We start from the raw sequence: 113,486 nt of genomic DNA on the forward strand, positions 1-113,486 counted from the left end.
AATGAAATTGGGCAGATGGATCACATAACTGCTATCCACGGTCTGGCGTTCGCGGATTTCGAGCTCGGCGCTTATTCGCCAGTGCCCGATCCCGAGTAAATCCGGGCCGTCATACATGCCGGCAAAGCGCGCCACATACGGCTTGAGGCCGACCGGCGTCTTGATCGTGACGTTGAACCACGCCGCGCCGTCGCTGATAGCGTAGCGAAACCAGCCCTCGAACAGCTGCGCTTCGACTTCGGATAGCACCCAGGAAACGCTGACCGTTGTCGGCACCGAGGTGAACCGTCGGCGCTGGCGGGCGCGACCGCTGGCCAGCTCGGTACGCAGCAGCGGTGATACGTGCTCCAGGCCATACCCCTCGCGCTGCGGCAAGGGTAGGTCAGCGGGGAAATCGATATCTGCCATTATTTGCCCTGTGTGCTAAGCCCGTATTTGCGCGACAGCGCGCCATGCACTCGGCCATCGCCGAAGATGTCGGCCACGACAACATCAACGATATGACGCCCGTCCTGGTCCTGCCGACGTTGGGTCTGTCCCGCTCGGGAGGAATCCTCGATGAGATTGATAATGGGCGCATCCGATCCCGAACCATGACCCTCTTGGCTGGCCAGGAAGCCATCGAGCTTATCGGACTGCGGTGAGCTCATGACGCGCTCACCCTTATCGAGCAACCAGGTGCCTTCGTTGGGCACATTGTCGATACCGTCGTGCGCCATGCCAGAAAGGCTACCGAACGATGCCATGCCCTGGCTGAGCGCCATGGTTGAAGCAATACCGGTGGCAGCAGGTGCCGCATTACCGCCTAGCGTAGCGAGCGAGGCGAGAGCCGCCGCCGGGGCGTAGGCAGCGGCAATGGATGACCCCGTTGTCGCGGCCTGGGTGACGGCCTGCGTCTGGCCTTGGCGACCTACCAGCATTTGCACAGCTTGATACGCCAGCCACTGCGCTGCCATCTCGCCCAACGCCCTGACCAGGGTCCGCGATACCCCGTCGAGCAGGCTGTACATCGCATCGCCGAAATTTTCGCTGTCGAAGATCATCGACTCGAAGGCTTCACCAAAGCCGCGTTGGAACGATTCCGCCGTATTCGCCGCCATGGCATCGAAATCGGTGAATGCCGTTTCCGCACTTTCCAGCCAACGATCCCAGCCCGACTGCTCTTCATCCATGCCGGACATGTCACGCTGGCCAATCTGCCCACCGAAGCCGCCTTCCAGACCACCCGGCACACCCATGCCTTGGCCATAGGCATCAGAGGGAGAACGGTCGCTAAGCACAGATTCACGCAACCGCTGCTGGGCTTCTGCAAGGTCATCCACGGCCCCTGCTGCATCGGCCTTGGCGAGAAGTTCCATGTCCTCGCGGAACTCTCGCTGCGCAGCGATAACGGGGTATAGCTCATCGATCAGCGATTCATAAGATTCTCGCTGCTTCTCAAGCTCCTCGCTCGTTTCACCGCCACCCAACGCCGTTCCACCAGGGTCGCTGAGCATCGAGCCATTGCGGTATTCGTCGGCGATCTGTTGGCGCTTGCGATCAACGTCATCCAGGTAGTCAAGCAATCCCTCGCTGGGAGGTGGCGCACCGTAGGCCTCAGCAAGATCCTGCCTAGCTTCTTCCGCAAGTTTAGCGATCTCATCACGCGCCGATCTGACATTCTGCGCGTAACCGGAATCCGAGAAACTGTCGATCAGGGGAATATCATCAATCCCCGGGATCCGGTTAAATCCGCTGATGACATCATTGATGCCGCCGGCAATGAAATCCAGCGCCCCGGTAGCCGCATTCGTGATCTCTGCAAACACGGCGGTATAGGCCTGGCCCATGGTATAGGCGAAGGTGCGCAACGCCTTGGCGGCTAACAGGAATTTGTCAAGGGCATCGAGAACGGGGGCAGTGCTTTCAACGACAGTGCGCAGAGATCGGCTGAACGCTTCACCGAAATCATCGGCACTGTCCACGCCCTCACTCAACTCGTCAGCGACCACGCTCAGATATGGTGCTAATTCAGCGGCCACCACATCGCTCATGTTGCTCATGATGCCGGTGATGCGATCAAACTGCCTGCCGAATTCCTCAAGTTGAGCGATATCCAGATCACTGAGCACCAATCCCAGTTGATCCGCCTCGTTGGCCATCTCCCGGAATCGTTCACCCCCATTGCGCAGTAGAGGAATCAATGCCGTGGTGTCGCTAGCAATAGCCTCCAAGTAGAAGGTCATGTCTTGCTGAGACAGATTGGCACGCTCCAGACTGTCGTAGTAGAGCTGTAGAGCCTGAGGGCCTGATAAGTCCCGGAATTGTTGAGCTGTTACTCCAATCTGGGGGGCGATATTCTCGAAGAAATCCGCCATTGGCCCGCCGCCAGTGGCGAGGAAATCACCGACGCGATCATTGACATCCTTGAGGATATCAGCAAGCTTGCCTTGCTCGACGCCGACGGTCTGCGCGGCATACGCGTTTCGCTGAAACTCCTGGGTACCTGCATTAGCAAGCTGTGCCTGGTTGCGCAGTTCGCGCGCATTACTGGCCGCATTTTGCGTGAATGCGACCAACGATCCACCGGCTGCCGTTGCCGCGGCTGCCGTTGCCGTAATGACAGAGGATGCCCTTCGCACGGACCTGGCAATTTCAGACATATCGCGCTTAGCAGCACGCTGGGCCTGATTCATCGGCCCAGTGAATCCCCCGATTTTAGCAACAAGATCGAGGGTGAGCTGCCCAAGTGAGCGAACGGCCATACCATCTCCTGGCAAAAGAAAAGCCGCCCGGCGGCGGCTTATTCGGTCTGTTCGGTAGGGCCGTCAGGCGGCCCTGTTTCCTGCGATTGATATCCCCATAACAGCAATATCGCTAGTACAGCGATCACCGCTATCCACACCCTGGCGCGCGACAAATGCGCTGACGATTCCTCGATACTACGCGGCTGACGTTCTTCACCACTTGGCGAACTGACCGATCCGGGTTGACGAGTCATCGCCCACACCAACGCGACAACCCAACCAATCAGCGTCCATCCCAGCAATAGATTCAGCACCGTTATGGCAAGCGTGTTGTGGTGCTGCCGCGCAGCTCCGACGATCGTTGGCAACATATAGCCACCGACCATGACAATAAGCAGAACCAGCGATTCCATGGCAATTCCTCCTGGTAGTCATGTCCATTACGCTAATTCATGGTTCCACCTATTTCCATAACTCCATAGCCTTTTCCAACGAGACCGGAGCCTCTTCCTGATGCGGCATAAAGTCGATCAGCTTGTAACCACCTTTCTTGCTGTTCACGTTCGCGAGTATCGAAGCGATAAGCGCCCCGGCGTGCTCGATTCGCATGCCGGTATGCAGGCTGCCACGCTTGTTGCGAAATGCCACCCAGCGAGTGAACTCATGATATGACATTCGTTCCTGGGCCTCGGCGACAGTGCAGCCGCCGATGCCATGCATCACGAGCTCGTGCCAGAATTCTTCTTCTTCGCCGAGCGGCTCTGACTCTTTCCCTGGCCGGACGCCCGACCGATCACCTCCAGCAACGCGATGGTCAGCGCGTGATTCAGCGGGCCGCGATCGGGATCGGATTCCCCCGTGATGTCCCCGGCAGCAAATACTGGCTCGCCTGCCTCGTTACAGATACTGGCAGCGATTCGAGCGGCGAGCGGGTCTGTATTCTCACGGCTGGCGACAACCTCAGAGACTGCTGTCTTGTACGACATCGGCCGAACATAAACGGTCGCGCTAAGCGTTTCGCCGTCTTGTTTCCATTCCACCGTCTCTTTAACTAGCCCAACGGGAGCGAACGCCCCCATCTTGCGCAGGCTATCGATATTCAAGTCCACAAGGTCTCTCCTTAGGTAGTTTCCTTCGGAATCCATTCCGAGCCACCGGAGCGCTGAATAGTCGCTTCAGTGCTCACCACGCTGTTGAGCTGGAAATCGAACGGGAAGTCTGAGATGTAACCATCAAAGGTGTACCAGGTACGATCGCCCGGCAAATCGAAATCGCCATTACTATCCACCGTTGGCTCACCCGTACCGTCGGACCAGCCAATCGCCCACTTGAGCGTGGGTGGCGGGTTCTCCTGCGAAAGTTCATGCATCGTGACATGGCTTGGATTGGCCGGATCAGCATTCACGCCAAGCGTTGCCTCGCCCGGCGTACGCAGCCCGGGTTTGTAGTTGCGCTCGAAATCCTCCAGACAGGTATCCTCGATCTGTTCAGCCGGGTTGCCGCCGGGATTGAAACTGGTGGCACACTCGACTTTCACCACTTCAGGCGTGGACTGCGTCGGGTCAATGAAAAAGACGTTGGTGCCTTGAGAGAGTACTGACATGGTATTACCCCCTGGATGGGACATGAAAAAGCCCGCACGTAGGCGGGCCAGGTTATTGGTTGGTTGTCAGCGTCAACGAGGAACGAACCAGTCCACGTCGAAACTTATGCGCCGGTGACCAGTATCATCATCCGTTTCCTGCGCTCCCCAACGCGTGATGTGAGCCTGCATTTCGATGGCATCGCGTAGCGCCTCGGCCACATCAGTGGCGCTGTTTCCTGTATCGGCATAGATATCCACCTGCAGGCTGAATGAATCCATGTCCGGGCGGGTGCCCAAATAGTTTTCCGGCCCCCCGCCTGGAATCATTTGCCACACCGCATAGGGCAGATCGACATCCTGCGGGGCCTCGCCCCAGGGGAATAACCGAGTGGGACTGCTGCCCAATAGATCAGTGACCGAGCTATCAGCAACGCAGACAGCAAAAATCGGTGGATACATTATCGTCCTCTGTTCGCCCGACGTATGGCACGGACCAACGCTTTTTCGAATTGGCTTATATACTCGCCGGTAGCCGGTTCGATACTCTCTTCCATCGCTGTTCGCATGAACGGATCAGCCGGCATCTTCTCGGTACCGAACTCCTTGAATCGCCAATAATAGGTATCGCCACCGGGATGCCTGGAATTCCTCGCCTTGGAGGTCGACCCCCCCAACACACCCACGGACATTTTCATGTCGCCGGTCTGGCGGAAATGCTTGCCGTCATAACGCACCACGATGTTGTCGGCGATGCGTTCAGGTGTGGCAGGGTCATCAATTCGTTCGGCTCCGGATCTGGCCTCACCACGCACAATGTTGGCGGCCTTCCTCAGTGCGAATCGGTTTGCCTTTTTGCGTGGCAGCTCTTCGACCTGCTTCATCCTGGCCAACGCAGGATCCAAGCCGCGTAGCTCAAAATTCGTCTGCATTACCATCGTTCAGATCCAGCGTGATGCCACCATTTCCGGCGGCCAAAAAAGTCACCACCACTTTGGTCACCTCGAATGGCTCCTGAATCAACTCAACATGAGCTTGGCTTTCCAGCATCTCACCGGTCTCTGCATCGTGCAGCGCAACTTGGCCGTCTTGGCTCCGACGCAATACAAGACGCCGGAACCGGGATAATTCACTGTCCATCATTCACGCCCTCTGAAACAGGCAAGGTGATGTAGTGCAGGCCACTCTTCGGGTCCGGCAATACACCATGGATGTCATAACGTTTGCCCCGGTAAATGAGGCGCATATTCGGCGCAATATCGGCGCGATGGCGCATCACGATGCGTGCCGTTACCTCGCTTTGTGTCGACTGTGCAGCGATGAACTCACGCGCGGAAAGCGGTTCAATGCTGGCCCACACCGTGTCCACCAGTGCCCAGCCGGGCTCCATCTCGCCGGTGTCCGGGTTCTGCACCTTGGCGGGCTTCTCCAGGCGCACCCGGTGGCGTAGCTTGCCGATCTGCATCTATACCCCCAGCCCCACGCGATAGAAGTGCAGCAAGTTCTGCAGAGTCTGATTTTCCTGGATGATCGAGCCGACGATGTGTTGCTCACGGTTCTCGAAATACTCGGCGACTAGGATCAAGAGCGCCTGCTCCACCGAAGCCGGAAAGATCGCCTCGGAGCTGCTGGTGTCTTCATCGTCCCAGGGAATCGGCCGCCCGAGGTACTGCGAGGCGTGGTCGACGGCCACGGCCAGCAGGCGCTCGAGCTCGGCGTCGAGTTCGGAATCCGGGTCCGGGTCCAATCTCAAGTGCGTCTTGAGGGTCTCGAGGGGGATCAGCATAGCGGCGGTATCCAGTTGTTTCGGGAGCTATCTCGGGCGGCCCAGGGACGTGGTTGCCCGTGAAAGCAGACGACGCGGGCACCGGCCGGGACGCCCTGCCGGCAGTGCGCCTTGTAGCTGACCACTTGGCCCGGGGCCACGTCCTGCCAGCGCTGCACGTCATCGCCCAGCACCCGGCCCAGGAAACCCTGGTCGCCGAGAGTGCCGCGGCCGCCCCGGCGGCGCATATGGCCGGCGGGATCGCGGCACCAGGCCTCCCAGACCCGCGCCTTGTCACGCTCGGCGATGTACATCAGCCCGCTGGCCGGGCGCTCCGGCCAGTAGAAATCCGAGAGCATCGTCGTCCTACCTCCGGCGGCATCGATCAATGGCTGCAGATCGCCGCGCACCACGGTGTCGAGATCCAGGTAGAGCAGGTCGCCCTCGAGGTCCGGCCGGAACAACTCCATCTTGGCCCACCAGCCGGGCCAGCCGTGGCGCAACGGGATATGCGGCACGCCCCGGACCTTCACGTCGCTCAGGCAATGCAGCTTGCTTTCCTTGCCGACCAACCACTGCAACAGGTCGACCCTGCCGGCCAGCCACTGCACGTGGGCCGGGGTGTACTCGCCGCCGCTGCGCAGCACGCAGATGCGCCTGACGTTTTGACTATCCATGGATCCGCTCCATCACCCGCGCATGAAAGGCGTGGTTGGCGGCCCGGCACTCCTCCAGGGTGGGGTAGTGCCAGCCGTAGAACTTGCGGCCGGTGGGCCTGACCTCGACGCAGCGGCCCAGCCAGCTGGCCCAGAGCATGCCGTGATAGCTGGAGGTCACCACCGTCTCGCCGCGGGCCAGGTGGCGGATGGCCGCCGCCAGGCTGGGCAGGTCATTGTTGACCGCCATCGGCGCGAGCTCGGCGTGGCCGTACTCCACCACCGCCTGAGTCGGCTCCGGCGGATTGTCGAACAGCGGCGACAGGCACGAGGGGTCGGGCACCCAGTGCACGCCCCGCGGCACCGGCCAGTCGCGGCTGCCGGCCAGCCGGAAGGCCGCATAGCTGGGGTGCACCGGCGAGCCGTGAGCCCAACGCTCGGTGGTACCGCCCGCCCACAGGATCGAACGACCAAGCGGAGCGATGCGGGCGGCCTGACGGGTCAGGCAGCCACCGCCGAAGATGTACCAATCGGCTGCCGGCAGCGGCTCTGTCATCGGGTGCCGCTGCCCCAATGGTAGGTAGTGCGCCGGAGCGCATACCTCGTCGCCGATGTTACCCAGCCCGCCGTAGTGAACGTTGACGATCCTCGGCAAGTTCGTCCTCCAGGCGGCCTCGGGGCCACATATCCAGCGCCGTGGCGCGGCTGCAGTTGATCACCTCGACGTCGTAAAGCCGGTCTCGCGCTTCTTCAAACTGCCCGTAGAACTTGGGTAGCGATACCGCGTTACCCAGGCCATTCCGGTGATTGCCATGCCAGTGGCGCTTGCCGTCCGGCGCGTACTGGCAGTCGTATCCGAGCAGAACGATGCGCGTGGCGCCACGATGGCGGGCCAACAGCATGGCACCCGCACCGGAATTACCTCCCTTAGGGGCGTTGGTGCGAGTGGCTCTCAACACATTCCCCGCCACCGTTACGCATTCACCGTCGAACTGAGGCTGCATTACCTGCCACCACTTGCGATCCATGGCGTAAAGCACATCTGCCCAAGGGCACAATTGATACGTATTGTTGACGACAATTACTTGCCGCTTCCGCCCTTCTGGGTCCCTCGTTTTCCGCCACGCTTTGACGCGCCGGCAGTCGTCTGCCGTGAGGCTCGGCCCTGAGGCGATGCAGACGAACGTTGCGCCGGGGCCTTGGCGGGGTCCGGCAGGATCCTCACCAGCCCGGCACGTGACAGATCCTTGGCGGTTTGGTCGGATGCGGACCACTGCGCGCCGCGCCGACGCGGCCCGTGGTGGTCGAAGCCAGTAAGCGCTTCAACAGTTGGCATAAAGGAGCCCTCATAAAGACGGGGCCCGACGTCAGCCGGGCCCCGCGGTTCACTTACCCAACGGATCAGGCACCGCTGGAGGAGATGGTCAGATCGCCTTTGACGAAGGCCTCGGGACGGTACGCGGTCAACGCCACGCGCTCTTCGCAGAGGATGGTGACCATGTTCTTGATGAAGTTGTCCCGGTCTTCGGTAGAGACGGTGACCGAGGCGTCTTCGCGGTCCCAGCCCTGGGCACCCATCTGGAAGGCGCCGGCCAGGAACTCGTCCTGATCCAGCGACTTGGTGGCCACCACCGGCAGGCCCCACAGGGTCGGCCCGTTGACGGCGTTGGGGTTGGCCCAGATGTAGCGGCCCTGGCTGTCCTTCTGCAGTTCGATGCTTGTCCAGTCGATCGGGTTGAGCACCAAGCCGTCGGCGGCGTACTCGGCCAGTTGCACTTGCAGCATGGCGATGCGCAGCCGGTCGATCTTGGTGTCGCTCTCGACGTCGACCCCTGGGTTGGCGTAGGTGGACGCCTGGGTGTAGAGGCCATTGATGTTGAGGTCCACGCCGCTACCCTTGAGCAGTTGGGTCTCTTCCTTAAGCTTGAGCCCGTAGCGCAGGCGGCCGTCGATGTAGCTCTGCAGCATGCCGGCGTCACTGAGCACCTGCCGAGAGGCATGGATCCAGTGAGCGATAGTCGCCACGTTGGCCGAGGTCAGCTCAAAGTTCAGGTCACTCTCCGGCTTACCACTGGAGGGGTTCTCCGAAACCACATCGGCGCTGTTGGTGAAACCGGTCTCGCGCACGTACTCGATGGAGTTCGACTGCACGCGGCCCCAGTTCAGCAGGTCGCGAATGAATAGGCGCTGTTGACCGGGAGCGATGATACCTGGCTGCCGTTCGGGGGCGGCGATCTCGCCACCGGCCTCGGTGGTGGTCAGGGCCTGCTGAACGCCCACGGTGAACGACCCCTTGCCCCCCTGGGCGAGCTGCGCCGCCCGATTGGCATACTCATCGGACTGAGCGACATGGGCACCCATGGTCAGAACCTGACCAGCCGTACCAGGAGCGTTGTTGGCCAGGGCTTGCTCGGCCGCTTCCAGGCGAGCATTCAGTTCGCCCTGGGTAGTCAGCAACTGATCGACGCGTTCCTTGGTCTCTTGGGATAGCTCGCGGCTTTGTTTGATGGCCTCCTGCGATTGCTCGGCGAACTGCTTGAGCTCATCGCCCACTTTCTTCAGGTCCGCCTGGACCTGTTTGTATTCCTGCTCGACGTTGACCGTCATGGGAGGTACTCCTTGAAGTTCAAGTTTTCAGTGATACGCAGCGCGGGTTCTGCGTCGATCTCGAGGTCGACAGCGTGATGCGTGTCGGTCGCGGCAGCGCTGGGCGTACCACCGCCGGCAGCGCTGGGCGTGCCGGACTTGAGTTCTTGCATCAGCTCGCGACGGCGGCTGCGCGGGATGCCGGCCTTGGCCATGGCCAGGTCGAGCTCCTTGGCAGCGGTGCGGTGGGCAGCCTGGGCACCTCCCTCTTCAACCTCGTCGGCATCCAGGAAGGTATCGGCCCAGCCGGCGTCCACAGCCTGTCTACCGCCGATCCAGGTCTCGGCGTCCAACTGGGCGACGATGGTGTCCTTGGCGATACCGGTGCGTGCCTGGTAGATATCGACGGACGCCGCGTCGAAAGGCTCGAGCCAGTCGGCGATCTCGCGCAATTCGAGCCGGTTGCCGATCACCAGCACCCAGGCGTTGTGCACCATCAGGAAGGCCGCGCGGCCGATGCGGATTTCATCACCTGCCATGGTGATCACTGAGGCAGCCGAGGCGGCAAGGCCCATCACATTCACGTTCACCTGGCCATCGTGCTCGCGGAGCAGGTTGTAGATCGCCAACCCTTCGAAGAAGTCGCCGCCCGGCGAGTTGATGTTCACGTTCACCGGGTTGCCTTTCCCGATGCTGCGCAGAGCGCCTGCAATGCGTCTGGCCGTGACCCCATCGCCAAACATGTCCTCGCCGATGGGGTCGTAGATGGTGATAGTGTTAGCGTCGTCATCCAGCGCGGAGCAGATGCCGGGGTTCCAGGCCTGTAGCGCCCGCGGTGAAAGATCGTGTTGGATGCCCGCGCGCGGACGTGCCGCCGGCGCAGCAGGCAGCGTCATGAGTGTCATAAGGTGGCTCCGTTCAGTCTTGGTCAGTATTGCTTTGCTGGCTCGGCTGACCCTGATTCAGCCAGGCAGCGAGGGCAGCACGGGCAGTGTCACCATCATTGGCCTGGCCAAGGCTATCCAGGGGGGCCATGGCGGTCTGCACGGTAAGCACGTCAGCGTTACCGCCGCGAGTGGGCAGGTTCTCAAGCTGGCGAACCTCATCGCGCGTCATGATGCCGTGGTCAACCATTACGCTGTAGAAACTGGCCCGGGCAGCGCTGTCGGCGCGCAGCAATCCCTCGATCGAGAATTCGGCGTAAAAACGTCGCTGATCCTGTGGCGACAACAGGTTCTTGTTGATCGCCTGCTCAATGCGTGTCAGCCAGGGGCGCAACGTAAATGTCAAAAAGCTGATCAGCTTTTGCTCGAGGCCGGTGCCCCAGTTCGAATCCTTGTTGCCATGACCGACCATCGAGGGGTCAACGCGGAACCAGCGGCACACCTCTTCAACCGAGAAAGAGCGCGATTCAAGCAGTTGGGCATCACTGGGTTTGATGCCGATATTCTTGGCATCCATGCCCCCTTCCAGGAGCGGGGACTCGCCGGCATGTAACGCACCACTTATGTCTTTCAGGTTTTCGCGAAATTCGTCTCGCTGTTCCTTCTTGAGCACCTTCTCCATCGTGAATGCGACGGTCGGCGCCAGGCCGCGTTCGAATGTCCCGTTTGCCGCATTAGCCGCTGCCAAGGCCGACCCGAATACACTGGCACCGTACTGGATCGTCGACAGCCCCCACTTGCCATCCAGCGAAAACCCGGGAATGTGAAATAGATCGCGTTCACGCACCGGCCGCTGAGTTCCATCATCTTCGGTGTAACGCAGTTGGATATCGCCATTGGCCAATTTCGTGCCACCTAACCGGCCGGGCGAAAGAAAGCGCAGCCCGACCAGGCGACCGTTGAACCACTGTTTCTCGCTGAACCCATTGCCACGCAGCAGGATTGCCGCGGTCTTCGCCTCCCAGAACGTCGCCGGTGTCGATTCGGCATTCGGGCTACGGTTAAGAATGCCATATAGCGGGTGGTTGACCGCTCGTTGTCGACCGTCCGGTGTCCGTTCATATAGATGCAACGGCAATGTCGCCACCGCTTCCGAGACCAGCCGGGTACAGGCCCATGCCGCTGACAGCGACATCACGGTATTTTCGTTGACCTTTTGACCAGCGGCGTTAGTGCTGGACGCCCACGCTTGCCAGAACTCATTACTGGTCAGCTCTAGGGGGACCCCTAGCCAGTTGAGAATCGCCGCCTTTACACGACCCGGCTTTTTCGTCTGAATACTCATGCGATGATCGGGGCCCTTAGGAAGTCGGTGATGTCGTCGAATTCAGCCGTTTCGCCGATCGTCAGCGAAGTGGCCATTAGCCCTGCCACGATGCCATCGACACGGCCGGTTGCCTTTTTCTTGTCTACCTTGCGGTTACCTGCCGGATCCTCGGAATAGATCGCATTGGCGGCACACCAGGTCATAACCGGGTGCCCCTGGTGACGCATCTCGGCGTTGATCAGTCGACGCTCGAACTCGTCTACCGCCGGACTCATATCCTTGAAGCCCTGGCCCACGGCGACCAGCGGCGGCAGGCTCAGGCCTTCGTCGTCGATCACCGAAGTCAGCTCTTCGATCCGCCAGCGGTCGTAGCCGATCGCCTGAAGGTCGTAGGTCTCGGCAACGTCGACCAGTTGATGCAACACGTAGCGTTTGTTGATCGCCTTGCCTGGTGTCGTGTCCAAATCACCGGCTTGATGCCAGGCCAGATAGGGCACACGGTCCTGGTCGCCCTTCCTGGCCAAGCCGTCTTCCGGCAACCAGAACCACGACACCATCCGCCACACCGGATCGTCTTCACTGGGTTCAAACAACAACACCAGGGCTGTCAGATCTTGTGTGCTCGAGAGATCCAGCCCCGCCCAACAGCGTCGGCCTTCCAGCAACTCGACGTCGAAATCATCGTCTTGTGTCGCCAGCCAGGCATCCCGGCTGATAGCTGGGTTGTCAGCCTGTACCCACTGGCAGAAGTTCAGCCGCCGTACTGTAGCTTCTTTCGATGGCATGCCTCGGGCCTGGGTGACCTGCTCGCGCAGGTACTTCATGCCCGGGATGCCGTAGGGCAGCGACGGGTTAGCCTTCGCCCAACATCTTTCGTCCTCGAACGGATCGTCGCCGTCGTCCAGCGCACAAACGTAGCCGAAGAACGAATCGTCCTCTAACGCGCCGCTGGCGATCTTCACGGCGTAGTCGTGGTAGTCCCAGCACACCGTCAATCGATCAGTGCCGGAGTTGGTGATCATGAAGATCAGCGCTTGTTGCCGGCCCTTGGTGCCAGCACGCATCATTTCCACGACCATCGGCGTCTTGTGCTCGTGGATCTCGTCGAGCAGCGCAATGTGCGGCCGCGGTCCTGACTGACCATCGTCGGCGCTCACCGTGCGGAAGAACGACCCAGTCTTATGAAAGGCCAGGTTGTATTCCTTGCCTGGTGATCCACTCTTGGGAATTGCCTGAGCCAGGATCGGCGACTGATCGACCATCGCCACCGCATCGCGAAACAGTACCTGGGCCTGGTCTTTCTTCGTCGCCGCGGCGTAGATCTCGGCGCGGCTCTCGCCATCAGCAGTCAAGCCGTAGAGTCCGACCCCGGCGGCGAGTGGCGACTTGCCGGATCCCTTGGCCGTCTCGATGTAGGCAACGCGGAAGCGACGGAAGCCATCCTTGCCCTTCCAGCCGAACAGACTGCCGACGATGAACGCCTGCCAGGGCAGCACCTCGAACGGCAGGCCTTCGTACTGGCCACCATTGAGTCGCAGGATGTCCTCGAAAAAACCGATGGCGTGATTGGCCGCCTCAAGGTCCCAGTGCAACCCGCGATCCGGACCGTGCTCTAGGTCGCGCAAGTGGCGTGCGCAAGCATCGCGGACCTGGTGACCGGCGATCAGCTCACCAGCCACCACCGCCCGGGCATAGGCTGTGACTCGGTCATCACAGGCCGTACTTTCGGGCGGTCTCCGCTTGCTCATTAGGGAACAGTTCTCCTTGTTGCACCGTGCCTGCGCCCAGGCTCGCGCGAGCGCTGGGATTCAGGCCGAAGCTGCTGCCAGCCTTACGCATCCGTTCTTCCGCGCGATTGGCCAGTTGCATCCAGGCCGACATCTGCTTGTAGCCGCTGGGTGTTGTCTCGACGAAGCCTGACTCTTCCATCGCGGCGATCTTCTCCCGGGCGACTTTCCAGTCAGACCAGGCTTGGCAATAGACGGCCAACTCGCCTCGATCCAGCTTGCTAATCAGGCCAAGCGTCTGCAGGTCTTTGGCTATCCGCTTCCACTCCGCCTTGGCATCCTTGGTGAGAAATGCCGGGCACGGTGGAATCTCTGCCTCAACCTGAGCCGCCCCGTCTTGATTACCGGTCAACTCATGCGTTGGCTTTTTGCTCGGGTTGCCGCGTATCACGTGGACGTTCGCCGGCAATGGCTTACGCCCGCTATTGCGGTTGCCTGCCATGGAACCTCCTACTAAATGTGCTATCCGATCAGCTGGTCACTGATACCAGATATTGTGAAAACTGCTATGTGAGGACTGGTGTAATGCCTCAGGATATCGAGGTACCCCCCTCCCATTTTTCCCGCTTAGATAAAGAAAGGTTCGGCGGCGGTCTTCGCGGGATGGCTCTGAGGTTTCGACCTACCCCCCGCCCTTCTTGGCCCAATGGTGATTCGGGTCCAGCGGCCAGCCGTCTTCGCCACAGCCGGGCAACTTGCCGGTACGTTCCTGCGATTGCTTGGCCGAGTCGTGGCACAGCTTGCAGAGCGACTGCAGGTTGTCCCTGTCGAAGAACAACTCTTCATCACCCTTGTGCGGCTTTATGTGGTCGGCAATGACCGCCGGGGTCACTTTGCCCAGTGCCTTGCAGTACCGGCACAACGGCTCATCCCTGAGTTGGGCAGTCCGCAGCCGGTGCCAGCGCCTGGTGTTATACAAATAGCGCCATGGACGCTCACTCATCATTAGCCCTTTGGCGTACCATCCAGGTAAATAGTAGCGACCTGCTCATCATCGACCTGCTCATCGCTCAGAGCTTCGATTAACATCCCCAGCAACTGGTTGGTCTTCTGCTGCTCTGCCAGCAGATCCTCGAGCAATAACTCGGCGCGCTCGCTCACGGGCAATTGCCCTCCATTTCTTGATCCTTTCACGCCGTTGGGCGCAACTATGACAAGGCATACGATCTCTGGGCTTCATACCCATATGAGTGATGGCTACTCTGGTGCCAATTGATCACCTGCTCTGATCACATCGACCGTCTTGCCTGTCGAATCCGACTCGACGAAGCATACGGGATAGCCATCATCCCGCTCGCTCGAGACGAACCGGCTCACGCCGCCCTCGTCGGTATAGCCGGGGAATGTCGTCACCTCAACAGCCCCGCCCGCAAAACGGCAGATGTTGTAGTGGTTACACTCCACCACGTCGCATTGCTCTTGCCCGCTATCGTAGATGCGGGTGAACTTGAGTCGTGCCATTTCTTCCTTCCTCTCTTGCTGTAAACCCTTGGCGATGGCTCGCCGTCTTCTAAAGCGTTAGTCAAACAATTTGCGCTTGATCCAGCGAAGCACTCGGGAAACCTGTGCCACGGCAGCGGCGAGCAACCAGAACACGCGTTTAGTCGGTATGGGCATCGTCGGCTCCTTGGCACAGCTCGTTGAGCATGGCGGCCTGTTCGTCAGAGTAGGCCCAGAGGCCGTTGATATATGCCTCGATCTTCCGGTAGTCCTCGTCGCCTACCTGATCCCAGAGATTGCCCTTGTCGATCTGGGGTAATGTCGGCACCGGCGGGGGTGAGCACTCGGGAGTGACCTCGATGTATTCGGTCGTGGTGCAGCCGCTAACGACGAAAATTGCCGCTAGGCTTTTTATCATCAGGGCGGTCGTCAGCCTCATGCTGCACCTCGTTCGATTCTTTGCGTGCCTGGGCGCGGGCCTTGTCGATCTCTCGCTCGGTCTCACGCACGGCTTGCTGTGACTTCGCCTTGGCCTTGGCCTCGCTGGCTTTCTCGCGGGCACGATCACGCTGGCCGCGCATGTAGAGTAGGGCGGCAGTCAGGATGCCGAATGCGGCAGCAATCCAACCCCAGAGCTTAACCATCATGGAGAGCGTCCTGTTTTATGACCCGCGCAATCGCCGCAGCGATGGCGACAGCGGATGACAGAGCCGCGAATAAACCGTCGGACACAACGCCTTCCCATAGAGGTAGCGATGCCTCGGCAGCAGCCAGGCCAGCGGAAAGAGCAGCGAGACGGATGCTCCACATTCTTGACGCTTTGCCGCTCTCAGGGATGAGCTTCATAATCACCTCTTTCGGATGCGGTCTTGTATTGCGGTGAGAGTTGCGTCTATGCTGCGCGGCCCTATCCAGCCGCAGGCAACGCCAACGGCCAGGGCTTCATACCCTTCGGCGTCTAGCCAGGAGGCGATACCCGTGGCGATCAGCCCCATGACAAAGATGCCGGGGATGTCGAGTAATAGGCGCGGGGAGAAAACTCGTCTGCGGCTGCCGTCGTTGACGTCAGCAGCGATCTTAGCGAACAGGCCCATGATTGCGGCCCCCATAATCGAGGCAAACAGCAGAGCGTCTTGCCACAGTCCAGAGTTTCTCCATGGCATCAGCGCCCCCGTTTATCCACTGCGTCGAACCAATCTGATGAGGTAAGGAACAGGTCTCGCTCGTCTTCGCGGCGTTTGACCAGGCCTGCCAACTCCTTGCCGCCTGCTTTCGTCCAGCGAAGCAGTTCGTCAGCGGCACCGTTGTAATCGTGATCGTTGAGCTTTTTCAGCAACGTCGAGTCTCGAAACGCGCCAATGCCGACATTGAACGCAAACGAGACCAGCGCATCGAACATGTTTTGCGTAATCGTGACGTTGACGGCATCGCGGACGGCATCCTCGAATGACTCAACATCGGATTGCAGTAACTCGAGCGCCTGGGCCTCGGTGATCTCCTGGCCCATCTCGGCGGTCTTGGTGTGACCGTACCCGATGGTCGGGATGCCAACGGCATCACGATAGGCCTCGAGGCGCAGCCCCTCGTGGGACTGAATCAGTTTCAATCCTGCCGAGGAAAGCTCCATGCAGCCTCCAGAAATAAGTTGCCCCGCCGAAGCGGGGCGCCGCCCACCACAGACGGGAGCAACAAGGCAGTCGATAGCTACCAAAAAGATAGCTACCAAAAAGAAAGCCCGGCGCGTGGCCGGGCAATGCAGGGACTGACAAAGGGTAACCGTGACTCTCGAAAACCAAACGCTTGGTTTATCGGCAGCTATCGCACGGTAGCTAAATCATGGCCCTCGATTCCGGTGGCATCAATAGGGTAGTAATGCCAACGCCTCAATGTGACTGCAATCGTAGGGCTATGCGCCAAAATCCATCAAACTTTTTGGCGATGCCTGCTTGCGCAGAGCGATCAACAGGTTCTCATGCAACCGCTGCAGGGCGTCATAGTATGTCTGCCTAGCCATACCCAGCCTGCGACATTTCTCGTCGCTATAGCCATGGCCGCGATAGTGCTCGTGGGCCATCGTCTGGTCACGGTAATTCAGGCTGCGCAGCGCACAATCGACGGCCCATGACATCTCATCCATCTCACCGAGATTCAGCGGGTCGCGGCTGCCTTTCGCGCCGGTAGATCGTGGCGGAATGCCGCCGAACTCAACGAGCTTGCCGATCGGTGAGCACTGCCGCATCCCCTTGCCTCGCAACTGATCTGCCCAGTGTATGAGCAGGTCGTCCATCTGTTTGATCATGTGGTGGCTCCTTCGCGTGGTGGGTCGGCATCGGGATATCGGCTAGTGGTTTGGTTTATCCTTTTCAACGTCCGCTTGGTTCTGAATTGCCATGGCTTTAACCATCTCTCCAAGAAGCTGGGGATTCTTCTCAAAGAACTCTGGTGTCAAATTGCGATCCAGTATCTCAATAGCCTCAATCAGGTAACCTTCAACAGCTTGCGCTGACTGGAGTTGAAGCGCGCTTAACCTCTGTCCGCTATCACCCATATTTTGCCTCCTTTGGCTTGAGCTTGATGTCTGTCACATGTGTCACATAATACTTTTGGATTATGTGACAGAAAAAATCCTTTAATATCAACTGTGTCACTAGTGTCACATATGTCACATATAAAATGGTGAATATATATGCGTGCGCGTGCGCGTGCGCTTATGTGTGCGCGAATCACTAGTGACACATGTGACACTAGTGACACGCCTGATTCGCAAAGGGTTTTTCGAAACCCATCATGTGACAGAACATGTGACACGCCCCGATCATGTGACACAGCATACTTAGGCCTCCGCCTCTGGATCGGCCCCAGGCCGCAGATAGGGGCGGATACGCTTCGTCGAACCCGAGACCCGTTGCTGCGGCTGCTTGAGCCACCCCAGGTGTCGCATAATGTCGCCCACACGCCGCTGCTCCTGCTTGCCCTGGCGGGAGACATCGAGACGTAGTGCGTACTCCATCAGCTCCCGGGTGGTCACCTTGTTGATGTAGGCCGAGCGCGCCTGGCCGTTGCGCCAGTCCGGGTAAGCATTTGCCGGTGCCTGGCCGTCCAGATAGTCGGTGATGCGCTCCTCCCAGGGATCCTCAAGATAGCGCTGGTCCTGCTCGATAGCTGCTTGATCGACCGGCACCTTCCACCACTCGAACCCACCCTGGTAGTGCTTTAGCGCCTCCGCCCAGAGCTGCAATCGCCATCGGTGCACATACCCCACATCAGCCTTGCGGCAAGCCACGGGTAAAAAGCGCCTGGCACCGGTCGAGTCGATCAGATACTCCGTTGCATTCGTCGTGCCGATGAAGATGCATTGACGAAGATGGCTGATCGCTCGCTGCGCGTAGGGTGGTCGGAACTTGTCATCGCGCCGGGTGATCGCCATCTTGACCATCGTGATGTTCGCCTTCGAGAACGACTGCAGCTCGCCGATCTCCACCGCCCACGCCCCCTGAATCGTCAGGAAGAAGTCCTTGTTGTCCGGTGCCTCCGATAGCTCCACGTACCAATGGGGTCCAAACAGCTCGCGCACGCACGTCGACTTGCCCAGCCCCTGCCCGCCCTCGAGAATGATCATTTCATCCACCTTGCATCCCGGCTGCTGGATGCGCGCAACGGCCGATACCAGCATCGAGATACCGAGGTGCTGAGTATAGTCGTTGTCATCGGCACCGAACACATCGGTCATGAACGTCGACAGTCGAGGCGTGCCATCCCAGGCCGGCAGGTTCTCGAGGAAATTCTGCACCGGGTGATAGTGGTTCTCGTCGGCAACCGTCATCGCCGCCTTGTCGGCCACGTTCACCTGCCCGATCGGCACACCCATCTTCTGCTGTAGCCACACCAGAGCATGTCCGGCATCGGCATCGCGCCACGTGCCCACCTCGCCGTGAGAGAACGGCGGAGCCCGCAGCTTGTCCACCTCCTGCGTGAAGTCATTGAAGGCCAGAAGCCCCTCCCAGTCCGGATGATGCTTGAACACCAGGTAAGCATTGGAAAGCTCGCCCTTGATCGTGCCTTTGTCGGTACGGCGCAGATGCTCGACCCATTCCCAATCGGTATCTGCAAGGTCTTCTACCCCATCCTTAGGCTTACGCCTGGTCGGCGAACTCCCGGTGCCTGCCGCAAGGCCAGCGTTGGGGTCTTCGCCCTCATGCTCCGCATCGTTCGCCGCTTCTACGACAGCCTGCAGTTGCTCGCGTACCGCATCCAGGCCACGCGCCTGGTGAAGATCGTTCCAGTCCATCAGGCCGCCTCCATGCTCGGAAAGGCGGCCACGCAACCCAGTTTTTCGGCCAGAGCTTGCGCCTTTGTGCGCCCGGGGTTGCCATTGGTCTCAGGATCATCATCGCCGCACAGAACTAGCTGGCTCTGCGGGAACATGCTGCGCATCAACGGCGCTACCCGAGCCATATTGCCAAGATCCAGCGCCACGGCTACCGGCCAGCCGGTCGCTTCATGCACGCTCGCCGCCGTCGCGTAGCCCTCTGCCACTGCCACAACCGGTGGCAGTGGCTCTCCTACCGTATCGATCAGATGGAAACAGCCCATCTTGCGGCCGAACTTCGGAAACAGCTTTGTACCCAGATGATTGATCGTCTGCAGCGAACACAACTTGCCGCCGGAGGCCCGCAACGGCACCACCACATCGCTGGGGCGAAGCTGAAAGAAATGCAAGTGATCAGGCCGGGGCTTGGGCAGATCGGCATAGAACCGACGCACCTCTTCCCCTGCCCACAAGTCCACCCGCTCGCGCTTGGAATCCACGTTGACCAGCACCGCACGCTTCGGGAACAGCACCCCATAGGCACCGACCCCCTTGCGCTCCAGGTACGGCGAAGGGCAAGGCAAGTCACTGGTGTCCTTCAAATGCTGCTCAAGCACCCTCTGGCAGGCCTCGGCCACTACCTCGCGCATGCGCTCCAGTTTGGCCTGGTCGGCCTCCACCGCTTCGGCAGCCTTCCGCCTGCGTTCCTCTGCCTCGGCCTTCAACCGGCGGCGATCCCCAGCGCTCATTTCCCGTCGCTCTCGCTGCCAGCCATGAGCAGTCGCCAGTTTATTAACGAAACCCAAGGGGACATGCCCAGGGCTCAGGCTTCGCCAGACGGTCTTGGCATCCGCCAGGTTGTACCTCTCGCCACCCTGGCTCCATTCGTCCCAGATCGGCCAGCCATCTTCGCCATATTCCGTCTTGATGGCATTGCCGATGTTGACCCAAGTATCGCGGTCATCAGCGGGAATGTACTGCAGGGCCAGGCGCAATTCATCGATCGTCAGCGGATCCCAGGTCATTGCTGGACCTCCCCGTATTCCGAGGCGGAGAGCTCCAGGGCCAGCACTGCCTCGAGCATGCGCCGGGCACGCTTGCGCAATTTGGCGCGCTCATGATCGTCAACGACGCCATCGGCCACGCTCTCGCTGACGCTCGTGATCATCTCACCGAGCCGCTTATGCAGCACCGACATCAGATCGAGCAGGTCGGTCACGTTATCGGCACGGCAGTCATCCGGAATCACCCAGATCGCCCCGCCGGCAATCTCGCCGAGGCTATCCATGATGCGCGGATCGCGGGTGACGGCCAATACCGACTCGATATCGTCGATGTTCGGGCGGTGGCTGTCATGGGTAGGGCTGAGCTTATGTTGTAGCGTGGTGGCATTCAGGCCATGCACCGCAGCCACTGCCTTCACGCCGCCAGGGTAGTCGCGTGCAGCGTGATACAGGGCCAGGTTCAGGGACAGAACCTCACGCTGAGCGCGTTCGAGCGAGGTGGGCCAGCGTTTCGACATACGGCATTACTCCCGTAATGTTGCCATGCAACCCACTTGCCGATGCGTTATGCTGGTCAGCGTGTTGCATGTGGTGCGCACACGCAGAGAGGCCTGTGGTGGGCTTTGTACTCTCTGCACTCGTCGGGTGATCCTATGGTGGGTAGAGCCCGACACCCGCAGGTCGTCTGAGTTATCTCAGGCGGCCTGCTTCTTTTCCGATGGTGGAAACACCTCATCAAGCGTACAAGGCACGCCTAATTCGTTAAGAGCTGATACGATTGCCCTGCTATCAGCTAACGATGGTTCTCTCCGTCCATGCTCGTAGTTGCTCAATCTGGCTTGGTGCCAATTCAGGCAGGCAGCTAGCTCTTTCTGCTTTATTTTGTGCTTGCGTCGAAGCTCGATAATCCGATTCATGCCCGTATCTCCAGAGGGTCATGTGCTCACTATAATAACGCTTCGTGATACATGCAAGACAAAACGTAGGCTTAATGGTTTTCAATACGTGATATTTTTCAGGGATGAAAACACTTGGTGAGCGCATTCGCGCTATTCGAATACGAAATAACATGACCCAAACACAGCTTGCTGAAGCCTGTGGATGGGATAGTGCTCAGGCCCGGATCGGGAATTATGAGAAAGGTCGTCGCGAACCAAGCCTTAATGATTTGAGATCTCTTGCCGCTGCGCTGAATACCACTATAGAAGAACTCTTGGCTGATGACCTTGGCTCATATAGCCAGGCTCGACTCCTGCAGGGCGATAATGAGTTTATTGTCATAAACCAGTATAGCGCCGCAGGGTCTGCAGGTAATGGTCACATGAATGACCATGTTGAGGTAAATGCCGGACTGGCCTTCAAGCTGGCATACTTGCGGAAGCGCGGCCTGTCGCCACATTGCCTGCATGTCATTTACGTCTATGAAAGCAGCATGGAAACCACCATTTCTGATGGCGATGTCGTGCTCATGGATGAAAGCCAGGCTGAACCGATGAATAACAAGATTTTCGTTATCCGCCAGGATGATGGCGAACTGCTAATCAAACGGTTCATCAAGTCGCTGACAGGGCGCTGGATCATAAGAAGCGACAATGAAGATAAGCGCCGATTCCCCGATTTCGAGCTGACCCAGGATGATATGGCCCAACTGACCATTCTCGGCCGAGTGGTATGGCGCGGAGGCGATCTGTAACGCTTCATTCGGGCTGAGCATAACGCTTCCAGGAAGACACTGTGTGCTTCTTTACCTAAAAACATTTCACTTTGTATTGACAGATTAACAACAATGCGCAATATTTCCCTTTACTCGCCCACCACGAGTAAGAGGAAAACTAATGCGCACCACGCAAACCACCACACCACGGGTGTACCTACACCCGGCAGCCGCAAACAACCCGGCCACGGTACAGCGCATCCAGCGCGATACTCGCAGCCTGGCCGTCTACTCCCGTGATGAGAAAGCGACCCGCCTCATCCCCACGCCGACAGGCAACGGGGGTGCAGCATGAGCAATATCACTAACTTTCCCGGCGGCACTCGCCAAGATCTCACCAGTGCCCACCGCGTGCTGATCATCCACATCCAGGATCTCGCCATGGATGTCAGCATCAGCACGGCATGCACTGTCGATGTCGATTATTCCGGACACATGCACACGCTATACGTCGCTGTTATACCCAGTTGCCACGGCTGGCAAGGCGATAAGAGCTTCCGCGAATCGTGGCGCCGTGAAGTCTGCCTGCCACCGAGCCAGCGCGCTGTGCCCAACTGCATCGAGCAGCTAACGGCTGTCGTCAATTACCTCGAGTCACTGTTGCCAACACGCGGGGGTGCCGCATGAACCCCACCCGCGCTGTTGCCGTATGGCTGGTCGAGCAGTTACCCGCCAGTGCACCTGATTCCGTTGTTGGTGTGACCGTGCTGCTCGGCATCTTCCTCGTCATGCTCGCCGCGCTCGGCGTGGCCGGGCTGGTCATGTGTATCGTCGAACGGAAGGGTAACTTATGAGCCGCTACACGCTACAACAGGCCGCCGTGCTGCTCGGTACCGGCCGCACCACGCTCTGCGCGGAGCTTCGCGAGCGCGGCATCTTCGATCGGCACAACATCCCCGCCCGGCATCACATCAGTGCAGGGCGTTTCCATGTCGATCTCAAGGCGTTCAATCACCCCGGCCTAGGCGAAGCCAAACCCTACGGTAAAACGCTAGTGACGGATAAAGGCTTGCTCTGGCTCGCCACCCAGCTGGGCCGAGAGATCGTTACGCACCGCGAGGCCGCGAACGATGCCTGATGCCGCGCAGCCAATGCCCCCGTGGGGCGATGACGTCGCCGAGCCGGATACCAGCACGGTCGCCCTGCTCTACCAACGATTCGGCGACGTGCTGGTCGATCTCGACAGCATTCGCCGGGCCTATTTCCGGAACCTCTCACCAGACAGGTTCCGGCGAGCGCTGCGCGAACAACGCATCCCGCTGCCTATCGTACGGCTAGACCGCAGTGCTAAGGCACAACCGTTCATCTCGATCTATCACATGGCCGCATTGATCGAAGCCAGGCAGATCGACTCGCTGGCCGATGCACCGCCTCACATCGCGGACCGTATGCGTCAGGCCACCCCGATAACCGCTTTCCCGCCGGCAGCCGCCGGGGAATAACCGGCCTACGGGCCACCACCACAGCAGAAAGGAGAGACGATCATGTCTGATCAAACGACCGCCACCGACGTCAATGCCCTGCTCGACGATCTCGATACCCGTGTATTCCGAGATGGGAGCACACACATGAACATCAACGACCTCAGCGCAGTCTCTCCCGGCGATACTCTGGATGGCGGTTTCTATGCCGGCCAGTTTCGCATCGGAAACGACCTCTACGCCCTGATCATATCCCCGAAGGACGAGGGCGAAATAGAGGAAGCCCAGTGGGGCCAGTTCGGTGAGATCCTGGAAGGCGCTGGAAGCTGTTGTCATGGGCACGCCAACACCGTGGCCATGGCCGAAGCCGGCAGCGACGCTGCCCGATGGATGCTGGCTCTAGAGATCAACGGTCATGCCGACTGGTATTTGCCCAGCCGTGACGAGCTTGAGCTTTGCTACCGAAACCTGAAGCCGTCTGCACATGAAAACTACTGCACCTTCCGAGACGGCGATAACCCTTCCAGCGTGCCTGTCGGCTATCCCTATGCCTCCGATTCTCCCGCTCAGGCCAAAGCGGAGGCGTTCCAGGAGGAGGGAACAGAAGCTTTCGCCACTCGGCTTTACTGGTCGAGCACGCAGTGCTCGTCCTACGACGCCTGGGGGCAGCACTTCAGTGATGGCAGCCAGCACTACTTCGACGAGCACTACGAGCTCCGGGCCCGCGCCGTCCGCAGAGTCAAACTCAGTCATTGATTCATTCGATTATTTTCGCCGGGCCCTGCCCGGCTTACCGGAGGTACTGACATGAATACTCGTGACACCATCACGCTCCAGGCCGGCGCGGCACGCATTGAGATGCCTACGGCAGACGCGGTCCAGCAGATCCTGGCCAACCTCTCTCACGGCCAACCGGAACCCCAAGACCGCCGCTCTTCTCCGCCCGAAATCGGTAAGAAGTGGCATGGTCAAGGCGGCATATATGCCGGACTGATGCGCAACCCTGATGGCCTCGACTACCACCTACTGGTAGCCGAGGACGGTCCAGGTGAGGCTGAAGACCTGGAATGGGGATCTCGCGGAGAGGACGAGCCGGAGGCGCGTGGTGAATGGGACGGCCAGGCGAACACCCTATCGCTTGCTCGATCCGAACACCCACACCCCGTTATCGACTGGGTCGCTAACCTCCATATCGCCGGCCGGATGGATTGGTACCTGCCCGCTCGCCGCGAGCTGGCCTTGTGCTATGCCAATGTCCCCGAACTGTTCTATCGGACGTGGTACTGGTCGAGCACGCAGTACTCGTCCAACGGCGCCTGGGGGCAGGGCTTCGATGGTGGCGGCCAGGGCGGCATCATCAAGTTCACCGAGCTCCGGGCCCGCGCCGTCCGCAGAGTCTTTGATCATTAAGTCATTCGATTATTGAGGGGCTTATGGCTCTCCACACCCAATTGCCCATCTACAAGCTGGCCTATGACCTGCTCAGCCTTGCCGCCGATGTCACGCGGAACATTCCGCGTGATCTCAAGGTCGGGCTTGGCGCGAAGGTTAGGGACGAGTGCATTGAGATCCTGGTGCTAATTGCCAGAGCCAATGCCGCCGAGAACAAGGCACCGCATATTTCAGAGATGCTTGAGCGCCTGCAGGTGGTGGAGTTCCTCCTTCGCCTGTTCAAGGACAAGCGCTTTATCAGCCTCAAGCAGTATGCGGCGGCTATCGAGCTCACGTCCTCGATCGGTAAGCAGGGCAACGGGTGGAAGAACGCTTCGCATCATCGCCCGCTGCATGCGCGTCACGGCGCTCATGCCTGAGCGATTTGTATCTGGTCGTGCCGCTGGCCAGTAAAGCCACCGCCAAGCGCACCAGGGATACCACCGGCCGAGCCGACAGGTCCCGCGCAGTTTCTCCACTGATCGGCAGGTCCTTCGGTGGAGCGATGTAGATAGCACGACACGGCGCAGTACTCGTCCAACAACGCCTGGGGGCAGAACTTCAATGATGGCAACCAGAACAACATCAACAAGAACAACGAGCTCCGGGCCCGCGCCGTCCGCAACTACAGGCGAAGCTCCTACGTTCGAGGCGCTGGTCCAGGCCTACTTCGACTGTCGGCGCACCAAGCGCAACACGGCCAGCGCCCTGGCATTCGAGGAGCGTCTCGAGCGTAACCTAGTTGATCTCTACGATGAACTGGTAACCGGTGAATATCGGCCAGGCCGCTCCGTCTGCTTTGTTGTCACGCGGCCCAAGCCTCGCGAGATATGGGCTGCCGAATTCCGGGACCGTATCGTCCATCACCTGCTGTACAACCACGTCGGCCCGCGCATTGAGCGCAAATTCATCGCCGATAGCTGCGCCTGCATCCCAGGACGCGGCACTCTCTACGCTGCCAAACGCCTCGAGGGCAAGATCCGTAGCGCAACCCAGAACTGGATGAAGCCTGGCCACTACCTGAAGTGCGACCTGGCCAACTTCTTTGTCTCGATCGACAAACGGGTGCTCCGCTGGCAGTTGGCCAACCTGATCACTGAGCCCTGGTGGTGGGATCTCACCGACCTGGTGTTGATGCACGATCCGCGATCCGACTACGAGGTACGAGGCCCTCGCCACCTCTTACGTCAAGTGCCAAGCCACAAACGCCTGACCAACCAGCCCAGCCATCTGGGACTACCGATCGGCAACTTGTCTTCACAGTTCTTCGCGAATATCTACCTCAATGACCTCGACCAGTTCGTGAAACACCGACTGCATGTCCGACATTACATTCGCTACGTCGATGATTTCGTGCTACTGCACCGCGATCCAGACACTCTGAACTGGTGGCATGACCGCATCGAGGCCTTCTTACCGCGGCTCGGTGCACAGTTGAACCCACGCAAGACCGTCATCCAACCCATTGCCAGGGGCGTCGACTTTGTCGGCCACGTGATTAAACCGTGGCGCCGAACCATCCGCCGGCGAACCATGCAGGACGCTATCAAGCGGGTGACTGCAGCACCGGAGGATGAGTTGCGCGACACCGCCAACAGCTACTTCGGCCTGCTCGGACAAGCCTCCCATAGCCATGCTGACCGAGCAAAGTTGGCTCGAGCGATCTTACGACGCGGCCGCTCCGTCAACGCCGACCTGAGCAAGACCTACAGAACTTCTGCCCGCCACAGCAACAAGGCATAACCACCACGCGAGGAGTACATCACATGCAACCACATTTGTTACTCAGCCACCCGCTGTTCGAGGAACGGCCCTTTCGTCAGGTTCTCGAGCCATTCGGGTTCGAAGTTATCGCCGATGCCATAGAGCCCCCAATCGACCCGGAAATTGATGACGACCAGGCTGTCGATGCCTACGCCGAGGACTCTCAAGCCTACATCGATTCGATCAACTTCCAGCACCCGGAGGGCTTCATCGAGATCGACCGTGGCGAAAATGAGGATGGTGACATCTACAGCGTAGCTGTCCGCGCCAAGACGACGTTCGCCGACACACTATTGCATGCCGACCCCGCCTTCGACCAAGGCCCCGAGCTCACCCAGGCGGCGTTCGACGTCATCAGCGAGCGCTGCCGCCAGGTCGATGATGAGGGTTGGTCGCGTGAACATGACGATACGCATGCCGATGGCGTGCTTTCGCTGGCAGCATCCGATTACTGCTTTACCGCTAGCCTGCAGACTCGCCACGGCCCCCACCCACACCTGGATAATCACGCCCCACTGACCTGGCCATGGGATGTCGAATGGTGGAAGCCCAGCCCCGAACCACGCCGCAACCTGGTCAAAGCTGCAGCGCTGATCCTCGCCGAGATTGAACGCATCGATCGTGCCGCTGAGCGGCAGGGAGGTGAGGAATGAACGAGCCATTTTCTCATATTGCCGCGGGTGCTCTTGTCGTCGCCAATCATTCTGGCGGCAAGGACAGTCAAGCACAGCTTATCAAGCTGATTGAGATCGTTCCTCGGGAACAGCTATTGGTAGTGCATGCCAGCCTCGGTGCCATGGAGTGGCCCGGCGCACTTGAGTTAGCTAAGGAGCAAGCCGAGAAAGCCGGCCTCTCCTTCATAGTGGCCGAGGCTAATAAAACCCTGCTGGAGATGGTCGAACGGCGCTTTTATAAACGTCCAGAGGTGCCTAGTTGGCCCAGTGCGAGCACCCGACAGTGCACCTCAGACCTCAAGCGAGGGCCGATACAGCGAGAGGTTCGTCGCTTCGCCAAGGATAATGGCTTCAAGACGATCATTAATTGTCTCGGCCTTCGAGCCGAAGAGTCACAAGGTCGAGCCAAGAAGCCGGCATTCAAAAAAATGCCCATTAGTAACTCTGTGCTCACCTGGTACGAGTGGTTGCCCGTGCACGAACTCACCACTGAAGAGGTGTTCGCCACGATCCGCGTGGCCGGACAGGAGCCGCACTACGCCTACGGTCTGGGCAATGACCGCCTGAGTTGCGTCTTCTGCATCATGGGTTGCAAAGGTGATCTTCAGAACGGCGCCCGCCATTTCCCAGAGTTGCTGGGTGAATACGACGCTATGGAAAAGCGCACAGGCTACACCATGCACATGAGTCGCATTCCTCTGGTTGAGATTGTCGAGGATGCTGCATGAAACGCCTACCTCCTAGCCTAGACTGGCGCACCCAGTTCGCCATGGACTACGCCGGTGAGATCAACGTCGATCTATTCGCCGGTGGTGGCGGTGCCTCCACCGGCCTCGAAATGGGCCTCAATCGCCCGGTACACGTGGCCATCAACCACGACGCCGACGCCATCAGCATGCACCAGGCCAACCATCCAGGTGCTGACCACTACCTGAGCGATGTCTACGACGTCGATCCCTTCGAGGCTGCCGCCGGGCGCCCGGTGGGCCATCTGCACGCCAGCCCGGACTGCACTCATCACAGCCAGGCACGTGGCGGCCAGCCTCGCCAGCGCGCCATCCGCTCGCTCAGCTGGGTAGTGCATAAGTGGGCGGGAACCGTCCGGCCGCGCGTCATCACCCTGGAGAACGTCGAACAGATCCTGCAGTGGTCACCGCTGATCGCCAAGCGCGACAAGTCAACCGGGCGAGTGGTGACCATGGACCAGGTAACGTGCCCGCGCACTGGCCGCAAGGTGAACCGCATGGCCGAGCCCGGCGAGCGGGTACCGCTCGAGAAACAGTTTCTGGTACCGGATCGTCGGCGACGTGGCCACAACTGGCGCCACTTCGTCGACGGCTTGCGCCGTCTGGGCTACCAGGTGCAGTGGCGCACCCTGCGCGCCTGCGACTACGGCGCGCCCACCACCCGCGAACGACTGTATCTCATCGCCCGCTGTGATGATCAGCCTATCGTCTGGCCTACGCCCACACATCACCGCAATCCCAAGCGTGGGCAGCAACGTTGGCGACCGGCTGCCGATTGCATCGACTGGTCGATCCCTTCCCGCTCGATCTTCGACCGGCCCCGGCCGCTGGCAGACAATACCCTCAAGCGCATCGCCAAGGGCATCCAGAAATTTGTGCTCGATAGCGGTGATCCTTTCATCGTGCCAATCGCCAACTACGGTGGTGGGAGCGAAGCCGTCCACCCGATTGACGAACCGCTGCGCACTGTCACCGCCTGGCCCAAAGGCGGGAGCTACGCCCTGGTCACCGCCTTCATGGCCCAGATGAACGGCGGCTTCTACGACGGTGCCGGGCGCGATGCCCGCGAACCACTCAGCACCATCACTGGTCGCGGTACCCAGCAGCAGCTGGTCACAGCAAACCTGGCGTCATCACTCACGTCCGATCAGGAAGCCGGCGCCCTGCGCGTCGCCGCTTTCCTGATGCGCTATCACAGTACCGGTGGCCAGTGGGCGGATCTTCGCGACCCGATGACAACTATCACCGCCAAGGACCGCCTGGCCCTGGTCACCGTGACGATCAAGGGCACGCCCTACGTGATCGTCGACATTGCCCTGCGCATGCTCAAGCCGCGTGAGCTCTACCGCGCCCAAGGCTTCCCGGACACCTACATCATCGACCGGGGCCACGATGGTCGCCGCTTCACCCTAACGGCCCAAACCAAGATGTGCGGCAACAGCGTCAGCCCGCTACCCATGGCCGCGATTGCCGCTGCCAACGACCACCAGGTCATCACCAACCAGCAAGTGGGAGGTGCCGCATGAAACTCATGCCTCACGAACGTGGCGAGCCGAGCCCGGAACCGAAACAGGAACCGCGGCAAGCCAAGTCAAAGCGTAAAGCGCCTCAGCCCGCACAAGAACGGGACCCCATCGAATCATTGATGATCTCGGATGACGCACGTCGCGCGCTGCGCTCACTGATCAATGCTGACACCCACGACGAGCGCGTCACGGTGCTACTTAACTACAGCACCAGGGCAGGTGCCGAGGCGATGCTTGACCTCGTGGCCACGTACGTCGCTGTCTCCAAACACTGGGCTGATAGGCGAGGTGCGGCATGAAAGAGCATGGCCGGATATTCACAGGCGACAATGTCCGAGCGATTCTTGATGGCCGAAAATCGCAGACCCGGCGCATCGTGACGCCACAAAACTCACTGATCGATGGGCATGGTGCTAGCGCTAAAGCCTGGCAAACCATGGGGCTCGACCTTGACTCAGCCTGGGTCGACAACGGGCCATCACCTGGCGGCTGGCCGGGACCATTCCTCAAAGTCCCAGCAGCCGATGGCACCGTTCACCGCCTCTATTCTCGTATCCAACCGGGTGACCGGATATGGGGGCGGGAGGCGTTTCGCAACCGCCGAGTGGATAGCCTACCAGGCGACGTGGATTACAGAGCAGATAATCCTGGCGTGGCTACCGTTCCTGGAAGCTACGGCCGTTCGTGGAAACCTTCAATACACATGCCCCGCTGGGCCAGCCGGATCACTCTGGAGGTCACCGACGTGCGCGTCGAGCGGTTGCAGGATATAAGCGATGCAGATGCCGCCGCAGAGGGCATAGGGTTTCACGGGTGTATGGGCATACCAGGTGATAAGTCATGGCTTCGCATGCACTTCCAGCAGCTATGGGAAGACATCAACGGCCCCGGCTCATGGGGCGCCAACCCGATCGTATGGGCGTACTCATTCCAACGTATCGATGACCAACAGGAGGCCACATGATGAGCAAAGCAACTTGCCTGTACTGCGGGTACCAGATCGATTACGGCGGCGACACTCCCAAGGGTGAAGCATATCAAGCGCTGCTCGATCACGACCGGCACTGCCCCGAGAACCCGATCGCTAAAAGAGTCGCTGAGCTTGAGGCGCATGTGGAGGTGTTACGCGACGCTCTGCGGAAAATTGATGTTGACTTGGAAGGCCGCAACTTCCTTGAAAGCAGCAGCCTTAGAGATACTGCACGTTCCGCATTAAAGACCGGGCCCAATACCATCTCCCTAGCCCACCGCGATGCGCGGATGAAGGCGGAGGAGTTGGAGGGGCTGATAACGGTTTGTAAGAAATGCCCTCCGGGTGGATTGGCTAGCGATATTTTGCGCGTCGCTGAGCAAATGTCGAGGGCTCAGCGCGAGTGCCTGCGTCGTCAAGCCGATGGAGGTGAGGTGTGAACATGGCTGGATACAACGCCTGGCGCGTGAGCTACCAGGACTCCGAACAGGCAGCGCAAGCGGCGTATGAGGCTGCCGATCAATACGCGGCACAATGCAAACGGCTACTGGATGAAGTAGCGCTACACAGGGCCGATCTCGAAGAGGCTGCAGGCGCACTGATGATGCCGCTCCCGGAGCCAGGCAGCGACATCGCCAGGCTGATGCGAGTCAACCGGATCCTGAAACGCGAAGTTGAAGCACTCACCAGCTACCAGCGGCAGGAATCCGAAGCCCTCCGCCGCTATGCCAATCAACTCAATCCTGATCATCCCTGGCGGGCAGACCTGCTGATCGAGGCCGACAGGCTCGATGGCATTAATGCCAAGGAGATGCCAGCCCATGAATAGCACCAATGTACTATCATGCGACGAACTCCGTGCCATTACCGGGTATCAGAGGGCAGCCGACATCGAGCGCTGTCTGGTGGAGCAGGGAGTCACTGTGTTTCGTGGCCGCCTGGGTCCCTGGACTACGATCGACCTGATCAATCAAGCCGGCGGCCTCAAACCTCATGCCCAGAACGATGACAGCTACGATGCCAGCATCCTATGACCCCACCAGCTAAGCGTGGCCGCCGGCGCGGCCACAACCCGAACATCCCTAAGCACATCGACCAGCCCAAACTGCCCGACGGCATCTACTACGATCACCGCGGGCGCGGGGCCTGGTACATCCTCTACCAGGACGGCGACCGCCGCCGGCGCAAGAACATCGCCACCGCCCGGGCCACGCTCGCCGAGCTACACCAGCTCGCTCAGGACCTCCACGCCAGCGACCGGCACAGCCTGCGCTGGCTCTCCGACCGCTTCCAGGAAAGCGACCAGTTCACGCGTCTCGCCGCCACGACCCAGAGAGGCTACCGTTATTCGCATAGTGTGCTCGAGCGCACCACGACTCGCGCCGGCAGCGCGGTGATTGACCTTAACCGCCACCGCATCTCGCCTGCCATCGTCCAGCGTCTCGTCGATCGAATCGCCAAGGAAGGCACGCCGGCCAAAGCCAACCATGTTGCCGCCTACCTGAGGCGTATCTACCGCTGGGGCATCAACCGTGGGCACTGCACAACCAACCCTGCCTGGACCATCGAAGCCGCCAAGGAGCGCGCCCGGCACCGTCTACCCGAGCGACACGTCCTCGCTCGCGTCACCCAGTTCTGCCAGCAGCGCAGCCAGGGCACGACCACCGCCAGCGGCGCCGTGGCGCCCTACCTCTGGACACTGATGGAAGTCGCCTACCTCTGCCGGCTGCGCGCCGTTGAGGTGCTGACCCTTACCGACGACCAAGCTACCGACGCCGGCATCCGCACCAACCGCCGCAAGGGCAGCCGCGACAACCTGGTGCGCTGGAACGATCGCCTACGCGCCGCCTGGCAGGCCGCCGTCGAGGTTCGCAACGCCCGCTGGAAGAAGAAGGGCCGCGCGGTTCCGCTCGACCCTGCCAAGCGACCGCTATTTGTTGGCACCGGCGGTGATGCTCTGACCCGTGACGGGCTCGACAGCGCCTGGTTTCGAATGATGACCGCGGCTGTGGATGCTGGCGTAATCCAGTCAGAAGAAAAGTTCGGGTTGCACGACCTCAAGCGCCGAGGCATCACCGATACCCAGGGAAACCGCCATGACAAGCAGGAAGCCAGCGGTCACCGCAGCGAGCGCATGCTCGATGTCTACGACCTCAGCTTGCCCGAAGTCGACCCATCTGGCCGCTAATTTCTGCGTACAAACGAACCGTAAGTTATTGATGTTTTGTGATGACAAACGGTTGCTCTACGTACAGAAAAATAAGATAAGATATTGTTTTTATAAGGGTTAGATACCTGATTGGCACGCAACCGCTCGAAGCGCGACTGCCAGGTATCCAGGGACTCGCTCATCGGTTGTTCGACTCGTTGAAGAGGTCAGGCAACCCCGCTGGTCGACATCGTGCCCTCGGGCACTTCCAGTCCCTTGAGTTCCCCCAGGGCCGTGATCTGGTCGTCGCGCATCACATCACCCAATCCGGCCATTACGGGCTGTGCGGTTTCCGCAAGCTGTACCTGGCTGGGACGCCCCTTGTCATCAAGTCGTTGAATCCAGGCCAGTTGTCCGGATGCGAAACGTCCCAGACTGCCGATAGGGGTCACGCCGAAGCGATGTATATAGCGCTTGATCCAGCGGGTATCGAATCGTTCGGGATGATGCAGCAGATGCCGGTAGATGTCACTAATGCCGAACGGACAGCGATCAGGGCGGGGGCGACCCATCGCATCGATGACATCGACCACCGCTGCCATACGGGCCAGATCGTCGAGGTCGCCCGCTGACCGGCCGTGCGGGTAACCGCTGCCATCCAGCCGCTCATTGATGGCACCGACCACAGCAGCGCTGACCTGGGCATCTAGCCAGCGACATATCGCCAGGTGCTCCTGCAACAAGGCCACATGGGACGTCATCTCATGGTATACCTCGTCACTCAAGGTGCTTGCCTCAGACAAGGACTGACGCACGTCTCCAGGCAGCAGCACCTTGCCGAAATCGTGCACCATGGCCGAGGCAACGATTGCCTTGCGTATGTTGCGGTCCATACCGGCGGCATGTGCCATATCTGCCAACCGAACGGCTACCGTCACACCATGCTGCACCAGCGTCGGCTCATCGATCTGGCATATGCACGCAAACAACAGGGCTTCGCGATCGCCCTCGAGCAGCGTCAGCACCTGATCGGCATGCTTCGATAACCCATGAGGATCGAGTTCTCTCCCCGATTGCAATTCCAGCAACTGACCACTCAGAAATCCCGAGATATGAGCCAGTCGACGAGCCATGGGTGTGGCATAGTGAGCCCCGTGGGGGCGTGATGCCAGCTCGCCACGCTCCACCGTGGCGAAGAGGGGCGATGGCGCCAGTGAACCGGGATCCTGGGCGGATCGCCGCGCGCTCTCTCGTTCGATCTCGCGAACATAGAACCAGAGACGTCGCTCCCGCTCGCTGTCGAGATGAACGAACTGGCAACCCACCCGCGCCATATGTGGCTGACGATCGGGCTGAACATGGCGAATATCCACCGGCAACGTCAATTGCTGGCCATTGGGAAATGCCAGCGTAAGGTCGGTACGTTCTCGGTCGGACGACAACGTCGCTGCCGAGGAAGCCGGCAGTGTGATCAAACAGCCGCCCAATGACAGATTACACAACGCCCCCTCATGCACCGTGCCTGCATTGTCGTGTGACGCCAGCGTCACGGCTACATCCATTCCCGTACGCAATTCCGCACGGAATACGGCACGGCGATGCACCACCTCGAGATAGTCGGGGTACGCACAATGACATTGCAGCCGCCCCGGAACATCGAGCCAGTGTAGAAACTGCAATGGCGGGGTACGAAGCATCGACCCCCTGGCCTGGCCCACCAGGCGGATCGAAAGGCCGGACTCCAGGTCGCCGGCGATCTCCGGCACTGCCGTGATGTCAAGGATCAGAGACTGGCCGGGGACCTGTTCCATCAACAAGGCAGGCAGCGGTTCACTGCCCGGCGCCTCGTAGATCAATGCCGCCCCGCCCGGCTCAGTGAGGGTCTCCAGCAACTTCTGACATTCGCCGAGGTGGTCGACCCGCCAGTGCGTTTCACTCGACTCCATGGGACTCCTTCAGAAACGTATCGACAATAGAGGGCAACGGTGTCCCATGCAGGTTATCGGCCATATCCTCGTCGACTTGAACGTCAGGCCGTGAATGAGCGTATCCGGTTTTCGGCATCAGCGGCTCATGGCGTGAGGTCATCATCACCATGGCCCAGCAGATATAGCAACGCATCCAACCCCAGCGTCGCGATCGAATAGCTTGCCTGTTCTCTGACCAGTGGCTTGGCATGAAATGCCACACCCATGCCGGAGGATGCCAGCATCTTGAGATCATTGGCGCCATCTCCGACCGCTACGACCTGATCCAGGGTCAACCCCTCTCGCTCAGCGATGGCGCACAACAGCTCGGCCTTGCGTTCGGCATCGACGATCGGCTCCTGTACACCGCCCGTGACTCGGCCATCGTCGATCACCAACTCATTGGCATGGATGTCGTCGAAACCGAGCCGTGACTGAAGATGACGAGCAAAGTACGTGAATCCCCCGGACACGATGGCCGTACGGTATCCCAGCCGCTTGAGATTGCGCATCAGGCGTTCTACACCCTCCATCAAGGGCAGGTTATCGGCAATATCGATCAATACCGACTCATCCAGGCCGCGCAGCGTCGCCATACGTGCGCGGAAACTCTGCTGAAAATCGAGTTCACCCTGCATGGCCCGCTCCGTGACGGCGGCGACCTGGTCGTATACACCATGGCAACGTGCCAGTTCATCGATGACCTCGGCCTTGATCAGAGTCGAATCCATATCGAAGCAAACCAGACGATAATCTCCTCGTCCCTGGGAGACATCGCGAACAGCGATATCCACGCCCCGCTCAGCGGCCAGCGTCAACGCCTCTCGACGCAGTACCTGGAGATCGCCCGGCTTGCCCTGGAGTTCATACTCCCGACAGATCCCCTTCGTCGGCAATGCTTCCTCGGCGGGCACGGGCGCTGACAGATATCGCTGTGCCTGTACCTGCAAGCCATGCCGCGCGATAAAGGCCTGCACATCATGCAGTACCGAGTCGGATAACTGCGGCGCCATGAGATTCAGGATCAAGCGCTGTTGCGTCACGTTACCCCCTCCAAGCTATCAACCTTCTGGAATCCTCGCGGCAGCTTGCTGCCACGACGACCACGTTCACCCGAGTAATAAGCGAGATCAGCGGGCTTGAGCGTCAGTTTGCGCTTCCCGGCATGCACCACGAGCGACGCCTCTTCGGACAACACGATCAGATCGCGCACGAACTCTTCACGGCGCGCGGCTCTCGTACCGGGGATATCGATCATCTTGTTCCCCTTGCCCTTGGCCATTTCCGGTAACGAATCCAGCGCAAACACCAGCAAACGCCCTTCGTTGGAGACGACGGCAACGCGATTCCCCTCATCGTCGGATATTGGCTGAGGTGGTAAGACATTACAGCCTTTCGGCACTGTCAGAGCCGCCTTCCCTGCCTTGTTCTTGCCGGTCAGCGATTCCAGCGTCGCGATGAATCCATATCCGCCATCCGAGGCCAGAAGGAAGCGAGACGCCGGTGGCGCCAGCATGAGCCCCATGAAGTGCGAACCGGTGGGCGCATTGACGCGCCCCGTCACTGGCTCGCCCTGACTCCGGGCGCTGGGAAGGTTATGCGCCGTGAGGGTGTAAGCGCGACCGTTGTCGTCGAGCAGTACGAGCGGCTGATTGGTCTTGCCCCGGGCCGCCAGATGGAAGCGGTCTCCAGCCTTGAACGACAATCCGGCCGGATCGATATCGTGGCCCTTGGCCGCCCGGATCCACCCTTTTTCAGAAAGCACCACGGTGATCGGGTCGGCGCCGATCAGCTCGACCTCGGAGAGCGCCCTGGCCTCGCCGCGCTCGACCAGCGGCGCTCGGCGGGCATCGCCGTACTCCTCTCCCGCAGCACGCAACTCCTCCTCGATCAGATCGGTCAGCGCCTCATCGTTGCCGAGCAGTTCCTTGAGCCGCTGGCGCTCCTCCTGGAGTTCGTCCTGCTCGCTGCGAAGCTTGAACTCCTCCAGCTTGGCCAGATGGCGCAAGCGCAATTCGAGAATCGCCTCGGCCTGCCGGTCACTGAGACCGAAGGTGTTCATCAATGCCGGTTTGGGCTCATCCTCTTCGCGAATGATCCGGATCACCTCGTCGATATTCAGATAAGCGATCAGCAACCCTTCAAGGATATGTAGGCGGTCTTCGACCTTGCCCAGACGGTATTCCAGACGACGCCGCACCGTCGCCCGACGAAAACGCAACCACTCACCCAGCATTTCCGTCAAAGGCATGACCCGGGGCCGGCCATCCAGGCCAATGACATTGAGGTTGACGCGAATGTTCTTCTCGAGATCCGTCGTTGCGAACAAGTGCGCCATCAGCGATTCCACATCGACACGATTGGAACGAGGCTCGATCACCAGGCGTGTCGGTGTTTCATGGGTCGATTCATCGCGCAGGTCCTCGACCATCGGCAGTTTCTTGGCCTGCATCTGCGCCGCAATCTGCTCGAGCACCCTCGCCCCGCTGACCTGATAGGGCAAGGCGGTAATCACGATCTTGCTATCTTCACGCTCATAATGAGCACGCACCTTGACCGACCCCCGGCCACTCTCATAGATCTTCCGCAATTCAGCCTGGGGCGTGATGATCTCAGCCTCGGAGGGAAAATCCGGTCCCGGCATGCACTGGGAAAGATCGGCGACGGACGCTTCCGGGTGACGCAGCAAATAGCAGGTGGCTTCGACGACCTCCTTGACATTATGCGGAGGAATGTCGGTCGCCATGCCCACCGCAATACCCGTTCCCCCATTGAGCAGTACATGAGGCAGTCGTGCCGGCAGCACGACCGGTTCGTTCATGGTGCCATCGAAATTGGGCGTCCAGTCGACGGTGCCCTGGCCGAGCTCGGAAAGCAGAACCTCCGAGAACTTCGACAGCCTTGCTTCCGTGTAACGCATGGCGGCAAACGACTTGGGATCATCCGGGCTTCCCCAATTGCCCTGGCCATCCACCAACGGGTAGCGATAGCTGAAAGGCTGCGCCATCAGTACCATGGCTTCGTAACAGGCACTGTCACCGTGCGGGTGAAACTTACCCAACACGTCACCGACGGTACGCGCCGACTTCTTGTACTTGGCATTGGCCGTCAGCGACAACTCACGCATGGCATAGACGATGCGTCGCTGCACAGGCTTCATGCCATCGCCGATATGCGGCAAGGCACGGTCGAGGATCACGTACATCGAGTAATCGAGGTACGCCTTTTCGGTGTACTCACGTAGCGACAGGCGTTCGACATCGCCCTCCGCCACCTGGATATCCATGGTCATATGGGGGTTAAACCTCTATATCGGCCAGGTTGCCGTAATCTTCCAGCCAGCCCTTACGATCCGCAGCGCGCTTTCTGGCCAGCAACATGTCCATCATTTCCAGTGTGCCGTCGTTCTCTTCGCGGGTTAGCTGGACCAGACGGCGTGTATCCGCCGCCATGGTGGTTTCACGAAGTTGCAGAGGACTCATTTCGCCCAGCCCCTTGAACCGCTGAACGTTCGGTGTTCCCCGTTTGCCCTCGAGCCGCTTGAGGATGGCCTCCTTCTCGCTCTCGTCCAGCGCATAGAAGACTTCCTTGCCAAGGTCGATGCGATACAGCGGTGGCATGGCGACGAAGACATGGCCTGCTTCAACCAGCACCGAGAAGTGGCGTACGAAAAGCGCGCACAATAACGTGGCAATGTGAAGGCCGTCGGAATCGGCATCGGCGAGAATGCAGATCTTGTGGTAGCGCAGCTTGGACAGATCGTCGCTGCCCGGGTCCATGCCGATCGCCACCGCGATATCGTGAACTTCCTGAGAGCTATAGATGTCGTGGTGGTCGACTTCCCAGGTATTGAGGATCTTGCCACGCAACGGCAGGATCGCCTGCGTTTCCCGGTCACGGGCCTGCTTGGCGCTACCACCGGCACTATCGCCTTCGACCAGGAACAGTTCACTCGCGGCCGGATCCTGCCCTGCACAGTCGGCCAATTTGCCCGGCAGTGCCGGTCCGGACGTGATCTTCTTGCGAGCTACCTTCTTCGCACTCTTCTGGCGTCGTTGAGCCGCATTGATCACCAGTTCCGCCAGTTGTTCCGCTTCGTCGACATGATGATTCAGCCACAGCGAAAACGCGTCCTTGACCACGCCGGACACGAATGCCGCGACCGTACGCGACGACAACCGCTCCTTGGTCTGGCCGGCGAACTGGGGATCAAGCAACTTCACCGACAGTACATATGCCACCCGTTCCCAAAGGTCGTCGGCGGTCAGTTTGACGCCCCGCGGCAGCAAGCCTCGGTAATCACAGAATTCTCGCAACGCATCGAGCAGCCCCGAACGCAGGCCATTCACATGCGTTCCCCCGAGCGGCGTGGGAATCAGGTTCACATAACTCTCGGTAAGCGGCTCCCCTCCTTCGGGTAACCACTGAATCGCCCAATCGACCCCCTGCTCATCATCGGCGAAGTGACCGATGAACGGTGTCGACGGCAACACCTCATAACCATCGGTCGCTTCCGACAGGTAATCACGCAACCCGTCTTCATACTGCCAGATACTCTTGTCCCCACCGGGCTCGACCAGGGTCACCTTGAGTCCCGGGCAGAGAACCGCCTTGGCTCTCAGCAGGTGCGTCAAGCGCGGCAACGAGAGTTTGGCGCTGTCGAAGTAGCTGGCATCCGGCCAGAAACGAACCAGCGTGCCGGTTGTTCGCTTGGAGCAACTTCCGATTACGCTCAGGTCAGCGACCTTCTCGCCGTGCTCGAACGCCATGGCATGGCGATTACCGTCACGACACACTTCGATTTCCAGACGGTTGGATAATGCATTGACCACCGAGACCCCGACCCCATGCAGCCCACCGGCAAAGCGATAACTGGACTGGGAAAACTTTCCGCCCGCATGCAGTTTGGTCATGATCAGCTCGATGCCGGTGACACCATGCTCCGGGTGGACATCAATCGGCATGCCGCGCCCATTATCGCTGACCTCGATACCTCCGTCGTCGAGCAATCGCACGATGATGTCATCGGCGTAACCCACCAGCGCCTCGTCGACGCTGTTATCGATGACTTCCTGTGCCAGATGATTGGGGCGGGAAGTGTCGGTATACATACCGGGGCGCTTGCGCACCGGTTCGAGTCCCGAGAGGACTTCGATGGAACTAGCACTATATTGCGTCATGCCTCATCCATACTGATGGCTATTGTTGGACGTCCGAGGACGCGAGAGACGACCCGTCGCACTCCAGACGATGCCCGCCATGAGCCAGCACCGCCGGCAGGTGGTCAGCCAGGTCACTGAAGCCGTGATCTCCCTGGGGCACGATCAGGGTACGACAGCCATGATAGGCGATGAACGCCTCACGACTATCGAGCGTGTCATCCGCGGTACCCAGCAGCAACAAATATCGCGACGGCGTGACATGCGTCGGTGTCAATGCGGCCAGAGCATCCCGGTGACCGCTATCGATCGTGAATGCCTCGCCAGTGTATTCATTGACGAAACGCTCTCCCAGCCATGCCTCGACGAGCCTCGCCGGACGCACCACGGGATTGATCAACACCGCCGGCAATGCGTGTCGTTCGGCAAGGCACGTTGCCAGAAAGCCCCCCATGGAACTTCCCACGACCAGCGGATCGGGACCCAGCATCGCCAGGTGTTGCTCGGCGATGGCCATGGCGTCTTCGGGTCGATGCGACAATTGCGGCGCCGCACAGGAAATCTCACCGGCCTCCAGATATCGACAGGCCGCCCGTATCAACCGCGCCTTGGGCGATTCTGCGCCACTGTTGAAGCCATGAAGATAGAGCACACCGCTCGCGGATGGCTGCCGTGATTCCCTGGCCGGACTCAGCATAACGCACACCCTGTATAAACAGCCAGCCCCATCACGTTTCCTTTTTTGGTTCATCGGCCGGCACCGATGATTCTGCAGCCCAAAGCGCCTGAATCAGCCCCCGACTGGAGTCATCCATGGACTCGACGCCTTGGCCGGAGACCAACACACGCTCGGTATCACCGGCGATCTGCTTGCCCAATTCCACCCCCCACTGATCGAATGGATTGATATCCCAGATCGTCGCCTGCACGAACACCTTGTGTTCATAAAGGGCAATAAGTGCGCCCAGCGTCTCGGGTGTCAACCGATCGAGCAAGACTGTCGTCGAGGGTTGATTGCCACGGTAACGCTTGTAGCTGGGCCGTTCGACCCGGTCATCGATCGCATCGTCGCCCAGCATCAGGACTCGTGACTGCGCAAAGCAGTTGGCGAGCGTCAACCGATGTTGGTCAATCAGGTGTTCGCGTGTCGCAGGATCGGTGACATCGTCATAGCGTTTCAGCGGTGCGATGAAGTCGCAGGCGACCGCCTGGGTTCCCTGGTGCAGAAGCTGGTAGAACGCATGCTGGGCATTGGGCCCGACCTGCCCCCACAATACCGGACAGGTCGAGTAGTTCACCACATCGCCGTCATGCGTGACCGACTTGCCGTTGGATTCCATCTCGAGCTGCTCGAGATAACTGGAGAAATAGGCCAGCCGCCCATCATAAGGAAGAATCGAGTGAGCCCGGATATCGAGGAAATTGACGTTCCAGATCCCTGCCAACGCCAGCAGCACTGGCAGGTTGTCAGCCAGCGGGGCTTCACGGAAGTGGCAATCCATGGCGTGCGCCCCCGCCAACAGCGAGCGGAAATTCGCCATGCCCGTAATCAAGGCAATGGGCAATCCTATCGCCCCCCACAATGAGTAGCGGCCACCGACCCACTCCCAGAATTCGAGTTGATTGGTCGGATCGATCCCCCACTCATTCATCTTGTCGGGGCTCGCCGATACACCGATGAAATGCTGGCGCATGATCAGATCACGCTTGACCCCATCGCCATTGCCGACCAGCCGCGAAAACAGCCAGTCACGCGCCGTGCGCGCATTGGTCAGGGTGTCGATCGTGGTGAACGACTTCGAGGAAAGGACGAAGAGCGTCGTCTCCGGCTGGAAGCGGGCGAGATAATCTGCCAACTGGGAGCCATCCATGGTCGAGGCGAAGTGAACACGAATTCGCTCCGCCTCGGGAGGACGATAGTCGGCCAATGCCTGTGTCACCATCAACGGCCCGAGGTCCGACCCCCCGACGCCCAGGTTGACCACATCCTGAATGGCATGACCGGTCGCCCCGCGCCACTGGCCGGCATGCAACTTATCGACCATCGCCTCCATCCTCGCCAGCGAGCGATGGACAGCAGGCACCACATCCTCACCCTCCACCAACAGCGACGCCTGTTCCGGCAAGCGCAAGGCGGTATGCAGCGCCGGTCGTCCTTCGCTGAGATTGACTCGCTCACCGTTCAGTAAGCGTCCGATGGCTCCCGGGACATCAGCGTCTCGCGCCAGATCAAGCAATAGCGACAGCGTTTCCGGTTGCCAGCGCTGTTTGGATAGGTCGAGCGTCAACCCTGCCGTGTGGCGACTGAAGTGAGCGAACCGATCGCCCGTATCGTCGAACAGGTCACGCAGATGCACCGAGCGCATCGATTCGGCATGCGACGCAAGCGCCTGCCAGGAGGAACGTCGGTCGGGACGGCCATCGCCACTCATAGACTCTCCTTGATGGGCCGGGCGCCTCTCCCGGCGATCCGTGCAGCACTTCGGTTCAACAGGTAAAATAACGGCATTTCATCTGCAAAGTGGTCGAGCATGACACCATGAGTGATGCATCTTACCGTGACGCGATCTTTTCGACACCCCTCGATCGAATGGCGCGTTTCTCTTTCGACGAACAGGTGGTGTCGTGCTTTCCTGACATGATCCGACGCTCTGTGCCCGGCTACGGACAGATTCTCGGCATGCTGGGGGAAATTGCCGCCCGCCATCTGCGCCATGGCGCGCATGTCTATGATCTCGGCTGCTCTCTCGGTGCCGTCGGACTGGCATTGGCAGGTCGGCTTCCTCCCGATGCGTTCCGCCTGACCGCTGTCGACCTGTCGCCAGCCATGGTCAAGCAAGCCACGCACACGCTTGCTGAGGAATGCCCGGAGCATGACATGCAGGTCATGGAAGGCGATATTCGCCGCCTTGATTACCGTGACTCCGGCATGATCGTGCTCAATTTCACGTTACAGTTCCTCCCGCCAGAGGAGCGCGATGATGTCATCACGGCACTGTTCGAGGCGCTGGAGCCCGGCGGTATCCTGATCTTGTCGGAAAAGGTCGTGGCATCGGACGAGCAGGACAATGCCTGGCTCGTCGAACGTTATCATGATTTCAAACGCGCCAACGGCTATAGCGAACTGGAAATCAGCCAGAAACGAACGGCACTGGAAAACGTCCTGATTCCGGATACCCTGAATGCCCACCATGCGCGACTGTCACATGCCGGTTTTTCCCGTAGCCTGACCTGGTTTCAATATCTGAACTTCGCATCGATCATCGCTTTCAAGGACGCCTGAGTGTTGTCGACCGACCCGCACCGAGCCCTATATCACGCCTTTGTCGACCAGGAACTGGATCCCTGGCTGGCTTTGCTGCCACAACAGCTTGCCGCCGGACTGGACCGCAAGCGTTTCGGTGATCTTCCTGCGTGGGAGAAAGCCGTCGCCAAGCTGCCTGATCTCCCCTCGGATCGTCATGTCCGCCTCGATCAGGATATCGTGACAGTCGACGTGGCCCTCGATGAGGCGAATCGCCAACGCTGCGAAAATCTTCTGAAAAAGCTCATGCCCTGGCGGAAAGGGCCCTATCGGCTGGGTGATATCACGATCGATACCGAATGGCGCTCCGACTGGAAATGGCAACGGCTGGCACCTCAACTGTCGCCCTTGAGGGGTCGACGAGTGCTCGATGTCGGTGGCGGCAATGGTTATCACGGCTGGCGAATGGCGGGGGCCGGCGCGGATTTCGTCCTCGTGCTCGATCCATCACCACGCTTCTATTACCAGTTTCAGGCAATACGGCATTTCGTCGGGAATGCCGATGCAGGACGTACTCACTTCTTGCCGGCCGGCATCGAGGACGTACCGGAACGCCTGGAAGCCTTCGATACCGTTTGCTCGATGGGCGTACTGTATCATCGCCCTTCTCCCCTGGATCACCTGAAACAACTGCGCGACGCACTACGCCCCGGGGGCGAACTGGTGCTGGAGACACTGGTCGTTCAAGGCGACGATAAGACGGTATTCATGCCGGGAGAACGCTATGCTGCCATGGGCAACGTGTACTTCCTGCCTTCTTCACAGGCGCTGTCACACTGGCTGCAGCGTTGCGGATTCGAACGAGTCCGCGTCGTCGACGAAACCGACACGACAACCGACGAGCAACGAGCGACCGATTGGATGCAGTTCCAGTCACTGGCAGACTTTCTCGACCCCGATGATCATTCTCTCACGCGTGAAGGTTATCCCGCCCCGAGGCGTGCCATACTAATTGCCGAGAAGCCACGTTGATCGCAAATGGTTGCCCCCTACGTCGCCAACCACTAATGTACTGACAATGAACGCACAGCGTCATTGAATCCTGACAACCACTGTCACGCGATTGGCAACATGAACAACACGGCCACCCTTGCCCGGTGAGACTGGAAACGCCATGCCCGACAGACCGATTTTCCTGACCTACACCCGATATCGTCCCATCCAGCGACTGTTGCACTGGGTAATCGCCCTGCTGGTACTCGGTTCATTGAGTATGGGGCTGACCATTGGCTATCTGGGGTTCGAAGGCCTGGAGCAACGCTTCGGCCTCAACGCCACCAATGCCCTATACCTGTTCCACAAATCTTTCGGTGTACTGATCCTGGGCCTGATGATCGTTCGTCTTCTGGCACGACTGATCCTGGGCAAGCCTCATTACGCTGTGCCTCTGCCAGTGCCCATGCGCATCGCCAGTGAAATCGTTCATGGCTTGATGTATCTACTGCTACTGACCATGCCGGTACTGGGCTGGCTGGCTACTGCCTCCGGCGATTTTCCGGTGCAATTTTTCGGTACCAACCTGCCCGGCATCATCGGCGTGGACAAAGCGCTATCGGAAACGCTCTTCGAGTGGCATGAGCGTGTCGGCTGGGCGTTATTGGTGCTGATCGTCATTCATATCATCGCCGCCCTATACCACGCCCTGATTCGACGTGACGGCGTGATCCAGCGCATGCGCCCCTGGTAAACGACAACGCCCCGTTGAGTGCTCTCTCAACGGGGCGTTGTCGTGGAGTCACGCACTGATAAGATACGGTCAGTCCTTGAAGATATCGCGTATGTCCTTGGCTTCCCAATGCGGGAAATGCTTGCGAATGAGTGCATTCAACTCGAGTTCGAAGGCCTGCCAGTCGACCTGTGGCTCCAGGCTACCGCCGCTCTCGGCGACACGACGAATCATGCCGGCACCCACCGTCACATTGGTCAGCCGATCGATGGCGATGAAACTCCCCGTTCCCGGGCTACGCCGGTAGTCATCGACCGGTACCTGGCTCGTCAACTCCACCCGGCAGCGGCCGATGGCGTTGAGTTCCAGGTGATCGGCATACTTGTGCTCCAGCGTATTGACGTCGATCTGGTAGTCGATTGACTGGATCGTGCCCGACAGATCGCGGGTCGCCAGCTTCAGATCATAGAGCTTGCCGGTTTCCATGGCGGTATCGTGCATCCAGACGATATCCGCCTCGAAAGCATTGGAAAGCGGCACCTCATCATTGGCCGCCACCAACCAGTCGCCACGGGAAATGTCGATTTCATCCTCGAGCGTCACGCTGATGGCCTGGCCGGGATAGGCACACTCCAGGTCGCCATCGAAGGTCACGATACGCTCGACATAACTCGTCTTGCCTGAGGGCAAGGCCTTGACCGATTGACCGGGACGCAGAATACCGGCGGCCAGCGTACCGCTGTAGCCTCGGAAATCGAGGTTGGGCCGGTTGACGTACTGTACCGGCAGGCGCAAATCAGCCAGATTCTGGTCATGGGTAACCTCGACCGTTTCCAGCAGCTCCAGCAGTGGTTGACCGTCCTTGCCCTCGGTCTGGTACCAGGGCGTACGCTCGCTGCGATTGACGACGTTATCGCCTTCCAGCGCCGAGATCGGCACGAACCGAATGTCGCGGGCACTGAGCTTCTCGGCAAACGCCCGGTACTCGGCGACGATCTCGTCGAACCGGGCCTCGGAGTAGTCGACCAGGTCCATCTTGTTGACCGCGATCACCAGATGCTGGATGCCCAGCAGATCAGCAATGAAACTGTGCCGTTTGGTCTGGGTCTGCACGCCGTAGCGCGCATCGATCAGGATCACCGCCAGGCTCGCAGTCGAGGCACCCGTGGCCATGTTGCGGGTGTACTGCTCGTGACCCGGGGTATCGGCAATGATGAACTTGCGCTTGTCGGTGGAGAAAAACCGATACGCGACATCGATGGTGATGCCCTGCTCCCGCTCGGATTGCAGGCCATCCACCAGCAATGCCAGGTCCACGGCATCGCCGGTCGTACCGCTGGTCTTCGAGGCCTGCTCGATCGCTGCCAGTTGATCTTCGTAGATCATCTTGGAATCGTGCAGCAACCGCCCGATCAGGGTGGACTTGCCGTCGTCGACGCTGCCGCAGGTGATGAAGCGCAGCAGATCCTTGCGTTCGTGCTCCTTGAGGTAGCTTTCGATGTCGTCGGCGATCAAGGGAGAAGAGTGAGACATGAGTGACCCTGAAATAGTAAACTCTAGTGAAACCAGCCCAATCCATCGCGGTTGAAACCGCTCCTGCACGCCTCGGATACCTCACCTGGTGTCATGCAGGAGCGACTACGATCGCAATCGGAGAAACAAACGCTAGAAATACCCCTCGCGCTTCTTCTTCTCCATGCTGCCTGCCTGATCGTGGTCGATGGCACGGCCGCTACGCTCCGACGTTTTGGTCAGCAGCATTTCCTGGATGATCTCGGGCAGTGTAGTGGCCTTGGATTCCACCGCACCAGTCAGCGGGTAACAGCCTAGTGTACGGAAGCGGACCCATTTTTCTTCCGGCTGCTCGCCAGGTTCCAGCGGCAGGCGGTCATCATCGACCATGATGTCGATGCCATCACGCTCGACCACCGGACGCGGTGCGGCATAGTAAAGCGGGACGATAGGAATCGATTCCAGATAGATGTACTGCCAGATATCCAACTCGGTCCAGTTGGATAGCGGGAATACGCGAATCGATTCCCCTTTGTTGACCTTGGCGTTGTAGATATTCCACAACTCCGGGCGCTGATTCTTGGGATCCCAGCGGTGATACTTGTCACGGAAGGAGTAGACCCGCTCCTTGGCCCGCGATGCCTCCTCATCGCGCCGAGCGCCACCGAATGCAGCATCGAAACCGTACTTATCCAGCGCCTGCTTCAACGCCTGTGTCTTCATGATGTCGGTATATTTGGCACTGCCGTGATCGAAGGGATTGATCCCCGCCTGACGACCTTCCTCGTTAATATGCTCGATCAACTCCATGCCGGCTTCCTTGGCCATCCGGTCACGGAATTCGATCATCTCGCGGAATTTCCAGGTCGTGTTGATATGCATCAGCGGAAACGGCGGCGTACCGGGATAGAACGCCTTGCGCGCCAGATGCAGCATCACCGAGGAGTCCTTACCGATGGAATACAGCATCACCGGCTTGGCGAACTCCGCCGCCACCTCACGGATGATATGGATCGACTCGGCCTCGAGCTGTTTCAGGTGCGTCTGTCGTTCGGGGGTTAACTCAGTCATCGAATATCCAGAAAGTTCAGGAATCAGTGAAAACGATCATCCAGCATCACTCCCGGATGCGGTACGCCTTTTCGTTTGCGGTAGGACTGCAGTAGCCAGTATGAGAAAGACGTTACTGCTTCAGGTCTACCAATGTGACATGCCCAATAGGGTACTTACCCATCAATGATAACGTCAAAGAATCAAGAACTATCCTTTTAGTTCAAAAAAGCATAGCACTACGACTGATCGACACGTTCCACCCAGGTATCCAGACCGGTGTCATACAGGTCGATCACCCGGAACCCCGGACGGGAGGCGGTGTCGAGGGCAAACTCATCGGAACCGGGCAGAAACTGATCCGACGTGGCAGGACAGCCATAGACGGCAATAACCCCCTCTTCGAGATGACGCTGACTGGCGAAAGCCTGGTGAATATGGCCACAGAAAATCGCCTGTACCTGAGGATAGGCAGCCAGCACCTGCCATAGTGCCTCACGGTCTTCGAGCGCGACGCTGTCGATCCAGGCCGACCCGACCTCAAGCGGTTGATGGTGCATCACCAGCAGGGTCGGTCGTGCGTCGTCTTCGAGGCGGCTGGCCAGCGATCTCAACTGCGATTCACCGAGCTGCCCATGCGGTTGGCCGGGAACCTGCGTATTCAGCGCAAGCATACGCCAGCCATCCAGATCAACGTCCTCATGGATCTCGTGATACTCGGCCATGAGTGGCTGATGGTCATGATTACCGGGAATCCAGAACCAGGGACATTCCAGTGAAGAGAAGGTGTCAAGCGCATGCTGATAGGCGGCCGGTGACTCGTCATGGCCAACATCGCCGGTCACCAGCAGTACATCGGGGCGGAAGCGCTTCACCTGATTCATCACATCAAGGAATTGCGGCAACGGCATGCCGATACGTCCCCGTGCTTCGGGATCGGCACACAGGTGGCTGTCAGTCACCTGAATCAAGCGCATCAACGTAACTCCGGAAGATCCAGCGAATGACCATGTGCCAGGCCGTGTTGAAGCCATTCCCCCAGAAATCGATTGAGCTGGAGTTTTTCATCGGGTTGATGCATGTGGGCATTCGGATAACGGTAACGTCCATCGAAATGCCGTTTACGTTGAAAGTCGGTCACTTCGGCCATGCGTACATCATGATAGAGGTGTACCCGCATTCGTGGCGGTTCGACAAAATCATCCAACACACCCGACTGGGAGACTCGAACGATCGATGTATAGGGGGCTTGCTCAAGCATTTCGAGACATAACGTACCCAGTCGCCTGTCGTGACTCGCCAAGGCCACTTCCCGCACGTTCCCTGCCCCCAGGTCGCCAAGCAGGCGGACCAGGCGCAGGTAATTTGCGGCGCATTCGCCCTGCAGCGTCTTCAGGTCTGTGACATACGCGGCTTTCGTCACGACATCCTCACTCTTGGCACTATTGCTGTCGTTGCACAAGCGGTCAACGGGCAGCTCTCAGCGATGCCCTCTCTCTTGCCAGCCACTGGTACGCAATCAAGGTCATGGCATTGTCGAGCCGGCCTGCCTCGACTAATCGGTTCAACTGCGGGTATGGAACGATATGAACCTGAATGTCTTCATTCTCCTCATCCAGGCCATGAACACCTCCCACCCCCAGGGTGTCGACCAGACCACAGTATAGTCTGACACGCTCATTGCAAGCCCCGGGACTCGGATAGTAGGTGTAGAGTTCGTACAACTCACCCACGTCGCAGCCAGCTTCTTCCATGGCTTCCCGGCGAGCCACATCGGCAGGGTCATCCCCGTTTTCGATCAACCCTGCCACGACTTCCAGTTTCCAGGGACTTTCCGGATCGTCCAGGGCGCCGGCCCGAATCTGCTCGACCAACACCACGGCATCACGCTCCACATCGTAGAGCAACACCCCCACCGCATCATGCCGAATGTGCACCTCGCGAACGACCTCATCACTCCAACCGCCATTGAACAGCCGATGGCGTAGATGGCGACGTTCCATGCGGAAGAAGCCTTGATAGAGGCATTCGTCATCGCGGCGCTCGACATCGGCAGGGCCGAAACGTGGCACAGCGAGAGAATCTGCGGTCTTCCAAGACTCGTCCATGACGTTTCCTTTTCGCTGGAGAAAGTCCCATTATCCTGACCGTGACCGGACCTGCCAATCACGATACGACAGGCGACGTAGACGACTATCGGTTCGACAAGCGTTCGGCCAGCTCCCACGCCTTGTCGCGTAACGCCTCGTCCGATGCCTGCCGGGACTCACGCACGTCCCCTTCAACAGCGCGGCGAGCATACTCACGAGCGTCATCATCTCGTCCTTCGTCTTCAAGGAAGACAGCATAGTAGTAATTGACATCAACGCCATCGGGACGAATCTCCCGGGCACTTTGGAATAATGCCTCTGCCGTGTCACTGTCCCCGAAACCGAGCGGCCAGCCAGGGACACGGTGGTAAAGCGCGCCCAACGTGACATAGGCCGAACCATTACCGCCGTCGGGGTCGAGTTCTACGGCCTTTTCGAGGTCCTCGCGGGCTTCCTTGGCCAGACCCAGTGCGCCGGTGCCTCCCTTGGCTCGCGCCTGGGATGCCAGGCTGATCCCTCGCCAGAGACGCGCGTCCGCCTCTTCGGGGTTGTCATCAACCCATCGGGTGGCTTGATCTACCAGTTCGGCGTACGCCTGTTCTTGCTCGCTCTCCGGCACCTCGGTCGTGATGGTTTCCCAGCGTTCGCGTAATGCATCCACTGCTTCTTCATCGGCAACGGCGAGCCCCGGTGCCACCAGGGCCATGACCAGAAGTGCGGTGCCCAGTAGCCGACAATATCGCATGTCTTTCTCCTTGTGCGTGCTCATGAGTGAGTGATGTCACCATCATGACACTGTAACGAACGTTTGAAACAGCCACCACCCTACGAGAAGGGGGTTGGCTGGATGCCAGTGCTTGCGTAAGGTTCGCACCATAGCATAGCGAAGTGACAGAGAAAGCGATGAAAGGGCGTAACATGACGCGCTGGCGGGATCCCGCCAAGGATCCACGCCAGGAACCCAAGAGCAACCTGATCACAGCCGAGGGGGCCGAACGGCTGCGGGGTATTCTCGATCACCTCACCCGTGTAGAGCGCCCTCGGTTATCCACGAAGGTAGGCGAAGCTGCGGCCCAAGGCGACCGTAGCGAGAATGCCGATTACACCTATAACAAGAAGGAGCTTCATCGAGTACTGGGACGGATCCGCTACCTCACCAAACGACTCGATGAAGTTCAGGTCATCGACCGGCTACCTGCCGATACCGACCGGGTCTACTTCGGAGCATTCGTCACGCTGGAAGACGACAATGGCGACGAGCTGCATATTCGTATCGTCGGTCATGACGAGACCAATACCGACAAACACTGGATCAGTGTCGATGCCCCCTTGGCCAAGGCCCTGCTCGGCAAGGGACTCGATGATGAAGCCACGGTAGCGGCGCCGGGCGGCGAAATGACCTATATCATTACCGATATTCGTTATCGCGACCCTAACGCCTGACTCTCACTCACCTTCCAGCAGGAAGACGCCCCGGGTCTCGGCATCACCGGCCTCCAGTCCAAACCGTCCGGCGAGTCCTTCGGCGTCTTCGCCGACCAGGTGCATGAGTAGTTCACCGCTATCGATGTCGATTTCTTCCCCATCATCATACGTACCTTCGACCAGATCACCGAGCAATTCATTCTCGGTAAACTCACCATTGAACATGGCATCCCATTGTTCTGATCCATAATCAAGCGCAATGGTGGCATCAAAGTTGGCTTCATTCAGTCCCCCATAGATGTTAACTGAAATTGATTGACCCGTTGTTTCGTCGATCAATGACCCGCTAGCCGTTTGGCCCACGAAACCCGCCAGATTATTGAACATTGCTCCTTGTTCCGGTGTCACATACCGCTCTTCAATCAAACTGTCATCTGCCGGTTGATAAGCCATCCATATCACTGGATCATCGAGTTCACGCTCACTACCATCCTCGCGAGTCTCCAGCGGTTCATTCCAGGCGCCCCAACTCACTTCGAGATTGTCGGCGGACTGATACGCCCCATCATCATCGACCAGGGTGGCATCCTCTCCATCCACGTCATAGATGATCCTGGCCGTATCATCGTCGTAATATTCAACATCGGCTGCACCAATCCAGTTTCCACCGCGAGACAGATAGACATCGCTTTGGGTGTCTATCAAGTCGGGGGCTTCCGGCTCGGGTTCTTCCGGCTCGGGTTCGAGGTCTGGGTCAAAGCCTTCGCGATACTCCTCGTCGTTCTGCATTGATTCATCGAGATAGCGCATGATCTCATCTGACTCGCCGTCGTCTCCGGCCATGCCTCGTGAGACATCGTCATCAGCGCTGACCGAGCTGCGGCCGAATGGTTCGGGCATCGATATCCGCCCCTCCGGTGGTGTCGAACGGTCGGTGACATAAGCAACGCGATAGCTTTCGTCATCACCGATGACCAACTCTCCCCCCTCGTTCTCCACACTGATCCGCCCCTCCTGAACAGCAGCGTGGAGCGTCCCATCATCCTCGACGAATAGTCGATACGTGGTACCACGGATGCCAATGGTGGCCGACGGAGTGTCCACGGCATATGTCTCTTCGCCATCGATGGCCCCGCTGATGGCACGCATGCCCCCTTTGAGAAGCGACTTGGTGCTATGACCTTCGCCCTCTTCATCATTCGCGTCGGGCTCGACGAACTCATCGATACGAAGTTCGCTATCGGCGTCCAGTTCGACCAGTTCGCCATCCTCGAAACGGATCTGCCCTCGCGACGATTCCCCCGTCACCACACGCTCTTCAGGGAATACCTCGGAACGCCGGGACAATGTCCTGGCCTCACCCGCCATACGGGCCTCGACGTCACCACGAGCACTGAGCACGACTCCCGCCGGCTCATCGGCCACAGCCGGTAACGACACCCCCAACAGTAAGCAGAAGATCAGGCCGGCTGAAGCCCCTCGGTCAGGCGGAGCGCTCATCTGGAACATGGTGTCTCACTCCCATACATAACGTACTCGAGCCTGCACCCGAGTACGGTCATAATCATAGAGGGCGATCGAGGACTCATTGACCAGGTGGCTGACTCCCGAGCCCAATCGCCACCCATCGTCGAGCTGCCACCACCAATCGAGCGAGGCTTGCGTCAGGCGGTCACGGCGAGAGTCGGCAAACAGGGGCTCCTCATCATCATGACTGGCTCGCTGATGAACCACCTGGGCCGAGAAGGTGTGCGAGTCCGTGGCACGCCAGTCCGCCCCCAACCTGACTCCCTGATAATCGCGACCATAATGATCGGCCCCATCGCCACGGGGCTCTTCGGTACCGGCGTACACCCCAGCCGACAACCGAAGTCCAGGACCGGGTAGCCACTGCTCTATCCCTCCACCCAGTGACGCACTGTTAACATCCCGGCTGGCCAGATCGGGATAGTCGATGGCGCCTACTCGCCCAAACAGATGCAGCTTGCGGCCAGGCTGCCACTCGTGGGAGAGCTCAGCGCCGAAACCGCTATAGCGGCGGTAACTGTCTCCCCCGAGTTGCAGTTGACGCCATTCCAGCGGCAGACGTATACGCCCCCACTCTGTATCGAACCGACCACCAGCCCGCAGCCGGACCTGGCGCTGATCGTACTCGTCATGATGGTGGTAACGGCGGTCGTTTAGGTCGACACCCGCAAAGAAACCGCTATGTTGCGTCACGGGACGACGATAAGACGCGCCACCTTCCAGTGTCAGAAATTCATCGTCGATATCCTCGACGGCCAAAGGAATCTCGGGCAGCACCGGCAAAAAGAATTCATCGCCGGTCGCACTGTTCAGGTTGTCGTCGTGGCCCGTCTGGATTCCCACATAGCCTTCGACGTGGGCTTCCTGTTCGCGTTGACGCGACGCTATCGCTGTCAGAAAACGCTCGATATTGTCACGCACCCGACTGGGGGGATCATCGTTCAGTACCCGCTGGAACTGCGCTCGGGCACTGTCATATTCGCCTAGTTGGAAATAGGCACGCGCCAGTTCCAACCGAGCACGATCATGGGATGGATCGACATCCAGTACCCGAGTCAGTGCTGCCTGAGCGTGAGAAGGACGATCGGCGGCAAGTGCCGCCATTGCCAACGCATAATCGAAGTCCGGGTTTCCGCCATAGGCAGCCAATCGACGGTTGCCCCACTCATGAGCGTGACGTGGATCGTATTGACGTTGGCGTTGTTCGATCTCCTCGGCCGCGGCACGAGCGTCTTCGTCATCATCGGCGGGCACGGGTTCCACCACTGACGTCATCAAGACCACAGCCAGTAATATCCACATCCGCCGTTCGACAGAACCGCGGCAAGGAGGTATCCCATCACTTGTTTTCCTGCACATACACTCCATCCCAATTCGCAGGCAGTGTCTGCTCCTGCAGCATCGCGATGCGCTCACGATAGAGCGCATACAACCGTGTCGGCGGTCGATCATCGTGCTTATCTTGTTCCTGAAGTCGTGCAAAACCCCGGTCAGCCTGATGCCAATGTTGGGCGCGGAAATCCTGCAACGCACGATGGTAGTCGTCGAGAGTCTGGCGCTCCGTCACGGTGAGTTCGTCACGACGACAGACGGGTTGATAGATACGTACTGCCCGAGACTTCCCTTTGACACGCAATAGATCGAGTTCGCGAAAGATGAAAGACTCACCGGCCAACTCCCGGGTGCGCTCTCCTATCACGATTCCCACCTCATAGAATCGGGTGACGCCCTCCAGACGCGATGCCAGATTGACAGCATCACCCAGCACCGTATAAGCGCGCCGATAGTCCGACCCCATATCTCCCACGTTCATGACACCACTGTTGATTCCCACCCCGATCTCGATCGGTGGTAACCCTTCGCGGCGAAAGGTGTCACGTAGACGAGCCGCTTCATCCAGCATGGTCAGAGCGGCTTCGATTGATTGCTCCGCATGATGCTTGTCCGACAGCGGCGCTCCCCAGAACGCCATGATCATGTCGCCTACGTATTTGTCGACAGTGCCACGGGTCTCGAAAATGATCCGTGTCATGGGGGTGAAAAACCGGTTGAGCAGGTCCTTGAGCTCCGTCGCGCTCAACTGCTCAGACAACGCCGTGAACCCGCGGATATCGCTGAACAGCACACTGAGTTCGCGCGCTTCCCCCTGAAAACCGTAGCGGTCGGGATTGGCGCTCATTTCATCAACGAGCGCCGGAGGCACATACTGGCCGAACATTCGCTTGATACGTTGTTTGTGGCGTGATTCGAACAGAAAACCGTAGGCCAGGTTGAGCGCTGCCACCATCACAATGACGAGCAACGACGCGGCCAGGTCCAGCACGATGCCGGCCGTGTACCAGACCCATAGATTGCCGAAGCCGGCCCCCAGGATAGCCAGGAACACCATGGCGCCCTGCCATATGGGAGATAGTGCCGGCAACAACAACGCCAGTAGAATGCCCAGGGCCAATGTCGTAGCAATTTCGGCACCGCGCCCCCAGTCCGGGCTGACCAGTTGACGCTCATCCAGCATCGCCGACAGCAGGTTGGCATGGATCTCCACTCCTGGAAAAACGCCACCTACCGGGGTGCTACGCAGATCGTACAGTCCCTGGGCCGTCGTACCTACCAGCACGATAGCGCCTTCAAGGGTTGATAACGCATCCTCCCGTCCGTCCAGAACATCCGCAGCGGAAACATAGGGAAAACTTCCCCTGGGACCACGGAAGGGAACGAGCATGTTGCCCTCGGCATCGGTGGCAATTCGGGTGCCGCCCACATCTATCGCTTCCAGCACCTGCTGGTCGCCTGCTCTTTCCGTTTCCAGGCCCAATTTATCGGCCAGGGTGTACAGGCGCAGGGTCTCCAGGGAAAGGGAGGGATAAAGAGAGCCGTCATGACGGGCCACCAGTGGCACCCGACGAATCACTCCATCCCGATCGGGTTGCAACGAAAAAAAGCCACCATGTTCACCAGCCTCCTGCAAGACAGGAATGTTACTGGTGTAAGAGGTTCTCTCGGGAATTTCCAAACGAGAGGGATCGGCAAGATCGGTTTTCAGCGGTGGTGGCAATTGGCCACTACTGTTGTCCGCATCGTGAAGCGTGAAACCCAGCACCGACTCACTGGCTTCGAGAGCCTCGGCCAACGCTTCGTCACCATCGATACGCTTTGCCAGATCGGCAAACTCCTCCTCGAAGGAGGCTGCCTCATCTTCGGGTAACGACTCGGCAAGCTGAGAGACGCTATTTCGCTCCGGTTCGGGCCACATGATGTCGAAGGCGACAACGGCAGCGCCTGCGTCACGCATTCGTTCGACGAGGGTCGCCAAACGCTGGCGTGGCCAGGGCCATTGTCCCTCCCGATCCAGCGACGCTTCATCGATATCCACGATCGCAATACGTTCATCGACTGGGGAGTCACCGGCAACCTGACCGGCCAGTCGAAGGTCATAGGCGAGCGACTCAAGTCGCTGATAAAGCCCTGATACACCGGGCAAATGCCCGGTTTGCACCAGTACCGCCAGGAGCGTCAGAGCAAGTCCAGCCACGCTCACCGCCAGGCGCGGCGATGGCCTTTTCGGCATAATCCTTCATTTCCCTGCTTCAACATGTGTCATTGTCATCGACAAACAGGATCTCAGGAATATGCCACGATTTCAGTGCAGATCTGATCATGCACCGATCTTGCGAACCAGGTCCTGTCCGACGATGACATTGAATTTCTGTATGAGGTGAGGACGCTTTCGCTCCAGGCGGTGCAGATCCTCATGGGTCCAGATCATGAGTTCCGCATGGTCATCGATGACTACATCGGCATTGGCACTGGCGTGATTGATGTAGCTCATTTCGCCGACCAGATACATGGGGCCCAGGCAAGCGACGGTATGACCATCACGCTCGACACGCACTTCTCCGTCAAGCACGAGGTAGATGCGATCGGGTACCTCACCCTGACGAAGAATACGGCCGCTGTACCGAGTTTCACGTTGCCCTCGCTGCCAGAGCTGACGAAATTCGCGTGCCGTCATGAACCAGAAGACGGCACGGTGGATTCGATCGAGTTCGTCGGGCAATTCCAGCATGCGCCGTTCATGCAAGAGTATGGCTACCTGGACACCGTTGACGGCGACGAATAACGAATTCCAGACCAGCATGGCCAGGTTGTCGATACTGGCGCCATATAAAAGCATGGCCATCGAGGCTACGATCAATAGAATCCGCAAGATCAGGATGTCCCGCACCAGATACGCCACCAGCATGATGGCATATGAGAGGCTCACCATCCCGGAATCCAGGAACAATGACTGGCTCACGAATTCATGCATTCCCTGCCTCGATGACCCGATCGGTCTTGGTTGATTATCCTGATGAAACTCCCGCTACCCTAGCATATTCCGCGTGTTATCCGATCGTTACATCGCATCACGCTCGGATAGCACGACTCGATACACCCGATAACGGCGATCGTCCGCGACTATCTCGAACTTGCCGAATGTCGATTCCAGCAGATCGGGATAGGGAAGAAAGGCATTGGCGACCATGAGCAGTTGACCACCCGAGGCTAGATGGGAAGGAGCCTCTTGTATCAGTCTTGCAGTGTGACCGTAATCGATCCTTCTCTCCTGATGAAAGGGCGGGTTCGTGACGATCATGTCAAAACGACGATCTTCCAGTGCCGAATAGACATCACTGGGCAGCGCCTCCCCTTGCAGGTCATTGATCGCCAGGGTTCGCCTGGCCGCTTCGACGGCAAACAGGTTGATATCGACCAGTGTCACGTCGGCCCCCCGACTCGCCAGCCAGGCACCTATCACGCCATCGCCGCAGCCCAAGTCGAGCACCGATCTCGTGGCGTCGGGAAGGTAGGCGTCCAGCGTGGACAACAACAGCCGCGTGCCATCATCGAGCTTGCCATGACCGAAAACGCCCGGATGGCTGGCCAGTGTCAGATGCTCAGCCTCGAAGGTTTGCCAGGCAGCATCGGCCGCCACGGAGACCCGGTCCAGACGGGTCTCGAACAGTGAACAACGCCGCGCGCTATCGCGCTTGCGACATCCCAGTCCCAGTGCCGCCAGGACCTTGAGCACTCGTTTGACTCCGCCCTGGTTCTCGCCCACCACCTGCAGCGGCGTACCGACCGGTAGCCGCTCGCACAACGCCAGCAACCACCATTCGCCCAGGGCATGGCTCTTGGGCCAGAACAGTACGACCCCGGGAATCTCCCCGAGCGGTTCGGTGGACAGCGCCGAACTGGCTGACCCGCCGCTGGCGCGCCAAGTGTCCAGCACGCCCTGATCGCCGGTCAGCACGCCACCACCAGTCGCCAACAGCCACTCATCCTGTGGTGGAGCCACCCACCACCACCCCCGGTAGTCCATTGATTGGCGGTCGAGCAGCTGGCAGACGGACGTCTGAGCCTTCATGCGGTTCCCTCGTCGTTGATCTCGCGCGGCTTGCGCAAGGTATAGAGCAGGTAGCGACCCAGCCGCCAATGCGGTTCGCACTGACAGTACTGCTGTTCGAGAGCCAACAGTCGATCGTAGGTATCAGGAGACCCTGAGGATACGCCACAATAATCGGAAAATACCCGAATCCCCGCGACCGACTCGACCGTCAACCCCTCCTCGGCGGACCAGCGTGTAATCTGCGCATGCGTCAACGGGGAGATCGGTGTCAGTCGCCGCCCGCGCCCTTTGCCGGCCAGATCATCCTGTTGCACCTTGTCCCAATTCCCCTTGAGCACATTGGAGAACCGCAATGCATCTCTATTGAATACCATCAATGACACTTGACCGCCCGGGGCCAGCAACTCATTCAGCGTCGATAGCGCCGTACGTGGCTCGGCCAGCCACTCCAGCACGGCATGGCAGACGATCAATGACCAGGGCCCCGGGGTCAATGCAGGCAAGCATTGCAGAGAAGCCTGAACGTAATCAGTTGCCTTACCTTCCGAGTGTTGGCGGGCACGCGACAACATTGCCCCGGCAGGCTCCGTGACAGTGACATCATGCCCTCGATCGGCGAACCATGTCGCCATCTGTCCCAGACCGGCTCCCACCTCCAACACTGGCTGAGAATCAAGTGACAGCATGCGCGGCAACAAGTGGTCCAGCATTGCCAACCGCAATGCCCCGCGGGTTCTCCCGTAGAGGCTGTCGGCAAACTTATCCACGAGGTCATCGAAGTGGCGATCACCATCGGGTGACAGGACAGCAGCGGAAGTCGAGCGGGAAACCATCGGAACTCCGGAAGGCTTGGCAGAGCCACCTATTTTACCCTGACCGCACAGGCTTGCTAACCGGTAGATAGCGCTGCCAACCGACATCGGCCTCTATCTGGGCCGCCAATTGCAGGAGTTGTTTTTCATCGCCTACCGCGCCCAACGCCTGCACGCCGACCGGCAAACCATCAGGTGTCACATGGACAGGCATCGACATGGCCGGCTGCCCTGTCAGGTTGGCCAGTTGGGTAAACGGCGTCTCGCGCAGCGCATCACGGGCCAATTGCCCCAGAGCGCCGAGCTTGAGTGCCAACCGGGATAGCCCCGGCAGCGCCAATAGCGACATCAAACGCTCATCGGACGATGACGGATACAGTGCGCCTCTGAGCGGGGCGGGTGACGCCGTGACCGGCATCAACAGCACATCGTACTGACGATGAAAGGCCCCCATGGTCCGTCCCAGGGTATTCCAGTAACGCTTCGCCAGCACATAGTCGCTGGCCTTGAGGTGCCGTCCCAGGCGGCCGATAGCACGGGTCGACGGCTCGATCGCCAGCCGCGAAACCGGCACACCAGTCTCTTTGGCGATCCAGGCCAGATCAGCCGCCAGATGCCCGAGATATAACGACAGATAACTCTCGGCGATGGCCCGGCCGTCCAGGACGGGTTCCGCCCACTCGACGTGATGGCCCAGCGATTCACAGTGCCGGGCGGTCCGTTCCAGGGCCGTTGAGACCTCGTCATCCAATTGCGTGCCGAATGGGGAGCCAAGTGACTCGCCCAAGGATACGCCAATCCGCAACGCAGGCAGTGGACGCTCCAGAGCGGCCAGGTAACCGCCTTCGTGACGTATCGGTAAAGGCCCACCTTCATCCATGCCGTTGATCGCATCGAGCAAGGCCGCACTGTCACGCACACTGCGCGTCAAGGCATGTTCGACCACCGCCCCCTCCCACACTTCCGCATGCAGGGGGCCCAGCGGTACGCGTGCCCGTGATGGCTTGAGCCCGAACAACCCGCAATGGCTGGCCGGGATGCGAATCGAACCGCCTCCATCTCCCGCACCGGCCAGGGGCACCATGCCGGACGCCACGGCGGTGGCCGCTCCGCCACTGGAACCGCCGGGGGAGCGCGATGTATCCCAGGGATTACGCGGGTGCGGAAAAGCCTTGGGCTCGGTGATGCCCATCAGCCCCAGTTCCGGCGTCGCGGTCTGTCCCAGAATCACCAGCCCGGCCTGGCGGCACCGCTGTACCAGCGAGGAATCACATTCAGGACGCCAATCCTCCAGGGCGGCGCTACCGAAACTCAACGGCTCGCCGGCCAACGCCATCAGCAGGTCCTTGGTCAGAAACGGAACACCACAGAATGTCGCATCGGTCGTTGCAGCCGCCATTTCTGACCTGGTGCGCGGGTAGCGTGTCCTGACCACGGCGCCCAACGCCGGATTATACGTATCGATCTGACGGCAGGCCGCCTCGAATACCTCCTCGCGACTCACCTCACCGTGACGTATCAGATCCGCCAATCCCAGGCCGTCATGACGGCGATATTCCTCATCGTCCATGGTCAATGCCATTCGGTTGTCAGGGGTCCTGCACAGAAAATATATCGGAATGGTTCAAGGCAGTATGACGTTGATCAAACGAAAGCATGATTCCGGTTCCTCCCTCTAGCCATCCCTCGTATAATATCTTGTTACGTGTTTTAACATACAAGCATCGGTGATCGCCCTTGAGCTCATGCATTCCTCTGACTTCGGCACTATCTGATGTGCTGGACACACTCGATATTGCCGTCTCCATTGCCAACGGCGAGGACAGCGAATGCCCACTGGTGCATGTCAATCGCGCGTTCGAGACGCTGACCGGTTACCGTCGGCAGGAAATCCTCGGTCGCTCATGCCGACTATTGCAGCCTCAAAGCGTCGATCAACACGCTATCGACATCATACGTCGAGCCATCAGGCAACACCGCCCCGTCACCGTCACACTGGAAACCCGTCGCAAGGACGGTTCACTGTTCTGGAACGAGCTCAGTCTCTCATCGTTCACGGATATTCGAGGTCACCACTACTTGATCGGCATCCAACGGGACATCAGTGAACGCGTGCGGGCACATCGGCAAATGGAGCTGACCGAGGCGGTATTCCGCAACACTCATGATGGCATTCTGGTCACCGATGCCGACAAGAACATCATCGACATCAACCCGGCCTTTACCGACCTGACCGGGTATACCCGCCACGAGGTCCTCGGCCACAAGCCCAGCCTGCTCTCATCGGGCAAGCATGACCGTGCCTTCTACCAGCATATGTTCGCCACCGTCGCGGAACAGGGCTACTGGAGCGGCGACATCTGGAACACCCGCAAGGATGGCAGCCAGCTCATCGAGAACGCCACGATCTCGGCCATCCACGATGACCAGGGCCAGGTAATCAACTATGTCGCCGTATTCCGGGATATCACACAGCGCCGGCTCAACCAGTCCCGACTGGAGCGTTTGGCGAGCTACGACCCGTTGACGGGCCTCTTCAATCGCGAACATTTCAGCATCCTCCTGGAACGCCAGCTCGAGAACCTGGAGTTCACCCGGACCGGTCTGGCCATCCTGTTTCTCGATCTCGATGACTTCAAGCCGATCAATGACACATATGGTCATGCCAGTGGCGACGAACTGCTGATCGAGATCAGCCGTCGACTCAAGCGCCTGATGCGCAGCAACGATCTGACGGCACGCTTCGGTGGCGACGAATTCGTCATCGCGCTCACCGGCCTGGGCACCGCCGACAAGGCAGCCAAAGTCTCAGGCAAGATACTTGATGACATCACGGCACCATTTGCGCTGGACAACGGCGATGCCGTACAGGTGTCGGTATCGATCGGCATCACCTTTACCAACGATCACCAGGTCGGGGCAGCGGCGCTCATCGATGCCGCCGATTCCGCCATGTACGATGCCAAACAGCAAGGCAAGAACTGCATTGCCCATGCGCCCACCGTACATACCATCGACACCAGCCAGGATGTCTATCAACAGGTCAAGCAGGCGTTCGATACCGGTCAGATCGAGCTTTTCTTCCAGCCGATACTCAATCTGGACAACGGAAGGATCGTGGGTGCCGAAGCCCTCGCCCGCTGGCGACATCCTACTCAGGGAATCCTGGGTCCCCGTCATTTCATGCACCTTATCACGCACTCGTCGTTGAGCCTGCCCTACGGCGAATGGCTGATCGAGGAAGCCGGACGCGTTGCGGCCCGCTGTCACCTGGCCCACCACCCGCTCTATATCGGCATCAACCTGTCGCAGGACCACATTGAAACCGGCACGTTTCTCGACACCCTGGCCGCCACCTACCAACGCCACGCTTTTCAGGCACCATTCCTCAGCCTCGAAGTGCTGGAATCGACCCACTTTCATGACCTGGACCTGGCAGCCAACCTGCTTCAGGAAGCTCGCGAACTCGGCGCGATGATCGCACTGGACGATTTCGGCTCCGGCATCTCATCGATCACCTACGCCAGCCAGTTGCCACTCAGCACCGTCAAGGTCGACCGCATCGCCACCTGCTACGTGGAAACTCGCCGCGACCGGCACCAATTCCTCAGCGGCATCGTGGCCATGAGCCATGCCATGCAGCGCCAAGTCCTCGCCGAAGGTGTCGAGAGCGCAGGACAACTCAATGCACTACGCACGCTTGGCTGCGACCTTGCCCAGGGTTTCCACATCGCGCCACCGATGCCCGAAAGCGAGTTCATGGCAAGGTATGTCCTGTCCAGCGATGCAGGCACGACGTCTTGATCCCTGCCCCTGACCGTTCACTGCGCGCGTCATACCGACGCTGTATATTTACATAAGATGCATGACTAACAAGGGTCGACGTCACACGCTTGCAGAAGGGTAGATGATCTCGTTCGAGTGACCAGGCCCGGCACTGGACAGTGGCTCATGAAACCGTGGGGCGCCACTGACAGGCTACTGGAGAGCGGAGCTCATAACACAAGCATCCGTAGCGGCATCCACACACCCATCGCCATCATCACCAGGTTTTCGGTCAACGAGACAAAACCCAGCGGCACATTGCTGTCGCCACCGACACAGGTTGAACAGAGCGACGGTTTTCATCCCGAAGGGACAAAGGTGCTCCGTCGATGCTGATATCAATTGACACTGGCAGGTTTTCATGGCGCCCGTAAGAGTCTGACAACCTGGCCATCCCCCCCCAGGTGCCCTACGTTCATCAATCTTGATGTAGGTCAATGGTCAGGTAGTTCCTCGAGACTATGCTAAGAGAACCACTTCCTAATAATTTGTCTGACACCATGGTCAAGAACACTCCGGCACCTCATCCTAGACTTGCCCACGCCCAATACTTCTCCAAGTCCAGTCTATCCACTGACACAAAGGTTCAGACTCTGAACCCTGGACGCCTTTCCTCACACTCAGCTGTTGTTGCATGGCATTGACCTATGTGCAGCACCTAACCGAAATAATGTAAGCAAAAGCCTAGAATGGGCCCAATAGCCCGCCAGGAGAACGATCATGAACATTCGCAAGCACACTCTCGTCCTCGGACTCGCCTTGGCACTTGGTGCCAGCGGTACCGGCGTCGCCCTCGCCCAGGGCATGCCGGACCCTCAAGCCGGCCAGGGAAGCAGCATGATGGGCCAGGGCGGTATGGGCCCCGGAATGATGGGCCAAGGCGGTATGGGGCCTGGCATGATGAAAGGAATGATGGGTAGCGGGATGATGCCCTGCCCCATGATGGGCGGCTCCGGCATGGGCATGCAGCAGCTGCTCGAGCCCGAACAGCGCAGCGAAATGCGTGAGCTGATGCAGGGACACCGTCAGGAACAGCTCGAACGCATGGGGGAGATGATGAACCGGCGTGACGATCTCATGGCGCTAATGCAGGAGGCACGCCCCGACCCTGACGAGATTCAGGCACTGCACGGCCAGATGGCCGAGCTGCATGGCGAGATGCTGGCCGACCGGGTCCGCCACCACAACGCCCTGAACGACCTCCTCACCGACGAGCAGCGCGAACAGCTGCAGCAGGCCATGCCGGAGGGTATCACCCCCGAGGATCACGAATCCCATCACTGAGCGCTCTTCATCAACCGAGGTGGGCGGCCGCCGATAGGCCGCCCACCGGGCCTTGGCGATCAGGAGGAGAGCAATGGCCGATATGACCGATAACCGAATCACCCTGACGGTCCCAGGTATGGGCAGCGACCACTGTGCCGGCATCGTGCGCACGACGCTCGAGCGCCTTGAAGGTGTGGGCGATATCCACACCAATATCGCCAACCACCGCGTCAGCATAGCGGTGGGTGCCAAGGGCCCGGATGGCGAGGCACTGAAACGCGCCGTCGAAGGCGCCGGCTACGATGTCGCCGCCGTGCAGGGAGAAGCGGAGGAGGATGACGCCGAGGCCGATGCCGAGATCGAGGAGGGCTACCTCCGCCAGGCGCGCCAACGCCTGATCATCGCCGCGCTACCCACCACCCTGATCATGCTGCTGATGATGCCGCACATGTTCTGGCAACCGATCCCGGGGTATCTGGCGATCATCGCCGTACTGGCCTTCCCGGTGGTGTTCCTCTACGGCGGCATCGCCACCCATCGCTCGAGCTGGCGCTCGCTGAAGAACGGCACCTTCAACATGGACGTGCTGATCTCCATGGGCAGCCTTCCGCCCTACCTGATCGGCCTGGTCGGCTTCGTCTATCCCATGACCTCGTTCATCGAGATGGCCGCCACCATCATGACCTTCCACCTGCTGGGGCGCTATCTGGAGGCACTGGCCAAGGGGCGTGCCTCCCAGGCGATCCGCCGCCTGCTGACTCTGGGCGCCAAGACGGCACGGGTCGAGCGCGACGGCAAGGAGGTCGAGGTGCCGGTCAAGGAGCTCGCCCCCGGCGACATCATGATCGTCCGGCCCGGCGACAAGATCCCCACCGACGGCGAAGTGGTCGAGGGCGAGAGCCATCTCGACGAGTCCATCGCCACCGGCGAGTCGATCCCGGTCTACAAGAGCACCGGCGACAGCGTAATCGGGGCCACCATCAACAAGGAGGGGCGATTGCGGGTCAAGGCGACCCGCGTCGGCGGCGATACCTTCCTCTCTCAGGTGGTGCGCCTGATCGACCAGGCTCAGGGCTCCCGAGTGCCGATCCAGGAGTTCGCCGACCGCATGACCGGTCGCTTCGTGCCCGCGGTGCTGGCGATCGCCCTGGCCAGCCTCGTGGCCTGGGCGCTGTTCCCGGAGGCGCTGCGGCCGATCCTCGACTGGGGCGCCACCTTCCTGCCTTGGGTGAATCCCGAGGCAGCCGTGCCGGTGCTGGCCATACTGGCGGCCATCGCCGTGCTGGTCATCGCCTGTCCCTGCGCCTTGGGCCTGGCCACCCCCACCGCCCTGATGGTGGGCTCCGGCATCGGTGCCGAGCGCGGCATCCTGATCCGCTCCGGCGAGGCGATCCAGACCTTCAAGGACGTCAAGGTGATGGTGCTCGACAAGACCGGCACCATCACCCGCGGCGAACCCAGGCTCACCGATGCCGTCGCCGCCGAGGGTGTCGAAGAGGAGCGCCTGCTGACTCTGGCGGCGAGCGTGGAGAATGCCTCGGAGCACCCCATCGCCCGCGCCATCGTCGACGGTGCCAAGGAACGCGATGTAAAACCCGGCGAGGTCAGCGAGTTCCGTTCCACCGGGGCACGCGGCGTCTCCGGCAAGGTGGGCGAGGAGACTGTGTTGATCGGCAATCGCCGATTGCTGGAAGAGGAAGGAGTGACCGGCCTCGAGGCCCTGGACGAGGCCATGCAGGCCCTCGAGGACAAGGGGCGCACCGTGGTGATCGTCGCCGCCGACGGCCAGGCGCGCGGCCTCGTCGCCGTTGCCGATACCCTCAAGGAGGAATCGCGCGAGGCCATCCGCGGCATGCATGACCTCGGCCTGCACGTGGTGATGATCACCGGCGATAACGAGCGCGCCGCCCGCGCCGTGGCCGACGAGGTGGGCATCGACGAAGTCCAGGCCGGCGTGCTGCCGGAAGGCAAGGTCGACGCCATCCGCGCCCTTCAGGCCAAGCACGGCGAGCACGTGGCGATGGTCGGCGATGGCATCAACGACGCCCCGGCACTGACCCAGGCCAACGTGGGTATCGCCATCGGCGCCGGCGCCGACGTGGCCATCGAGGCGGCCGACGTGACCCTGGTCCGCGGCGAGCTGACCGGCGTGGTGGAGGCCATGCACCTCTCGCGCGCCACCTACGGCAAGATCGTTCAGAACCTGATCTGGGCCAGTGGCTACAACCTGGCCGCCATTCCCATCGCCGCCGTGGGGCTGCTGCATCCCATGGTCGGCGTGGTCGCCATGACTGCCAGCTCCCTGTCGGTGATCGGCAATTCCCTGCTGCTCAAGCGCCGCTATGCCCATACTCAACCCGCTGGAGAATCGTCATGAACCATTCCGACCCTTCCCATGAGCACCACGAGGAACGCCCCACTTCAGGGGCGCGCGGCCACACTGGCCATGGGCTGATGATGCTGGTCTGCGTCGCTCTGATGGGCAGCGCCGCAGCGTTTTTACTGTGGCGAGGGGGATCGCTGGGCGGTAGTGCCTGGCTGCTGCTGCCCATGCTGCTGTGTCTCGGTATGCACTTGCTGATGCACAATCATCTGGGGCCTCATCGGCGTGACCGGGATGAGTAACGAGACGCTAAACAGATCCAGCCTGCATCGACACCAGACAGGGAATGCCTTTGGCCGTGGCCAGCAACACTCTCATCTCCCTATACCTGTTCTGAGTTAGCGTTTAAAAATCAGAGCCCCAGACTGACGCCGGCGACGACGCCGGTATCCTCGGTGGGATCGCCATGATGGCGGGCGATGTCGGCAGTATCACCATACTGCTTCTCCCAGTAGGCGCCGACGTAGGGCGCGAAGCGGCGGGTCACCTCGTAGCCCAGCCGCAGGCCGAACTGCACCGAGTTGAGTCCCTCGCCGACGCCGAATTCCTCGACCTCGCTGGCCGCCACGGCGATCTCGGTGCGCGGCTGCAGATAGAGACGTTGCGTCAGGCGCAGATCGTACTCGCCCTCGAGGCTCGCCGAGACGTCCCCGTCGTCGCTGACCTGCAGCGCCAGGTCGGTCTCGATGCCGTAGGGCATCACGCCCTGCAGGCCGATCACCCCGTAGCCGCGCTCGGCATGGTCATCCGAGAAGACGCCGCCCTGGTAGCCGATGCCGCCCTGAAGTTCCCAGAAGTCGGCAATCAGCCGGCTGTAGAGCAACTCCAGCGATTCGAACTCGGCATCCTCGCCATCGCCCTGAACGTTCTCGCCCTCGGACTTGAGGTAGACCCGGTTGACGTCGCCGCCATACCAGGCCTGGAAGTCCCAGACCAGCGCCTCGTGGCCCTTGTCCGGTACGGCGTATTCGAGCCGGTCGAACAGCGCCATGGCCATGTTGTGTTCAGCCATCGGGGCGGGCCAGCCCTCCGGAGCATCGTAGCTGTCCTCGGCCTGGGCGACGGAGAGCGGAGTGGCCAGCAGTGCACCGGCCGCGATCATCGGGATTCTGGTATTCATGCCTTCTCCTTACGAGACCTTGACGACCCGGAACATGCCGGCATCCATGTGATAGAGCAGGTGGCAGTGGAAGGCCCAGCTGCCCTCGGCGTCGGCGGTGATCAGCGCCGAGACGCGCTCGCCGGGCTTGACGTTGAGGGTGTGCTTGCGGGGGATCAGCTCGCCCTGGCCGTTCTCCAGCTCCATCCACATGCCGTGCAGGTGGATGGGGTGCTCCATCATCGTCTCGTTGACCAGGATCAGGCGCAGCCGCTCGTCCTTCTCGAAGTGGATGGGGCCGGTCACCTCGCTGAACTTCTTGCCGTCGAAGGACCACATGTAGCGTTCCATGTTGCCGGTCAGGCGCAGCTCCAGCTCGCGACCCGGGGAGCGCCGGTCGGGCCAGGGGGCGAAGGCCTTGAGGTCGCGGTAGACCAGGATGCGACGTCCGTCGGGGTCGATGCCGATGCCCGCCTGGTCATAGCGGGATCCCGGCTGAGCCTCGCCGGGGGCGAGCATGCCCGCCTCATCGTCGCCATCACCCGGCTCCCTGTCACCGAAGTCGCCCATCCCCTCCATCTTGGAATGGTCCATACCCTCCATGTCCATGTCGGAGTGGTCCATGCCCTCCATGTCATCGGAGTGGTCCATACCCTCCATCTCGGAATGGTCCATGGCCTCCATGTCGTGGGCGCCCATGGCCTCCATGCCGCGGTCGGCGATCTTGCGACGCTCGGGAAGTTCCGCCTCCATGCCCTCGCGGGACGCCAGGGTGGCACGAGCGTAGCCGCTGCGGTCCATGGCCTCGGCGAAGATCGTATAAGCCGTGTCGTCCTCGGGAGCGACCAGTACATCGTAGGTCTCGGCCACCGCAATGCGGAACTCATCGACGGGCACAGGCTGTACCGGCTGGCCATCGGCAGCCACCACGGTCATCTTCAGTCCGGGAATGCGCACGTCGAAGTAGCTCATCGCCGAGCCGTTGATCACCCGCAGGCGAATCCGCTCGCCGGCCTTGAACAGCGCCGTCCAGTTCTCACCGGGCGAGTGGCCGTTGACCAGGTAGGTGTAGGTGCTGCCGGTAACGTCGGCGATGTCACGCGAACTCATGCGCATCTTCGCCCACATGCCGCGCATCTCCGACGTCGCCGCAAAGCCCTTCTCGCGCACGTCGGCGAAGAAGTCGGCAATAGTACGCTCCTGGAAGTTGTAGTACCCCTCGGCGGTCTTGAGGTTGCGAAACACCGCCATGGGGTCCTCGTAGGTCCAGTCGGTGAGCAGCAGCACGTGCTCGCGATCGTAGCGGAAGGATTCGCGCTCGGCGGCATCGATGATCAGCGGCCCGGCATGGCCAAGCTGCTCCTGCAGGCCGGAGTGGCTGTGGTACCAGTAGGTGCCGTTCTGGCGCACCGGGAAGCGGTAGGTGAAGGTCTCGCCGGGTTCGATGCCGGCGAAGCTGACGCCAGGCACGCCATCCTGGCCGGCGGGCAGGATCAGGCCATGCCAGTGGATGGATGTGGGCTCGTCGAGCAGATTGGTGACCCTGAGCACGGCATCCTGGCCTTCCTTGAGCCGAATCATCGGCCCGGGGCTGGTGCCATTGATGCTGATCGGCCGAGCTTCCTTACCATCGACCAGGATAGATTCACGCCGGATGGCCAACGCCAGCTCCGGACCTTCCTCTATACCTTTAGCATAGATGCTGGATTGTCCCCATGAGACCGCCCAGGCGGGCTGTAATCCTAATGCAGTAGATCCGACTCCCAGTACCGCACCGGTTTTGAGCAATTGGCGACGCGAGATTCCATAGGTCGAAACACTTGAACTTGTCATGCATCACTCCATCAGCACGTGGATACGCTGATCATGACGCAACAAGCTGAAAGTATCCTGAATATTGGGAGGGCTAGGGTTCATGGCAAGGGATAGTGATCGTCACTTTCAATCCCCTCATTGTGCCAGTATCAAACGCAACACCACCTTCATAGCGATCCATGAGTTGGCTGAGTATCGACAAACCCAACCCATGGCCTGGATGGCTTTCATCAAGTCGAACGCCACGCTGTGCCAGCTTGGGTAACACATGTCGAGAGATGCCTGGCCCGTCGTCCTCGATGACAATAGTCAATCCCGATCCCATCGATAAATGACACTCGATCTCACGACTCGCCCATTTGCCGGCGTTATCAAGAGGGATTCCCAGCATTTCTGAAAAATCATGACGCTCTATCGGAATACATGCGCTGTCTCCGGCGTTGATAGTCAAGTGGAACCACTTGTCGGGATAAAGCATGCGGAAAGTATCAATCAGTCGATGCACATCTTCGGGAATACATGCAAGCTGCCCCGCACTAGGACCAGCAATCCACGAGCGCCGAATTTCCGCTTCCAACTGTCCATGAATATCCTCCAGGCGTTGCAACAGCTTCTCTCGACGATTCTCGTTTATTGGACGACCACCGCGGAGTACCTGTGTTACCGCAGCGAGTGGCGTCTTCAAGGCATGGGAAAGGTTCGCTGCCGAATCACGACCTCGTTGAAGACGAGTATCGATTTCATCCATGAAACGGTTGAGCTGCGTCACCAGACCATCCAGTTCGGAAGGGGCATTCAAGGCCAGGCGTTGTCGGCGGCCAGTCCTCAATTCCATCAATTGCCCCTGAAGGTGTTTCAGCGGTACAAGCCCTCGATGCACTGCCACCAGATTCAAGGCAATCAGCAACACCAGCAACACACCCGCGATCGCCCCAACCCACCAGTGGAGAGTGTCGAGACCGGCTTCTACCTGGGAAAACTCTTCCCCGACCAGGAGTACACCATCGCTATCATCGAGGGAAAAACCACGCCGATAGACCAATAACCGATGCTCTTCCCAAACCACCTCTATCAATGCATCATCGGTGTTATCCAGATAGGGCTTGAGCGCGGTCTGCCAACGTGCCTCTGAGGCACTGACCTCATCGTCCAGTTCCAGCACATAGAGGTGGTGGAACACCTGATATCCCTGACTGACGGAATCAAGCATTGCCGGAGTAGTCTCACTCTCCTGTTGCAATTGTCGAACTGCGTGATCAGCTTCACGTTGCAGACGTTCACCTAGAAAGTCCTTTGCCAGTTCCCGAAGCAGGAAGCCATGCAGTACCCAGGCTGCCCCCACTACAACCAATGCTGTGCCGGTCAGCCAGACCAACAGGCGGAAGCGTAAACTTCGGCGGTCAATGCGAAACAAAAATATACCCCTGCCCCCGCCGGGTCTGGATCACCTCTCTACCCAACTGACGACGCAATCGCCCTATATACACTTCCACCAGGTTCGATGCAGCAGCGTCCTGTCCCAGCGAGTAGAGCTGGTCGAGCAGATGTGATTTGGAATGAACCCGATCAGGATAGTGCATCAGATAACGTAACAGCCGGAATTCCGTCGATGTTAACGGATGCCAGCTCTCGTCACCGACACTGACACACTGAGTCGACTCATCAAGTGTTATGCCATTGAGCGACAATTGATCGGTTAAACCACCGGAACACCGGCGCAACAATGCATGTAGACGGGCCAACAATTCCGCTTCATGGAAGGGTTTGGTCAGATAGTCATCGGCCCCCCGACGCAGACCGACGACTTTATCTTCCCAGGTATCCCGGGCGGTCAGCACTAGTATCGGCAGATCATGTCCCGCTCGACGCCACTGTTCCAGCAAATCGAGACCCGACCCATCCGGCAGCCCCAGGTCCATGATGGCCAACACGTACGACTCGGTCGTCATGAGAGACCAGGCTACCCGCAAACTAGGGGCTAAATCCACGCAATAACCGTTATCCCCGAGGCTTTCCTCCAGACTCTCGGCCAACAGATCATCATCTTCAAGAAGCAACAGCTTCATGGATCAACCCTGGAGATCGATGACTCCATACATGCCTGACTCATAATGCCCCGGGATGTTACACGCGAATTCAAGCTCGTCCACATTGTCCGGAGCGGTCCAGACCAGACGTTCGGTCTCTCCCGAAGCAATCGTGACAGCGGGCATGTTACCGCCATGCTCCCCCTCTTCCATGTCATGACTGCCGTGGCTGGCGTGATCATCATGATGCCCTTCACTGCCCATTTCCTGCATCATCTCACGATGCTTCTCCTGAGCTCCTGCATCCCCGATGACGAACTCGTGCTCGACATCTCCGGTATTGTGAATCTCGAACTCGATGGTCTCTCCTGGCTCCACATTCAATGCTTCCGGATCGAACCACATATCACCCGCCACAACGCTGACGGTACGATCGAGTTCAGCTTCTGCCTGACTACTATGGTCCCCCTCGTGCTCTCCTGTTGCCATGGCGGTGGAAGCCAGTAAACCAAAGCCCAATGCCAGAAATGATGCTCGCATGGATACCTCCCATTCATTGTCTTGTTGACAGGAATATCCTACATCATGAAGCTGAAACCAGCCTGAAACGGGGACTCCCTCTATTCCACACCATTATCACGCATTATTATCGAAAAATCATATACCTATGTGCTGGACCAAGGTTTATTTCAGCATGTCGATCTGTTATATACGAGTAAAATAACAACACTGCATGAGGTTCTGCCCCTTCCCCTGATTGAACCACCGAGCACGGGGCCATGCCCCAGAGGAGATAAGCGATGATGGCAGAATGCTTTTCAGTGATGGGCAGTATGGGATGGGTAGGTTGGATCATGCCCCTCGCCATGCTGACACTGTTTGGACTGGCAATCGCTGCGCTAGTCAAATACCTGAGAAATTGACTATATACCAGCCAAGACGGCCGCTCTCCACCTCTCGAGCGGCCGAACCGATACTGATGCCAGGGCACGGGAGTCTGCAGCACAAGGATTCTCAGCGGGTTTATCTCCGCAGTTCAGCCGCCTATAATAGCGGCGCTTCGCCCTCTTAGCTCAGCAGGATAGAGCAGCCGCCTCCTAAGCGGCAGGTCGCAGGTTCGAATCCTGCAGAGGGCGCCATCCAGGTAATCGACGCTCCCCAAACCTGACCACCAACCCCGTAACAACGCCTGTCGTTGCCGGCATGCCTCCCCCAGCTTGCCCGAGCCATTCCTCCCTCTCAGTGCACGTTCGAGCTCGTCGTCACTGATCGCATCTCCTGCGACAAACACGGTTTATTACGTGCTCTCTCTGGCCACCAACCTGACACCTAGATCGAGGCGGGTCTCTTGCTCCGTCAAGCTCCCCCCCAAACGCGCCAGCAACATCCGGGCGATATGCTGACCAATTTCCTGGCTAGGCGGCTCAACGGTTGTCATGGGCGGTACGGTGCTGGCGGTGAAGTCCTGGTTGCCAAAACCCGCTACGGCGAGTCGGTCGCGAATCGGCCATCCTTGACGCTGGCATTCGAGCAGGACACCAAGTGCCACTATATCGTTAGCGCAGAAAATCGCTTCCAGGTCAGTATGATCACTCACTAATTCTCGCACCAGCTCTCCGGTCTCTGCGGTATTGCTACGCCCCTGCAACTCGCGTAGCACAACGGAGCCGCCGGCATTGGTCATATCCTCACGAAACCCCTGATAGCGTTCCTTCGCCCGTATATCACGCTGGAAACTGGTGCTAAGAAAGGCCGCTTTCCGATAGCCTTTAGCCAGAAAATGTTCTGCTACCAATTTTCCGCAGGTGCGATGGGAGAAGCCGACGACCATATCGAGTCCTTTCTGGCCGAAATCCCACATTTCCACGATGGGCGTGTCACTCTTGGCAAGCAGCGAAATCGATTTTCGGCTATGCGCAAACCCCGTCAGCACCAGGCCAGCAGGATTCCAACTCAGGATTGAGCGGATCAATTCTTCCTCACGCGACTCATCGAATTCGCTGTTACCGATCAGCAATTGGTAGCCCGCAGGCCGTAAATGTCGTTCCAAGGTTTCTAGTGTGGCTGAGAAGAACGAGTTGGTGATGGTGGGTACAATGACGCCAATCACGTTGGAGCGCGAAGAGGCCAATCCCCCCGCCATGGTATTGGGAAGATAGCCCAACCGATCAATTGCCGTTTGGATTCGTTCGGCTCGCTGGCTGGAAACCTTATCCGGATGGCGTAGATAGAGCGATACCGTACTCGGGGAGACGTCTGCCAATTGGGCAACCTCGCCCATGGTGGCCCGTTGAGAGTTGCGTCTTTGTCTTGCCACTGTTACAGCCCTATTCCGGTGATTCAGAGGGTTATACAAACATCACTGTGACTACCGAGGCGCTTCGTGACACCTCGAATGACCATGGCATGCAGTCCAAACCACTGATTGCTTTATAAAAGGTTGCGACGTATTCGTCCCTGAACGAAACGTTGATCCATAAGCGGTATAGCTAGCCATACGACGAAAGCACAACCCGATACACATTGTATCGCAAAAATCGCAACGCTACGATAAACAAGCAATAAATCTTAATAACCAACATTAAGTTATTGTTAATAATGGATTTTAACAAATTCATTAAATTTCGTAGCGATACGAGGAAATGAACAATGAAGCCTGTACGTCGTTCCATGATCCTGTTGATGCTCGCCGGCACCTCGCATACTGCGTTTGCTCAAGACACTTTGGACATCATCGTGCCCTTTGCTGCAGGTGGTGCAACGGACATCGTCGCACGTAGTTTCGAGCCGCCCTTCTCCGATAACCTCGGCGTCACTTCGGTAGTGCGTAACGTGGCTGGCGCCAGTGCAACGGAAGGCACCGCTGAGGTCGCCAACAGCGAAGGCAACCCCAACATTATCGGCTACGAGCCGGCCGGCGCGCTCAGCATCCAGCCGTCGCTGAAAGATCTCCCCTACGGGCCGGACAGCTTCACCTACATCTGTCGGACCACGTCCAATCCGATGTTCTTGATGGTGTCCCAGTCGTCCGACATCGAAAACTTCGACCAGCTCGTCGCAGCCTCCCAAGAGGAGCCGCTGCTCTATGGCTCCTCCGGGCCTGGCACGCTACCGCAACTGGCGGTCGCCGCTCTGGTGGGCGAAAGCGACCTCGAGGCCTCACATATTCCCTACAGCGGTTCCGGGCCGGCCATGAATGCGCTAGCGGGCGACGAGATCCAGATCATGGCAGACACCGAGACCATCCTCGCGAACTATGACCTCCGCCCGTTGGCGGTCTTCGCCGACCATCGCATCGAAGGCTACGAGGATGTACCGACCATCGGTGAACTGGGCCTTCCGGAGATGGAATTCGCCGTCTGGCAGGGCCTGGTGGCGCCCAAGGGTATTTCACAAGAGCGGAAGACCCAGTATTCCGACGCCTGCAAGGCCACGCTCGAGTCCGATCGATTCAAGTCTTTCGCCGAGAAAGCCAAGGCCGGCATCGCCTATCTCGGACCGGAAGATTTCGAAGCCTTCGTGAAGCAGCGTTACGACGCCAACAAGCAAGTATTACGCGATGTCGGCCTGATCGAATAAACCCGCAAACCATCATTCAGCGAGGTATGCGTCATGATTGCGAGATTGGCCAACCCCAGGGTGTTGCTGGGCCTGGCCTTGTTCCTTGTCGGCGCCGTGCTGGCGTTCCATGCCTGGCGCGGCCCGACCGATGCCATGCTGATGCCGCGTGTCGTACTGACGCTGTGGTGTGGATTTGCTCTGGTGATCACTTTCGTCGAGCTGTCGCATGCCACGGCAATGAGCAGCAGGTCGCTGTCACCGTTGCCCGTGCTGATGGCGGCCGTACTCATCGCCGCCATCGCGGTGGCCAGCCTGGGGTTCCTGCTTCCCTCGCTGCCGCTCGTCGCCTTGACACTGTGGCTGTTTCGCCTGCGCCGCCCACTGCCGTTGGCGGTGGGCACGCTCGTCATCGCCGGTGGCCTGTGGTTCTTGTTCCACCACGTGCTGCTGATTCGGCTGCCGACACTCTTGACCAGCGGAGCGCTGTAACATGGATATCATTCTTGCTGCGGTGGGCGATGCCTTCGCCTGGCAGGCGTTGCTCGCCATCGTCGTCGGTACCTGGGCCGGGATCATCATTGGTGGGCTGCCGGGCCTCGGGTCGGTGGTGGGACTGACCGTCTTTCTTCCTTTCACTTTTGGAATGTCCACCATTACCAGCATGGCGCTGCTAATCGGTGTCTACTGCGGTTCCGTCTACGGTGGCTCGATCACCGCTATTCTCATCAATACTCCCGGTACACCCCAGTCGGCGGCGACCACCTTCGACGGTTACCCCATGACTCAGGAAGGGCGTGTCGACGAAGCGCTGGGCTGGGCGACGTTCGCGTCCTTCTTCGGCGGCGTTCTTTCCTGCGTAATATTGATCTTCTGCGCGCCGCAGCTCGCCAAGTTCGCCGTTAACTTCGGCTCGATCGAAGTCTTCGCTCTCATCTGCCTGGCGATGATGTGCATCGTGGGCGTTTCCAAGGGTAGCGTCATGAAGGGGCTGGTTTGCGGCATGATCGGCTTCTTTCTCTCCATGGTGGGTTCGGACCCCATTACCGGGGCCGACCGCTTTACCTTCGGTAGCTATGCCTTGTCTTCGGGGCTGACGCTGATTCCGGTGGTGGTGGGCGCTTTCGCGCTTTCGGAAGTCTTCGTGCGTTTTTCCTCGCGGGACGATCCAGGTGCAAAAATCCCTGAGGCCAAGTTGCGCCTTCCTAGGCTGGGTGAGTGGTTTAAGCGCTTGATTGAGCTTGTCCGCGGCTCGTTGATCGGTAGCTTCATCGGCGCATTGCCGGGCACCGGTGCGGCCGCGGCAGCGTTCATTAGCTATGCCTCTGCGCAAAAACTGTCGCCGCGTCGCGATCGCCTGGGCCAAGGCGAGCCGGATGGCATCATCGCTTCGGAGTCGTCCAATAATGCAGTGACCGGCAGCTCGTTCATTCCTACGCTGGCGCTGGGCATTCCAGGCGATGTCGTCACGGCGATGATGATGGGCGCCATGGTGATTCATGGCATCACGCCGGGTGTACGGTTAATGGTCGATCAAGCGCAGACGGTCTACTCCCTGTTCGTCGTGCTGATCATCGTCAACGTCGCCATGCTGATCTTGAGCAAACCCTCCATCGGCCTGTTTCGCTACCTGTTCCGGCTGCATCAGGGCTACGTCATGGCCGCCATCGTGATCTTCAGCTTCATCGGTGCTGCGACGGTGCGCGGCAATCCGCTCGACCTGGTGGTTGCCGCCTTGACCGGCATCCTGGCCTACGCCCTGCGCCGCGCGGATTACCCGCTGGCCCCCCTTGTCATCGGCATGGTGCTGGGGCCGGAACTGGAAAGCTCGCTGCGTCGCGGCCTGCTGATCAAGCGCGGCGACTTCCTGGAATTTTTCACCCATAGCGGCATCTCCATGACGCTGTTCTCGTTGCTCGCGCTGTTCATCATCTGGACCGTGTGGTCGGGAATCGCCCAGCGGCGCCAGTCGTCGGCCAACGCCCCACGCGCCGAAAGCGACGCCACCAAGTAATCCTCTTTTCCGAATTTGTTACTGGATACGCGACATCATGATTATTACCGACATTAAGACGCACGTGCTTGCCGCTCCGATCGAGCAGCCTTTCGCTTTTTCCCAAGGGTGGGTGCATCAGCGCACCGCCATGCTGGTCGAGGTCCATACAGAGGATGGCCTGGTCGGCTGGGGTGAGTCGATCAATCATGGCCTTCAGCCGCCGCAGGTTGCCCAGGCGGTCGTCGAGTACGCCCTCAAGCCGTTACTCGTCGGCCGCTCAGTGTTCGACCACGAAGTGCTATGGGAGGAGATGTACAACCACACCCGTCCTTACGGCCAGAAAGGCGCAGCACTGTTTGGCATAGCGGCAGTAGACATTGCGCTATGGGATCTTTTCGGAAAGGCGCTGGGGCAGCCGATCCATCGACTCATGGGCGGCGCGTTTCGGCATGAGATCCGTCCCTATGCGACCGGCTTCTACCGCCGCGAAGAGGGGCGCTACCCCGAGGACATCGTGGAAGAGGCGTTGCGCCACCAAGCCAACGGCTATTGGGCGATGAAGATCAAGACCGGTTTCGGTGTCGACTCGGACATTCGCGACATGCGCGCAGTGAGAGAGGCGGTTGGTGACGACGTACAGCTAATGATGGATGCCAACTGCGCCTATAGCGTGCCGGCGGCACGGCGGATCCTCATGGAACTCGAAGATACGCGGGTCCACTTCTTCGAGGAACCGCTCAGCCCAGAGAACCGTCACGGTTACCGCGAACTCAAGGGTGTGTCGCGCACTTACGTGGCTGCTGGCGAAAACGAATACAGCAAGATTGGCTATCGCGAGCTGATCAGTGACGGGGCGCTGGATATCATCCAGCCCGACCTAGGGGCCGCCGGCGGCTTTACCGAATGCCGCAAGATCGCCGCACTTGCCCAAGCCTGGCACGTGCCGCTGATTCCCCATGTTTGGGGCACCGGCATTGGACTCGCCGCTGCCGTACAGTTCATTGCCACGCTGCCACCACAACCACTATCGCTGAACCCGGACGAGCCGATGCTCGAGTACGACCAATCCGCGCACCCCTTCCGCCAGGAGCTGATCGGGGGGGAGTTCGCGCTCAACGTCCGTGGTTGCGTGGAGGTGCCCGACAAACCGGGGCTGGGCATCGAGATCGACCGAAACGTCATCGACCGTTATCGACTCTGAAGCGCGCAGGTTCTAGCCAAGGGAGCAATGTATGCACAACGCGAAAAAAGTATTGGTGCTGGGCGTCGACGGTCTAATCCCCGAGTTGGTCGACCGGTTTTGCCACGAAGGGGTCCTGCCCCATATCGATCGATTGCGCCGGGAGGGCGGCACGACACGACTTATGCCCTATATCTCGACCTGGGGTGACACTAACTTCGTCAACTTCCTGACCGGGCAGGCGCCAGGGAACAGTTGGGTCGGGCAACGCATCTCTCCCAGCGGGACGCGGCATCTGTTGGAATTGATGACCGAAGCGGAACAAAAGTGTGCGCTGGTGCACTTTCCCGAGTCTCTCAAGCCCACCGGTAAGAACGATCTCTGTCTGGCGCCGTTCTGGAGCGGCAGAGGCCCGGCACCGATGGAGATGGCCCCCGCCGGCCTGCACAGCACCGATCTCTCACAGTGGCCCGACGTTCCTCAGAACGAGGCGCTGGGCTGGCCACCGAGTGGTAGCCTAGCCCATCACCAGAAGCACAACCGCCACGCAATCGAGCGCTCGGAGACTCAATACCATGCCGTTATCCGGCTCAATGCTGGCGATACCTTGGCGGTGACCTTGAGCCCGACAGCCGACACACGGCTACAACTGGCAGTCAAGGATAGCTCGGCGACACTGGGTGTGGGCGAATGGAGCGCCTGGTTGCCCGTCGAGGCGAGCGATGAGCGTGGGTATGTGCGTTTCAAGCTGCTAGCCTACGATGCCGAACGGGGGCACGTGGATCTGCTGCAGTCGCAGATCACCATGCCCGAGCGGCTGGGCAACCAGCCTGCGCTGGCCGAGAAACTGACAAAACGCCACGGGCCATTCATCTCCAAGTGGACCGTGTCAGCGGACCCGGACACGCCCTATTTCGAGACCAGTTTCGAAGAGGGTCGCTACCAATTGGAATGGCTCGTCGATAGCGCCCTGACCTTGCTCAACGAGGAGGGTTTCCGCTTGTTCGCCACGGTGTTCCGTCTCAACGACGAAACCCATCACACCTGCCTGGCCTATTGCGACCCCGAATCACCCTTCTTTACCTCCGATGGCCAGGAACGTTACCTGGACACCATCCGCAGCGCGTACCAGGTGCTCGACGATGCGGTAGGCCGCCTGCTGGCTGGGCGACGCGACGACACCGTGATCGTGCTCGCCTCGGATCATGGCGACGTGCCGAACCATTACCTGTGCGACATCCATCGACGGCTGGCCGAGTTCGGTCTCTGCACGCTCGACGAGCAGGGCCGACCGATACGACAGCGCAGCCAGGCCTTTCTCAAGGATGAGCGCGGCGGACTGGAGGTCTTTGTCAATCGAGCCACCCTGGAAGAGGGCATCGTTTCCGAGACTGACGTGGCCGAGGTGCAGACTCGGATACTCAAGGCTTTGAGCACGTGGTACATCGATACGCCGCAAGGCGAGCGCAACGTGGTCGCTTTCGCCCTCAAGAAACAGGACGCCAGTGTGCTGGGGTACTGGGGCGACGATGCCGGGGATGTGCTGTTCGCCTACGCCTCAGGATTCGTGTGGGGTGTCAACCGGCGTGGCGATACCGTCGCCGCCGTGGAAAGCGCCGGCGCCAACCATGGCCCTCAGGTGCCGTCCGCCAGCACTGCGTTCGCCTCCAACCACGGCCTGGCGATCCTGCACGGAAAAGGAGTACGGCCCGGCTCCTGGCTGCCATTCGATACCCAGCGCGGGATCCAGCGCATGGACAATGCCGGGGCCACGTTCGCGCGCCTGCTGGGCCTGGATACCGCCACGCTCGACGGTATGCCGCTGAACGCGCTGCTCGAGAGAGAAAACACCCAATAATGGCCGCTCGATTGTGCGCTCCCTGGATCGGCCAGGATATGTCCGGTTCGAACGGGTAATCGTAAGGTGAGAGACCATTGACCTTGGCCGTTTCGATCAGACTATAAATCGCTGCATTGGCGTGGGCACCGCTCGGGTCTGGCTGAATAGCCAGTTCTTGCGCTTATGCTCAGCTGGGCATAACCGCAATTATGCCTAGTCCCCGATCATGCGCTGCTATTTGGATAAATTATCCGCAACACCTTGATTATAAATGAGGACCCCTGCCCAAAGGAATGGGGCCACAAGACATAAGCTTTGAGTACCACTCGCCACCCTATCGGGAGGGGGCTCATGTCAAACCATCCATATTTTCATGTTCAGCCGCAGCAATCAGCGCTATCGAAGGCCGACACAGACTTGCTTGACCGGTATGTTGCCTACCTGCAACGAAGAGGGCATACCGCCAGTACAACGAAGGATTACTGCAAGGCGGTGCTCGTCATCTTCTCGATGATTGTGGCTTTGCAGCGACGTGTCCGATAAGAGCCTAGCGTCTTGAGTGTTGTGTAGCGCACTACAATAGCAAGGGCTTACGGTCTTCTCCGTAGGCCCTTTTTTGGCTGCAAGCAAGTTACCGCCTGCCGATCACTGGCTATATCAGTCGACTCAGAGCCGCTTGATATCGATCAGATGACCGACGATGGGGTAGCCGGCTGCGCGAGCCGCTTTTTCGGCTTCCACCTGGGCCTCCAGCTTGGAGATGCTGGATGAGTGGTGCTCGAAGACGGTGTCCATCTCTAGCTGCTTCTTACGCACGGCCAACTGGACGATATGCCCCGTCTTCAGCCTTTCGGCAGTCGTCTTTTCCATTGCACGTCGAGACGAGCCGGGTTGGCTAGAGGTATCCGACTGAGGCGTTGAATTCTGGAAATCGTCGATTTCACGCCGTATCTGTTTTTCAAATTCGTCGAGATCCGTATTCATTGAATACCTTGTAGTCAATCACGGAACAGTGAAGATCCGTATTCATTGAATACCTTGTAGTCAATCACGGAACAGTGATGATGATACACATCTCACATTGTACACCTACGAACAACGCATCAAAGCCGTGAAGCTCTAGACCAAATACGGCAGGAGTGCCGCTGCTATCATTCGTGAGTTTGGGTATCCCTCGAAGAAAAACCTGCGCCGCTGGCATGCGATCTACATCCGCACCGGAGGGCTTCTTAGACCAGCAAGGCAAGGCCATCGATTTGCTTGCGCATGTCGACCGGCTCGGGACAAAGATAGACATGCAGTCCGAGTCGGGGGAATCATGACGATATCTCCAACGCCACGAAGCGTGTTGGCCGGTGACGCCGGGGAACGGGAACGCCTTGCACGGACAGACGCTGTTCCCAGATCATCAGCGCTGCCAGATCCAGCGTCTGCTCATCGGCATAGGTGCTCAAGACCAATTGTCGGATGGATGCATGATAGAGGTGCCCGAGCCTGTAGGCCTGCGTCGGGGTCAGTTCCATCCTAGATCCTCCTGTTCAGCATGAGAAGCCAGTGTGAACAGTACCAGCCAGTTCAGGTGGATGAGGTTCGTGGACCGTTTACGATAGACAGGATAAACATACATCATGACACCGTGAGGGGCCTCAAGCGATCATGGTCTCTGGTGCAGTACGTTATCACTACACGATTTACATACGAACTCCCAAGGGGTACACCATGAGCTGAAAAATCAGAACCCTATGGATCAGGAGTTATATAATGGACGATAACTCGACCAACACTTGTCGATTTTCTGTACAGCATGAACCAAGAAGGGGATACTCCAAAAAAGGCCTAATCTGCATTAGCGCTATATAATCTTTTCTCTTTATATTTTTTGTACAAAGGAATCAGGATTGAAACAGACAGCAATGCGATAGCAACACCTATCAGTGTTGCACTGATCGGCCGCGACAAAAAGATCGTCATATCGCCTTGCGACATTGCCAGTGAACGACGCAATTCGCTTTCAGCAATCGGCCCGAGGACTAGGCCAAGAATAATCGCGACCAGGGGAAACCTGAGTTTTTCCAACAAGAACCCTAGCACACCGAAACCGAGCATCAGCCAAACATCGAACATTGAATTGCGCACTGAATAGGTTCCGACAATGCAGCACATCACAATGATGGGCCCCAGTACCGAATAAGGTGTATTAAGAAGCTTGGTAAACAGTTTTATGAAAGGCTTTGAGAAAACCAATATCATGAAGTTAACAATAAATAATCCGGCAAAAACAGCATAAATAAGATCACTGCTTACCATCATGAAATTCGGCCCTGGTTGCAACCCATGCATGATGAAAGCTCCCAAAATTATCGCCGTGGTGCCGCTGCCTGGAATACCCAATGCAAAAAGTGGTACCAGAGCCCCCATAGCTGCTGCATTGTTCGCTGCTTCAGGCGCCGCAATGCCCTCCGGTGCACCTTTACCAAAATCCTGGGGATGTTTCGACCAACGCACCGCTTCACTGTAGCTCACCATGGCAGCAGTGCTCGCACCAATACCAGGCAATATACCGATTGCCACTCCCAATAGTGACGACCTAGAAAGCGTCAACGCGATCTTTCGCATGATCGCGGAATCAAAGATCTTGACCTTGACCTTGGTCAGCGGCTGCTGAGTTTCCGTTCCAGATGCTCGTTTCATGACTTCGGAAATAGCGAAGAGACCCACAATGACAGGGATCAGCCCGACACCTTCAGCCAGATTCAAGCTACCGAATGTATAGCGAGGTGTCCCCGTCAATGGATCGATACCAACCGTTGCAATAAACAAGCCCAGTGCAGCACCAATCAGGCCATAGATCAGCTTGCCACCTAGAGAGGCCACTACCGTTAGCCCCAATACGGCCAGCGCAAAATACTCGGGCGATGAAAACTGAAGTGCCACGGAAGCCAGCAAAGGAGTAAATACGATCAGCGCCACGGTACCCACCAAGCCACCGATCGCGGAACTCAGAATACCGATACCCAGGGCTTTCCCCGCTTCCCCTTGCTGGGTCATCGGGTAGCCATCAAACGATGTCATTACTGCTTCTGGCGTCCCAGGTGCACGGTATAGAATTGCCGTAATCAACCCTGAAAATACCGTGGAGCCATAGATCGCTGTCAACAGCATGAATGCTGCAGTCGCATCCATTCCATAAGTTACAGGCAGTAGTATCACTACCAGGATGACACCGCTGATACCCGGTAACGCACCCCCGATAAAGCCAATGAAAACTGCTGACATCAATATCAGGAGGTTCACCGGTTGAAAAACAACAGCTACACCGCCCAGAAAATTTTCAATCATTGTTTTCTCCAACAGATTTCATTAGCAATGACGGCCTAAGATAGGGAAGTCAAGGAAGAGGTATATTCAGCAATGTAACAAATACGCCTTGGATCAACCCCATGGCTATCAAGACCGTGGCCAGAATGGCTCCCTTGTGTCGTGTACCAAGAACCATAGTACAGACGAGAGAAAACACTCCCGTTGCTATTAAGAATCCGACCAATTGCATCAAAACGGTGTAAAGAACGGCCAATACCAGAATCACCCAATGCTTTGACCTGGCCAATGCATGTGAAATTTCGTGAGCCGATAATATACTGACATTCGCCCCCCTCTTGTTACATGGAGAACCTTGATTAAATCGTTCTTCATTATTCGCGTTTTCTCTTTTCTCTCTCGATCTAGTTATCGAAAACAATGTGATGACAAGAACTACCAATATCACCCACAAGGTAAAAGGCCACAACCTCGGACCAATGAATGTCGATACCTCACCTGCCCCCGGCAACTGCATGGTCGGATAAAAAGACGCTAGCAAAAAAATCAGCAATGCGGACGGAAAAACATAGTTCCTATAACTCATGGCAACAACCGTTTATCTATCTGCTAACTTCATTATCGGCACACTCAAATTCCAAAAATCGAGTGTCTACATAAAATAGACCATGCATGAAAAACCACCTACGCTTAGATAGCACTGACTGACCACCTTATATTGCTGGCCAGTCAGTAAGCTGGCATCATGAAGAACAGTTCATTGATTTGTTTCCTCAATCAATCGAGTGTAGAGTTCCAGGTTTTCTTCCAGTTTTTCCTTATACTCTTCACTACCCATCCAGCCTTCACGATAATGAAGGTTTACCTTTTCTTCATAGGACTGATACTCATCAGAGTCATAAACGGATTTCAATGCATCTTCCATCTGGCTAACGATCTCAGGTGGTGTATCTGCATTGACAAAGACGCCACGTTCATTCCCATCTGTCAGATCCCATCCATTCTCGACCGTCGTGGGAATATCCGGGAAGTTTTCCAGGCGATCTTCTGCAAACACCAATATCGGCCTCATATCCCCGGACTCGATGTAGTTCAGCGTCGAGCTGATCTCACCGAACATGCCATCGATGTTGCCACTCAGAACATTGGAGGAAACACTACCCTCTTCATCATAAGGTATGAAACTGATATCCAGGCCGCTTGCATCCCGGAAAGAGAGAAAGGCCATTTTGTCAGGACTTGCGGCATGCGTACCACCGATGGTCACTTCTCCAGGATTTTCCTCGGCATATGACAGGAAGGCTTCAAGGTCCTCGTGCTTGTCCGGGTTGACGATCAATGTCATGACATCAGATTGCATACGCGCGACAGGTGTCAACTCTTCAAGTTCTGTTGGATTCTGTCCTGCCGCTAAAGAGGTCACCAGTGTCGATGACGCAAAATCCCAGGTATGCCCATCAGGTTCACTGTTTGCCGTGCGCTGATGCGCGACTGAACCGGATGCTGATGGTAAGTTGATCACTGTAATCGATGTATCCAACTCCTCTTCGAGCATAGGCTGTACGGTACGGGTAAAGTTATCAGTACCACCGCCAGCGCCTGCGGCGACGAGGAACTTGAGATCCTCACTTGGGTAGTCATTCGCAGCCTCGTCCGCCGCAGCTAGTGTGGGCCCCATCAGCATGGCAACACCGAGGGAACCGAAGACAATCATCTTGTTTTTGCTGGACATGGTGCTCTCCATTCGTTGATTGTTTTGTTACGTTGATTTCATTTCTATTCCGTCATAACCGCAATGGCACTTCACTCATGCATTTCTCGGATCGACACCTCCCATTTAGTCAGCGATACAGATATAACAGATGGCAACGTTCCGACTGTCGTTACATGTTTTCACGTGAAAACAAGGCATCCTGCTCGTACCGAAGCTGGAGCAACGTCGAGTCCTCTATCTCGAGCGCTGCAAAGGGAATGATTTCGTGCGCTTCGACATCCCGTGTCAGGCGTGCCCCCGGTAACATGTAAAATGGAGCATGGCCCGCTGGCTCAAGTGCTCGAGAGGCATGCACCTCAGGTTGGAGACCAGCAATATTGCGATGATGACCTCGCATTTCGAATATATGGCCGGCCGACAAGGCCTCAGTAGCTCGAGCCACGAGGTCAACCCTGGGTCTGGTATTCTGCCCTCCTCCGCAAGTCACCCCGTTAATCACCATATCAAGCAGGGATATCGGGGCTTCCAAGCCTAGAAGATGGCGAGGTAAATAAATCATGGCACTTTGTTCGCTTCGGCTGAGGATATGCCCCTTACCGTGAAGCATTTCCCAGGCTTCGTTATCTTTACAACGCACCACCACGAACACGCCACCGGCAAAACTGACCTCATCGGGTTTACGCAGACAATTGAAGACTTCAAGACGCTCGTGACCGCCCAGAACTCCCCCGTTGTCGACAGTGTCCAACAGAGTGGGAACCTCGGGTATTCGCAACACTGTGGCATGAAATTCGGGGCGATCCGGAAGCAGACCGGTCGCATTGGCGACATTGGTCATTTCGCAGAGATCGGGGACCGAAATCAGAGGAATGGCATCCAGCGACTCAGAACGGGCCGCGATCATATCGACCTCCCTCCCTCGGGGGAGCGACCACAGGTCTTTCATTGCCGGCAGGAAGTATCGTTCCTCATTGCATTCGATATGCTGAGTATCCTCATCCCAGATAAAGTCGTACTCGCTGCTTTTGCCGGCAGCCACGATCTCAAAGCCCAAGGTTCGCGCCCACGTCACCAAACCGATCAGTAGACTTGGCTGATCGCCGTCCAATGGGGTGAAAATGCGCCCTTTGCTGTTTGCGAGATGAGTCAGATACGGCCCTACGACGGACTCGGTTTCCTTGGTCGCGATCCCTACGTGCTTGCCCGCCATGATGGCATCATAAGCGTGCTTCGCGCCCACCTCTGGTATACCAGTAGACTCGACCAACACATGAAATGGCAGGCCTATGACAGTATCCAGTGCCCCAGAGGCAATGAAGTAGCCAGAATCCCACGCATACTTCGCCTCCCTCCAAGAACGGCATACCATAATATCGGAGTCCGACACACCTGAATGTAATAGTGCCCGATAAGCAACATCGGCACTGACATCGACGGCAATACGCGCAGACAGCGTTTCCATGTCACCCGACTGCCGCAGGACCCCCCTACCGAAATCCCCGACACCAACGACACAAACCTCAACAATTCCCGAGAAATCAAAGTGTTGTAAATAATTCATGTGACTCGTTTATTCCCAAGGCGGAAGAGGTTACATCACGCTCGCTCCGCGTCCCATGTTCGCCTTCTGATGTATGCGACGTGATTCAAAGACTAGTGGTATACCATTTTGATGGTCAATGCACCCACCTTTCGACTTTCGTCGTCATGCATCACTTTCCAACAATAACCATTTGATCATAAAGTGAAATAAAATAATTGGAGTAAAGCATTACATTTGAGAAGGAACTTTTGGTATGCCATTATTACCATATACAAGCTGGTGAAACTTGAAGACTCCACATATGGATGACGATCAACTTTCCCGACCTGGCCTGGTCGAAAAAGTCGCCAATTACCTTCGCGAGCATATCGTGATGGATCACTTCCAGCCTGGACAACGGCTGCCCGAACGCTCACTTGCCGATGAGTTGCAAGTCTCACGTACCCCGATGCGTGAAGCGCTGAAGATTCTGGCGACCGAAGGGTTGGTGGAGATATTGCCCAATAGAGGGGCTGTAGTCGCCGATGTGAGTCCGTCCGATGTCAAGGAAAAGGCTTACGTTCTCAGCATTCTGGAACAAGCCGCTGCTGAACTTGCGTGCCAACTGGCTACCGATCAGGACATTGCCGAGTTACAGGCCCTGCATTACGAAATGAAAGCGGCCTTCTTGCGACGAGACCGACAGAATTATTTTCGTATCAACCAGGAGATTCATAACCGTATTGTCGCGCTATCCGGAAATGCCTCGCTGATCGAGATGCACAGCTACTTGAGCCGGCAACTCTATCGGGTCCGTTACCTTTCCAACCAGAAGACCGAGAAATGGACCACGGCCATGACAGAGCACGAAGCCATTATGGCCGCCCTGGAAGCACGCGATGCTTCTCGGATGGGGTACGAGCTACGCAATCATCTGGGCAAGACTTGGCTCAAATATGCAAACGGCGACACCGTACAAGAAACGTCCCGACAGGAAGACAGCACGGATTCAGAACATGTGGTACCCGACACCTGAGTGTGGGTATAGCATCCTATTCCTCACACATAGCCACTCATCCCTCCTGACCAGAAACGCCATGATCATTCGAATGGCGCTAAACCGCCGAGGTGACGCCGACCCCCCGTGCCCAACGGTAGGAGCGGCTCGACCAACAGCACCAACTGCGCTTACAGAAGCTAGACAAGATAAATCGGATATCCAGGCACCCAAGAACGATTGGGAACTTGAATGGCACCCACTCCCCCACCTTGCCATGCCATCGCCTTCCTCGGCATGATGTCGAGACACGCTCATCGACTCGTCTTGCGAGGATTATCATGTCTACTCTTTTTGCTCTTCTGAAAGAAGTGGCCTCTCCCACCATTGGCCTGGGCTGCATGAACTTCTCGCATGGCTACGGAAGCCCGGTGCCTGAGCCCGAAGCACTGCGCGCGCTCGATGAAGCGTTCGAAATGGGCTATCGCCACTTCGACACGGCGACTCTCTATGGAGCGACGGCCAACGAGCAGTTGCTGGGCAAGGCGTTGGAAAGCAAGCGGGGTCAGGTAGTGCTGGCCAGTAAATGCGGCATGGCCATCGATCCCCAACTCGGCAAGAAGGTCATCGACGGGCGTCCCGAAACGATCCGGCAACAATGCGAGGCGAGCCTTCAACGCTTGCGCACCGATCACCTGGATCTCTATTACCTTCATCGACTGGATCGTCAGGTACCGATCGAGGAAAGTGCGGGCGCATTGGGCCGCCTGGCCGAAGAAGGCAAGATTCGCGGAGTGGGGCTGTCCGAAATCTCGGCAGCCACCCTGCGGCGCGCCCGAGCCGAATACCCTATTGCAGCGGTTCAGTCCGAATACTCACTGTGGACGCGCAACCCCGAGATCGCGCTACTCCAGGCATGTCGGGAGGCCGACACAGCGTTAGTGGCCTTCAGTCCTTTGGGTCGCGGCTTTCTCACAGGCACCCTCAGGGATCCTGCCCGCCTCGAGGAGAGCGACATGCGCCACCACATGCCTCGCTTCAGTGCCGACAATTATCCCCGCAACCTGCGTCTGCTCGAAGGCCTCGTTGACATCGCCGATGAACTAGAGGTCTCCCCGGGCCAGGCGGCTCTCGCCTGGCTCATGGCGCAGGGGAATGACATCATCCCGATTCCTGGCACGCGATCGGTCGAGCATATGCGCGAGAACCTGAAAGCTGAAACGCTCTCGTTGGATGCCGCCACTGTTTCACGCCTGAATGCCATGATGACACCGGATCAGGTTGTCGGGGGCCGCTACAGCGATGCCCAACAAGCGGATATCGATACCGAAGATTTTGACCAGGCGTATTTCCCGCAATCCCCGCGCAATGACTGGAGATAGGAATGATGACACGGGATACCATCGTCACCGCTGACGTCTCACATGTCATTCTGCCTCTGAATCGGCCGATCAGTGACGCCAAGGTGATGACGGGACGCCAGCGCCCCATGACGGAGATTTCCTTGACGTTCGTCGAGTTGGAAACCAGAGAAGGGCATCGCGGGATGGGATTCGGATATGTACTGCGTGCAGGCGGTAAGGCGCAGTATGCCCATGCCCTGGAATTGGCCCCGTTCGTGATCGGTGAAGACCCTAATGACATCCCGAAGCTGTGGGATAAACTCGCCTGGCAGAGCGCATCCGTCGACCGTAGCGGGGTCGCCGTTCAGGCTATCGCCGCCTTTGATACCGCATTATGGGACATGAAAGCCAGACGCGCCGACCTGTCCTTGGCCAAGCTCCTGGGCTCGTACCGCGATGCCGTACCGACCTACAACACCTCAGGGGGGTATTTCGGCACGCCGATCGAAGAGGTCTGCGCCAATGCCGACCGTTCGATAGCCAAAGGTATTCAGGGCGTCAAGATGAAGGTCGGCCAGCCTGATTTGAAAGAGGACATTCGGCGTGTCACCGCCCTGCGCAACCATCTGGGCGAGGACGTCCCGATCATGATCGATGCCAATCAACAATGGGACCGCGATACGGCCATGCGTTTCGGCCGGGCCGTAGACAGCCTCAATCTGACATGGATCGAGGAGCCTGTTGGCGCGCATGACCATGAAGGCCATGCCTGGCTCAATGCGCGACTCGACACTCCTATCGCGACCGGAGAAATGCTTTCCAGCACCCGCGAACTGCAGCAACTGATCGATAACCGGTCGGTGGCCTTCATTCAGCCGGATGCGCCGCGTATCGGGGGTGTCACTCCTTTCATGCAGCTTGTCCCACGGGCCGCCGATGCCGGTATCAAGCTCGCACCGCATTTCGTCATGGAGATTCACCTGCACTTGGCCGCCACGTTTCCGACCGAGCCGTGGGTCGAACACTTCGAATGGCTGGAGCCGTTATTCGAAGAGCGCATCGATATTCGCGATGGTTGCCTTCAGGTTCCCACACGCCCCGGGCTAGGCCTGACTCTCAGTGACCAGGCCCGCCACTGGACCGTGGCACACGACACCGTGAGTGGCCATTGATGCGTCATGGCAGGGCTATTGCCACCCGGTATGGGAATGGTCCGCATGAACTCTCATAGCACCAGCATGCGAAACGGCATCCACAGCCCCATCGCGATCATCACCAGGTTCTCGGTCAACGAGACGATACCCAATGGCACATTGCTATCCCCGCCGACACAGGCACATTTCAACTCGCGTTTATCGATATATACGGCCTTGAACACGGACACAGCGCCTACGGTACCGATGAACAACGCCATCGGTGCAGCGATCCATATCAACGTGCCGGCCAGCATCAAGACACCCGCCAATGTTTCCGCATAGGGATACATATAGCCATAAGGGACATAACGCTGTGCCAGTAAGTCATAGTTGAGGAACATGGTGCTGAAGCTTTCCACATCCTGAAGCTTCTGCAGGCCCAGCAGGCACATCGCCGTTGCGATAGCGTATTCGGGCATACGCAAGGTCAATAGCGAATCACCCGTCGCCCAACTAACGGCGAGCCCCATGAAAAAGGCCGTCACGAATAGTGCGATCACCGGCCAATAAGTCGTGCCTTCCTGGTTGGGGACGCTCAATCCCAAATGGGCACGTACCTCCTCATACCCGCCGATCCGCTCATCGTCGATAAAAACCTGAGGTGTCGTATCGACGTTTTCTCGTTGCTTGAAGCTATCGATCTCTTCACGTGAGGTCAGCGGATGATCCTCGACATCAAACCCTTGACGCTTCAACAGACTCACCGTCTTCATGCCGAAGGGGCAAAGATGCTCCGCCGTTTTCATCCGGTACACACGTGCCCTCTGGCGCTTATCAACCGATGCAGGGCTTGCCGTACTCATGATCACGACCTCCTTCATGTCACATGCTTTCCAACGTCCTGCATAAAGTCTATAACCTATGTGTGACACAAAGGTCAACAGGCCGTTTCCTGGCTCTGGCGTCCTTTCGTTGCGTTGGTCTCATTCCCACGCCGCCCCCTCGAGCGCATTCAAAGGGATTTTCAGATAACGCTTGCCATTGGCTTCCGGCTCGGGGAGACGTCCGCCCAGGATATTGACCTGCAAGGCATGCAGAATCAGCGTCGGCATGGGCAACTCACGGTCCCGACGCTGCCGCAATTCAACGTAGCCGGCCTCATCGATGCCTGCATTCAGATGCTTGTTGTGCTCTTGTTGTTCGCGAACCGTACTCCCCCATTGCGGTTCACGACCATCAGGCATGTAATCGTGCCCCGTGAACAGACGCGTATCAGCCGGTAGCGACAGGATGGCCTGAATCGAATGCCATAACTGGTGGGCATCGCCACCGGGGAAATCCGCCCGCGCGGTACCGAAATCGGGTTGAAACAAGGTGTCATGCACGAAAGCGGCATCGCCGATCACATAGGTGATGGAGGCCAACGTATGCCCTGGGGAATGCATCACCCTTCCCTTGAGTTCACCGATGCTGAAAGTGTCACCGTCGGCAAACAGATGATCCCACTGACGACCATCCGCCGGGAAATCCGGCCAGTGGTAGATTCGCTTCCAGAGCGCCTGGACCTCGGTTACCTGGCACCCAATCGCGGTTGGCGCCCCCGTTTTGTCATGCAGGTAACTGGCCGCAGAAAAATGATCGGCATGCGGGTGGGTATCCAGGATCCACGCAACCGTCAGCCCTTCGCGTTCAATGTATTCCAACAGCTCATCGGCATGATGTGTCGCCGTGGCTCCCGATTTTTCTTCGTAATCCAGCACTGGATCGATAATGGCACATTCACGGGTCGCAGGATCGCTGACCACATATTGAATGCTGAAAGTCCGCGGATCGTAAAACCCCGCAACGTCCGGCGTCCCTGGCGAGATAGCGAAGGTTTTCATCGCACCTCCTGAACCTGGAAATGGGGAACACCATCATAACGCTACATCTATTCTAAAGTTATATCGATTTTTCATAAATGTCAGGTGAGCAGAACAGCCGCATCAATTCCGCTGATACGCGACTTCCATACCCTCCAGGAACGCCATGATCACGCGTGTCGCCATACCGGCATCGTCGGCGGTAATGGCTTCGTCGGGATGATGACTCAGACCGTCTCGACAACGCACGAACAGCATGCCGATGTCGGTCAGGTCGTGCATGGCCAGGCCATCGTGTCCGGCGCCACTGAAGAGCCGCTTCGGTCGCTGGCCGCATGCCTGGCAGGCCTCTTCCAGCGATTCGATCAACCATGGTGCACACTCGACACCCTCGGCTTCATAGGCCGGCGTGATGGCGAGTTGCAAACCGCGAGCAGTCGCGATCGACTCGAGAGCCGTCAGGATTTGGTGGCGCGCGGCATGGCGGGTTCCCCGTTGTGGTGCGCGTAATTCCAGCGTGAACGTGACTTCCGAGGGAATAACATTCACGGCATTGGGACGCACATCGAGGTGTCCGACCACTCCGACCATGGCGTCGAGCGCGTTGAGTTGTCGGTCGATCTCGACGACCATTTCGGCAGCACCCACCAAGGCATCATGCCGCCCTTTCATCGGCGTCGTCCCTGCATGGCCGGCCTTCCCGCTCACTCGAATCCGATGCCGCTCGATGCCCGTCAGCGCGGTCACCACCCCGACCGACAGGTTCTCGTGTTCCAGCACCGGCCCCTGCTCGATATGCACTTCGACGAAGCCGATGACCCGATCCGGATCACGCGCCAACTCGTGAATACGTGAGGGATCGACGCCCAGACCGGCCAACGCGTCGCGCAGACTGATGCCATCGTCGTCTTGGCCATCCAGCATCGCCGGATCGAATGTCCCTGCCAGCGCACGGCTTCCTACCAAGGTGGAGGGGAAGCGGACGCCCTCCTCATCGCCGAAGGCCACCACCTCGACCCCGAATGGCAATTCGATCCCCTGTTCCCGAAGTGTTTCCAGAGCCAGTAACGGCAAGGCAATACCCAGCATGCCATCATATTTGCCGCCCTCGATCACACTATCCTGATGCGACCCGAGTATCAGCGTCGGCTCACCGGCTCGCGCTCTGGGACATCGTCCAACCAGCGTGCCCGCCGCATCCAGCGTCGCCTCGAGTCCGGCACGCCCCATCCACGCTTCCAGTAACGGCAGCAACCGTTGATGCTCATCGGAGCAATACAGTCGTGTCACCCCCGCGCCAGGGCGTGAATACGTTGCCGCCTGATCCAGCCGGGAAAGCAGGCGCCGGCCCAGCGAGGCGGCTTCGGGTTCGGTCGTCATGGTTGGCCCCCGTGAGCAAGACAGTCAGTGGCGATGAGGATCGTCGGCCGTGGGCAGCCGGGCCAGAAATGACTGGAATTCGGTATCGGCATGAATCCGGCCATGCAATGCCACCAGTTCGGCGACAGCATCCGTGGCATCGTCGATACGCAGGTCCAGTGGTATCCCCCCGGAAGAGCGAACCTTGAGAGCCGCCGAAAATTCGCCGCGTCGATCGCCTCCCGCAATCTGTCCATCCACCAATGCGGCCAGCAACGCATCGGCCAGGCTCGCCGATCGATGTACTGCCGCATGAAAGGCGGCCACCATGGCCGGCATGACGGTGTCGTTCGCCAACATGTTGCCGGCCACCGCCAGCCCCGGCCCGAGATGCATGGCGACTTCGGTTTCGTTGGCGGTGCCACTCCAGCCGGCGCTTTGCCCCTGGATATCCATCAACGCCAACTGCCGCCAGGCTTGCCCACGATCCTCGCCGCGCAATTGCGCAATCACATCTTCGACATGCCAGCCTTCGGCCAGCCATGCCAAGGCACGTTCCGCCGCCGCCACATTCGTGCTGTAGCCCTGCGTGACAACGGCGCCAACCCCCGGCAGCAAGTGCGGCACGAAGCCGCCCAGCGCCGGACCACCGGTGGCACAGGCGATACCCAGTGTCCGGGTATCCGGCTTCAGAGCGATCAAGCTGAACGTCACTGCACTCTCCTCGGCATGAGCTCTCCCGGACGACTTGCGTGGCCAGCGCGGCTGTGCCATATATGTAAATGTCAATTTATCATTATAAATAAAACTCCGTTCAGCTTAGCCGCTCTCGCTCACGAAAGACAACTCATCCGCGACGCCGCCACCGTCGGGAGTCGACAATAATCAGGAGAGGCATCATGACACCCACGCTTTACGGGCCACACCGCTGGCTGTTTCCCGCCATCGCCACGGCGGCACTTGCCATCAGCCCCACCGTTTCCGCACAGACGCCCCCCAATGTGCTGGTCGTCGGACAGATCGCGGAGCCCAAGGCTCTCGACCCGGCCCAGGTCACCGCCGTCAACGATTTTCGCATCATGATGAATCTCTATGACGGACTGGTCCGTTACGCCGACGGCACGCTGGAAGTGGAGCCATCACTGGCCACCGACTGGGACATCAGCGACGACGGTACCGTCTACACCTTCACCTTGCGCGATGACGTCATCTTTCACGACGGCAGTGACTTCGATGCCGAGGCGGTGGTCTTCAATTTCGAGCGCATGCTCGACGAGGATCATCCGTATCACGATACCGGCCCCTTTCCGCTGGCCTTCTTCTTCGATGCCATCGACGATGTCGAAGCGACTGGCGAGCACGAGGTCACCTTCACGCTCGACGAACCGTATGCGCCTTTTCTTTCCAACCTCGCCTACCCGACAGGCTTGATGGTCTCGCCGGCCGCCGTGGAAGAGCATGGGGAAGATATCGGTCGCCATCCGTCCGGCACCGGCCCCTTCCGGTTCGAGGAGTGGGAGAGCAATAGCCGCGTCGTCGTCACCCGCAACGACGACTACTGGGACGGCCCGCCCTCGTTGGAAGCCGTCGTGTTCCGGCCCATCACGGACGCCAACACCCGGGTCTCCGAAATGCTCTCCGGCGGTATCGATCTGATGGTCGAGGTGCCACCGGACAACGTGGCCGATCTGGCGGAAGACGACATGTTCGAGGTCTACGAACAGGCCGGCCCGCACCTCTGGTTCCTGATTCTCAATACGCGCGAAGGCCCGTTCCAGGACAAGGCCATGCGCCAGGCGGTCAACTACGCGATCAACAAGCAGGCGCTGGTCGACAATGTTCTGCAAGGCACGGCCGAAGTCGCCGCCGGCCCGATTCCGCCGGCCTTCGAATGGGCCTACAACGACGAGCTGGAACCCTACCCTTACGATCCGGAAAAGGCCCGCGAACTGATCGCCGAGGCCGGGCATGAAGATGCCGAACTGACCTTCTACGTCACCGAAGGCGGCTCGGGAATGCTCGATCCGGTCCCCATGGGGTCTGCCATCCAGGCCGATCTGGCCGACGTGGGACTCGACGTCGAGATCGAAACCTATGAATGGAACACCTTTCTGGATCGAGTCAATCCCGGGCTGGAAGGCAAGGCGGACATGGCCCAGATGGCCTGGATGACCAATGATCCCGATACCTTGCCGTTCCTGGCCCTGCGTACCGATGCCATGCCGGATGAAGGCGGTTTCAACTCCGGCTATTACAGCAACGCAGAGGTCGATGAACTACTCGAACAGGCACGTCGGAGCGTCGAGCAGGACGAACGCGCCGAACTCTATCGTGAGATGCAGACGATCGTGCATGAAGAGGCTCCCTGGGCGTTCGTCGCCAACTGGAAGCAGAACGCCGTTGCCGGAGCGAACGTTGAAAACTTCCGGCTACAGCCGTCCTTCTTCCTGCTCTTGCACGATGTCGTCAAGAACTGAGCAACAGGCGACGGAGCGGTCCTAGAGCCGCTCCGTAGGCCACCATCAACCAGGGTCGGCTCTCATGTTCCGCTACGCATTACGCCGCCTGCTATTGACCGTGCCGGTGCTACTCGGGCTGTCGGTGATCGTCTTCCTGATCATGTCGCTGATCCCCGGCGACCCGGCCCAGGCCATACTGGGCTCCTACGCGACGCCCGAGAATCTGGAACGGCTACGGGCCGACCTCGGCCTTGATCTGCCCCTGCCTCAGCAGTATCTGGTCTGGCTCGGGAATATTCTGCAGGGCGATCTGGGACGATCCTACGCTCTCAATCGCCCCGTGCTGGATGAGGTGCTGGAACGTTTTGGCGCCACGCTATTACTGGCCGGCACCTCGCTCGTCATTTGCATCTTGCTGGGCGTTCTCGCCGGCATCGTCTCGGCGATCCGTCAATACGGCTGGAGTGATCGCATCATCACGTTGCTGGTTCTGATCGGTATCTCGGTTCCCGCTTTCTGGCTCGGCATGCTGATGATCATGGCCTTTTCCGTCGGACTGCGCTGGTTTCCGACCAGCGGCATGACAGCCGCCTATGGCGGTGGCGGTATTCTGGATATTCTTCACCACCTGGTGTTGCCCGCCTTTGCCCTGGCCATCGTCGCTGCCGGAGTCATTGCACGACTGACACGTTCCAACATGCTGGAAGTGCTGCGCCAGGACTATATCCGTACCGCCCGGGCCAAAGGCCTTGGAGAGGGCCGAGTGGTGATGCGACACGCCTTCAAGGTCGCCCTGGTCAACCTGATTCCGGTCATCGGTGTCCAGGCCGGGTTCGTGATCGGCGGCGCCGTCTACATCGAAACCGTCTTTCAGTGGCCGGGAATCGGGCGCATGCTGGTCAATGCCATCTCCACCCGTGACCTGCTACTGGTCCAGGGGGGCGTACTGGTGGTCGCTGCCAGCTATGTGCTATTCAACCTGCTGGCCGATCTACTGCAGCACTGGCTCGATCCGAGGATCCAGGCATGATGGCTTTCGTCAAACTGATCGCTCGGAACCGGCTGGCCGCGTTCGGCGGCATCATACTGCTGCTGATCATACTGCTGGTACTGATCACTCCCTGGTTGCCACTCGCCGATCCCAATGTCACCGACACCGCCAACCGGCTGTTACCCCCGTTTTCCGACAACCACCTGCTGGGCACGGATGCGCTGGGCCGGGATATTCTCTCGCGACTACTATGGGGCACCCAGATCAGCCTTGCCGTCGGCCTTGCGGCTTCACTGGTCGCGGCACTGGTCGGTTCGACGATCGGCATCGTCGCCGGCTATTTCGGCGGCCGTACCGACAATACCTTGATGCGCGGGATCGACATGCTGATGGCATTCCCTTATATCCTGCTGGCCCTGGCGATCGTCGCCGTCCTGGGGCCGGGGTTGATGAATGCGCTTTATGCCATTGCGATCGTCAATATCCCCTTTTTCGCCCGAAATATTCGTGGCGTTACGGTGGGTATCGCCCATCGCGAATTCATCGATGCCGCCCGCCTGTCCGGCAAGGGCAATCTACGCATTCTCACCAGCGAGATACTGCCCAACGTCTTGCCGGTGATCATCATTACCCTGTCCACCACCGTCGGTTGGATGATCCTGGAAACCGCGGGGTTGAGCTTCCTCGGTCTCGGGGCACAGCCGCCCCAGGCGGATCTGGGCTCGATGCTCGGCGAAGGACGCAAGATGATGCTCAATGCACCGCACGTTGCCACCGTGCCGGGCCTGATGATCTTCCTGCTGGTGATGAGCATCAACTTGCTGGGTGATGGCATCCGCGATGCGCTGGATCCACGCCTGAAGTCCGGGGCGTTATCACGACCGGCACCGTTCACTCGCATTCGTCGTCGCAGGAATTCACTTCCCGACCCCGTCAATGGCAATGCCCTGCTCTCTGTAGAGCGCCTGCAGACCGACTTCGAAGTGGGACACGAGACCTACCGGGCAGTGAACGATGTGAGTTTTGCCATCCATCCCAATGAATGTCTTGGTCTGGTGGGGGAATCCGGCTCCGGCAAATCCGTCACTGCACTGTCGCTGCTGGGCCTCGTCGCCTCGCCGCCAGGCATCATTACCGGCGGACGCGTGGCATTGGAGGGTCGCGACCTGCTCGACCTGCCACCGCGTGACATCCGCCGGATCCGTGGCAAGGATATCGCCTACGTCTTCCAGGATCCGCTATCCACCCTGCATCCGTTGTTTCGCGTCGGCGATCAACTCGTCGAGGCCATTCGACAACACCAACCGATGTCCCATGCAGAGGCCCATGAACGGGCGGTATCACTACTCGAGCAAGTCCGAATCCCCAATCCCGAGCGGCGTGCCGAGCAATATCCTCATGAACTCTCCGGCGGGATGCGACAGCGCGTCGGTATCGCCATGGCACTGGCCAACGATCCACAATTGATCGTCGCCGACGAACCCACCACAGCGCTGGACGTCACGGTACAGGCCCAGATTCTGAAATTGATCCAGTCATTGCGCCGGGAGAAAGGCTCCGCCGTCCTGTTCATCACGCATGATTTCGGCGTGGTCTCGCAGATCTGCGACCGGGTGGCCGTGATGTACGCCGGAAGGATCGTCGAAATCGGCCCGACCCAGGCGATACTCGACACACCTCGCCATCCCTATACACGCCGGCTGATCGACTGCGTACCGCGCCTGGGAGAGCCGGACAATGAACCTGATGCCATCCCCGGCCTGCCTCCTGCTGCCAACCACATTCCCGAGGGCTGTGCCTTCGCCGAGAGGTGTCACCTGGTGGAGGATGCTTGCCGTCAGGGCGATATCGAGCTGATCGCGACCGATGCTGACCGCCAGGTACGCTGTATCAAACCCCTCTCGGTCACCGAACCCAGCACGCCAGGAGTCAGCCGATGAGCGCCCCGCTTCTCGAGATCCGAGGACTGACACGCACCTTTGGCGGTGGACGTCGCTGGTTCCGTCCGAATCAGCCAGGCGTTCAGGCCATCCAGGGCATCGATCTGGACGTGATGCGCGGCGAGACACTGGGCATTGTCGGCGAATCCGGCTGCGGTAAATCGACCCTCGCGCGATTGCTGGTGGGCCTCGACACTCCCTCGAACGGCACGATTCACTATGCCGGCGATGACCTTCAGCAACTGCGCTCACAGGACCGACACGCATTGGCACGGCGTATCCAGTACGTCTTCCAGGACCCGTTGAGTTCGCTCAATCCCCGCAAGCGTATCCGCGATATTCTCGCCGCCCCGCTATACTACCTGCGCGGCCTGGAGGGCCAGGCACTGGAGCGTCGCCTGGGCGAGCTCATGGAAATGGTCAATCTGCGACCCGAATTCATTTCCCGGTATCCACATGAATTCTCCGGCGGCCAGGCGCAACGCATCGGTATCGCTCGAGCGCTGGCCGGCGATCCCGAGCTTCTGGTTCTGGATGAGCCGGTATCGGCACTGGATGTATCCATCCAGGCACAAGTGCTCCAGCTACTGCGACGCCTGAAAGACGAACTGGATCTCACCTACCTCTTCATCAGCCACGACTTGTCCGTCGTGGAAACCATCAGCGATCGTATCGCCGTGATGTACTTCGGTCGCATCATCGAGCAGGCCCCGACATACCGGCTGTTCCGCTCTCCATCACACCCCTACACGCGGGTATTGCTCGATAGCGCCCCGATTCCCGGCGGCCCACCCATCCAGGCCGAAGCCGGTACCGCCGAACTCCCCGATCCGCTGGCACCACCACCTGGCTGCGCCTTCGCACCACGTTGCTCGCGGGCCCAGGAAGACTGTCGCCAGGCCGTTCCCCCTCTGGACAACATGAGCCCTGATGGCGATCATCGGGCGGCCTGTATCCATCCCATCAAAGAGACATGGCAGCGCATCGTCACACAGTCACCCCGGGAATCCAGAGGATGAGTGCATCGACACCTCGTCATCAGCGCCGCAAACGTACGGCGGTCATCGGTGAAGCCATCAAGGAGTACATTGCCAGTCACGGGCTGGGCCCCGGAGACCGGCTGCCCCAGGAATCGCACCTGATCGACGTTCTCGACGCCTCCAAGGGCACGATCCGGGAGGCCCTGCGGGGTCTGGAGTCGCAGGGGTTGATTCATACACGTACCGGGCCCGGCGGCGGAGCCTTCATTACCGAAGTCACCGATGATCGTGCCATGGAGCTGCTGGGCAACTATTTTTTCTTCCGCCCACCGACCATTCACGATATCTACCAGGTCCGAAAACAGCTCGAACCGACCCTGGTCGCCAGCCTCGATGGCCAGTTGAACGACGACGACGTCCAGCAGTTGGAATCGGTCATGTCCTTCTATGACCATCCGCCGGAATCCCTCGAGGAAGAGCGCCAACAACGTATCAAGGAGCTGGAATTCCACCTGCTGCTGGTCGACCACTGCCCGAATCCCTTGCTGGCACTCATGTGTCGTTTTCCGATCCGGCTGCTGATGAGCCTGACCACCTGCCAGCGCATCTACGGCCAACCCTATCCGGAGTTGAGGCGCCAGGGGCATGACTATCAACGCCGACTCATCGACGCGCTACGCCAGGGTCAGGTCGATACGGCCCGCGACATCATGGCGGAACACATGCAAACCGCTCAGGGGCTGATGGAGGAACGTGAAGCGATGCTCGACAAGGCGTTCTTCCGGGCCGAGACGAACGACGATGGCCCCAGTCACGAATACCTGGCCCTGAGCGATCTATTCTCCCGGTCCGACGAGCGCGATTAACCGGCCCGTTCCGTATGTTGCCACCACACGGCAACCAGGCGCGCCAGCGCGACCAACGAATCGACATGGACGCGCTCCCAGCCGTGGGAGGCATCGGCACCGAAGCACGCCAGAGCGTTTCGCAGATCCTGACCGGCCTTGGCGGCCGAATCCCCGTCGCAAAAATAAAAAGGAAAGCAGTCACGAGCATGAGGGATATCGTGACGTTGGCAAAGCTGGAGCACACGCTGCGTCGCCAGCGGATGCAGCGGCCCCAGCGAGTCCATCATGGCGACGGTCACGCCGTCATGACAGACATTCTGACCTTCCCCTTGCGCGGCGATATCGAGATTGAGCACTTCCTCGATACCCTCGATCATCGGCGCCGTCAGCCCCACCCCCAATTCCTCGGCACACGAGACCAACAATCGTGTCCCCGGCGTGGCGGCTCCCGACTGCAACGCCGCCAGTACACAGGCAATGGCCGCCTTGTTGTCGAGATGCCGGGCATTGATGAAGCCAGTATCGGTGACTACTGTCTGGGCATCGATACTGACCAGGCTGCCCACGCCAATGCCGAGCGAAGCCAGCCCCGCCTGCGATGTATCGTTGACATCGAGACGCAGCGCGATGTGCGCCCAATCCGAAGGCTGGGCATCCACCGCCTCGTTATAGACATGACCGGAGGCTTTCTCGGGCAGCAGGGTGCCCCACGCCCGGATGCCTCCATCGTCACCATGCACCCTGACACGGGCTCCCGGGGCGAAGCGCGCGTTCCAGTGTCCGATCGGACGGATCGCGAGGCGTCCATCAGGACGATATCCGACCACCATGGCCCCCAGGGTATCGAGGTGTGCGGTGATCGCGCGCCTCGGGCGATCATCAGGCAACGCCGCCAGCAGATCGCCACGCGCCGTCGTGGTCACCTCCAACCCATGCGCTTCCAGCCGTGGCATCAACCACGCCGCCATCGCCTCGCCGTGAAGCGATGGCGAAGGGATATCCAGCATGGCGGTCAAGCACTCAACGAGGTAATCGCTATCAATGGCAGGTGCTGCAATGGCGGGCATATCGAACTCCCCGGAAACGGATGATGCCATCATGCACCAGGCCATCATTGGATGCCATCAGCTCACGATTTGATTGCGCCCCTTTGTCTTGGCCTCGTAACTGGCGGCATCCGCGCGGGCAAGGACCGAATCGATATCCTGGTCCCCGGCCTGTAACGCCGTCAATCCCATGCTGGGCGTCACGCGATAGTGTTTCCCGTTGTGCTCCACGGCAACGTCGGCAACGGCTTGCTTGAGTTCGTGTGCGGCACGCTGGGCCTGTTCCAGGTTACAACCGGGCATCAGCACGGCGAATTCATCACCGCCATGGCGCGCGACGGAATCACTGCTGCGCACACACGCATTCAGCGCATCGGCAATACGCTGCAGCATTTCGTCGCCGAGGGCATGCCCCCCTTCGTCATTGATCGGTTTGAAGTGATCGAGATCGAACAGCAGCAGCACGGAGGGTGTCGTGGTCTTGCGCCAGGCTGCCAGAGCGTCGGCCAGACAACGTTCGAAACCACGCCTGTTGAGCAGGCCCGTCAATGGATCATGCTCGGCTTCCCAGCGGTGCATCGCTTCCTGTTCTCGGCGTTGGGTGATGTCCTTGACCGTACCGACATAGCCCCTGGGTCGCTCACCATCTTTCACCAGGCTGATATGCACTTCCAGCCAGAGCAGTTCGCCATTGGCGGTGAAATAACGAAACTGGCGCTGAAACTCCCGCCCGGTCGCCAAGGTGTCCTTCCACAGGTCGCGAATATCACTGAATTCCTCGGCATGCAGATGACCGATGACCCCGCCACGCCGATAATCTTCCAGCTCGTGGCCGGTCAGTTCGGACAAGGCGGTGTTGATGTACTCGATGCGCCCGCTCAGGTCACAGACGAACATCCCCACCGGCGATGAGGCCAGTACGGCATCCAGGAACGCCTGCCGGTCCTGGAGCAGAAGGCCGGCATGGCGTCTTTCCTCGACGAAATAATTGATGGTATCGGCGATCTCCTTGAGCTCGCGCATTCCGGTGTTGAGCTCCACGTGTGACTGATCGCCACGCCCGACTCTGGCAATCTGATGCTCCAACCGCCCCAATGGGGCCAGCAACCCACGTATCAGTGCCCACAGGACCGGAATCATCAACGCCAGGGTGATCGCACCGATCCACCATAGCTCGTCGATGAAACGTCCGATCATGACATCGAGTTGGCTCTCCGGCAGATAAACGCCCACGACCCAGTTCGCCGACCAGACCTGCTGATAGGCTTGCAGTGCCTGCTGACCGTTGAGCAACTCGCCTTCGGCGGTGCCGGACCACCCGGACAGTGCCAGGTCCAGTGCGGGATGGGTGTCGACACCGGGGACTTGCTGCATGATCAGCGACTCGTCGGGGTGATTGAGGATCGTACCGGACGCTGTCATCAACGCGGCATAGCCTTCGTCACCGATGCGCATGCTGCGCAGTTTGGAAATCAATGTCCCGCCCTGGATACTGACGACTCCCCCCAACATGCCGTCGAACTCGCCGTCGTCGGTTTCCAGGGGAACAGCGATCATGACCAGGGGAATCTGTGTGGCTCGACCAATGAAAGGCTCGCTGACATAGGCGTCATGAAACTGGCGGACGTACTCGAAATACTCGCGATCCGTGACGTCCAGCCCGATTCTCCCCACCTGAACGGGCGCGTCAGCCACGACTCGCCCTTGGGGCGAGATTACCGCCAGGGCATCAAAGAGCTCCAGCATGCCATCCTGATTCGCCAGCACATCATGCAACCCGTCATCATCCCAGTGGATATCGTCACCCAACCGCGCCAATGCCGACTTTCGGGTTTCCACGGCACGTTCGACATGCTGGGCAATCAGTGTCGCTTCGTACTCCAGGTGTTCACGCGTTGCGTCCGTCAACATGCCCGAGCCGGAAGCGAGCGCACCTATCAGGCCGACGGCGAACAGCACCAGCCAGCCGATGCCCAGGCCCAGCAATAGTCGCGACTGCAGTGTCCCAAGCAACCATTTCATGACGGAACGACCGTGGACGTCCTGATCTCGATACCCGACAAAGCACTTAGGCCTCTGGGTTTAAAACGTGGGTGAAACACCGAGGTTACCATCTTCCAGTACGACATTCCTGGTACGAATACGCGGCGATCAGGGTGTGTCTTCAACACCTACGGGCCGCTCCGGTACCGCTTTGCCTATCACAAAAATAGCTAGAGACAATTATCATCAAGTGATCAATAGATTTATGCTAAATAACGATATCCAGCGTCGCTTCGGTAACATCGCCGGACACATGGCTGACGTGCCTCAATTCATCGTCGAGCGCCAGGTCACGTTTTCTCCTTGCAACGTCAGGGGCCTCTGGCTCCTTCTTCGGCACCCATCCCAGGATGGGTGCTTTTTTCGCCCCCCTCCTCGCGACTTGACGATCTCCGGCTGTCGCTATTGAACGACAGTACAGCATCACGGTCGTAATGACCGATATATCATCATCACTACACCACCGTGTAGCGAACGTCTGCTAGTTGACGAATGTCGGCACTCCAACAATAGTGAGAGACTCAACTAGGTGAATCGCATTGTCTCCACGAAGCGACATTCACCGCTGGAACGCATCGCACACGGAATAATGACCAAAGGACTCGTCGCGTGCCTATGTCTGATGAACTGCAATCCCTATCCGACATCCTCACCGCCCTGCCGCCCTGTCTGACGGCCGAAGGGCATGTCGATACCGATGGGCAGCGTGCTCAGGCACTGGCACTGATGGCGTTCAGTCACAGTCGTGTGGGCATTCTCGTCACCGACGCGAATCACCGCGTCGTCATCGCCAATCACGCCTTCTCGACGATTACCGGCTACGATTGCGAAGAAGTGCTGGGCTGGGATATCGCCCATTTCCACAGCCGCGAACAGAAACCCGAATACTATCAGCAGCGCGAGCAGTTGATTCGCGACCAGCATTGGCGGGGCGAAGTGCTGTGCCAGCGCAAGACCGGCGAGTTCTATCCCGAACTGCTCAATATCGATGCCGTGAGAGACGATGAAGGCCAGGTGACGCATTATGTCCGCACCTTCATCGACATCTCGGACCTCAAGGAGGATCAGACACGTCTGCACATCAAGGCGCATCACGACCCATTGACAGGGCTTGCCAACCGGCTGCTGTTCAACGACCGCCTCGATCACGCCCTCAAGCATGCCGAACGCAACGACCAGATGCTGGCGCTGCTGTTCATCGACCTCGACCATTTCAAGGCGATCAATGATTCACGGGGCCATGCCATTGGCGACAACCTGCTCCAGCAGGCGGCACGCCGGCTGTCACAGGTACTGCGAAGCAATGACACCCTGGCCCGTTTCGGGGGCGATGAATTCGTGGCCTTGCTGGATCATGATGTCAGTGTCGATTCGGCGCAAACCGTGGCCATGCGGTTGCTCGAAGCGCTGGAGGCTCCCTTTCAAGCCCAGGGCGAGCCTCAGCCGTTATCCGCCAGCATCGGTATCGCGCTCTATCCCAACGATGGTGAAAGCCAGGAAGAGCTGTTACGCAATGCCGATTCGGCCATGTACCGCGCCAAGCGTGCCGGCGCTTCACGACATGCCTTCGTCGACAAGGGGCTGAGCCGGCAAATGCAGTCGCAGCTCAGCGATGAGCTCGCTCTCCGGCAAGCACTGACCGACCCCGCAAGCCATTTCAGCGTGGTCTACCAGCCCCAGATGGATCTCACGACCCAGCAACCGCAAGGGCTGGAGGCTCTGGTCAGGCGGCAATCGCCAAACAGCGAGCACGGCCCCCGGGAATTCATGGCCCTGGCCCGCAGCCTGGGGCTCGCGGTTCCCCTCGACCGCTGGATTCTGCACCAGGTGATCGAACAGCATCATCAATGGCGTCAGGAGGGCTCCCCGCTGGGCAAGTTACCGATTGCCGTCAATATCGTCGCCGATCACCTGTTCGATCATCCCGACCATCACGCCTCACTGGATCGTTTTCTCGAAGAGCAACTCGACGATACCGGCTGGCTCACGCTGGAGATCGCCAGCGACAGCCTCACGCATGAACCCAGCACGACGCCGGAGCTGCTGGCACGACTCAAACGCCTGGGCGTCAATCTGGCCATCGATGAACTTGGCGAAGGCCATGTCAATTTTTCCTACCTGGCCCGCCTGCCGATCTCGCAGGCGAAGATCAACGGCACGCTGATCGCCGGTGTCGACGAAGACGCACGAGGCCGACAACTACTTGCCGGCATCGCCCAACTGCTGACCAACCTCGGCATCGACTGCATGGTCGTCGGCGTGGAGGATCAGGCCGGTCTCACCGCCCTCACCGACCAGGGAATTCAGCATGCCCAGGGCTATCACTTCGCCCACCCGATGCCGGCCGGTGAGCTGGAAACGTGGATGCGTATGAGAGAGGGGCAAGGGGACAGTCGCTAGCGTCAGCGCTATCGAATACTCACACACGACAAAGCCGGCCCGAAGGCCGGCTTCTTTCTTTCATGACGAGCAACTCGTCACATGGGGATCAAGCTCGACTTAGAAGTCGTAGCGGACACCCACGGTAGTCAGGATATCATCATCGAAACTGCGGAATTCCTCTTCAACCGTATCATCCGTCAGGCTTTCCTGGTCCTGCTGGTAGACTTCAGCAAATGCGTACATCTGGTCGCTGAAGAAGTAGTTGGTGCCCAGCATCCAGCGGTTGAGGGTTTCGTCTTCGTCACCCAGTTCTTCATCAACATGGGCATACTGACCATAGATCTGAGCGTTGTCCATATAGTCGGCAGTGAAACCAACCATGGCGATATCAGTACCTCGGGCACCAAGCTCTTCGTTCTCATCCTGAGTCTCGTAGCCGGCACGCAGGCTCAGCGCCGGCAGCACCTGATAGCTGGCATAGGCACCGAAGATATCTTCGTCGTTGCCCACGTAGTCAGGAGTATTGTCCGACCCACTGAATGAATGCTTGTCCTGGTCCCACGTAATGGCACCATAGAACGGCCCTTGCTCGTAGGAAACTGCCGCTTGGGCACTGATCGTGGACGATTCACGCTCTGTCTCAGCGGCACCCTCACGAGCAGGATCATTGGAACCATTACCGGTATGATGCTTGCCTTGTAGCCAGGTGGTGAAGCCCGCGAATTCCGGCGACTTATAGGCAATGGAATCGCCGTGAGACTGGTTGTCTACACTGGTGATGGATTCCCAACCGGCGTTTTCCGGCACATCGAACAGCACGGAACCGGCCTGGTAGGTGATGGCATCGAAGTTACCGGCCCAGAGCTGGCCGTAAGTCTGGCTCTTCACACCAGCATAGGTGTTGCGGACCTGGAATTCAGTGTCCGACTTCTCATCCATATCAGCGCGGAATTCCATGCGGCCGAAGACGGAGAAGTCCTGGCTGACCTGCTCTTCGGCGATAAAGCCGAAACGCGACCCCAAGTCAGTAAACTCCGAACCATCAGACTTGACGTCACCATCTTCCTGCACACCACCAGTAGTGACAGCGAGGGCCAGACGACCATAGACGTCCAGCTTGGTGCCGTCCTGATCATAAACGGTTGTTGCGGCCTGAGCAGCAGCGGAGGCGCCCAGGGCACCGGCAATAGCAGTGGCTAACAGCGTCTTTTTCATCGCGATTGTTCCTTTCACTAGCTTTCTGTTTCGATCGTTTCTGCAGATTGCAGTTGGCTTGCCTGGCATCCGAGACGTGAGCGAAGACGAGTCAGCAAACACTGTTCGACTGTTGCTCAAAGCCTCCTGCCGCTGCGAAGCCTTGTTATAATCCAATGCTCGCAGGGAAACCATATACCGGGATTTGCGTTAGTGCAAGAAGAAAAAACACCGTTTTCATTCCTTTTACGCGAAAACCCGGGAACTTTTCCCTCATTCCAAGGTCGTGCCACCACCCTGGCAACGCCTGGAAGCTTGCCAGCACCTTGTGACAGGCACATGACCGACATTGGCGAACCCAATGATGTGTCAGGACAACAGCTTAGTGCAATACCCCAAACGTTGGAATGTCATGCAAGCATCAACGCTCATGCTTGGCGAGCAGTTCGCCGATCTTGCGCTCCAGGCGCTCCGCCCGGTCCTGCTGCTGGCGCCGCTGCTCCTTGCGGGCCTTCTGACTGCGGTCCTGAGCACGTAGCTCCTCGAGCTGGCGACGCGCGTACTTGGCCTCGCCTTCGGTGACTTCGCCGGCATTGGCACCGTCGAGATCGACCCGTTCGGCACCGGCCCGCACGGCCTTGAGGTAGCGCGGCAGGTGCACATAACAGGCCAGGGCGCGGCGTACCAGTTTTTCCGGCCACGGCTCACGGGCCATGAGATCCTTGTGGATGCCGATCTTGAGCGGCCGGGTGTGTCCCTTGAAAAAAGTCTCGGTATATCGGTGATACCACTCGTCCAGCAATGCCTGGGGGCTGGGCGCTTCACCGATCGGCAAGCGGTTCTGACTCGACTCGCCATCATCACGCTGTGGCGGATCGGCCTGGGGAGTGCTGGGCGCGGCAACGTCATGATCGGCTGAATAGCGGGGATTCACCGGCGTTGTTCGTTCGTTGGGGGTGTCATCCGCCGGCTGTGGTGCGTTGCCGGATGGCGAGGGTCGCGAGTCAGTTCCGGGATTGCCGCGCCGGGCCATCAAGGCCGCCAGCCCCTGGCTGCGGTGGCGTTGGGCCGGTTGGGGTGACGATGTCGCCGCAGCGAGTTGTTCCTGCAGTTCGCGCTGGCTGGCCTGCAACTCTCGATTACGGGCGGCGAGTTCCGCCACGCGCTCCTGCATGGCCAGCCTCTCGTCACGGTGGCGCTCGACGTGCTGTTCCAGTGCATCGAACAGCGCATTGACGCGTTGATTGAGCATGGGCCAAGCCCCTCCCTGACCAGGCGTGATCCGAAAACCGCGCTATGAATGCATCGATAAGTCAGTGTGTGCCAGGTTGGCGATTATGACAAATGCGTGCTTTCTGCTTTCCCTTGCATCCCCGCTAACGTCGCTGATAGGCGACGAAATCGTAAGCCGGCTGCCCTTCCTGCGGATTGCCCGATACCCGCTGAACTTCCTGCCATTCATCCGCCGCCCATGCCGGGAAATAGGCGTCACCCTCCACGTCGATGTGGACTTCGGTCAGGTAGAGCCGATCGGCATAGGGCAAGGCCTGCTCATAGATTTGCCCGCCGCCCATGACGATGATCTCTTCCGCGCCATCGATGATCGCCTGGGCATCGGCCAGCTTGAGCGCGCTGGGCAGATCACGGCAGACGCGAATACCGTCGTGATGGAAGTGCTCGTCTCGCGTGACGACGATATTGAGCCGCCCGGGCAGCGGACGCCCGATCGAGGCGAACGTCTTGCGCCCCATCACCAGTGGCTTGCCCAGGGTAATGGCCTTGAAGAACTTCAGGTCTTCGGGCAGGTACCAGGGCAACTTGCCGTCGACGCCGATCACGCGATCACGCGACATCGCCGCAATCATGGCGACGGGAGTTTCCAACACCAGCGTCATACCGCCACCTCCGCCTTGATCGCCGGATGCGGGTCGTATCCTTCGATGCGGATATCGTCGAAGCGGAAGGCGAACAGGTCCGTCACCTCGGGATTCAGCCAGAGCTGCGGTTGTGACTGCGGCGTACGCGAGAGCTGCCGTTCGGCCTGTTCCAGATGATTGGAATACAGATGCGCATCGCCCAGGGTATGGATGAATTCCCCTGGAGCCAGACCGCAGACCTGGGCAATCATTTGCGTCAACAGCGCATAGCTGGCGATGTTGAATGGCACCCCGAGGAAAATATCGGCACTGCGCTGGTACAGCTGGCACGACAGGCGCCCCTCGGCCACGTAGAACTGAAACAGGCAGTGGCACGGTGGCAATGCCATATCCTCGACCAGTGCCGGGTTCCAGGCGGAAACGATCAGCCGCCGTGAATCCGGGTTCGTCTTGATCTGCTCGACGACATTGGCTATCTGATCGACATGGCCACCTTCCGGCCGTGGCCAGCTGCGCCACTGATAGCCATAGACCGGGCCGAGGTCGCCGTTTTCATCGGCCCACTCGTTCCAGATCGACACACCGTTTTCCTGCAGGTAACGGATATTGGTGTCGCCGGAGAGGAACCACAGCAGTTCGTGGACGATCGAGCGCAAGTGCAGTTTCTTGGTTGTCACCAACGGAAAACCGCGCGCCAGATCGAAACGCATCTGGTGGCCGAAAATGCTGCGCGTACCGACGCCGGTACGATCGTGTTTTTCCACGCCATGCGTAAGCACATGACGCATCAGGTCGAGATAGGGCTGTTCGAGTGCAGGAGAATCCATCGCGGTCAGGTCGTTTCCGATCCAGGAAAATGGAGAGGTAGTGTACTTTTCACCAATGGCACAAGCCAGGACTGGCCATCGCTCATCAAGCAGCGGAACTCCGCAGAAGCGGCCATGCCCCCTGCTTGGAAGCTTCCAGAACGACCACTTCTACGATCGTACCATCTGCAGCATAACTAATATGGGTGTTCCAATCCTGGGAGGTTTCCCTGACGATCTCCTTCTCAGACAAATGGACCACCAGAATATCATCCGTCTCATCATAGGTTGTTCGCATCGTCACTCCTCCCAACAGAAGTGATGCATGACTGTTTTGACTATTAATCGATCTTCCAGTACTACAGCAACGCAGAGTAGGTTATCCGCCCGATCCGATACATGCTTAGCCACCCATAGACGCCTTTCGTCTTTATAACGTAACTCACCAGATTCTAATAAGTCTGACAACACAGACTCACTAATCTGCCGTTGGGTCATCCGCTCACGCGCATGGCGAGTGACATGGACATAGAGCTGGAAACGTTTGCAGTACATTATTTCGTATTCCCCAACACTTTACCCTATTCGGTCACCGGCTGACGACGTGACCAGGCCAGCAGCGCAATGCCAAAGGCCAGCATGGGCAGTGAGAGCAGCATGCCCATGGTCAACCAGCCCCCGGCCAGGAAGCCGATGTGCGCATCGGGCATGCGCACGAACTCCACCATGAAGCGGAAGGCGCCGTAAAGCGTCAGGAACAGCCCGGAGACCATGCCACGGCGACGTGGTGTAGCCGATACCCACCACAGGATGATGAACAGCACGACGCCTTCGAGCAGGAATTCATACAGCGACGACGGGTGGCGCGGTTCCGGCCCCATGCCGGGAAACGGCATGCCCCAGGGCAGATCGGTGACCCGGCCCGGCAGTTCGTGATTGATGAAATTGCCGATACGCCCGGCTCCCAGGCCGATGGGCACCAGCGGCGCGATGAAATCGGTCAGCGTGAAGAATGCCAGCCTTTTCTTGCGAGCGAACCACAGCGCCGCCAGCAACACGCCGATCAGACCGCCATGGAAGCTCATGCCCCCGTCCCATACCTGGAACAGCCACAGCGGATTGTCGAGAAATCGCCCCATGCCATAGAACAGCACGTATCCCAGGCGTCCACCGAGGACGACCCCCAAGGCACCATAGAACAATAGATCGCCGACATCATCGCGGGTCAGGCCGATGCGCTCGGCACGATGACGACCCAGCAGCCACGCCGCCACGAAACCGATGACATACATCAAACCGTACCAATGGATGGCAAGCGGCCCCAGGGAAATGGCGACGGGATCGATATTGGGGTAAGACAGCATGAATGATCCTTATGACAACAAAAACTTCGTTCCGACCACCGCCAGCAGTGTGGCAAATCCCAGTCGTAGAACACGTGCCGGGAGACGATGCGCCAATCGCGCTCCCACGCGGGCGAAAGGCACACTAGTGAGCGCGATACAGAGTACCACGGGCCACATCACGAAGCCGGTCGCGGCACTCGGCAAGCGGACTTCGTTCCAGCCAATCGCCATGAACGTCAGGGTGCCGAACAGAGCGATCGGCAAGCCGCAGGCCGCCGACGTCCCCACCGCCTGCGTCATGGTGGCGCCGGCACGTGACAACCAGGGCACGGTCATCGCCCCACCGCCAATACCGAATAGTGACGAGATTGCGCCGATCACGATACCGGCCAGTACCATCACGAATTGCCTGGGCGAATGACGACCCACGCGCGGGGTGAATCCCACGGCCAGCCGTATCGCCATCAACCACACGAATACACCGAACAAGGTGCCCAGCACGCCACCGGATAGCGCCCCTGCAATGAAGACACCGGCAATCGCACCGAATATCAGCCCCGGCAGCAAGGCCAGGAACCAGGGCCGATGCAGACTGCCCCGACGGTAATGGCTCCAGGCCGAGGCGGCACCAGTGATGGCGATGGTCGCCAGCGACGTGCCAACCGCCAGATGCATGATGACCGGTTCGGCGACGCCTTGCAGACCGAACCCGATGACCAGCACCGGCACGATGATCAGCCCGCCTCCGACCCCGAACAACCCGGCCATGGTGCCTGCCAGCGCTCCCAGGGTCAGGTAAGCGCCCCACAGCATGGCCGACTCCGTCATGATGAACGCACCTGGAGGGCATTGGGCAGCCAGCGGTGAATCATATCCACCAGCTCGCTGGGACGATAGGGCTTGGCGATACAGTCATCCATACCGACTTCCGCGAAACGACGGCGATCCTCTGCAGTCGCGCTGGCCGTCAACGCAACCAGGACACTGCGCTTGGCACTTTCTCCGGTGGCCTCTCTGGCGCGCCACAGGCGACTCGTCTCGATGCCGTCGGGATCGGGCATGAAAATGTCCATGAATACCAGGTCGTAATGCCGCTGGCGCGACTTCTCCAGCGCGATACTGCCATTTTCCGCCGTATCGACGGTCAACCCCAGGGCCTGCAGTACATTATGCGCCAGCATGGTGTTTACCGGACCGTCATCGACGATCAACACCCGATAATCCGCCGGCTTGGGCTCCGGATTCAAACTGGGCGCCTGATTCTCGGGCGTATCGACGAGATTGGCCACCAGCACGGCGATATCCGCCAGGCGTTCGCGCACCGGCAGGTGGTCGGCGGGCATATCGAGTGCCGCGAAAATATCGTTGAGTTCACCGACCAGCGGATCCAGTTCGCGCTGCAGCAGTTCCAGATAGCTCGATTTCAGCCGCGATTCCTCTCGCGCATGATCGCGCGACAGGGCCAGTTGAGAGATACGCTGGCGGACCTCTTGAACATCTTCCAGTACACCAAGCTGGTGACCCTGTTCGTCATACAGACTCACCAGCCGGAAGGTGTGCCATTGTCCCTGCGCATCATGAAGCCGCACCACATTGGCTTCCTCGTCGCGCTCATCATGTCGCAGCAGATAGTGCGGACCGATGCCTCGCAATTCATTGCGGGTTCGGCCGACGAGTTGTTCGAAGGCAGTGTTGGTATCGACCAGATTGTCATGACGCACAATGAACGCCGGTTGCTGGGCCGTTGACAGCATTTGTTCCAATTGCGGTCGCTGGGTCAGCCGATCCAGCAGCGTTTCCAGGGCATCCAGCAGCGTTTCGAGTCTTGCCAGCGGCCCCTGCGGTTCCCGTTTTACCGGCAGCAGACGCTGCGGCTTCAGCCAGGACGGCAACTCTTTCTGTACATCACGGAGCAATTGCTCCAGGCGATCGCAGGGAATGTCGAGAGAGGCCTCCCAGCGACGGAGCCGCTGACGCAGCAACAACAGAAAGACAGCTACGATGACACTGGTGCCGGACAATAACGTCAGGACCAACCAGGTATGAGCCTGCCAGACCAGCGCCGGTGGCATCGACGATGCCCAGATCGCCCACCATCCGACGGCACATAACGTGATCAGCACCCCCTCGGCGAGCAGCAATGGCCATAATATCGGCCACACCAACCGGGGCCAGAGGCTTTCCGTGCGTGCCTCGACGCGCATATGCTTCCCTGTTGTCGATCGAATCGAAATGTTGAGTGTACTTGGCGATGCCCTTGATGTCATGGCATGGCGACCGCTTTGGCGCTAAGGTAACCGCATGTGCTTGATCGCTTTTGACTTCGCCCCTGAGACGGCGGTCTGGTTGCGCCTGATTGCCAACCGGGACGAGTTCCATGCCCGGGACACCGACCCGCTGGGATACTGGCAGGATGCCCCCGACATCCTCGGAGGGAGGGACCGTGTTGCTGGTGGTGGCTGGCTCGCCGTACACCGCCACGGACGGATCGCCGCCGTGACCAATGTCCGCGATATGGGCCTCGACATGCCGGAGGCACCGCTCAGCCGTGGTTTGCTGGTACGCGGTGCGCTGGAATGCGAGGACCTGGGGGCCTGGCTCGACCAGCTAGCGACGGAGCACGCATCGCGCTATGCCGGTTTCAATCTGCTGGCGGGTGACGGTCGTCATATGTGGCATCTGCATCATGGCCGGGGCATGCCCCGACTCACCCCGCTATCCAGCGGGCTTCATACCATTTCCAATGCCTCGCTCGACACTCCCTGGCCCAAGACCGAGCGGGTGCGTGAGGGGCTGGCTCGCAGCCTGGCGTCGGGCGATTGGCCGCACGGCGCGTTGGCGGTCATGGCCAATACTCGGCCGGTCACGGATGACACACAGTTACCCGATACCGGCATCGGGCTGGAACGGGAGCGGCAGCTATCTTCGCCTTTTATCGTCGGCGAGGGCTATGGTACCCGAGCCACCACCTG

Annotated in this window: 120 protein-coding genes and 1 tRNA gene (2 of these 121 running past the window's edge); 42 read left to right on the forward strand and 79 right to left on the reverse strand. The window is 59.0% G+C overall.

Annotated elements, in window-relative coordinates:
- From BLW01_RS01370 to BLW01_RS01520, 33 genes are all read right to left on the reverse strand, one after another.
- Positions 1–408 carry the 5' portion of a hypothetical protein gene (locus BLW01_RS01370; RefSeq protein ID WP_092567700.1) on the reverse strand. It extends 54 nt beyond the left edge of the window, so only the first 408 of its 462 coding nucleotides appear in the window; it begins with the start codon at positions 406–408; its stop codon lies beyond the left edge, outside the window.
- Positions 408–2,744, reverse strand: a complete 2,337-nt coding sequence (locus BLW01_RS01375; RefSeq protein ID WP_092567701.1) for a BAR domain-containing protein — start codon at positions 2,742–2,744, stop codon at positions 408–410. Before BLW01_RS01375 ends, BLW01_RS01370 begins: the two co-directional genes overlap by 1 nt.
- A gap of 38 nt (positions 2,745–2,782) precedes the next feature.
- Positions 2,783–3,139: a superinfection immunity protein gene (locus BLW01_RS01380; protein WP_092567702.1), complete on the reverse strand. Its 357-nt coding sequence runs from the start codon at positions 3,137–3,139 to the stop codon at positions 2,783–2,785.
- 49 nt (positions 3,140–3,188) lie between these two features.
- Positions 3,189–3,446, reverse strand: coding sequence for a phage tail assembly protein T (locus BLW01_RS01385; RefSeq protein WP_092567703.1), 258 nt, complete (start codon positions 3,444–3,446; stop codon positions 3,189–3,191).
- A complete protein-coding gene (locus tag BLW01_RS01390) occupies positions 3,446–3,835 on the reverse strand; it encodes a phage tail assembly chaperone family protein, TAC (RefSeq protein ID WP_092567704.1) in 390 nt (129 codons plus the stop codon). Before BLW01_RS01390 ends, BLW01_RS01385 begins: the two co-directional genes overlap by 1 nt.
- Before the next feature lie 11 nt (positions 3,836–3,846).
- Entirely contained in the window at positions 3,847–4,329 is a 483-nt protein-coding gene (locus tag BLW01_RS01395) for a phage tail tube protein (RefSeq protein WP_092567705.1), read from the reverse strand.
- Between the two features lie 72 nt (positions 4,330–4,401).
- Positions 4,402–4,770, reverse strand: a complete 369-nt coding sequence (gp17, locus tag BLW01_RS01400) for a tail completion protein gp17 (RefSeq protein WP_092567706.1) — start codon at positions 4,768–4,770, stop codon at positions 4,402–4,404.
- Positions 4,770–5,240 (reverse strand): HK97-gp10 family putative phage morphogenesis protein, encoded by a 471-nt coding sequence (locus tag BLW01_RS01405; RefSeq protein ID WP_175529730.1) that lies wholly within the window; start codon positions 5,238–5,240, stop codon positions 4,770–4,772. The genes gp17 and BLW01_RS01405 overlap by 1 nt, the downstream gene beginning before the upstream one ends.
- A complete protein-coding gene (locus BLW01_RS01410) occupies positions 5,224–5,451 on the reverse strand; it encodes a hypothetical protein (RefSeq protein WP_139243894.1) in 228 nt (75 codons plus the stop codon). Before BLW01_RS01410 ends, BLW01_RS01405 begins: the two co-directional genes overlap by 17 nt.
- On the reverse strand, positions 5,438–5,773 hold the full coding sequence (locus BLW01_RS01415; protein WP_092567709.1) for a phage head closure protein: 336 nt from the start codon (positions 5,771–5,773) through the stop codon (positions 5,438–5,440). Before BLW01_RS01415 ends, BLW01_RS01410 begins: the two co-directional genes overlap by 14 nt.
- Positions 5,774–6,094 (reverse strand): head-tail connector protein, encoded by a 321-nt coding sequence (locus tag BLW01_RS01420; protein WP_092567710.1) that lies wholly within the window; start codon positions 6,092–6,094, stop codon positions 5,774–5,776. It lies immediately after the preceding gene.
- Positions 6,088–6,750: a glycosyltransferase family protein gene (locus BLW01_RS01425; RefSeq protein ID WP_092567711.1), complete on the reverse strand. Its 663-nt coding sequence runs from the start codon at positions 6,748–6,750 to the stop codon at positions 6,088–6,090. Before BLW01_RS01425 ends, BLW01_RS01420 begins: the two co-directional genes overlap by 7 nt.
- Entirely contained in the window at positions 6,743–7,384 is a 642-nt protein-coding gene (locus tag BLW01_RS01430; RefSeq protein WP_139243895.1) for a glycosyltransferase family protein, read from the reverse strand. Before BLW01_RS01430 ends, BLW01_RS01425 begins: the two co-directional genes overlap by 8 nt.
- The gene (locus BLW01_RS01435) at positions 7,344–7,757 is read right to left on the reverse strand and encodes a hypothetical protein (protein ID WP_175529731.1); all 414 of its coding nucleotides are present in this window, start codon (positions 7,755–7,757) and stop codon (positions 7,344–7,346) included. Before BLW01_RS01435 ends, BLW01_RS01430 begins: the two co-directional genes overlap by 41 nt.
- A gap of 373 nt (positions 7,758–8,130) precedes the next feature.
- A complete protein-coding gene (locus BLW01_RS01440; protein WP_092567714.1) occupies positions 8,131–9,336 on the reverse strand; it encodes a phage major capsid protein in 1,206 nt (401 codons plus the stop codon).
- Positions 9,333–10,220, reverse strand: coding sequence for a head maturation protease, ClpP-related (locus BLW01_RS01445; RefSeq protein WP_092567715.1), 888 nt, complete (start codon positions 10,218–10,220; stop codon positions 9,333–9,335). The genes BLW01_RS01440 and BLW01_RS01445 overlap by 4 nt, the downstream gene beginning before the upstream one ends.
- A 13-nt stretch (positions 10,221–10,233) precedes the next feature.
- Positions 10,234–11,544, reverse strand: a complete 1,311-nt coding sequence (locus tag BLW01_RS01450; RefSeq protein ID WP_092567716.1) for a phage portal protein — start codon at positions 11,542–11,544, stop codon at positions 10,234–10,236.
- Positions 11,541–13,205 (reverse strand): terminase large subunit, encoded by a 1,665-nt coding sequence (locus BLW01_RS01455; protein ID WP_217635469.1) that lies wholly within the window; start codon positions 13,203–13,205, stop codon positions 11,541–11,543. Before BLW01_RS01455 ends, BLW01_RS01450 begins: the two co-directional genes overlap by 4 nt.
- A 31-nt stretch (positions 13,206–13,236) precedes the next feature.
- Positions 13,237–13,755, reverse strand: coding sequence for a phage terminase small subunit P27 family (locus BLW01_RS01460; RefSeq protein ID WP_092567718.1), 519 nt, complete (start codon positions 13,753–13,755; stop codon positions 13,237–13,239).
- Positions 13,756–13,935: 180 nt separating this feature from the next.
- Entirely contained in the window at positions 13,936–14,256 is a 321-nt protein-coding gene (locus BLW01_RS01465; protein ID WP_217635470.1) for an HNH endonuclease, read from the reverse strand.
- 2 nt (positions 14,257–14,258) lie between these two features.
- The gene (locus BLW01_RS18280) at positions 14,259–14,414 is read right to left on the reverse strand and encodes a hypothetical protein (RefSeq protein ID WP_175529725.1); all 156 of its coding nucleotides are present in this window, start codon (positions 14,412–14,414) and stop codon (positions 14,259–14,261) included.
- 96 nt (positions 14,415–14,510) lie between these two features.
- On the reverse strand, positions 14,511–14,774 hold the full coding sequence (locus BLW01_RS01470; protein WP_092567720.1) for a hypothetical protein: 264 nt from the start codon (positions 14,772–14,774) through the stop codon (positions 14,511–14,513).
- Between the two features lie 139 nt (positions 14,775–14,913).
- Positions 14,914–15,192 (reverse strand): hypothetical protein, encoded by a 279-nt coding sequence (locus BLW01_RS18285; protein ID WP_175529732.1) that lies wholly within the window; start codon positions 15,190–15,192, stop codon positions 14,914–14,916.
- Entirely contained in the window at positions 15,137–15,400 is a 264-nt protein-coding gene (locus tag BLW01_RS01475; RefSeq protein ID WP_092567721.1) for a hypothetical protein, read from the reverse strand. The genes BLW01_RS18285 and BLW01_RS01475 overlap by 56 nt, the downstream gene beginning before the upstream one ends.
- Entirely contained in the window at positions 15,390–15,599 is a 210-nt protein-coding gene (locus BLW01_RS01480) for a DUF7940 domain-containing protein (RefSeq protein ID WP_092567722.1), read from the reverse strand. The genes BLW01_RS01475 and BLW01_RS01480 overlap by 11 nt, the downstream gene beginning before the upstream one ends.
- Before the next feature lie 2 nt (positions 15,600–15,601).
- Positions 15,602–15,916 carry a phage holin family protein gene (locus BLW01_RS01485; RefSeq protein ID WP_092567723.1) on the reverse strand — a complete coding sequence of 105 codons (315 nt, stop codon included), beginning with the start codon at positions 15,914–15,916 and terminating at the stop codon, positions 15,602–15,604.
- Positions 15,916–16,380 (reverse strand): lysozyme, encoded by a 465-nt coding sequence (locus BLW01_RS01490; RefSeq protein ID WP_092567724.1) that lies wholly within the window; start codon positions 16,378–16,380, stop codon positions 15,916–15,918. Before BLW01_RS01490 ends, BLW01_RS01485 begins: the two co-directional genes overlap by 1 nt.
- 279 nt (positions 16,381–16,659) lie before the next feature.
- Positions 16,660–17,052, reverse strand: coding sequence for a hypothetical protein (locus BLW01_RS01495; protein WP_092567725.1), 393 nt, complete (start codon positions 17,050–17,052; stop codon positions 16,660–16,662).
- A 42-nt stretch (positions 17,053–17,094) separates the two neighbouring features.
- On the reverse strand, positions 17,095–17,301 hold the full coding sequence (locus BLW01_RS01500; RefSeq protein WP_092567726.1) for a hypothetical protein: 207 nt from the start codon (positions 17,299–17,301) through the stop codon (positions 17,095–17,097).
- Between the two features lie 285 nt (positions 17,302–17,586).
- Complete coding sequence (locus BLW01_RS01505) at positions 17,587–19,041, reverse strand: VapE domain-containing protein (RefSeq protein ID WP_092567727.1); 1,455 nt, start codon at positions 19,039–19,041, stop codon at positions 17,587–17,589.
- Positions 19,041–20,087 carry a PriCT-2 domain-containing protein gene (locus BLW01_RS01510; protein ID WP_092567728.1) on the reverse strand — a complete coding sequence of 349 codons (1,047 nt, stop codon included), beginning with the start codon at positions 20,085–20,087 and terminating at the stop codon, positions 19,041–19,043. The genes BLW01_RS01505 and BLW01_RS01510 overlap by 1 nt, the downstream gene beginning before the upstream one ends.
- Positions 20,084–20,584 carry a phage regulatory CII family protein gene (locus tag BLW01_RS01515; RefSeq protein ID WP_092567729.1) on the reverse strand — a complete coding sequence of 167 codons (501 nt, stop codon included), beginning with the start codon at positions 20,582–20,584 and terminating at the stop codon, positions 20,084–20,086. Before BLW01_RS01515 ends, BLW01_RS01510 begins: the two co-directional genes overlap by 4 nt.
- 177 nt (positions 20,585–20,761) lie before the next feature.
- Positions 20,762–20,983: a helix-turn-helix transcriptional regulator gene (locus BLW01_RS01520; protein WP_092567730.1), complete on the reverse strand. Its 222-nt coding sequence runs from the start codon at positions 20,981–20,983 to the stop codon at positions 20,762–20,764.
- Positions 20,984–21,087: 104 nt separating this feature from the next.
- Here BLW01_RS01520 and BLW01_RS01525 point away from each other — a divergent pair, with 104 nt between their 5' ends.
- The 18 genes from BLW01_RS01525 to BLW01_RS01605 all read left to right on the forward strand — a co-directional run bounded on the left by BLW01_RS01525 (position 21,088) and on the right by BLW01_RS01605 (position 32,500).
- Complete coding sequence (locus BLW01_RS01525; protein ID WP_092567731.1) at positions 21,088–21,759, forward strand: XRE family transcriptional regulator; 672 nt, start codon at positions 21,088–21,090, stop codon at positions 21,757–21,759.
- A gap of 312 nt (positions 21,760–22,071) precedes the next feature.
- Positions 22,072–22,407 (forward strand): hypothetical protein, encoded by a 336-nt coding sequence (locus tag BLW01_RS01530; RefSeq protein WP_092567732.1) that lies wholly within the window; start codon positions 22,072–22,074, stop codon positions 22,405–22,407.
- On the forward strand, positions 22,404–22,574 hold the full coding sequence (locus BLW01_RS18425) for a hypothetical protein (protein WP_175529734.1): 171 nt from the start codon (positions 22,404–22,406) through the stop codon (positions 22,572–22,574). The genes BLW01_RS01530 and BLW01_RS18425 overlap by 4 nt, the downstream gene beginning before the upstream one ends.
- On the forward strand, positions 22,571–22,858 hold the full coding sequence (locus tag BLW01_RS01535; RefSeq protein ID WP_092567733.1) for a phage antirepressor KilAC domain-containing protein: 288 nt from the start codon (positions 22,571–22,573) through the stop codon (positions 22,856–22,858). The genes BLW01_RS18425 and BLW01_RS01535 overlap by 4 nt, the downstream gene beginning before the upstream one ends.
- The gene (locus tag BLW01_RS01540; RefSeq protein WP_217635471.1) at positions 22,851–23,222 is read left to right on the forward strand and encodes a pyocin activator PrtN family protein; all 372 of its coding nucleotides are present in this window, start codon (positions 22,851–22,853) and stop codon (positions 23,220–23,222) included. The genes BLW01_RS01535 and BLW01_RS01540 overlap by 8 nt, the downstream gene beginning before the upstream one ends.
- Before the next feature lie 42 nt (positions 23,223–23,264).
- Positions 23,265–23,957: an Lcl domain-containing protein gene (locus BLW01_RS01545; RefSeq protein ID WP_217635472.1), complete on the forward strand. Its 693-nt coding sequence runs from the start codon at positions 23,265–23,267 to the stop codon at positions 23,955–23,957.
- A 51-nt stretch (positions 23,958–24,008) separates the two neighbouring features.
- The gene (locus tag BLW01_RS01550) at positions 24,009–24,611 is read left to right on the forward strand and encodes an Lcl C-terminal domain-containing protein (RefSeq protein ID WP_092567734.1); all 603 of its coding nucleotides are present in this window, start codon (positions 24,009–24,011) and stop codon (positions 24,609–24,611) included.
- A 23-nt stretch (positions 24,612–24,634) separates the two neighbouring features.
- Positions 24,635–25,012: a four helix bundle protein gene (locus BLW01_RS01555; protein WP_092567735.1), complete on the forward strand. Its 378-nt coding sequence runs from the start codon at positions 24,635–24,637 to the stop codon at positions 25,010–25,012.
- Positions 25,013–25,196: 184 nt separating this feature from the next.
- Positions 25,197–26,375 carry an RNA-directed DNA polymerase gene (locus tag BLW01_RS01560; RefSeq protein ID WP_092567736.1) on the forward strand — a complete coding sequence of 393 codons (1,179 nt, stop codon included), beginning with the start codon at positions 25,197–25,199 and terminating at the stop codon, positions 26,373–26,375.
- A gap of 23 nt (positions 26,376–26,398) precedes the next feature.
- Positions 26,399–27,049, forward strand: a complete 651-nt coding sequence (locus BLW01_RS18540; protein ID WP_092567737.1) for a hypothetical protein — start codon at positions 26,399–26,401, stop codon at positions 27,047–27,049.
- Positions 27,046–27,798, forward strand: a complete 753-nt coding sequence (locus BLW01_RS01570) for a phosphoadenosine phosphosulfate reductase domain-containing protein (RefSeq protein WP_092567738.1) — start codon at positions 27,046–27,048, stop codon at positions 27,796–27,798. The genes BLW01_RS18540 and BLW01_RS01570 overlap by 4 nt, the downstream gene beginning before the upstream one ends.
- Complete coding sequence (locus BLW01_RS01575; protein WP_092567739.1) at positions 27,795–29,342, forward strand: DNA cytosine methyltransferase; 1,548 nt, start codon at positions 27,795–27,797, stop codon at positions 29,340–29,342. The genes BLW01_RS01570 and BLW01_RS01575 overlap by 4 nt, the downstream gene beginning before the upstream one ends.
- A complete protein-coding gene (locus BLW01_RS01580; RefSeq protein ID WP_092567740.1) occupies positions 29,339–29,641 on the forward strand; it encodes a hypothetical protein in 303 nt (100 codons plus the stop codon). The genes BLW01_RS01575 and BLW01_RS01580 overlap by 4 nt, the downstream gene beginning before the upstream one ends.
- The gene (locus BLW01_RS01585; protein ID WP_092567741.1) at positions 29,638–30,306 is read left to right on the forward strand and encodes a hypothetical protein; all 669 of its coding nucleotides are present in this window, start codon (positions 29,638–29,640) and stop codon (positions 30,304–30,306) included. Before BLW01_RS01580 ends, BLW01_RS01585 begins: the two co-directional genes overlap by 4 nt.
- Positions 30,303–30,752, forward strand: a complete 450-nt coding sequence (locus BLW01_RS01590) for a hypothetical protein (RefSeq protein ID WP_092567742.1) — start codon at positions 30,303–30,305, stop codon at positions 30,750–30,752. Before BLW01_RS01585 ends, BLW01_RS01590 begins: the two co-directional genes overlap by 4 nt.
- A 2-nt stretch (positions 30,753–30,754) precedes the next feature.
- Positions 30,755–31,141, forward strand: a complete 387-nt coding sequence (locus tag BLW01_RS01595) for a hypothetical protein (RefSeq protein ID WP_092567743.1) — start codon at positions 30,755–30,757, stop codon at positions 31,139–31,141.
- Complete coding sequence (locus BLW01_RS01600; protein ID WP_092567744.1) at positions 31,134–31,346, forward strand: DUF4224 domain-containing protein; 213 nt, start codon at positions 31,134–31,136, stop codon at positions 31,344–31,346. Before BLW01_RS01595 ends, BLW01_RS01600 begins: the two co-directional genes overlap by 8 nt.
- Positions 31,343–32,500, forward strand: a complete 1,158-nt coding sequence (locus BLW01_RS01605; RefSeq protein WP_092567745.1) for a site-specific integrase — start codon at positions 31,343–31,345, stop codon at positions 32,498–32,500. The genes BLW01_RS01600 and BLW01_RS01605 overlap by 4 nt, the downstream gene beginning before the upstream one ends.
- A 188-nt stretch (positions 32,501–32,688) precedes the next feature.
- Here BLW01_RS01605 and BLW01_RS01610 read toward each other — a convergent pair whose 3' ends face one another.
- From BLW01_RS01610 to pgi, 6 genes are all read right to left on the reverse strand, one after another.
- On the reverse strand, positions 32,689–34,407 hold the full coding sequence (locus BLW01_RS01610; protein WP_092567746.1) for an HD domain-containing phosphohydrolase: 1,719 nt from the start codon (positions 34,405–34,407) through the stop codon (positions 32,689–32,691).
- 125 nt (positions 34,408–34,532) lie between these two features.
- Positions 34,533–35,471 (reverse strand): phosphoserine phosphatase SerB, encoded by a 939-nt coding sequence (gene serB / locus BLW01_RS01615; protein ID WP_308428082.1) that lies wholly within the window; start codon positions 35,469–35,471, stop codon positions 34,533–34,535.
- Positions 35,468–37,720 carry a DNA topoisomerase IV subunit A gene (parC, locus tag BLW01_RS01620; protein WP_092567747.1) on the reverse strand — a complete coding sequence of 751 codons (2,253 nt, stop codon included), beginning with the start codon at positions 37,718–37,720 and terminating at the stop codon, positions 35,468–35,470. The genes serB and parC overlap by 4 nt, the downstream gene beginning before the upstream one ends.
- Positions 37,721–37,727: 7 nt before the next feature.
- Positions 37,728–39,608, reverse strand: a complete 1,881-nt coding sequence (gene parE, locus BLW01_RS01625; RefSeq protein WP_092567748.1) for a DNA topoisomerase IV subunit B — start codon at positions 39,606–39,608, stop codon at positions 37,728–37,730.
- 19 nt (positions 39,609–39,627) lie between these two features.
- On the reverse strand, positions 39,628–40,284 hold the full coding sequence (locus BLW01_RS01630; protein ID WP_092567749.1) for a YqiA/YcfP family alpha/beta fold hydrolase: 657 nt from the start codon (positions 40,282–40,284) through the stop codon (positions 39,628–39,630).
- A gap of 31 nt (positions 40,285–40,315) precedes the next feature.
- The gene (pgi, locus tag BLW01_RS01635; protein WP_092567750.1) at positions 40,316–42,019 is read right to left on the reverse strand and encodes a glucose-6-phosphate isomerase; all 1,704 of its coding nucleotides are present in this window, start codon (positions 42,017–42,019) and stop codon (positions 40,316–40,318) included.
- 107 nt (positions 42,020–42,126) lie between these two features.
- On the opposite strand from pgi, the gene cmoA reads away from it, so the two are divergent.
- The 3 genes from cmoA (at position 42,127) to BLW01_RS01650 (ending at position 44,578) form a co-directional block, all read left to right on the forward strand.
- On the forward strand, positions 42,127–42,870 hold the full coding sequence (gene cmoA / locus BLW01_RS01640; protein WP_092567751.1) for a carboxy-S-adenosyl-L-methionine synthase CmoA: 744 nt from the start codon (positions 42,127–42,129) through the stop codon (positions 42,868–42,870).
- Complete coding sequence (cmoB, locus tag BLW01_RS01645; RefSeq protein ID WP_092567752.1) at positions 42,871–43,863, forward strand: tRNA 5-methoxyuridine(34)/uridine 5-oxyacetic acid(34) synthase CmoB; 993 nt, start codon at positions 42,871–42,873, stop codon at positions 43,861–43,863.
- Between the two features lie 142 nt (positions 43,864–44,005).
- Positions 44,006–44,578 carry a cytochrome b gene (locus BLW01_RS01650; protein ID WP_092567753.1) on the forward strand — a complete coding sequence of 191 codons (573 nt, stop codon included), beginning with the start codon at positions 44,006–44,008 and terminating at the stop codon, positions 44,576–44,578.
- 69 nt (positions 44,579–44,647) lie between these two features.
- Here BLW01_RS01650 and cysN read toward each other — a convergent pair whose 3' ends face one another.
- The 6 genes from cysN to BLW01_RS01680 form a co-directional block, all read right to left on the reverse strand.
- The gene (gene cysN / locus BLW01_RS01655) at positions 44,648–46,090 is read right to left on the reverse strand and encodes a sulfate adenylyltransferase subunit CysN (protein WP_092567754.1); all 1,443 of its coding nucleotides are present in this window, start codon (positions 46,088–46,090) and stop codon (positions 44,648–44,650) included.
- A gap of 132 nt (positions 46,091–46,222) precedes the next feature.
- Positions 46,223–47,140, reverse strand: a complete 918-nt coding sequence (gene cysD, locus BLW01_RS01660; protein WP_092567755.1) for a sulfate adenylyltransferase subunit CysD — start codon at positions 47,138–47,140, stop codon at positions 46,223–46,225.
- 218 nt (positions 47,141–47,358) lie between these two features.
- Complete coding sequence (locus BLW01_RS01665) at positions 47,359–48,096, reverse strand: metallophosphoesterase (RefSeq protein WP_092567756.1); 738 nt, start codon at positions 48,094–48,096, stop codon at positions 47,359–47,361.
- Complete coding sequence (locus BLW01_RS01670) at positions 48,096–48,542, reverse strand: DUF1249 domain-containing protein (RefSeq protein WP_092568073.1); 447 nt, start codon at positions 48,540–48,542, stop codon at positions 48,096–48,098. Before BLW01_RS01670 ends, BLW01_RS01665 begins: the two co-directional genes overlap by 1 nt.
- A gap of 43 nt (positions 48,543–48,585) precedes the next feature.
- Positions 48,586–49,227, reverse strand: coding sequence for an NUDIX domain-containing protein (locus tag BLW01_RS01675; RefSeq protein WP_092567757.1), 642 nt, complete (start codon positions 49,225–49,227; stop codon positions 48,586–48,588).
- A gap of 85 nt (positions 49,228–49,312) precedes the next feature.
- Positions 49,313–49,954, reverse strand: coding sequence for a tetratricopeptide repeat protein (locus tag BLW01_RS01680; protein ID WP_092567758.1), 642 nt, complete (start codon positions 49,952–49,954; stop codon positions 49,313–49,315).
- Between the two features lie 158 nt (positions 49,955–50,112).
- Between BLW01_RS01680 and greB the strand changes: the two genes are divergently transcribed.
- Positions 50,113–50,652, forward strand: coding sequence for a transcription elongation factor GreB (gene greB, locus BLW01_RS01685; protein WP_092567759.1), 540 nt, complete (start codon positions 50,113–50,115; stop codon positions 50,650–50,652).
- 3 nt (positions 50,653–50,655) lie between these two features.
- Here greB and BLW01_RS01690 read toward each other — a convergent pair whose 3' ends face one another.
- From BLW01_RS01690 to BLW01_RS01720, 7 genes are all read right to left on the reverse strand, one after another.
- Positions 50,656–52,143 (reverse strand): FecR family protein, encoded by a 1,488-nt coding sequence (locus tag BLW01_RS01690; protein WP_092567760.1) that lies wholly within the window; start codon positions 52,141–52,143, stop codon positions 50,656–50,658.
- A 6-nt stretch (positions 52,144–52,149) separates the two neighbouring features.
- Positions 52,150–53,463 carry a tetratricopeptide repeat protein gene (locus BLW01_RS01695; RefSeq protein WP_175529735.1) on the reverse strand — a complete coding sequence of 438 codons (1,314 nt, stop codon included), beginning with the start codon at positions 53,461–53,463 and terminating at the stop codon, positions 52,150–52,152.
- A gap of 37 nt (positions 53,464–53,500) precedes the next feature.
- Positions 53,501–55,693 carry a CHASE2 domain-containing protein gene (locus tag BLW01_RS01700; RefSeq protein ID WP_217635473.1) on the reverse strand — a complete coding sequence of 731 codons (2,193 nt, stop codon included), beginning with the start codon at positions 55,691–55,693 and terminating at the stop codon, positions 53,501–53,503.
- 123 nt (positions 55,694–55,816) lie between these two features.
- Positions 55,817–56,470 (reverse strand): cyclic nucleotide-binding domain-containing protein, encoded by a 654-nt coding sequence (locus BLW01_RS01705; protein ID WP_092567763.1) that lies wholly within the window; start codon positions 56,468–56,470, stop codon positions 55,817–55,819.
- Between the two features lie 87 nt (positions 56,471–56,557).
- Entirely contained in the window at positions 56,558–57,568 is a 1,011-nt protein-coding gene (locus BLW01_RS01710) for a methyltransferase (RefSeq protein ID WP_092567764.1), read from the reverse strand.
- Positions 57,565–58,383, reverse strand: a complete 819-nt coding sequence (locus BLW01_RS01715; protein ID WP_092567765.1) for a methyltransferase domain-containing protein — start codon at positions 58,381–58,383, stop codon at positions 57,565–57,567. The genes BLW01_RS01710 and BLW01_RS01715 overlap by 4 nt, the downstream gene beginning before the upstream one ends.
- Before the next feature lie 34 nt (positions 58,384–58,417).
- Complete coding sequence (locus BLW01_RS01720) at positions 58,418–59,944, reverse strand: amidase (RefSeq protein WP_280513643.1); 1,527 nt, start codon at positions 59,942–59,944, stop codon at positions 58,418–58,420.
- Between the two features lie 155 nt (positions 59,945–60,099).
- Between BLW01_RS01720 and BLW01_RS01725 the strand changes: the two genes are divergently transcribed.
- The 4 genes from BLW01_RS01725 (at position 60,100) to BLW01_RS01740 (ending at position 66,078) form a co-directional block, all read left to right on the forward strand.
- Positions 60,100–62,166 carry a putative bifunctional diguanylate cyclase/phosphodiesterase gene (locus BLW01_RS01725; protein WP_092567766.1) on the forward strand — a complete coding sequence of 689 codons (2,067 nt, stop codon included), beginning with the start codon at positions 60,100–60,102 and terminating at the stop codon, positions 62,164–62,166.
- Between the two features lie 741 nt (positions 62,167–62,907).
- A complete protein-coding gene (locus BLW01_RS01730; protein ID WP_092567767.1) occupies positions 62,908–63,471 on the forward strand; it encodes a Spy/CpxP family protein refolding chaperone in 564 nt (187 codons plus the stop codon).
- 73 nt (positions 63,472–63,544) lie between these two features.
- Positions 63,545–65,830 (forward strand): heavy metal translocating P-type ATPase, encoded by a 2,286-nt coding sequence (locus tag BLW01_RS01735; protein ID WP_092567768.1) that lies wholly within the window; start codon positions 63,545–63,547, stop codon positions 65,828–65,830.
- Entirely contained in the window at positions 65,827–66,078 is a 252-nt protein-coding gene (locus BLW01_RS01740; protein WP_092567769.1) for a hypothetical protein, read from the forward strand. The genes BLW01_RS01735 and BLW01_RS01740 overlap by 4 nt, the downstream gene beginning before the upstream one ends.
- Positions 66,079–66,188: 110 nt before the next feature.
- On the opposite strand, the gene BLW01_RS01745 is transcribed toward BLW01_RS01740, so the two are convergent.
- The 5 genes from BLW01_RS01745 to BLW01_RS01765 form a co-directional block, all read right to left on the reverse strand.
- Complete coding sequence (locus tag BLW01_RS01745; protein ID WP_175529736.1) at positions 66,189–66,956, reverse strand: copper resistance protein B; 768 nt, start codon at positions 66,954–66,956, stop codon at positions 66,189–66,191.
- A gap of 9 nt (positions 66,957–66,965) precedes the next feature.
- Entirely contained in the window at positions 66,966–68,768 is a 1,803-nt protein-coding gene (locus BLW01_RS01750) for a copper resistance system multicopper oxidase (RefSeq protein WP_092567770.1), read from the reverse strand.
- Between the two features lie 73 nt (positions 68,769–68,841).
- Positions 68,842–70,164, reverse strand: a complete 1,323-nt coding sequence (locus BLW01_RS01755) for a sensor histidine kinase (RefSeq protein ID WP_092567771.1) — start codon at positions 70,162–70,164, stop codon at positions 68,842–68,844.
- A complete protein-coding gene (locus BLW01_RS01760; protein WP_092567772.1) occupies positions 70,151–70,816 on the reverse strand; it encodes a response regulator transcription factor in 666 nt (221 codons plus the stop codon). Before BLW01_RS01760 ends, BLW01_RS01755 begins: the two co-directional genes overlap by 14 nt.
- A 3-nt stretch (positions 70,817–70,819) precedes the next feature.
- Positions 70,820–71,317 (reverse strand): cupredoxin domain-containing protein, encoded by a 498-nt coding sequence (locus BLW01_RS01765; protein WP_092567773.1) that lies wholly within the window; start codon positions 71,315–71,317, stop codon positions 70,820–70,822.
- 522 nt (positions 71,318–71,839) lie between these two features.
- Here BLW01_RS01765 and BLW01_RS01770 point away from each other — a divergent pair.
- A tRNA-Arg gene (locus BLW01_RS01770) sits at positions 71,840–71,916 on the forward strand.
- Between the two features lie 158 nt (positions 71,917–72,074).
- Here BLW01_RS01770 and BLW01_RS01775 read toward each other — a convergent pair.
- Positions 72,075–73,058 carry a LacI family DNA-binding transcriptional regulator gene (locus BLW01_RS01775; RefSeq protein ID WP_092567774.1) on the reverse strand — a complete coding sequence of 328 codons (984 nt, stop codon included), beginning with the start codon at positions 73,056–73,058 and terminating at the stop codon, positions 72,075–72,077.
- A gap of 368 nt (positions 73,059–73,426) precedes the next feature.
- Between BLW01_RS01775 and BLW01_RS01780 the strand changes: the two genes are divergently transcribed.
- Genes BLW01_RS01780 through BLW01_RS01800 form a run of 5 tightly spaced genes read left to right on the forward strand, consistent with a single transcriptional unit; the run spans position 73,427 to position 79,369 of the window.
- The gene (locus BLW01_RS01780) at positions 73,427–74,356 is read left to right on the forward strand and encodes a Bug family tripartite tricarboxylate transporter substrate binding protein (protein WP_092567775.1); all 930 of its coding nucleotides are present in this window, start codon (positions 73,427–73,429) and stop codon (positions 74,354–74,356) included.
- A gap of 33 nt (positions 74,357–74,389) precedes the next feature.
- Positions 74,390–74,827 carry a tripartite tricarboxylate transporter TctB family protein gene (locus tag BLW01_RS01785; RefSeq protein WP_092567776.1) on the forward strand — a complete coding sequence of 146 codons (438 nt, stop codon included), beginning with the start codon at positions 74,390–74,392 and terminating at the stop codon, positions 74,825–74,827.
- Position 74,828: 1 nt separating this feature from the next.
- Positions 74,829–76,349: a tripartite tricarboxylate transporter permease gene (locus BLW01_RS01790; protein ID WP_092567777.1), complete on the forward strand. Its 1,521-nt coding sequence runs from the start codon at positions 74,829–74,831 to the stop codon at positions 76,347–76,349.
- A 37-nt stretch (positions 76,350–76,386) separates the two neighbouring features.
- The gene (locus BLW01_RS01795; protein WP_092567778.1) at positions 76,387–77,532 is read left to right on the forward strand and encodes a mandelate racemase/muconate lactonizing enzyme family protein; all 1,146 of its coding nucleotides are present in this window, start codon (positions 76,387–76,389) and stop codon (positions 77,530–77,532) included.
- 31 nt (positions 77,533–77,563) lie between these two features.
- The gene (locus tag BLW01_RS01800) at positions 77,564–79,369 is read left to right on the forward strand and encodes an alkaline phosphatase family protein (RefSeq protein ID WP_092567779.1); all 1,806 of its coding nucleotides are present in this window, start codon (positions 77,564–77,566) and stop codon (positions 79,367–79,369) included.
- 648 nt (positions 79,370–80,017) lie between these two features.
- On the opposite strand, the gene BLW01_RS01810 is transcribed toward BLW01_RS01800, so the two are convergent.
- From BLW01_RS01810 to BLW01_RS01835, 6 genes are all read right to left on the reverse strand, one after another.
- A complete protein-coding gene (locus BLW01_RS01810; protein ID WP_092567781.1) occupies positions 80,018–80,335 on the reverse strand; it encodes a hypothetical protein in 318 nt (105 codons plus the stop codon).
- Positions 80,336–80,667: 332 nt separating this feature from the next.
- A complete protein-coding gene (locus tag BLW01_RS01815; protein ID WP_092567782.1) occupies positions 80,668–80,874 on the reverse strand; it encodes a hypothetical protein in 207 nt (68 codons plus the stop codon).
- Between the two features lie 313 nt (positions 80,875–81,187).
- Positions 81,188–82,690: a tripartite tricarboxylate transporter permease gene (locus BLW01_RS01820; protein WP_092567783.1), complete on the reverse strand. Its 1,503-nt coding sequence runs from the start codon at positions 82,688–82,690 to the stop codon at positions 81,188–81,190.
- A 49-nt stretch (positions 82,691–82,739) separates the two neighbouring features.
- Positions 82,740–83,255 (reverse strand): tripartite tricarboxylate transporter TctB family protein, encoded by a 516-nt coding sequence (locus tag BLW01_RS18940; RefSeq protein WP_092567784.1) that lies wholly within the window; start codon positions 83,253–83,255, stop codon positions 82,740–82,742.
- Positions 83,256–83,426: 171 nt separating this feature from the next.
- Positions 83,427–84,401 (reverse strand): Bug family tripartite tricarboxylate transporter substrate binding protein, encoded by a 975-nt coding sequence (locus BLW01_RS01830; protein WP_092567785.1) that lies wholly within the window; start codon positions 84,399–84,401, stop codon positions 83,427–83,429.
- Positions 84,402–84,552: 151 nt separating this feature from the next.
- Positions 84,553–85,944 carry a flagellar biosynthesis protein FlgA gene (locus tag BLW01_RS01835; protein ID WP_092567786.1) on the reverse strand — a complete coding sequence of 464 codons (1,392 nt, stop codon included), beginning with the start codon at positions 85,942–85,944 and terminating at the stop codon, positions 84,553–84,555.
- 283 nt (positions 85,945–86,227) lie between these two features.
- On the opposite strand from BLW01_RS01835, the gene BLW01_RS01840 reads away from it, so the two are divergent.
- The 3 genes from BLW01_RS01840 (at position 86,228) to BLW01_RS01850 (ending at position 89,417) form a co-directional block, all read left to right on the forward strand.
- Positions 86,228–86,941 carry a GntR family transcriptional regulator gene (locus BLW01_RS01840; protein ID WP_092567787.1) on the forward strand — a complete coding sequence of 238 codons (714 nt, stop codon included), beginning with the start codon at positions 86,228–86,230 and terminating at the stop codon, positions 86,939–86,941.
- A 302-nt stretch (positions 86,942–87,243) separates the two neighbouring features.
- Entirely contained in the window at positions 87,244–88,284 is a 1,041-nt protein-coding gene (locus tag BLW01_RS01845; protein WP_092567788.1) for an aldo/keto reductase, read from the forward strand.
- Positions 88,285–88,286: 2 nt separating this feature from the next.
- On the forward strand, positions 88,287–89,417 hold the full coding sequence (locus BLW01_RS01850) for an L-talarate/galactarate dehydratase (protein ID WP_092567789.1): 1,131 nt from the start codon (positions 88,287–88,289) through the stop codon (positions 89,415–89,417).
- 53 nt (positions 89,418–89,470) lie between these two features.
- On the opposite strand, the gene BLW01_RS01855 is transcribed toward BLW01_RS01850, so the two are convergent.
- The 4 genes from BLW01_RS01855 to BLW01_RS01870 form a co-directional block, all read right to left on the reverse strand.
- Complete coding sequence (locus BLW01_RS01855) at positions 89,471–90,244, reverse strand: MauE/DoxX family redox-associated membrane protein (protein ID WP_092568076.1); 774 nt, start codon at positions 90,242–90,244, stop codon at positions 89,471–89,473.
- Positions 90,245–90,364: 120 nt separating this feature from the next.
- The gene (locus BLW01_RS01860; RefSeq protein ID WP_092567790.1) at positions 90,365–91,264 is read right to left on the reverse strand and encodes an MBL fold metallo-hydrolase; all 900 of its coding nucleotides are present in this window, start codon (positions 91,262–91,264) and stop codon (positions 90,365–90,367) included.
- 102 nt (positions 91,265–91,366) lie between these two features.
- Positions 91,367–92,623, reverse strand: a complete 1,257-nt coding sequence (locus BLW01_RS01865) for an allantoate amidohydrolase (RefSeq protein ID WP_092567791.1) — start codon at positions 92,621–92,623, stop codon at positions 91,367–91,369.
- A gap of 24 nt (positions 92,624–92,647) precedes the next feature.
- Positions 92,648–93,316 (reverse strand): DUF1028 domain-containing protein, encoded by a 669-nt coding sequence (locus BLW01_RS01870; protein ID WP_175529737.1) that lies wholly within the window; start codon positions 93,314–93,316, stop codon positions 92,648–92,650.
- Between the two features lie 185 nt (positions 93,317–93,501).
- On the opposite strand from BLW01_RS01870, the gene BLW01_RS01875 reads away from it, so the two are divergent.
- The 5 genes from BLW01_RS01875 to BLW01_RS01895 all read left to right on the forward strand — a co-directional run bounded on the left by BLW01_RS01875 (position 93,502) and on the right by BLW01_RS01895 (position 99,838).
- Entirely contained in the window at positions 93,502–95,079 is a 1,578-nt protein-coding gene (locus tag BLW01_RS01875; RefSeq protein WP_092567793.1) for an ABC transporter substrate-binding protein, read from the forward strand.
- 64 nt (positions 95,080–95,143) lie between these two features.
- Positions 95,144–96,091, forward strand: coding sequence for an ABC transporter permease (locus BLW01_RS01880; protein ID WP_092567794.1), 948 nt, complete (start codon positions 95,144–95,146; stop codon positions 96,089–96,091).
- The gene (locus BLW01_RS01885) at positions 96,088–97,992 is read left to right on the forward strand and encodes a dipeptide/oligopeptide/nickel ABC transporter permease/ATP-binding protein (RefSeq protein ID WP_217635474.1); all 1,905 of its coding nucleotides are present in this window, start codon (positions 96,088–96,090) and stop codon (positions 97,990–97,992) included. The genes BLW01_RS01880 and BLW01_RS01885 overlap by 4 nt, the downstream gene beginning before the upstream one ends.
- On the forward strand, positions 97,989–99,011 hold the full coding sequence (locus tag BLW01_RS01890) for an ABC transporter ATP-binding protein (RefSeq protein ID WP_092567795.1): 1,023 nt from the start codon (positions 97,989–97,991) through the stop codon (positions 99,009–99,011). Before BLW01_RS01885 ends, BLW01_RS01890 begins: the two co-directional genes overlap by 4 nt.
- A complete protein-coding gene (locus tag BLW01_RS01895) occupies positions 99,008–99,838 on the forward strand; it encodes a FadR/GntR family transcriptional regulator (protein ID WP_092567796.1) in 831 nt (276 codons plus the stop codon). Before BLW01_RS01890 ends, BLW01_RS01895 begins: the two co-directional genes overlap by 4 nt.
- On the opposite strand, the gene BLW01_RS01900 is transcribed toward BLW01_RS01895, so the two are convergent.
- Both BLW01_RS01900 and BLW01_RS01905 read right to left on the reverse strand, forming a co-directional pair.
- The gene (locus BLW01_RS01900) at positions 99,835–100,920 is read right to left on the reverse strand and encodes a zinc-binding metallopeptidase family protein (RefSeq protein ID WP_175529738.1); all 1,086 of its coding nucleotides are present in this window, start codon (positions 100,918–100,920) and stop codon (positions 99,835–99,837) included. The two genes, BLW01_RS01895 and BLW01_RS01900, sit on opposite strands and share 4 nt — an antisense overlap.
- 24 nt (positions 100,921–100,944) lie before the next feature.
- A complete protein-coding gene (locus BLW01_RS01905) occupies positions 100,945–102,888 on the reverse strand; it encodes a diguanylate cyclase domain-containing protein (protein WP_092567798.1) in 1,944 nt (647 codons plus the stop codon).
- Between the two features lie 636 nt (positions 102,889–103,524).
- On the opposite strand from BLW01_RS01905, the gene BLW01_RS01915 reads away from it, so the two are divergent.
- Positions 103,525–105,309, forward strand: a complete 1,785-nt coding sequence (locus BLW01_RS01915; RefSeq protein ID WP_092567800.1) for a putative bifunctional diguanylate cyclase/phosphodiesterase — start codon at positions 103,525–103,527, stop codon at positions 105,307–105,309.
- Between the two features lie 99 nt (positions 105,310–105,408).
- Here the strand turns inward: BLW01_RS01915 and BLW01_RS01920 are convergent, their stop codons facing one another.
- The 9 genes from BLW01_RS01920 to BLW01_RS01960 all read right to left on the reverse strand — a co-directional run bounded on the left by BLW01_RS01920 (position 105,409) and on the right by BLW01_RS01960 (position 112,718).
- Complete coding sequence (locus tag BLW01_RS01920; RefSeq protein ID WP_175529739.1) at positions 105,409–106,506, reverse strand: porin; 1,098 nt, start codon at positions 106,504–106,506, stop codon at positions 105,409–105,411.
- A gap of 400 nt (positions 106,507–106,906) precedes the next feature.
- Positions 106,907–107,737, reverse strand: a complete 831-nt coding sequence (locus tag BLW01_RS01925; protein WP_092567802.1) for a ProQ/FINO family protein — start codon at positions 107,735–107,737, stop codon at positions 106,907–106,909.
- 124 nt (positions 107,738–107,861) lie between these two features.
- A complete protein-coding gene (locus BLW01_RS01930) occupies positions 107,862–108,380 on the reverse strand; it encodes a dihydrofolate reductase (protein ID WP_092567803.1) in 519 nt (172 codons plus the stop codon).
- Positions 108,377–109,189, reverse strand: coding sequence for a thymidylate synthase (locus tag BLW01_RS01935; RefSeq protein WP_092567804.1), 813 nt, complete (start codon positions 109,187–109,189; stop codon positions 108,377–108,379). The genes BLW01_RS01930 and BLW01_RS01935 overlap by 4 nt, the downstream gene beginning before the upstream one ends.
- Before the next feature lie 85 nt (positions 109,190–109,274).
- Positions 109,275–109,466 carry a DUF2283 domain-containing protein gene (locus tag BLW01_RS01940; RefSeq protein ID WP_092567805.1) on the reverse strand — a complete coding sequence of 64 codons (192 nt, stop codon included), beginning with the start codon at positions 109,464–109,466 and terminating at the stop codon, positions 109,275–109,277.
- 2 nt (positions 109,467–109,468) lie between these two features.
- Positions 109,469–109,723 (reverse strand): DUF4258 domain-containing protein, encoded by a 255-nt coding sequence (locus BLW01_RS01945; protein ID WP_092567806.1) that lies wholly within the window; start codon positions 109,721–109,723, stop codon positions 109,469–109,471.
- A 26-nt stretch (positions 109,724–109,749) separates the two neighbouring features.
- Entirely contained in the window at positions 109,750–110,532 is a 783-nt protein-coding gene (gene lgt, locus BLW01_RS01950) for a prolipoprotein diacylglyceryl transferase (RefSeq protein WP_092567807.1), read from the reverse strand.
- Between the two features lie 9 nt (positions 110,533–110,541).
- Entirely contained in the window at positions 110,542–111,342 is an 801-nt protein-coding gene (locus tag BLW01_RS01955) for a sulfite exporter TauE/SafE family protein (protein ID WP_092567808.1), read from the reverse strand.
- Complete coding sequence (locus BLW01_RS01960) at positions 111,339–112,718, reverse strand: response regulator (protein WP_139243900.1); 1,380 nt, start codon at positions 112,716–112,718, stop codon at positions 111,339–111,341. The genes BLW01_RS01955 and BLW01_RS01960 overlap by 4 nt, the downstream gene beginning before the upstream one ends.
- Before the next feature lie 97 nt (positions 112,719–112,815).
- Between BLW01_RS01960 and BLW01_RS01965 the strand changes: the two genes are divergently transcribed.
- Positions 112,816–113,486 carry the 5' portion of an NRDE family protein gene (locus BLW01_RS01965; RefSeq protein ID WP_092567810.1) on the forward strand. The gene runs 112 nt beyond the window's last position, so the window shows 671 of its 783 coding nt (coding positions 1–671); the start codon lies at positions 112,816–112,818; the stop codon falls past the right edge of the window.

Source organism: Aidingimonas halophila, assembly GCF_900106955.1.
GTDB lineage: Bacteria > Pseudomonadota > Gammaproteobacteria > Pseudomonadales > Halomonadaceae > Aidingimonas > Aidingimonas halophila.

Excerpts from the sequence above, each read along its gene's own strand:
- BLW01_RS01375 (WP_092567701.1), bottom strand. The coding sequence starts at position 2,744 with ATGGCCGTTCGCTCACTTGGGCAGCTCACCCTCGATCTTGTTGCTAAA.
- BLW01_RS01380 (WP_092567702.1), bottom strand. The coding sequence starts at position 3,139 with ATGGAATCGCTGGTTCTGCTTATTGTCATGGTCGGTGGCTATATGTTG.
- BLW01_RS01385 (WP_092567703.1), bottom strand. The coding sequence starts at position 3,446 with ATGCATGGCATCGGCGGCTGCACTGTCGCCGAGGCCCAGGAACGAATG.
- BLW01_RS01395 (WP_092567705.1), bottom strand. The coding sequence starts at position 4,329 with ATGTCAGTACTCTCTCAAGGCACCAACGTCTTTTTCATTGACCCGACG.
- gp17 (WP_092567706.1), bottom strand. The coding sequence starts at position 4,770 with ATGTATCCACCGATTTTTGCTGTCTGCGTTGCTGATAGCTCGGTCACT.
- BLW01_RS01405 (WP_175529730.1), bottom strand. The coding sequence starts at position 5,240 with ATGCAGACGAATTTTGAGCTACGCGGCTTGGATCCTGCGTTGGCCAGG.
- BLW01_RS01410 (WP_139243894.1), bottom strand. The coding sequence starts at position 5,451 with ATGATGGACAGTGAATTATCCCGGTTCCGGCGTCTTGTATTGCGTCGG.
- BLW01_RS01415 (WP_092567709.1), bottom strand. The coding sequence starts at position 5,773 with ATGCAGATCGGCAAGCTACGCCACCGGGTGCGCCTGGAGAAGCCCGCC.
- BLW01_RS01420 (WP_092567710.1), bottom strand. The coding sequence starts at position 6,094 with ATGCTGATCCCCCTCGAGACCCTCAAGACGCACTTGAGATTGGACCCG.
- BLW01_RS01425 (WP_092567711.1), bottom strand. The coding sequence starts at position 6,750 with ATGGATAGTCAAAACGTCAGGCGCATCTGCGTGCTGCGCAGCGGCGGC.
- BLW01_RS01435 (WP_175529731.1), bottom strand. The coding sequence starts at position 7,757 with ATGGATCGCAAGTGGTGGCAGGTAATGCAGCCTCAGTTCGACGGTGAA.
- BLW01_RS01440 (WP_092567714.1), bottom strand. The coding sequence starts at position 9,336 with ATGACGGTCAACGTCGAGCAGGAATACAAACAGGTCCAGGCGGACCTG.
- BLW01_RS01445 (WP_092567715.1), bottom strand. The coding sequence starts at position 10,220 with ATGACACTCATGACGCTGCCTGCTGCGCCGGCGGCACGTCCGCGCGCG.
- BLW01_RS01450 (WP_092567716.1), bottom strand. The coding sequence starts at position 11,544 with ATGAGTATTCAGACGAAAAAGCCGGGTCGTGTAAAGGCGGCGATTCTC.
- BLW01_RS01460 (WP_092567718.1), bottom strand. The coding sequence starts at position 13,755 with ATGGCAGGCAACCGCAATAGCGGGCGTAAGCCATTGCCGGCGAACGTC.
- BLW01_RS01465 (WP_217635470.1), bottom strand. The coding sequence starts at position 14,256 with ATGAGTGAGCGTCCATGGCGCTATTTGTATAACACCAGGCGCTGGCAC.
- BLW01_RS01470 (WP_092567720.1), bottom strand. The coding sequence starts at position 14,774 with ATGGCACGACTCAAGTTCACCCGCATCTACGATAGCGGGCAAGAGCAA.
- BLW01_RS18285 (WP_175529732.1), bottom strand. The coding sequence starts at position 15,192 with ATGAGGCTGACGACCGCCCTGATGATAAAAAGCCTAGCGGCAATTTTC.
- BLW01_RS01475 (WP_092567721.1), bottom strand. The coding sequence starts at position 15,400 with ATGATGGTTAAGCTCTGGGGTTGGATTGCTGCCGCATTCGGCATCCTG.
- BLW01_RS01480 (WP_092567722.1), bottom strand. The coding sequence starts at position 15,599 with ATGAAGCTCATCCCTGAGAGCGGCAAAGCGTCAAGAATGTGGAGCATC.
- BLW01_RS01485 (WP_092567723.1), bottom strand. The coding sequence starts at position 15,916 with ATGCCATGGAGAAACTCTGGACTGTGGCAAGACGCTCTGCTGTTTGCC.
- BLW01_RS01490 (WP_092567724.1), bottom strand. The coding sequence starts at position 16,380 with ATGGAGCTTTCCTCGGCAGGATTGAAACTGATTCAGTCCCACGAGGGG.
- BLW01_RS01495 (WP_092567725.1), bottom strand. The coding sequence starts at position 17,052 with ATGATCAAACAGATGGACGACCTGCTCATACACTGGGCAGATCAGTTG.
- BLW01_RS01500 (WP_092567726.1), bottom strand. The coding sequence starts at position 17,301 with ATGGGTGATAGCGGACAGAGGTTAAGCGCGCTTCAACTCCAGTCAGCG.
- BLW01_RS01505 (WP_092567727.1), bottom strand. The coding sequence starts at position 19,041 with ATGGACTGGAACGATCTTCACCAGGCGCGTGGCCTGGATGCGGTACGC.
- BLW01_RS01510 (WP_092567728.1), bottom strand. The coding sequence starts at position 20,087 with ATGACCTGGGATCCGCTGACGATCGATGAATTGCGCCTGGCCCTGCAG.
- BLW01_RS01515 (WP_092567729.1), bottom strand. The coding sequence starts at position 20,584 with ATGTCGAAACGCTGGCCCACCTCGCTCGAACGCGCTCAGCGTGAGGTT.
- BLW01_RS01520 (WP_092567730.1), bottom strand. The coding sequence starts at position 20,983 with ATGAATCGGATTATCGAGCTTCGACGCAAGCACAAAATAAAGCAGAAA.
- BLW01_RS01525 (WP_092567731.1), top strand. The coding sequence starts at position 21,088 with ATGAAAACACTTGGTGAGCGCATTCGCGCTATTCGAATACGAAATAAC.
- BLW01_RS01530 (WP_092567732.1), top strand. The coding sequence starts at position 22,072 with ATGAGCAATATCACTAACTTTCCCGGCGGCACTCGCCAAGATCTCACC.
- BLW01_RS18425 (WP_175529734.1), top strand. The coding sequence starts at position 22,404 with ATGAACCCCACCCGCGCTGTTGCCGTATGGCTGGTCGAGCAGTTACCC.
- BLW01_RS01535 (WP_092567733.1), top strand. The coding sequence starts at position 22,571 with ATGAGCCGCTACACGCTACAACAGGCCGCCGTGCTGCTCGGTACCGGC.
- BLW01_RS01540 (WP_217635471.1), top strand. The coding sequence starts at position 22,851 with ATGCCTGATGCCGCGCAGCCAATGCCCCCGTGGGGCGATGACGTCGCC.
- BLW01_RS01545 (WP_217635472.1), top strand. The coding sequence starts at position 23,265 with ATGTCTGATCAAACGACCGCCACCGACGTCAATGCCCTGCTCGACGAT.
- BLW01_RS01550 (WP_092567734.1), top strand. The coding sequence starts at position 24,009 with ATGAATACTCGTGACACCATCACGCTCCAGGCCGGCGCGGCACGCATT.
- BLW01_RS01555 (WP_092567735.1), top strand. The coding sequence starts at position 24,635 with ATGGCTCTCCACACCCAATTGCCCATCTACAAGCTGGCCTATGACCTG.
- BLW01_RS01560 (WP_092567736.1), top strand. The coding sequence starts at position 25,197 with ATGATGGCAACCAGAACAACATCAACAAGAACAACGAGCTCCGGGCCC.
- BLW01_RS18540 (WP_092567737.1), top strand. The coding sequence starts at position 26,399 with ATGCAACCACATTTGTTACTCAGCCACCCGCTGTTCGAGGAACGGCCC.
- BLW01_RS01570 (WP_092567738.1), top strand. The coding sequence starts at position 27,046 with ATGAACGAGCCATTTTCTCATATTGCCGCGGGTGCTCTTGTCGTCGCC.
- BLW01_RS01575 (WP_092567739.1), top strand. The coding sequence starts at position 27,795 with ATGAAACGCCTACCTCCTAGCCTAGACTGGCGCACCCAGTTCGCCATG.
- BLW01_RS01580 (WP_092567740.1), top strand. The coding sequence starts at position 29,339 with ATGAAACTCATGCCTCACGAACGTGGCGAGCCGAGCCCGGAACCGAAA.
- BLW01_RS01585 (WP_092567741.1), top strand. The coding sequence starts at position 29,638 with ATGAAAGAGCATGGCCGGATATTCACAGGCGACAATGTCCGAGCGATT.
- BLW01_RS01590 (WP_092567742.1), top strand. The coding sequence starts at position 30,303 with ATGATGAGCAAAGCAACTTGCCTGTACTGCGGGTACCAGATCGATTAC.
- BLW01_RS01595 (WP_092567743.1), top strand. The coding sequence starts at position 30,755 with ATGGCTGGATACAACGCCTGGCGCGTGAGCTACCAGGACTCCGAACAG.
- BLW01_RS01600 (WP_092567744.1), top strand. The coding sequence starts at position 31,134 with ATGAATAGCACCAATGTACTATCATGCGACGAACTCCGTGCCATTACC.
- BLW01_RS01605 (WP_092567745.1), top strand. The coding sequence starts at position 31,343 with ATGACCCCACCAGCTAAGCGTGGCCGCCGGCGCGGCCACAACCCGAAC.
- BLW01_RS01610 (WP_092567746.1), bottom strand. The coding sequence starts at position 34,407 with ATGGAGTCGAGTGAAACGCACTGGCGGGTCGACCACCTCGGCGAATGT.
- parC (WP_092567747.1), bottom strand. The coding sequence starts at position 37,720 with ATGACCATGGATATCCAGGTGGCGGAGGGCGATGTCGAACGCCTGTCG.
- parE (WP_092567748.1), bottom strand. The coding sequence starts at position 39,608 with ATGACGCAATATAGTGCTAGTTCCATCGAAGTCCTCTCGGGACTCGAA.
- BLW01_RS01630 (WP_092567749.1), bottom strand. The coding sequence starts at position 40,284 with ATGCTGAGTCCGGCCAGGGAATCACGGCAGCCATCCGCGAGCGGTGTG.
- pgi (WP_092567750.1), bottom strand. The coding sequence starts at position 42,019 with ATGAGTGGCGATGGCCGTCCCGACCGACGTTCCTCCTGGCAGGCGCTT.
- cmoA (WP_092567751.1), top strand. The coding sequence starts at position 42,127 with ATGAGTGATGCATCTTACCGTGACGCGATCTTTTCGACACCCCTCGAT.
- BLW01_RS01650 (WP_092567753.1), top strand. The coding sequence starts at position 44,006 with ATGCCCGACAGACCGATTTTCCTGACCTACACCCGATATCGTCCCATC.
- cysN (WP_092567754.1), bottom strand. The coding sequence starts at position 46,090 with ATGTCTCACTCTTCTCCCTTGATCGCCGACGACATCGAAAGCTACCTC.
- cysD (WP_092567755.1), bottom strand. The coding sequence starts at position 47,140 with ATGACTGAGTTAACCCCCGAACGACAGACGCACCTGAAACAGCTCGAG.
- BLW01_RS01665 (WP_092567756.1), bottom strand. The coding sequence starts at position 48,096 with ATGCGCTTGATTCAGGTGACTGACAGCCACCTGTGTGCCGATCCCGAA.
- BLW01_RS01675 (WP_092567757.1), bottom strand. The coding sequence starts at position 49,227 with ATGGACGAGTCTTGGAAGACCGCAGATTCTCTCGCTGTGCCACGTTTC.
- BLW01_RS01680 (WP_092567758.1), bottom strand. The coding sequence starts at position 49,954 with ATGCGATATTGTCGGCTACTGGGCACCGCACTTCTGGTCATGGCCCTG.
- greB (WP_092567759.1), top strand. The coding sequence starts at position 50,113 with ATGAAAGGGCGTAACATGACGCGCTGGCGGGATCCCGCCAAGGATCCA.
- BLW01_RS01690 (WP_092567760.1), bottom strand. The coding sequence starts at position 52,143 with ATGTTCCAGATGAGCGCTCCGCCTGACCGAGGGGCTTCAGCCGGCCTG.
- BLW01_RS01695 (WP_175529735.1), bottom strand. The coding sequence starts at position 53,463 with ATGTGGATATTACTGGCTGTGGTCTTGATGACGTCAGTGGTGGAACCC.
- BLW01_RS01705 (WP_092567763.1), bottom strand. The coding sequence starts at position 56,470 with ATGCATGAATTCGTGAGCCAGTCATTGTTCCTGGATTCCGGGATGGTG.
- BLW01_RS01710 (WP_092567764.1), bottom strand. The coding sequence starts at position 57,568 with ATGAAGGCTCAGACGTCCGTCTGCCAGCTGCTCGACCGCCAATCAATG.
- BLW01_RS01715 (WP_092567765.1), bottom strand. The coding sequence starts at position 58,383 with ATGGTTTCCCGCTCGACTTCCGCTGCTGTCCTGTCACCCGATGGTGAT.
- BLW01_RS01720 (WP_280513643.1), bottom strand. The coding sequence starts at position 59,944 with ATGGCATTGACCATGGACGATGAGGAATATCGCCGTCATGACGGCCTG.
- BLW01_RS01730 (WP_092567767.1), top strand. The coding sequence starts at position 62,908 with ATGAACATTCGCAAGCACACTCTCGTCCTCGGACTCGCCTTGGCACTT.
- BLW01_RS01735 (WP_092567768.1), top strand. The coding sequence starts at position 63,545 with ATGGCCGATATGACCGATAACCGAATCACCCTGACGGTCCCAGGTATG.
- BLW01_RS01740 (WP_092567769.1), top strand. The coding sequence starts at position 65,827 with ATGAACCATTCCGACCCTTCCCATGAGCACCACGAGGAACGCCCCACT.
- BLW01_RS01745 (WP_175529736.1), bottom strand. The coding sequence starts at position 66,956 with ATGAATACCAGAATCCCGATGATCGCGGCCGGTGCACTGCTGGCCACT.
- BLW01_RS01750 (WP_092567770.1), bottom strand. The coding sequence starts at position 68,768 with ATGACAAGTTCAAGTGTTTCGACCTATGGAATCTCGCGTCGCCAATTG.
- BLW01_RS01760 (WP_092567772.1), bottom strand. The coding sequence starts at position 70,816 with ATGAAGCTGTTGCTTCTTGAAGATGATGATCTGTTGGCCGAGAGTCTG.
- BLW01_RS01765 (WP_092567773.1), bottom strand. The coding sequence starts at position 71,317 with ATGCGAGCATCATTTCTGGCATTGGGCTTTGGTTTACTGGCTTCCACC.
- BLW01_RS01775 (WP_092567774.1), bottom strand. The coding sequence starts at position 73,058 with ATGGGCGAGGTTGCCCAATTGGCAGACGTCTCCCCGAGTACGGTATCG.
- BLW01_RS01780 (WP_092567775.1), top strand. The coding sequence starts at position 73,427 with ATGAAGCCTGTACGTCGTTCCATGATCCTGTTGATGCTCGCCGGCACC.
- BLW01_RS01785 (WP_092567776.1), top strand. The coding sequence starts at position 74,390 with ATGATTGCGAGATTGGCCAACCCCAGGGTGTTGCTGGGCCTGGCCTTG.
- BLW01_RS01790 (WP_092567777.1), top strand. The coding sequence starts at position 74,829 with ATGGATATCATTCTTGCTGCGGTGGGCGATGCCTTCGCCTGGCAGGCG.
- BLW01_RS01795 (WP_092567778.1), top strand. The coding sequence starts at position 76,387 with ATGATTATTACCGACATTAAGACGCACGTGCTTGCCGCTCCGATCGAG.
- BLW01_RS01800 (WP_092567779.1), top strand. The coding sequence starts at position 77,564 with ATGCACAACGCGAAAAAAGTATTGGTGCTGGGCGTCGACGGTCTAATC.
- BLW01_RS01810 (WP_092567781.1), bottom strand. The coding sequence starts at position 80,335 with ATGAATACGGATCTCGACGAATTTGAAAAACAGATACGGCGTGAAATC.
- BLW01_RS01815 (WP_092567782.1), bottom strand. The coding sequence starts at position 80,874 with ATGGAACTGACCCCGACGCAGGCCTACAGGCTCGGGCACCTCTATCAT.
- BLW01_RS01820 (WP_092567783.1), bottom strand. The coding sequence starts at position 82,690 with ATGATTGAAAATTTTCTGGGCGGTGTAGCTGTTGTTTTTCAACCGGTG.
- BLW01_RS18940 (WP_092567784.1), bottom strand. The coding sequence starts at position 83,255 with ATGAGTTATAGGAACTATGTTTTTCCGTCCGCATTGCTGATTTTTTTG.
- BLW01_RS01830 (WP_092567785.1), bottom strand. The coding sequence starts at position 84,401 with ATGTCCAGCAAAAACAAGATGATTGTCTTCGGTTCCCTCGGTGTTGCC.
- BLW01_RS01835 (WP_092567786.1), bottom strand. The coding sequence starts at position 85,944 with ATGAATTATTTACAACACTTTGATTTCTCGGGAATTGTTGAGGTTTGT.
- BLW01_RS01840 (WP_092567787.1), top strand. The coding sequence starts at position 86,228 with ATGGATGACGATCAACTTTCCCGACCTGGCCTGGTCGAAAAAGTCGCC.
- BLW01_RS01845 (WP_092567788.1), top strand. The coding sequence starts at position 87,244 with ATGTCTACTCTTTTTGCTCTTCTGAAAGAAGTGGCCTCTCCCACCATT.
- BLW01_RS01850 (WP_092567789.1), top strand. The coding sequence starts at position 88,287 with ATGATGACACGGGATACCATCGTCACCGCTGACGTCTCACATGTCATT.
- BLW01_RS01855 (WP_092568076.1), bottom strand. The coding sequence starts at position 90,244 with ATGAGTACGGCAAGCCCTGCATCGGTTGATAAGCGCCAGAGGGCACGT.
- BLW01_RS01860 (WP_092567790.1), bottom strand. The coding sequence starts at position 91,264 with ATGAAAACCTTCGCTATCTCGCCAGGGACGCCGGACGTTGCGGGGTTT.
- BLW01_RS01865 (WP_092567791.1), bottom strand. The coding sequence starts at position 92,623 with ATGACGACCGAACCCGAAGCCGCCTCGCTGGGCCGGCGCCTGCTTTCC.
- BLW01_RS01875 (WP_092567793.1), top strand. The coding sequence starts at position 93,502 with ATGACACCCACGCTTTACGGGCCACACCGCTGGCTGTTTCCCGCCATC.
- BLW01_RS01880 (WP_092567794.1), top strand. The coding sequence starts at position 95,144 with ATGTTCCGCTACGCATTACGCCGCCTGCTATTGACCGTGCCGGTGCTA.
- BLW01_RS01885 (WP_217635474.1), top strand. The coding sequence starts at position 96,088 with ATGATGGCTTTCGTCAAACTGATCGCTCGGAACCGGCTGGCCGCGTTC.
- BLW01_RS01890 (WP_092567795.1), top strand. The coding sequence starts at position 97,989 with ATGAGCGCCCCGCTTCTCGAGATCCGAGGACTGACACGCACCTTTGGC.
- BLW01_RS01895 (WP_092567796.1), top strand. The coding sequence starts at position 99,008 with ATGAGTGCATCGACACCTCGTCATCAGCGCCGCAAACGTACGGCGGTC.
- BLW01_RS01900 (WP_175529738.1), bottom strand. The coding sequence starts at position 100,920 with ATGATGGCATCATCCGTTTCCGGGGAGTTCGATATGCCCGCCATTGCA.
- BLW01_RS01905 (WP_092567798.1), bottom strand. The coding sequence starts at position 102,888 with ATGAAATGGTTGCTTGGGACACTGCAGTCGCGACTATTGCTGGGCCTG.
- BLW01_RS01915 (WP_092567800.1), top strand. The coding sequence starts at position 103,525 with ATGTCTGATGAACTGCAATCCCTATCCGACATCCTCACCGCCCTGCCG.
- BLW01_RS01920 (WP_175529739.1), bottom strand. The coding sequence starts at position 106,506 with ATGAAAAAGACGCTGTTAGCCACTGCTATTGCCGGTGCCCTGGGCGCC.
- BLW01_RS01925 (WP_092567802.1), bottom strand. The coding sequence starts at position 107,737 with ATGCTCAATCAACGCGTCAATGCGCTGTTCGATGCACTGGAACAGCAC.
- BLW01_RS01930 (WP_092567803.1), bottom strand. The coding sequence starts at position 108,380 with ATGACGCTGGTGTTGGAAACTCCCGTCGCCATGATTGCGGCGATGTCG.
- BLW01_RS01935 (WP_092567804.1), bottom strand. The coding sequence starts at position 109,189 with ATGGATTCTCCTGCACTCGAACAGCCCTATCTCGACCTGATGCGTCAT.
- BLW01_RS01940 (WP_092567805.1), bottom strand. The coding sequence starts at position 109,466 with ATGCGAACAACCTATGATGAGACGGATGATATTCTGGTGGTCCATTTG.
- BLW01_RS01945 (WP_092567806.1), bottom strand. The coding sequence starts at position 109,723 with ATGTACTGCAAACGTTTCCAGCTCTATGTCCATGTCACTCGCCATGCG.
- lgt (WP_092567807.1), bottom strand. The coding sequence starts at position 110,532 with ATGCTGTCTTACCCCAATATCGATCCCGTCGCCATTTCCCTGGGGCCG.
- BLW01_RS01955 (WP_092567808.1), bottom strand. The coding sequence starts at position 111,342 with ATGACGGAGTCGGCCATGCTGTGGGGCGCTTACCTGACCCTGGGAGCG.
- BLW01_RS01960 (WP_139243900.1), bottom strand. The coding sequence starts at position 112,718 with ATGCGCGTCGAGGCACGCACGGAAAGCCTCTGGCCCCGGTTGGTGTGG.